This is a genomic window from Micromonospora sp. DT68 (assembly GCF_049847245.1).
Taxonomy (GTDB): Bacteria; Actinomycetota; Actinomycetes; order Mycobacteriales; family Micromonosporaceae; genus Micromonospora; species Micromonospora profundi.
The window spans coordinates 111264-222397 of record NZ_JBNCNZ010000007.1; the positions used below are offsets into that span (position 1 = coordinate 111264).

General features: G+C 70.5%; 114 protein-coding genes, 1 tRNA gene and 2 pseudogenes (1 of these 117 only partly in view). 66 read left to right on the top strand and 51 right to left on the bottom strand.

From position 1 onward, the window contains the following. Window positions 1-167 precede the first annotated feature (167 nt). Window positions 168-347, bottom strand: coding sequence for a DUF4236 domain-containing protein (locus tag ACPXB1_RS15080; RefSeq protein ID WP_320064829.1), 180 nt, complete (start codon window positions 345-347; stop codon window positions 168-170). Between the two features lie 479 nt (window positions 348-826). On the opposite strand from ACPXB1_RS15080, the gene ACPXB1_RS15085 reads away from it, so the two are divergent. Genes ACPXB1_RS15085 through ACPXB1_RS15110 form a run of 6 tightly spaced genes read left to right on the top strand, consistent with a single transcriptional unit; the run spans window position 827 to window position 6194 of the window. After that, window positions 827-1858 (top strand): ABC transporter substrate-binding protein, encoded by a 1032-nt coding sequence (locus ACPXB1_RS15085; protein WP_355629739.1) that lies wholly within the window; start codon window positions 827-829, stop codon window positions 1856-1858. Further along, window positions 1855-2811 carry an ABC transporter ATP-binding protein gene (locus ACPXB1_RS15090; RefSeq protein WP_355629742.1) on the top strand — a complete coding sequence of 319 codons (957 nt, stop codon included), beginning with the start codon at window positions 1855-1857 and terminating at the stop codon, window positions 2809-2811. Before ACPXB1_RS15085 ends, ACPXB1_RS15090 begins: the two co-directional genes overlap by 4 nt. Further along, a complete protein-coding gene (locus ACPXB1_RS15095) occupies window positions 2804-3676 on the top strand; it encodes an ABC transporter permease (RefSeq protein WP_355598443.1) in 873 nt (290 codons plus the stop codon). Before ACPXB1_RS15090 ends, ACPXB1_RS15095 begins: the two co-directional genes overlap by 8 nt. Window positions 3677-3685: 9 nt before the next feature. Then, on the top strand, window positions 3686-5020 hold the full coding sequence (locus tag ACPXB1_RS15100; protein ID WP_355598445.1) for an LLM class flavin-dependent oxidoreductase: 1335 nt from the start codon (window positions 3686-3688) through the stop codon (window positions 5018-5020). After that, window positions 5017-5586 (top strand): flavin reductase family protein, encoded by a 570-nt coding sequence (locus ACPXB1_RS15105; RefSeq protein ID WP_355598447.1) that lies wholly within the window; start codon window positions 5017-5019, stop codon window positions 5584-5586. The genes ACPXB1_RS15100 and ACPXB1_RS15105 overlap by 4 nt, the downstream gene beginning before the upstream one ends. Then, the gene (locus tag ACPXB1_RS15110) at window positions 5583-6194 is read left to right on the top strand and encodes a malonic semialdehyde reductase (protein ID WP_355598449.1); all 612 of its coding nucleotides are present in this window, start codon (window positions 5583-5585) and stop codon (window positions 6192-6194) included. Before ACPXB1_RS15105 ends, ACPXB1_RS15110 begins: the two co-directional genes overlap by 4 nt. Window positions 6195-6269: 75 nt before the next feature. On the opposite strand, the gene ACPXB1_RS15115 is transcribed toward ACPXB1_RS15110, so the two are convergent. Both ACPXB1_RS15115 and ACPXB1_RS15120 read right to left on the bottom strand, forming a co-directional pair. After that, window positions 6270-7991 carry an exo-alpha-sialidase gene (locus ACPXB1_RS15115; protein WP_425735424.1) on the bottom strand — a complete coding sequence of 574 codons (1722 nt, stop codon included), beginning with the start codon at window positions 7989-7991 and terminating at the stop codon, window positions 6270-6272. 312 nt (window positions 7992-8303) lie between these two features. Next, a complete protein-coding gene (locus ACPXB1_RS15120) occupies window positions 8304-9035 on the bottom strand; it encodes a FadR/GntR family transcriptional regulator (protein WP_355598453.1) in 732 nt (243 codons plus the stop codon). A gap of 138 nt (window positions 9036-9173) precedes the next feature. Between ACPXB1_RS15120 and ACPXB1_RS15125 the strand changes: the two genes are divergently transcribed. The 7 genes from ACPXB1_RS15125 (at window position 9174) to ACPXB1_RS15155 (ending at window position 17440) form a co-directional block, all read left to right on the top strand. Next, window positions 9174-10802, top strand: a complete 1629-nt coding sequence (locus ACPXB1_RS15125) for an ABC transporter substrate-binding protein (RefSeq protein WP_355629748.1) — start codon at window positions 9174-9176, stop codon at window positions 10800-10802. 103 nt (window positions 10803-10905) lie between these two features. Beyond that, window positions 10906-11862 (top strand): ABC transporter permease, encoded by a 957-nt coding sequence (locus tag ACPXB1_RS15130; RefSeq protein WP_355598457.1) that lies wholly within the window; start codon window positions 10906-10908, stop codon window positions 11860-11862. Next, on the top strand, window positions 11862-13820 hold the full coding sequence (locus ACPXB1_RS15135; RefSeq protein ID WP_425735425.1) for a dipeptide/oligopeptide/nickel ABC transporter permease/ATP-binding protein: 1959 nt from the start codon (window positions 11862-11864) through the stop codon (window positions 13818-13820). The genes ACPXB1_RS15130 and ACPXB1_RS15135 overlap by 1 nt, the downstream gene beginning before the upstream one ends. After that, window positions 13817-14890, top strand: a complete 1074-nt coding sequence (locus ACPXB1_RS15140; RefSeq protein WP_355598461.1) for an ABC transporter ATP-binding protein — start codon at window positions 13817-13819, stop codon at window positions 14888-14890. The genes ACPXB1_RS15135 and ACPXB1_RS15140 overlap by 4 nt, the downstream gene beginning before the upstream one ends. Beyond that, window positions 14887-15825 (top strand): dihydrodipicolinate synthase family protein, encoded by a 939-nt coding sequence (locus ACPXB1_RS15145; protein ID WP_355598463.1) that lies wholly within the window; start codon window positions 14887-14889, stop codon window positions 15823-15825. Before ACPXB1_RS15140 ends, ACPXB1_RS15145 begins: the two co-directional genes overlap by 4 nt. Before the next feature lie 2 nt (window positions 15826-15827). Beyond that, window positions 15828-16763, top strand: coding sequence for an ROK family protein (locus ACPXB1_RS15150; RefSeq protein WP_425735426.1), 936 nt, complete (start codon window positions 15828-15830; stop codon window positions 16761-16763). Then, window positions 16760-17440 (top strand): N-acetylmannosamine-6-phosphate 2-epimerase, encoded by a 681-nt coding sequence (locus ACPXB1_RS15155; protein WP_355598467.1) that lies wholly within the window; start codon window positions 16760-16762, stop codon window positions 17438-17440. Before ACPXB1_RS15150 ends, ACPXB1_RS15155 begins: the two co-directional genes overlap by 4 nt. A gap of 1 nt (window position 17441) precedes the next feature. Here the strand turns inward: ACPXB1_RS15155 and ACPXB1_RS15160 are convergent, their stop codons facing one another. Then, window positions 17442-17897 (bottom strand): RrF2 family transcriptional regulator, encoded by a 456-nt coding sequence (locus tag ACPXB1_RS15160; protein WP_306272357.1) that lies wholly within the window; start codon window positions 17895-17897, stop codon window positions 17442-17444. Window positions 17898-17904: 7 nt separating this feature from the next. After that, the gene (locus ACPXB1_RS15165; protein ID WP_425735427.1) at window positions 17905-18900 is read right to left on the bottom strand and encodes a helix-turn-helix domain-containing protein; all 996 of its coding nucleotides are present in this window, start codon (window positions 18898-18900) and stop codon (window positions 17905-17907) included. A gap of 202 nt (window positions 18901-19102) precedes the next feature. On the opposite strand from ACPXB1_RS15165, the gene ACPXB1_RS15170 reads away from it, so the two are divergent. Continuing rightward, window positions 19103-19879: a glucose 1-dehydrogenase gene (locus ACPXB1_RS15170; protein ID WP_425735428.1), complete on the top strand. Its 777-nt coding sequence runs from the start codon at window positions 19103-19105 to the stop codon at window positions 19877-19879. A gap of 113 nt (window positions 19880-19992) precedes the next feature. On the opposite strand, the gene ACPXB1_RS15175 is transcribed toward ACPXB1_RS15170, so the two are convergent. Then, a complete protein-coding gene (locus ACPXB1_RS15175) occupies window positions 19993-20424 on the bottom strand; it encodes an SsgA family sporulation/cell division regulator (protein WP_053653619.1) in 432 nt (143 codons plus the stop codon). Window positions 20425-20718: 294 nt separating this feature from the next. Between ACPXB1_RS15175 and ACPXB1_RS15180 the strand changes: the two genes are divergently transcribed. Further along, complete coding sequence (locus tag ACPXB1_RS15180; RefSeq protein ID WP_425735429.1) at window positions 20719-21312, top strand: TIGR02611 family protein; 594 nt, start codon at window positions 20719-20721, stop codon at window positions 21310-21312. A 50-nt stretch (window positions 21313-21362) separates the two neighbouring features. Beyond that, window positions 21363-21437: transfer RNA gene (locus tag ACPXB1_RS15185), tRNA-Val, on the top strand. A gap of 56 nt (window positions 21438-21493) precedes the next feature. Here the strand turns inward: ACPXB1_RS15185 and ACPXB1_RS15190 are convergent. After that, the gene (locus ACPXB1_RS15190) at window positions 21494-21670 is read right to left on the bottom strand and encodes a hypothetical protein (RefSeq protein WP_355629783.1); all 177 of its coding nucleotides are present in this window, start codon (window positions 21668-21670) and stop codon (window positions 21494-21496) included. A gap of 932 nt (window positions 21671-22602) precedes the next feature. Between ACPXB1_RS15190 and ACPXB1_RS15195 the strand changes: the two genes are divergently transcribed. After that, entirely contained in the window at window positions 22603-23160 is a 558-nt protein-coding gene (locus ACPXB1_RS15195; protein WP_355596411.1) for an RNA polymerase sigma factor, read from the top strand. After that, window positions 23157-24173: a hypothetical protein gene (locus tag ACPXB1_RS15200; protein ID WP_355596409.1), complete on the top strand. Its 1017-nt coding sequence runs from the start codon at window positions 23157-23159 to the stop codon at window positions 24171-24173. Before ACPXB1_RS15195 ends, ACPXB1_RS15200 begins: the two co-directional genes overlap by 4 nt. A 547-nt stretch (window positions 24174-24720) precedes the next feature. Here ACPXB1_RS15200 and ACPXB1_RS15205 read toward each other — a convergent pair. Next, the gene (locus ACPXB1_RS15205; protein ID WP_425735430.1) at window positions 24721-24879 is read right to left on the bottom strand and encodes a hypothetical protein; all 159 of its coding nucleotides are present in this window, start codon (window positions 24877-24879) and stop codon (window positions 24721-24723) included. 164 nt (window positions 24880-25043) lie between these two features. Here ACPXB1_RS15205 and ACPXB1_RS15210 point away from each other — a divergent pair, with 164 nt between their 5' ends. The 5 genes from ACPXB1_RS15210 to fxsT all read left to right on the top strand — a co-directional run bounded on the left by ACPXB1_RS15210 (window position 25044) and on the right by fxsT (window position 34160). Then, complete coding sequence (locus tag ACPXB1_RS15210; protein ID WP_355596405.1) at window positions 25044-25430, top strand: hypothetical protein; 387 nt, start codon at window positions 25044-25046, stop codon at window positions 25428-25430. Continuing rightward, window positions 25427-27211, top strand: a complete 1785-nt coding sequence (locus ACPXB1_RS15215; protein WP_355596404.1) for a caspase family protein — start codon at window positions 25427-25429, stop codon at window positions 27209-27211. The genes ACPXB1_RS15210 and ACPXB1_RS15215 overlap by 4 nt, the downstream gene beginning before the upstream one ends. A 162-nt stretch (window positions 27212-27373) precedes the next feature. After that, window positions 27374-28855: an effector-associated domain 2-containing protein gene (locus ACPXB1_RS15220; RefSeq protein ID WP_355596402.1), complete on the top strand. Its 1482-nt coding sequence runs from the start codon at window positions 27374-27376 to the stop codon at window positions 28853-28855. A gap of 14 nt (window positions 28856-28869) precedes the next feature. Further along, on the top strand, window positions 28870-29910 hold the full coding sequence (locus ACPXB1_RS15225) for an AAA family ATPase (protein ID WP_355596400.1): 1041 nt from the start codon (window positions 28870-28872) through the stop codon (window positions 29908-29910). After that, a complete protein-coding gene (gene fxsT / locus ACPXB1_RS15230) occupies window positions 29907-34160 on the top strand; it encodes an FxSxx-COOH system tetratricopeptide repeat protein (RefSeq protein WP_425735431.1) in 4254 nt (1417 codons plus the stop codon). Before ACPXB1_RS15225 ends, fxsT begins: the two co-directional genes overlap by 4 nt. A gap of 27 nt (window positions 34161-34187) precedes the next feature. Here the strand turns inward: fxsT and ACPXB1_RS15235 are convergent, their stop codons facing one another. From ACPXB1_RS15235 to ACPXB1_RS15265, 7 genes are all read right to left on the bottom strand, one after another. Next, window positions 34188-36056 (bottom strand): HEXXH motif domain-containing protein, encoded by a 1869-nt coding sequence (locus ACPXB1_RS15235; protein WP_425735432.1) that lies wholly within the window; start codon window positions 36054-36056, stop codon window positions 34188-34190. Beyond that, window positions 36053-37279 (bottom strand): FxsB family cyclophane-forming radical SAM/SPASM peptide maturase, encoded by a 1227-nt coding sequence (locus ACPXB1_RS15240; RefSeq protein ID WP_355596394.1) that lies wholly within the window; start codon window positions 37277-37279, stop codon window positions 36053-36055. The genes ACPXB1_RS15235 and ACPXB1_RS15240 overlap by 4 nt, the downstream gene beginning before the upstream one ends. 8 nt (window positions 37280-37287) lie before the next feature. Further along, on the bottom strand, window positions 37288-37416 hold the full coding sequence (gene fxsA, locus ACPXB1_RS15245; RefSeq protein WP_231639982.1) for an FxSxx-COOH cyclophane-containing RiPP peptide: 129 nt from the start codon (window positions 37414-37416) through the stop codon (window positions 37288-37290). A gap of 433 nt (window positions 37417-37849) precedes the next feature. After that, window positions 37850-38194, bottom strand: a complete 345-nt coding sequence (locus ACPXB1_RS15250; protein WP_355596392.1) for a hypothetical protein — start codon at window positions 38192-38194, stop codon at window positions 37850-37852. 563 nt (window positions 38195-38757) lie between these two features. After that, window positions 38758-40497, bottom strand: a complete 1740-nt coding sequence (locus ACPXB1_RS15255; protein ID WP_425735433.1) for a PQQ-dependent sugar dehydrogenase — start codon at window positions 40495-40497, stop codon at window positions 38758-38760. Window positions 40498-40524: 27 nt separating this feature from the next. Further along, a complete protein-coding gene (locus ACPXB1_RS15260; protein ID WP_425735434.1) occupies window positions 40525-41592 on the bottom strand; it encodes an SMP-30/gluconolactonase/LRE family protein in 1068 nt (355 codons plus the stop codon). 218 nt (window positions 41593-41810) lie between these two features. Then, the gene (locus tag ACPXB1_RS15265; protein ID WP_355596384.1) at window positions 41811-42128 is read right to left on the bottom strand and encodes a hypothetical protein; all 318 of its coding nucleotides are present in this window, start codon (window positions 42126-42128) and stop codon (window positions 41811-41813) included. 32 nt (window positions 42129-42160) lie between these two features. Between ACPXB1_RS15265 and ACPXB1_RS15270 the strand changes: the two genes are divergently transcribed. Beyond that, on the top strand, window positions 42161-42556 hold the full coding sequence (locus ACPXB1_RS15270) for a CPCC family cysteine-rich protein (protein WP_355596382.1): 396 nt from the start codon (window positions 42161-42163) through the stop codon (window positions 42554-42556). A 31-nt stretch (window positions 42557-42587) separates the two neighbouring features. On the opposite strand, the pseudogene ACPXB1_RS15275 reads toward ACPXB1_RS15270, so the two are convergent. After that, window positions 42588-42749 (bottom strand): annotated as a pseudogene (locus tag ACPXB1_RS15275) (GNAT family N-acetyltransferase); the annotation flags it as partial. A gap of 16 nt (window positions 42750-42765) precedes the next feature. Between ACPXB1_RS15275 and ACPXB1_RS15280 the strand changes: the two are divergent. From ACPXB1_RS15280 to ACPXB1_RS15300, 5 genes and pseudogenes are all read left to right on the top strand, one after another. Then, a complete protein-coding gene (locus ACPXB1_RS15280) occupies window positions 42766-43269 on the top strand; it encodes a hypothetical protein (RefSeq protein ID WP_425735435.1) in 504 nt (167 codons plus the stop codon). Between the two features lie 419 nt (window positions 43270-43688). Beyond that, complete coding sequence (locus ACPXB1_RS15285) at window positions 43689-44900, top strand: helix-turn-helix domain-containing protein (protein ID WP_425735436.1); 1212 nt, start codon at window positions 43689-43691, stop codon at window positions 44898-44900. A 152-nt stretch (window positions 44901-45052) separates the two neighbouring features. Then, window positions 45053-45415, top strand: a pseudogene (locus ACPXB1_RS15290) (hypothetical protein); the annotation flags it as partial. A gap of 359 nt (window positions 45416-45774) precedes the next feature. Further along, entirely contained in the window at window positions 45775-46110 is a 336-nt protein-coding gene (locus ACPXB1_RS15295; protein WP_355596374.1) for a DUF952 domain-containing protein, read from the top strand. 389 nt (window positions 46111-46499) lie between these two features. Continuing rightward, the gene (locus tag ACPXB1_RS15300) at window positions 46500-46835 is read left to right on the top strand and encodes a hypothetical protein (RefSeq protein WP_425735437.1); all 336 of its coding nucleotides are present in this window, start codon (window positions 46500-46502) and stop codon (window positions 46833-46835) included. Between the two features lie 47 nt (window positions 46836-46882). On the opposite strand, the gene ACPXB1_RS15305 is transcribed toward ACPXB1_RS15300, so the two are convergent. After that, entirely contained in the window at window positions 46883-47440 is a 558-nt protein-coding gene (locus ACPXB1_RS15305) for a GNAT family N-acetyltransferase (protein ID WP_355596370.1), read from the bottom strand. 214 nt (window positions 47441-47654) lie between these two features. Between ACPXB1_RS15305 and ACPXB1_RS15310 the strand changes: the two genes are divergently transcribed. Beyond that, window positions 47655-48236, top strand: a complete 582-nt coding sequence (locus ACPXB1_RS15310; protein WP_355596368.1) for a hypothetical protein — start codon at window positions 47655-47657, stop codon at window positions 48234-48236. A 68-nt stretch (window positions 48237-48304) separates the two neighbouring features. Here ACPXB1_RS15310 and ACPXB1_RS15315 read toward each other — a convergent pair whose 3' ends face one another. After that, entirely contained in the window at window positions 48305-49513 is a 1209-nt protein-coding gene (locus tag ACPXB1_RS15315) for a PucR family transcriptional regulator (RefSeq protein WP_355596366.1), read from the bottom strand. A 162-nt stretch (window positions 49514-49675) separates the two neighbouring features. On the opposite strand from ACPXB1_RS15315, the gene ACPXB1_RS15320 reads away from it, so the two are divergent. After that, a complete protein-coding gene (locus tag ACPXB1_RS15320) occupies window positions 49676-50326 on the top strand; it encodes a hypothetical protein (RefSeq protein ID WP_355596364.1) in 651 nt (216 codons plus the stop codon). Here ACPXB1_RS15320 and ACPXB1_RS15325 read toward each other — a convergent pair. The 6 genes from ACPXB1_RS15325 to ACPXB1_RS15350 all read right to left on the bottom strand — a co-directional run bounded on the left by ACPXB1_RS15325 (window position 50323) and on the right by ACPXB1_RS15350 (window position 56007). Further along, complete coding sequence (locus tag ACPXB1_RS15325) at window positions 50323-51015, bottom strand: HAD family hydrolase (RefSeq protein WP_355596362.1); 693 nt, start codon at window positions 51013-51015, stop codon at window positions 50323-50325. The two genes, ACPXB1_RS15320 and ACPXB1_RS15325, sit on opposite strands and share 4 nt — an antisense overlap. A 182-nt stretch (window positions 51016-51197) precedes the next feature. After that, window positions 51198-52445 (bottom strand): MFS transporter, encoded by a 1248-nt coding sequence (locus tag ACPXB1_RS15330; protein WP_425735438.1) that lies wholly within the window; start codon window positions 52443-52445, stop codon window positions 51198-51200. A gap of 131 nt (window positions 52446-52576) precedes the next feature. Next, window positions 52577-53200, bottom strand: a complete 624-nt coding sequence (locus ACPXB1_RS15335) for an RNA polymerase sigma factor (RefSeq protein WP_355596358.1) — start codon at window positions 53198-53200, stop codon at window positions 52577-52579. Beyond that, entirely contained in the window at window positions 53197-53448 is a 252-nt protein-coding gene (locus ACPXB1_RS15340; protein WP_355596357.1) for an anti-sigma factor family protein, read from the bottom strand. The genes ACPXB1_RS15335 and ACPXB1_RS15340 overlap by 4 nt, the downstream gene beginning before the upstream one ends. Before the next feature lie 160 nt (window positions 53449-53608). Next, entirely contained in the window at window positions 53609-55066 is a 1458-nt protein-coding gene (locus ACPXB1_RS15345) for a lactonase family protein (RefSeq protein ID WP_425735439.1), read from the bottom strand. Window positions 55067-55194: 128 nt separating this feature from the next. Beyond that, window positions 55195-56007 (bottom strand): AfsR/SARP family transcriptional regulator, encoded by an 813-nt coding sequence (locus tag ACPXB1_RS15350; protein WP_355596353.1) that lies wholly within the window; start codon window positions 56005-56007, stop codon window positions 55195-55197. A gap of 530 nt (window positions 56008-56537) precedes the next feature. Here ACPXB1_RS15350 and ACPXB1_RS15355 point away from each other — a divergent pair. From ACPXB1_RS15355 to ACPXB1_RS15375, 5 genes are all read left to right on the top strand, one after another. After that, window positions 56538-57365: a hypothetical protein gene (locus tag ACPXB1_RS15355; protein WP_355596351.1), complete on the top strand. Its 828-nt coding sequence runs from the start codon at window positions 56538-56540 to the stop codon at window positions 57363-57365. Window positions 57366-57440: 75 nt separating this feature from the next. Then, window positions 57441-59012, top strand: a complete 1572-nt coding sequence (locus ACPXB1_RS15360; protein WP_355596349.1) for a hypothetical protein — start codon at window positions 57441-57443, stop codon at window positions 59010-59012. A 51-nt stretch (window positions 59013-59063) separates the two neighbouring features. Continuing rightward, the gene (locus ACPXB1_RS15365; protein WP_355596428.1) at window positions 59064-59498 is read left to right on the top strand and encodes a hypothetical protein; all 435 of its coding nucleotides are present in this window, start codon (window positions 59064-59066) and stop codon (window positions 59496-59498) included. Next, on the top strand, window positions 59495-60910 hold the full coding sequence (locus ACPXB1_RS15370) for an FHA domain-containing protein (protein WP_425735440.1): 1416 nt from the start codon (window positions 59495-59497) through the stop codon (window positions 60908-60910). Before ACPXB1_RS15365 ends, ACPXB1_RS15370 begins: the two co-directional genes overlap by 4 nt. Window positions 60911-60940: 30 nt before the next feature. Continuing rightward, on the top strand, window positions 60941-62272 hold the full coding sequence (locus ACPXB1_RS15375; RefSeq protein ID WP_355596345.1) for a cation:proton antiporter: 1332 nt from the start codon (window positions 60941-60943) through the stop codon (window positions 62270-62272). Here the strand turns inward: ACPXB1_RS15375 and ACPXB1_RS15380 are convergent. Then, entirely contained in the window at window positions 62199-63158 is a 960-nt protein-coding gene (locus ACPXB1_RS15380; protein ID WP_355596343.1) for a helix-turn-helix transcriptional regulator, read from the bottom strand. The genes ACPXB1_RS15375 and ACPXB1_RS15380 overlap by 74 nt on opposite strands. Before the next feature lie 330 nt (window positions 63159-63488). On the opposite strand from ACPXB1_RS15380, the gene ACPXB1_RS15385 reads away from it, so the two are divergent. The 12 genes from ACPXB1_RS15385 to ACPXB1_RS15440 all read left to right on the top strand — a co-directional run bounded on the left by ACPXB1_RS15385 (window position 63489) and on the right by ACPXB1_RS15440 (window position 76163). After that, window positions 63489-63683, top strand: a complete 195-nt coding sequence (locus ACPXB1_RS15385; RefSeq protein WP_355596341.1) for a hypothetical protein — start codon at window positions 63489-63491, stop codon at window positions 63681-63683. Window positions 63684-63709: 26 nt separating this feature from the next. Beyond that, entirely contained in the window at window positions 63710-64243 is a 534-nt protein-coding gene (locus ACPXB1_RS15390; protein ID WP_355596339.1) for a winged helix-turn-helix domain-containing protein, read from the top strand. A gap of 127 nt (window positions 64244-64370) precedes the next feature. After that, on the top strand, window positions 64371-65390 hold the full coding sequence (locus ACPXB1_RS15395; RefSeq protein WP_355596337.1) for a 3-oxoacyl-ACP synthase III family protein: 1020 nt from the start codon (window positions 64371-64373) through the stop codon (window positions 65388-65390). Beyond that, on the top strand, window positions 65383-66711 hold the full coding sequence (locus tag ACPXB1_RS15400; RefSeq protein WP_355596335.1) for an aminotransferase class III-fold pyridoxal phosphate-dependent enzyme: 1329 nt from the start codon (window positions 65383-65385) through the stop codon (window positions 66709-66711). Before ACPXB1_RS15395 ends, ACPXB1_RS15400 begins: the two co-directional genes overlap by 8 nt. After that, window positions 66711-67901, top strand: coding sequence for an acyl-CoA dehydrogenase family protein (locus ACPXB1_RS15405; RefSeq protein ID WP_355596333.1), 1191 nt, complete (start codon window positions 66711-66713; stop codon window positions 67899-67901). Before ACPXB1_RS15400 ends, ACPXB1_RS15405 begins: the two co-directional genes overlap by 1 nt. A 61-nt stretch (window positions 67902-67962) precedes the next feature. After that, the gene (locus ACPXB1_RS15410; RefSeq protein ID WP_355596331.1) at window positions 67963-69300 is read left to right on the top strand and encodes a peptide ligase PGM1-related protein; all 1338 of its coding nucleotides are present in this window, start codon (window positions 67963-67965) and stop codon (window positions 69298-69300) included. Between the two features lie 88 nt (window positions 69301-69388). Further along, complete coding sequence (locus ACPXB1_RS15415) at window positions 69389-70651, top strand: diaminobutyrate--2-oxoglutarate transaminase (RefSeq protein ID WP_425735441.1); 1263 nt, start codon at window positions 69389-69391, stop codon at window positions 70649-70651. A 16-nt stretch (window positions 70652-70667) separates the two neighbouring features. After that, the gene (locus tag ACPXB1_RS15420) at window positions 70668-71906 is read left to right on the top strand and encodes an MFS transporter (protein ID WP_425735442.1); all 1239 of its coding nucleotides are present in this window, start codon (window positions 70668-70670) and stop codon (window positions 71904-71906) included. Window positions 71907-71915: 9 nt separating this feature from the next. Then, window positions 71916-73430 (top strand): pyridoxal phosphate-dependent decarboxylase family protein, encoded by a 1515-nt coding sequence (locus ACPXB1_RS15425; protein WP_425735443.1) that lies wholly within the window; start codon window positions 71916-71918, stop codon window positions 73428-73430. Continuing rightward, a complete protein-coding gene (locus ACPXB1_RS15430; protein ID WP_355596324.1) occupies window positions 73427-74767 on the top strand; it encodes an aminotransferase class III-fold pyridoxal phosphate-dependent enzyme in 1341 nt (446 codons plus the stop codon). Before ACPXB1_RS15425 ends, ACPXB1_RS15430 begins: the two co-directional genes overlap by 4 nt. Then, window positions 74767-75177: a thioesterase family protein gene (locus ACPXB1_RS15435; protein WP_355596322.1), complete on the top strand. Its 411-nt coding sequence runs from the start codon at window positions 74767-74769 to the stop codon at window positions 75175-75177. Before ACPXB1_RS15430 ends, ACPXB1_RS15435 begins: the two co-directional genes overlap by 1 nt. Beyond that, complete coding sequence (locus ACPXB1_RS15440) at window positions 75174-76163, top strand: DM13 domain-containing protein (RefSeq protein WP_355596320.1); 990 nt, start codon at window positions 75174-75176, stop codon at window positions 76161-76163. Before ACPXB1_RS15435 ends, ACPXB1_RS15440 begins: the two co-directional genes overlap by 4 nt. A gap of 71 nt (window positions 76164-76234) precedes the next feature. Here the strand turns inward: ACPXB1_RS15440 and ACPXB1_RS15445 are convergent, their stop codons facing one another. From ACPXB1_RS15445 to ACPXB1_RS15455, 3 genes are all read right to left on the bottom strand, one after another. Next, the gene (locus ACPXB1_RS15445) at window positions 76235-76618 is read right to left on the bottom strand and encodes a hypothetical protein (protein WP_355596318.1); all 384 of its coding nucleotides are present in this window, start codon (window positions 76616-76618) and stop codon (window positions 76235-76237) included. Window positions 76619-76766: 148 nt separating this feature from the next. After that, window positions 76767-77354 (bottom strand): putative glycolipid-binding domain-containing protein, encoded by a 588-nt coding sequence (locus tag ACPXB1_RS15450; protein WP_425735444.1) that lies wholly within the window; start codon window positions 77352-77354, stop codon window positions 76767-76769. A 29-nt stretch (window positions 77355-77383) separates the two neighbouring features. Then, window positions 77384-77563: a methyltransferase domain-containing protein gene (locus ACPXB1_RS15455; protein ID WP_425735445.1), complete on the bottom strand. Its 180-nt coding sequence runs from the start codon at window positions 77561-77563 to the stop codon at window positions 77384-77386. Window positions 77564-77779: 216 nt separating this feature from the next. On the opposite strand from ACPXB1_RS15455, the gene ACPXB1_RS15460 reads away from it, so the two are divergent. After that, a complete protein-coding gene (locus tag ACPXB1_RS15460; RefSeq protein WP_425735446.1) occupies window positions 77780-78337 on the top strand; it encodes a dihydrofolate reductase family protein in 558 nt (185 codons plus the stop codon). A gap of 55 nt (window positions 78338-78392) precedes the next feature. On the opposite strand, the gene ACPXB1_RS15465 is transcribed toward ACPXB1_RS15460, so the two are convergent. Both ACPXB1_RS15465 and ACPXB1_RS15470 read right to left on the bottom strand, forming a co-directional pair. Further along, the gene (locus ACPXB1_RS15465) at window positions 78393-78728 is read right to left on the bottom strand and encodes a HEAT repeat domain-containing protein (RefSeq protein ID WP_355628722.1); all 336 of its coding nucleotides are present in this window, start codon (window positions 78726-78728) and stop codon (window positions 78393-78395) included. 188 nt (window positions 78729-78916) lie between these two features. Beyond that, window positions 78917-79507 (bottom strand): DUF4240 domain-containing protein, encoded by a 591-nt coding sequence (locus tag ACPXB1_RS15470; protein WP_355596308.1) that lies wholly within the window; start codon window positions 79505-79507, stop codon window positions 78917-78919. A gap of 281 nt (window positions 79508-79788) precedes the next feature. Between ACPXB1_RS15470 and ACPXB1_RS15475 the strand changes: the two genes are divergently transcribed. Next, the gene (locus ACPXB1_RS15475) at window positions 79789-80037 is read left to right on the top strand and encodes a hypothetical protein (RefSeq protein ID WP_053655874.1); all 249 of its coding nucleotides are present in this window, start codon (window positions 79789-79791) and stop codon (window positions 80035-80037) included. A gap of 121 nt (window positions 80038-80158) precedes the next feature. Here the strand turns inward: ACPXB1_RS15475 and ACPXB1_RS15480 are convergent, their stop codons facing one another. From ACPXB1_RS15480 to ACPXB1_RS15505, 6 genes are all read right to left on the bottom strand, one after another. Beyond that, on the bottom strand, window positions 80159-81319 hold the full coding sequence (locus ACPXB1_RS15480; RefSeq protein WP_355596306.1) for an NADAR family protein: 1161 nt from the start codon (window positions 81317-81319) through the stop codon (window positions 80159-80161). 96 nt (window positions 81320-81415) lie between these two features. Then, window positions 81416-81841 carry an NUDIX hydrolase gene (locus tag ACPXB1_RS15485; protein WP_355596304.1) on the bottom strand — a complete coding sequence of 142 codons (426 nt, stop codon included), beginning with the start codon at window positions 81839-81841 and terminating at the stop codon, window positions 81416-81418. A 67-nt stretch (window positions 81842-81908) separates the two neighbouring features. Further along, a complete protein-coding gene (locus tag ACPXB1_RS15490) occupies window positions 81909-82547 on the bottom strand; it encodes a DUF7003 family protein (RefSeq protein ID WP_355596302.1) in 639 nt (212 codons plus the stop codon). 29 nt (window positions 82548-82576) lie between these two features. Continuing rightward, on the bottom strand, window positions 82577-82849 hold the full coding sequence (locus tag ACPXB1_RS15495; RefSeq protein WP_355596426.1) for a hypothetical protein: 273 nt from the start codon (window positions 82847-82849) through the stop codon (window positions 82577-82579). An 84-nt stretch (window positions 82850-82933) separates the two neighbouring features. Beyond that, window positions 82934-83914, bottom strand: coding sequence for a zinc-binding dehydrogenase (locus tag ACPXB1_RS15500; protein WP_355596300.1), 981 nt, complete (start codon window positions 83912-83914; stop codon window positions 82934-82936). Window positions 83915-84028: 114 nt separating this feature from the next. Further along, entirely contained in the window at window positions 84029-84547 is a 519-nt protein-coding gene (locus ACPXB1_RS15505) for a helix-turn-helix domain-containing protein (RefSeq protein ID WP_355596299.1), read from the bottom strand. 82 nt (window positions 84548-84629) lie between these two features. On the opposite strand from ACPXB1_RS15505, the gene ACPXB1_RS15510 reads away from it, so the two are divergent. After that, complete coding sequence (locus ACPXB1_RS15510; protein WP_355596298.1) at window positions 84630-85028, top strand: nuclear transport factor 2 family protein; 399 nt, start codon at window positions 84630-84632, stop codon at window positions 85026-85028. Window positions 85029-85110: 82 nt separating this feature from the next. Here ACPXB1_RS15510 and coaD read toward each other — a convergent pair whose 3' ends face one another. From coaD to ACPXB1_RS15545, 7 genes are all read right to left on the bottom strand, one after another. After that, a complete protein-coding gene (coaD, locus tag ACPXB1_RS15515; protein ID WP_425735447.1) occupies window positions 85111-85569 on the bottom strand; it encodes a pantetheine-phosphate adenylyltransferase in 459 nt (152 codons plus the stop codon). Window positions 85570-85658: 89 nt separating this feature from the next. Beyond that, on the bottom strand, window positions 85659-86102 hold the full coding sequence (locus ACPXB1_RS15520) for an OsmC family protein (protein WP_425735448.1): 444 nt from the start codon (window positions 86100-86102) through the stop codon (window positions 85659-85661). A gap of 51 nt (window positions 86103-86153) precedes the next feature. After that, window positions 86154-86450 (bottom strand): DUF6582 domain-containing protein, encoded by a 297-nt coding sequence (locus tag ACPXB1_RS15525; RefSeq protein WP_355596293.1) that lies wholly within the window; start codon window positions 86448-86450, stop codon window positions 86154-86156. Between the two features lie 119 nt (window positions 86451-86569). Then, a complete protein-coding gene (locus ACPXB1_RS15530) occupies window positions 86570-87301 on the bottom strand; it encodes a CE1759 family FMN reductase (RefSeq protein WP_355596291.1) in 732 nt (243 codons plus the stop codon). Then, window positions 87298-87771: a MarR family winged helix-turn-helix transcriptional regulator gene (locus ACPXB1_RS15535; protein WP_355596289.1), complete on the bottom strand. Its 474-nt coding sequence runs from the start codon at window positions 87769-87771 to the stop codon at window positions 87298-87300. Before ACPXB1_RS15535 ends, ACPXB1_RS15530 begins: the two co-directional genes overlap by 4 nt. Further along, window positions 87768-88958 carry a CE1758 family FMN-dependent luciferase-like monooxygenase gene (locus ACPXB1_RS15540; protein WP_355596287.1) on the bottom strand — a complete coding sequence of 397 codons (1191 nt, stop codon included), beginning with the start codon at window positions 88956-88958 and terminating at the stop codon, window positions 87768-87770. Before ACPXB1_RS15540 ends, ACPXB1_RS15535 begins: the two co-directional genes overlap by 4 nt. A 67-nt stretch (window positions 88959-89025) precedes the next feature. Further along, window positions 89026-89880, bottom strand: a complete 855-nt coding sequence (locus ACPXB1_RS15545) for an SDR family NAD(P)-dependent oxidoreductase (protein ID WP_425735449.1) — start codon at window positions 89878-89880, stop codon at window positions 89026-89028. Between the two features lie 159 nt (window positions 89881-90039). On the opposite strand from ACPXB1_RS15545, the gene ACPXB1_RS15550 reads away from it, so the two are divergent. Both ACPXB1_RS15550 and ACPXB1_RS15555 read left to right on the top strand, forming a co-directional pair. Then, entirely contained in the window at window positions 90040-91557 is a 1518-nt protein-coding gene (locus ACPXB1_RS15550) for an MFS transporter (RefSeq protein WP_425735450.1), read from the top strand. Window positions 91558-91561: 4 nt separating this feature from the next. Then, a complete protein-coding gene (locus tag ACPXB1_RS15555; protein ID WP_355596281.1) occupies window positions 91562-92140 on the top strand; it encodes a TetR/AcrR family transcriptional regulator in 579 nt (192 codons plus the stop codon). A gap of 20 nt (window positions 92141-92160) precedes the next feature. Here ACPXB1_RS15555 and ACPXB1_RS15560 read toward each other — a convergent pair whose 3' ends face one another. Beyond that, window positions 92161-93090, bottom strand: coding sequence for an SDR family NAD(P)-dependent oxidoreductase (locus ACPXB1_RS15560; RefSeq protein WP_355596279.1), 930 nt, complete (start codon window positions 93088-93090; stop codon window positions 92161-92163). A 111-nt stretch (window positions 93091-93201) separates the two neighbouring features. On the opposite strand from ACPXB1_RS15560, the gene ACPXB1_RS15565 reads away from it, so the two are divergent. The 3 genes from ACPXB1_RS15565 (at window position 93202) to ACPXB1_RS15575 (ending at window position 94378) form a co-directional block, all read left to right on the top strand. After that, window positions 93202-93867 (top strand): TetR/AcrR family transcriptional regulator, encoded by a 666-nt coding sequence (locus ACPXB1_RS15565; protein WP_355596277.1) that lies wholly within the window; start codon window positions 93202-93204, stop codon window positions 93865-93867. Window positions 93868-93968: 101 nt separating this feature from the next. Next, a complete protein-coding gene (locus ACPXB1_RS15570; RefSeq protein WP_355596275.1) occupies window positions 93969-94166 on the top strand; it encodes a hypothetical protein in 198 nt (65 codons plus the stop codon). A 17-nt stretch (window positions 94167-94183) separates the two neighbouring features. After that, window positions 94184-94378: a helix-hairpin-helix domain-containing protein gene (locus ACPXB1_RS15575; protein ID WP_355628737.1), complete on the top strand. Its 195-nt coding sequence runs from the start codon at window positions 94184-94186 to the stop codon at window positions 94376-94378. 78 nt (window positions 94379-94456) lie between these two features. On the opposite strand, the gene ACPXB1_RS15580 is transcribed toward ACPXB1_RS15575, so the two are convergent. Then, window positions 94457-95875 (bottom strand): FAD-binding oxidoreductase, encoded by a 1419-nt coding sequence (locus tag ACPXB1_RS15580; protein ID WP_355628740.1) that lies wholly within the window; start codon window positions 95873-95875, stop codon window positions 94457-94459. A gap of 542 nt (window positions 95876-96417) precedes the next feature. On the opposite strand from ACPXB1_RS15580, the gene ACPXB1_RS15585 reads away from it, so the two are divergent. The 9 genes from ACPXB1_RS15585 to ACPXB1_RS15625 all read left to right on the top strand — a co-directional run bounded on the left by ACPXB1_RS15585 (window position 96418) and on the right by ACPXB1_RS15625 (window position 104764). Then, the gene (locus ACPXB1_RS15585; protein WP_355628742.1) at window positions 96418-97668 is read left to right on the top strand and encodes a cellulose-binding domain-containing protein; all 1251 of its coding nucleotides are present in this window, start codon (window positions 96418-96420) and stop codon (window positions 97666-97668) included. 137 nt (window positions 97669-97805) lie between these two features. Continuing rightward, window positions 97806-98849 (top strand): Rieske 2Fe-2S domain-containing protein, encoded by a 1044-nt coding sequence (locus ACPXB1_RS15590; RefSeq protein ID WP_425735451.1) that lies wholly within the window; start codon window positions 97806-97808, stop codon window positions 98847-98849. Then, complete coding sequence (locus tag ACPXB1_RS15595) at window positions 98846-99064, top strand: hypothetical protein (protein ID WP_425735452.1); 219 nt, start codon at window positions 98846-98848, stop codon at window positions 99062-99064. The genes ACPXB1_RS15590 and ACPXB1_RS15595 overlap by 4 nt, the downstream gene beginning before the upstream one ends. Continuing rightward, on the top strand, window positions 99061-100011 hold the full coding sequence (locus tag ACPXB1_RS15600; protein ID WP_425735453.1) for a PDR/VanB family oxidoreductase: 951 nt from the start codon (window positions 99061-99063) through the stop codon (window positions 100009-100011). Before ACPXB1_RS15595 ends, ACPXB1_RS15600 begins: the two co-directional genes overlap by 4 nt. A gap of 30 nt (window positions 100012-100041) precedes the next feature. Then, window positions 100042-100803, top strand: coding sequence for an IclR family transcriptional regulator (locus tag ACPXB1_RS15605; RefSeq protein WP_425735454.1), 762 nt, complete (start codon window positions 100042-100044; stop codon window positions 100801-100803). A 50-nt stretch (window positions 100804-100853) separates the two neighbouring features. Then, complete coding sequence (locus ACPXB1_RS15610) at window positions 100854-101780, top strand: SDR family oxidoreductase (RefSeq protein WP_355596259.1); 927 nt, start codon at window positions 100854-100856, stop codon at window positions 101778-101780. Window positions 101781-101831: 51 nt separating this feature from the next. Next, window positions 101832-102734, top strand: a complete 903-nt coding sequence (locus ACPXB1_RS15615) for an amidohydrolase family protein (RefSeq protein WP_355596257.1) — start codon at window positions 101832-101834, stop codon at window positions 102732-102734. Next, window positions 102731-103183 carry a MaoC family dehydratase gene (locus ACPXB1_RS15620; protein WP_355596255.1) on the top strand — a complete coding sequence of 151 codons (453 nt, stop codon included), beginning with the start codon at window positions 102731-102733 and terminating at the stop codon, window positions 103181-103183. Before ACPXB1_RS15615 ends, ACPXB1_RS15620 begins: the two co-directional genes overlap by 4 nt. A 57-nt stretch (window positions 103184-103240) precedes the next feature. Further along, window positions 103241-104764: an acyl-CoA synthetase gene (locus tag ACPXB1_RS15625; RefSeq protein WP_355596253.1), complete on the top strand. Its 1524-nt coding sequence runs from the start codon at window positions 103241-103243 to the stop codon at window positions 104762-104764. Here ACPXB1_RS15625 and ACPXB1_RS15630 read toward each other — a convergent pair. From ACPXB1_RS15630 to pobA, 6 genes are all read right to left on the bottom strand, one after another. Next, window positions 104688-105575 (bottom strand): PaaX family transcriptional regulator, encoded by an 888-nt coding sequence (locus tag ACPXB1_RS15630; protein ID WP_355596251.1) that lies wholly within the window; start codon window positions 105573-105575, stop codon window positions 104688-104690. The two genes, ACPXB1_RS15625 and ACPXB1_RS15630, sit on opposite strands and share 77 nt — an antisense overlap. 36 nt (window positions 105576-105611) lie before the next feature. Further along, window positions 105612-106424: an ABC transporter ATP-binding protein gene (locus ACPXB1_RS15635; protein ID WP_425735455.1), complete on the bottom strand. Its 813-nt coding sequence runs from the start codon at window positions 106422-106424 to the stop codon at window positions 105612-105614. Beyond that, on the bottom strand, window positions 106417-107241 hold the full coding sequence (locus ACPXB1_RS15640) for an ABC transporter permease (protein ID WP_355596247.1): 825 nt from the start codon (window positions 107239-107241) through the stop codon (window positions 106417-106419). Before ACPXB1_RS15640 ends, ACPXB1_RS15635 begins: the two co-directional genes overlap by 8 nt. Next, window positions 107238-108038 carry an ABC transporter permease gene (locus ACPXB1_RS15645; protein WP_355628750.1) on the bottom strand — a complete coding sequence of 267 codons (801 nt, stop codon included), beginning with the start codon at window positions 108036-108038 and terminating at the stop codon, window positions 107238-107240. The genes ACPXB1_RS15640 and ACPXB1_RS15645 overlap by 4 nt, the downstream gene beginning before the upstream one ends. 72 nt (window positions 108039-108110) lie before the next feature. Beyond that, window positions 108111-109085, bottom strand: a complete 975-nt coding sequence (locus tag ACPXB1_RS15650) for an ABC transporter substrate-binding protein (protein ID WP_355596243.1) — start codon at window positions 109083-109085, stop codon at window positions 108111-108113. Between the two features lie 254 nt (window positions 109086-109339). Next, the gene (pobA, locus tag ACPXB1_RS15655; protein ID WP_355596241.1) at window positions 109340-110512 is read right to left on the bottom strand and encodes a 4-hydroxybenzoate 3-monooxygenase; all 1173 of its coding nucleotides are present in this window, start codon (window positions 110510-110512) and stop codon (window positions 109340-109342) included. A 223-nt stretch (window positions 110513-110735) separates the two neighbouring features. Between pobA and ACPXB1_RS15660 the strand changes: the two genes are divergently transcribed. Then, a protein-coding gene (locus ACPXB1_RS15660) for a CoA transferase subunit A (protein ID WP_355596239.1) crosses the window boundary here: on the top strand, window positions 110736-111134 show its 5' portion. Its footprint extends 420 nt past the window's final position; 399 of the gene's 819 nt are visible here — the first part of the coding sequence; the start codon lies at window positions 110736-110738; its stop codon lies beyond the right edge, outside the window.

Here is a 111134-nt window from a genome sequence, read left to right on the forward strand (position 1 = left end):
CGCCCCGCCGCGCGTTGGTGGCTCGGGGGTGGTGGGGGGTGGGGCCGCCTCGGGTGTGGCGGGGGGGGGGGGGGGGGGGGGGGGGGGGGGGGGGGGGGGGGGGGGGGGTGGGGGGGGGGGGGGGTGGGGTCCCCCCCCCCCCCCCCCCCCCCCCCACTCCCGGGATGCTACGACCGGGACTTGTCCTGCTTCCAGGACAGCGGACCCGGCAGGTCGACCCGGTGCGCCTTGGCCCGCGAGTTCCAGGACCAGCGTCCGATCTTGATGCTCCACGAGGAGAAGCCGTTCTCGGTGAAGTTCAGGATGATCGGACCGTACTTCTTGCGCTTGCGAAACATGAGGCCCATCAGAGGACTCCCCTCGTCACCAGTTCCCTGCCGTGTCGAGATCGAACATTCCCGAACCGTCGAATTCCGAAACCCCGTCGGCTCCAGCCTGGACAGTGACGTGGCGCGACCGTGAAATCCCTATTCATCAGATAGGTGTTGCGCGTCGGTAAACGCTGCTCAGATCGTTTCGTAACACGCACAGCGATCCAGATCTCACCTTGTGGAAGGACATTGACCCGTCGGTCGCACCGACGGCAGCATGAGGTCATGTCGCAGCGGGATGAGCTCCACCTCATCGCTTGCGTGCACGTCGACCTGGTCCGGCACGCGAGCGCGCTCTGTTGAGCTGACCGGATCCATCCGGCCCGGCTCCAGTCGCACTGCACCGCCTACTCACCGCACCACTCAGCACGCACCGCTCGTCGCGGAGCGGCGTGCCTTCGCGCCCCGAACCCGGCGCCCCGCACCTCCCTCGTGGACAGATCAGGAGACTCCTCATGTCCCCACCCCGTCGTGCCCTGCTGCGTACCGTCGCCACCGCCGCCGCGTTGACACTGCTCACCGGTGCCGCAGGTTGCGGCAGCGACGCCCAGGCCGGTGCCGGCCAGGCCAGCGAGCTGCGCTACCAGGGCTCGGTCGGCCAGGTCACCCTCCCGGAACTCGCCGCCGACCTCGGCTACCTCGGCGACGTCCGCCTCAAGTGGATCGGCAACGTCACCGGCGGCCCACAGGACATCCAGGCCACCGCCACCGGGCAGAGCGACTTCGGCGGCGCGTTCAACGGCGCCATCGTCAAGCTCGCCGCCGCCAACGCCCCGATCACCGCCGTCGTCAGCTACTACGGCTCGGACGCGCAGAGCTTCCAGGGCTACTACGTGCTCGACGACAGCCCGATCCGCAGCCCCCGCGACCTGATCGGCCGCAAGGTCGGCATGAACACCCTGGGCGCACACGCCGAGGCGGTGCTCAAGACCTGGCTCGCCCGTGGCGGGCTCACGGCCGCCGAGGTCAAGCAGGTCGAGCTTGTCGCCCTGCCCCCGGTCAACACCGAGCAGTCGCTGCGGCAGAAGCAGATCGACGTGGCGGTGCTCGGCGGCGTGATCCGCGACAAGGCTGTCGACAGCGGCGGCATCCGCACCATCTTCACCGACTACGAGCTGCTCGGTGCGTTCAGCGCCGGCACGTACGTCTTCCGCGACGACTTCGTCAAACGCAACCCGGAGACCGTCAAGGCGTTCGTCACCGGGGTCGGCAAGGCCATCGAGTGGGCCCGCACCCAGCCCCGGGAGACGGTGGTGGCCCGGATGCGGGACATCATCGCCAAGCGCGGTCGCAACGAGGACCCGTCGCTCGTCGCGTACTGGAAGAGCAGCGGCGTCGCCGGCCGGGGCGGCGTGATCGACGAGCGCGAGTTCGGCACCTGGATCGACTGGCTCGCCGCCGAGGGCGAGCTGAAGGGCGACCGCCCCAAGGCCGGCGACATCTACACCAACCGCTTCAACCCCTTCGTGGACGGGGGTGGCGCGTGAGCACCGACAAGATCCTTTTCGACCGGGTGAGCAAGACCTTCGGCGTCCGCGCCACCCGGCGTGGCACCGCTGGCGCGGTCACCGCGCTGGACCGGGTGACCCTCGGGGTACGCGCCGGAGAGTTCCTCGTCGTCGTCGGTCCGAGCGGCTGCGGCAAGTCCACACTGCTCGACCTGCTCGGCGGGCTCACCGAGCCCAGCGGCGGGCAGGTGCTGGTCGACGGGCGACCCGTCACCGGGCCCGGCCTGGACCGGGGCATCGTCTTCCAGCAGTACGCGCTGCTGCCCTGGCGCACCGCCGCCGGCAACGTGGCGTTCGGGCTGGAGGCCAAGGGGGTGCCCCGCGCCGAGCGTGGCGACCTGGTTGCGCACCACCTGGACCTGGTGGGCCTTACCGGCTTCGCCGACCGCTACCCGCACGAGCTGTCCGGAGGGATGAAGCAGCGGGTCGCCATCGCCCGCAGCCTCGCGTACGACCCGGACGTGCTGCTCATGGACGAGCCGTTCGCGGCGCTCGACGCGCAGACCCGTGACTCGTTGCAGGACGAGCTGGTGCGGATCTGGGCCCGTACCGGCAAGACCATCGTGTTCATCACCCACGGCATCGACGAGGCCGTGTACCTCGGTCAGCGGGTGGCGGTGCTGACCTCCCGACCCGGGCGGGTCAAGCAGGTCATCGACATCGACCTCGGCGATCGGGACGCCGTCGAGGACGTTCGCTCCACCGACGCGTTCCGCCATCACCGGCACCAGATCTGGACGCTGCTGCGGGACGAGGTGCGCGCCGCCCAAGCCGCCGAAGGCGCCACCGGCAGTCGCGCCGCCGAAGGCGCCACCGGCAGTCGCACCGCCCACACCGGAGCAGTCGGTGGTCGTACTCCCGTTGTCGCCGGAGCCGATGCGCGGCGCGCGGCGCCGACGGCGGCCCATACCGAGGAGGTCCGCGTTGGTTGACATCGCCGAACGTCCCGCCCGGCTGGCGGCCCCGACGGCCCCGCCCGACGCGGTGGCCACCGCCGGACCTGGTGCCGGCCGCCTGGCCGGACGGCTCCTCGGCCTCGGAGGCAAGGCGCTGCACCGCAGTGTCGCGATCCTCGCGCTGGCCGCGATCTGGGAGGGCGCGCCCCGGCTCGGGCTTGTCGACCGGGTGTTCCTGCCTCCGCTGTCGGAGGTGCTGGTGGCCTGGTGGGAGCTGCTGCGCAGCGGGCAGCTCGCCGAGCACGTCGGCGCGAGCCTGACCCGGTCGCTGGCCGGGCTCGGCCTGGCCGTGCTCACCGCCATCCCGCTGGGGCTGCTGATCGGCTGGTACCGGCCGCTCGCCGAGCTGCTCAGCCCGCTGCTGGAGGTGTTCCGCAACACCGCCGCGCTGGCCCTGCTGCCGGTGTTCGTGCTCATCCTCGGCCTGGGGGAGACCTCCAAGATCGCCCTGGTGCTGTACGCGTGCTCGTGGCCGATCCTGCTGAACACCATCGCCGGCGTGAAGGGCGTCGACCCGCTGCTGATCCGCTCGGCCCGCTCGATGGGGCTCAACCACCTGCGGCTGTTCCAGAAGGTGATCCTGCCGGCGGCGGTGCCGACCATCTTCACCGGGATCCGGCTGGCCGGGGCGTACTCGATCCTGGTGCTCGTCGCGGCCGAGATGGTCGGCGCGAAGGCCGGCCTGGGCTACCTCATCAACTACGCGCAGTACAACTTCGCGATCCCCGACATGTACTCGGGGATCATCACGATCTCCGCCATCGGTCTGGTCGTCAACCAGCTCCTCGTCGCCCTCGAACGCCGCTTCTCCACGTGGCGCGTCGACGTCTCCGCCGGATAGGACTCTGTCATGCCTCGAACCCTGCACCTCAACGCGTTCCTGATGGGCGTCGGCCACCACGAGGCCGCCTGGCGGCACCCCCGCACCGACCCGCGCCGGGTCACCGACGTGCGGCACTTCCAGGAGCTGGCCCGGATCGCCGAGCGCGGCACGCTCGACTCGGTGTTCCTGGCCGACGGGCTGTCGGTCGGGCCGAACCCGCGGCACAACATCCAGGCCGTCTTCGAGCCGCTGACCCTGCTCGCCTCGCTGGCCGCGGTGACCGAGCACATCGGTCTCATCGCGACGGTCTCCACCACCTACAACGAGCCGTTCCACACCGCCCGCAAGTTCGCCTCCCTGGACCACCTGAGCGGCGGCCGGGCCGGCTGGAACATCGTCACCTCGGCGCAGGAGCGGGAGGCTGTCAACTTCAACAGGGACAGCCACCCCGCGCACGCCGACCGCTACCGGCGGGCCGCCGAGTTCGTCGACGTGGCCATCAAGCTCTGGGACAGCTGGGAGGACGACGCGCTGGTCTTCGACACCGCCGCCGGGGTGTTCGCCGACACCGACCGGGTGCACGAGGTGGCGCACCGGGGGCCGGAGTTCCAGGTCCGTGGCCCGCTCAACATTCCCCGACCGCCGCAGGGTCGGCCGCTGCTCGTGCAGGCCGGGTCGTCGCCGGACGGCATCGCCTTCGCCGCCCGGTACGCCGAGGCCGTCTTCACCGCCCAGCAGACCCTCGCCGACGGGCAGGGCTTCTACGCCGAGCTGCGCCGCCAGGTCACCGCCGCAGGCCGGAACCCCGACCTGGTGAAGGTGCTGCCCGGCATCGCGCCCGTGCTCGGCGGCACCGAGGCCGAGGCGCGCACGCTCGCCGCCGAGTTGGAGGAGCTGATCGTCCCCGAGTACGCGCTCGCGCAGCTCTCCGGGATGCTCGGCATCGACCTCACCGGCCTGCCGCTCGACGGGCCGCTGCCCGAGCTGCCGGACTCCGGCACCGTGCAGGCCCACCAGAGCCGCTACCAGCTCGTCACCGACCTTGCCCGCCGGGAGAAGCTCACCGTCCGGCAGCTCATCGGTCGGCTCGGCGGCGGCAGGGGCCACCGCGTGGTCGCCGGAACGCCGGAACAGATCGCCGACCAGATCGAGCTGTGGTTCACCCAGGGCGCCGCCGACGGGTTCAACATCATGCCGCCGCACCTGCCCGGCGGTCTGGCCGACTTCGTCGACCACGTCGTGCCGGTGCTGCGCGCCCGAGGGCTGTTCCGCACCGAGTACACCGGCGCGACGCTGCGCGAGCACTACGGCCTGCCCCGACCGGCCAGCGCGTACGCCGCGCCGGCCCTGGTGCCGGCGTGACCACCGTCGAACGTCCGACGGCGGACGCCGCCGAACTGCAACCCGTCGACCGGGACCTGTTCCGCGCGCTGCTGCGCCGGCAGGCCACCAGCGTCACAGTGGTCACCGCTGTCGCTCGGGCCACCGACCCGGCCTGCCTGGGCGGGATCGGCGCACCGATCCGGGCCGGGTTCACCGCAACCTCGTTCACGTCGGTCTCCCTGGACCCGCCGCTCGTGTCGTTCTGCCTGGGCGTCGACTCGTCGAGCTGGCCGGTGCTGGCCCGCGCCGAGCACGTCGCAGTGCACCTGTTGGCCGCCGGGCAGCGGGAGGCCGCCGCCGTCTTCGCCACCAGCGGGATCGACAGGTTCGCCGCGTACCCGGACTGGACGCCGGGGCCGTTCGGTGTGCCGCTGCTGACGGGAGTGCTGGCCCGGCTGCTCTGCCGGGTGGTGCACCGCGTCCCCGCCGGCGACCACACGCTGGTGATCGCCGAGCCGCTCGCCCTTGGCGACGGCGGCGACGGCGAGCCGCTGGTGCACCACCAGGGTGGCTACACCACCGCCGTCAAGCCGGTGCCGGCGTGAGCGCACCCGCCGTGCCCGACCTGCTCGCGCTGGACCGGGCCGCCCAGGACCTGCTGTTCCGGGCGGCCCGCACGGCAAACACGTTCACCGACGAGCCGGTCACCGACGCCCAGGTCGCGGCCATCCACGACCTGATCCGGTACGGGCCGACCGCGTACAACGGCCAGCCGCTGCGGGTGCTGCTGCTGCGCTCGCCGGAGTCCCGCGCCCGGTTGCTGCCGTACGTGTCCAGCAGCAACCGGGCCAAGACGGCCAGCGCCCCGCTGACCGCCGTCCTCGCCGCCGACGTGGATTTCCACGAGCGGCTGCCGGAGCTGTACCCGCACCGCCCGCAGGCCCGCGACTGGCTCGCCGACCGGGCGGAACGCGTCGCGCAGGCCCGGTTCAACGCGGCCCTGCAGATCGGCTACCTGTTGGTGGGCGTACGTGCGGCGGGGCTGGCCGCCGGCCCGATGGCGGGCTTCGACCCCGCAGGTGTCAAGCGGGAGTTCTTCCCCGACGGTCGTCACGAGGTGCTGCTCCTGCTCAACCTCGGGCGTCCCGGCCCGGACGCGTGGCAGCCACGCCTGCCCCGGCTGGAGACCGGCGAGGTGGTCCGCACCCTGTAAGGGGAGCTGCGACCCACGACGGGCCCGCCCCCGGTGCCGGCGCGATGCCGACTCCGGGGGCGGGACGGTCCGGGGTCAGGCCCCCTTGACCCAGTCGAGGGTGAACCGGGCGAAGAAGATGCCTCCGGTGTTGCCCACCTCGTACAGGTTGCCGATCGTGCCGTCGTTGAGCACGGCCATCGTGGAGTAGCCGGCGGCGCCCGGCTTGACAAGCGCCCGCGCCGGCCAGCTGGCACCGTCATCTGTGGACAGCCGGACGGTGAGATCGTTGCGGGCGGCCGGGGCCGCGTTGTTGCTGAACAGGGCGGTACGGGTGCGCACCGGGGCGCCGTTGGCACCCACCTCCGACGGGCGCAGGTAGGACATCTCGTCGGCGTTGCACAGCGGGTCGGTCAGCAGGGCGCTGGCCGTGGCCGGGCCGAACGTGGCGCCGCCGTCGGTGGACGTGGAGTAGAACCGGCTGCGGGTGCTGTTGTGCCGCATGTTCTGCACGATGGCGCCGGTGCCGCGCTCGATCGCCTTGCTCTCGTTGATGTTCCCGCCGGCGGGTCCACCGCGCCGCCATGTCGCACCGTTGTCGTCGCTGTAGATGTTGCCGGTCTGGGTGAGGCCCGCCCCGTCCCGGTAGACGAACGGCTGGATCAGGCGTCCGGTGCTGCTCTGGATGCCGTGTCCGGAGGAGAAGAACGCCTGCTGCCAGGTCGGGACCTTGATCGTCGGGTTCAGCTCCACCGGGGCACTCCAGGTGGCGCCGTTGTCCCTGCTGGTGATGTATTGCAGGTGCAGGCTGTTCGGGTCGTTGGCGGTGTTGAGGCCCGACGAGCCGGACCAGAAGCTGATGCCCGGCCGGGGCGAGTAGGTGAAGAAGCAGTAGACGGTGCCGGTCCTGCGGTCCACCAGCAGGCTCGGGTCGCCCGCTCCCTCGCTGGTGGTGGCGGGGGCGTGGATGATCCGTGGCTGCTCGAAGGTGCGGCCGCCGTCGGTGCTGCGGGTCATGGCGATCTGGATGTTGTTGGTGCCACCGCCGAGGTCGTACGAGCCGTTGATCCGGGCGTCGGCGACGGCGATGACGGTGCCGTTGTTGGTGACGGCCATGCCCGGGATGCGGACCGAGGCGGAGGTGCCGTCGTAGCGGCCGCTGGGGCCGTTGAGGTTGCGGATGACGCTCTGCGTGGTCAGCACGGCCGTGCTGTTCATCTGCGGGGTGCCGGCGTTCAGGCCGCACCCGGCGGTGCCCCGCAGGGTGGTGTCGAAACCGGGCGCGGTGACCCGCAGGGTGTACGAGGTGCCGGCGCCGACCGTCCAGTAGTGCAGGTAGTTGCCGCTCGCGGCGATGGTGCGGGTCCACGGGGATCCGGTGCGGCCGGGCCACGTGACGGTGAAGTCCCGGGCGGTCGTGGTGCGGTTTTCAAGCGCGAGCTGGAGTCGGCCGGCCGTGCAGTCGTAGCTGGTGACCGCGGACATGCCGGTGCCACAGTGGAAGATCCCGGCGGAGGTGTCGTCCAACCCGGTCGGCGTGGTCGTCCGCAGCGTGTACGGGGTGCCTGCCGGGAGCGTCCAGTACAGCTCGCTGCTGGTGCTGCCGGCGGCGACCGTCCGGGTCCAGGGGGAGTTGGCCCGGCCGGGCCAGGTCACGGTGAAGGTCTGCGCGGTGGTGCTGCCGTTGGTGAGCAGCAGGTGGAGCCTGCCCGTCGTGCAGTCGGCACTGGCGGTGGCGCTCACGCCGGCGGGGGCGGCGTGGGCTGGGGCGGCGGGCAGGATCGCGACCAGGGCGAGGACGGCGGCCACGATCGCCATTACTCGGCGAGGGCGTGCGGGGGCACGGGACACAGGATTCCTTCCGAGGGCGGGGAGGGGTGCGGAGGGGAAACCAGTCAGATAAGACGTCGGATATCTGACGTCATGACGCTAAGGGGCGCCGCGCGGGTCGTCAATAGATCGACGAAGGCGTACGCGTAAGGGTGTTCCAGTCCGCAGTGGACGTGTCCGACGCCTGGGGAAGGTGCGGCCGTCAGCGACGCTGACCGTGGACGGCCGTCACGGCGACCCGGCCAGTCGATGACGTGGCCGGGTCGTTACGCGGAGTCGGCGGGCGGCGCCTGTGGCGCTTCAGGACTGCACGGCGCGCGCGATGCTCGCCCGGATCGGGGCGTAGTGCTCGGCGATGGCGGCGCGTAGATCGGCCACCTCGCCGGCCGCGATGGCGTCCACGATTGCGCGGTGCCGCTGTGCGGTGATCAGCCGGTCTTCCGGCTCGGTGCGCAGAGTGGGGGCGACGATGGCCTGCACCTGCCAGAACGCCTCGGTCAGTTGGAGGATCAGGTCGTTGCCGAGGGGTTCCAGCAGCTTCACGTGGAAGGCGCGGTCGACGTCGAGGAAGTCCATCCCCTGCGCGGCGAGGGTCTCCATCTCGTCGACGAGCGTGGCGAGTTCCGCCTGGTGCTCGCTGTCGAGAACGGCGATGACCTGGGCTGCGAGCCCCTGTTCGAGGGTCTGCCGGACGTCGACGACCTGCCCCAGAACGTGGTGGTCCTCCTCGCCGCTCAGGAGGCCGCGGAAGGTCAGGCTCTCCACGAGGGCGGCGAGCGACATGCGGCCCACGAAGGTGCCGTGGCCGTGCCGCACCTCGACGATGTCGAGAGCCGAGAGGATCTTGACGGCCTCGCGCACGCTGGACCGGCTGGCGCCTACCGCCTCGCACAGTTCCGCCTCGGTGGGGAGGAGGTTCCCCGGCTTGAGGCGATTGCGCAGGATGTACTCCTTGATCTTGGTCGCAACCTCCTGCCGGCGGGGACCCGGGCGCTCCGCACCGCGCAGCGGGAACGCGTCAATGGTCGTCATCTGGCACTTGCCCTTCCCTCACGAATCTGCGACTCTCACCCTATCGGCATCAGATGTCTGACGTCAGACCCCATTATCTTCGAATCCCTCAGCGCGAGCGTGTACGCAAGCGCATGAAGAGCCTATGGAGGCAGCTACGTGAGCACCACCGTCAAGCCATCGGAGGGGCGGCGTTTCCCCCAGCGCCGGCTCCGCTCGTTGGCCACCGCGTCCGCCGCGGCAACCCTCGCGCTCGGACTGGCCGCGTGCAGCGGCGGCCCGGCCTCGACCAACGCCGTCGAAGGCGGTAACGGGGGGTCGACCTCGATCGAGACCACTCTGGCGTTCACCCTCTCCAGTGGGTTCGACCCGGGGAACGCCTCGTCGGCGGTGGCGACGGCGGTCAACCAGCACATCTTCGAGGGTCTGATCGACCTAGACCCGATCACCAGGGAACCGTACCGTGCCCTGGCCAAGGAAGACCCGGTGGCCAGCGCCGACGGGCTCACGTACACGGTGGCCGTACGCGACGGCGCGAAGTTCTCCGACGGCACCCCGGTCACCGCCGAGGACGTCGCCTGGTCCTTCGAGCGCGTGCTGAAGCCGGCGGACCCCAAGGCCCCGCCGCTGATGCAGGGGTTCGTGTCGTTCATCGACTCGGTGACCGCCAAGGACGCGACGACCGCCGAGTTCAAGCTGAAGTACCCGTTCGCCCTGTTCGCCGAGCGGATCTCCGTCATCAAGATCCTGCCGAAGGCGAAGACCGCGGACGCGGCCGCCTCGAAGGCCTTCGACACGGCACCGATCGGCTCCGGCCCTTTCAAGATGGACAGCGCGTCCAAGGAGTCGGGCATCAAGCTGAGCAAGAACCCGAACTACAGCGGACCCCGTCCCGCCAAGGTCGAGACGATGACCTGGAACACCACCTCCGAGGCCTCCGCGCGGGTGTCTGACCTGCAGGGCGGCCGGGTCCAGGCCATCGAGTCGGTGCCGTACCTGAACGTCGACTCGCTGAAGGACAAGTACACCGTCGACGTCAAGCAGGCCTTCAACCAGGTCTTCCTCATGTTCAACACGTCGGCGGCGCCGTTCAACGACAAGCGGGTGCGCCAGGCCCTGCACTACGCCATCGACAAGGACGCGGTCATCAAGACCGCGCTCAACGGCTACGGCACCCCGGCGACGAGCTACCTGGACGAGGGCAACAAGGACTACCAGAAGGCCGCCACCGTCTACGACCACAACCTGGACAAGGCCAAGGCACTGCTTCAGGAGGCTGGCGTCTCGAACCTGTCGTTCCAGCTCGACACCACTGACAACTCCGCGGTGAAGGACGTCGCCCCGCTGGTCATCGAGCAGTGGAAGAAGATCGGCGTCAACGCCAGCCTTAACACCGTGCCGTCCTCGGCCATCTACGGTGACATCGTTCCGAAGGACACCTTCCGGGTGCTGATGGCCACCGGAGACCCAAGCGTCTTCGGCGTCGACACCGACCTGCTGCTGCGCTGGTTTTACTACGGCGAGACCTGGCCGGGTCAGCGTTACCGGTGGAGCGCCGCCGACCGCAAGGCCATGGCCGACCTGCTCGACAAGGCCGCGCAGACCTCCGACGAGGCGGCCCGCAAGGCCCTGTGGAAGCAGGCTCTGGACAAGGTGGCCGACGAGGTTCCCCTCTACCCGATCCTGCACACCAAGGTCGTCACCGCGTACGACCCCACCAAGCTCACCGGCTTCTCGGGTGCGGCGACCACCGGCCTGTACTTCCTGGGCAGCAGCCGAAAGGGCTGAGCCCGCCTCGGGGGCCCGGACCCGGCCCCTCCGCGTCCCGCCCAGCCCTCTGCCCCTTGGGCTGGGCGGGACGTCCCGGCGCCCTCGACGAAAGAAAGACACCATGCTGAGCGTTCTGAGCCTGGTCGCGCGACGACTCCTGACCCTGATACCGCTGGTGCTGGGCATCACGATCTTCGTCTTCGTGATCATGCAGTTCTCACCGATCGACCCCGCGCTGTCCGTCCTCGGCGACCAGGCGACCCCCGCGCAGGTGGCCGCGTTCAAGGCAGCCAACGGCCTCGACGACCCGCTGCCGCTGCGGTACCTGCACTTCCTGGGCGACCTGCTCCGGGGCGATCTGGGCGTGACCTTCCCGCCGTCCGTCCCGGTCGCCGACAAGATCGCCACCGCGCTGCCGCTGACGATCCAGCTGACGGCACTCGGCATCGTCGGCGCCCTGGTCATCGCGCTGGCCCTCGGCATCCCCGCTGCGCTGTACCGGGACCGCTGGCCCGACCAGGTCATCCGGTTCGTCTCGATGGCCGGTATCGCCATGCCGTCGTTCTGGCTGGCCCTCCTGCTCATCCAGGAGCTGTCGGTCCGCCGCCCGCTCTTCCCGACCGGCGGGTACGTCAACCCCGGTGACTCGTTCTCGCTCTGGTTGCAGTCCCTCGCGATGCCCGCGCTCGCGCTCGCCGTGCCGGTCGGCTGCTCACTGGCCCGCATCGTGCGGACGTCGATGGTGGAGGAACTCGACAAGGACTACGTACGCACCGCCATCGGCGCAGGGCTGCCACCCCGCGTGGTGATCGGACGCAACGTGCTGCGCAACGCGCTCGTCAACCCGCTCACCGTGCTGGGCCTGCGGATCGGCTACCTGCTGGGCGGCACGGTCGTCATCGAGGCCATCTTCTCGCTGCCCGGCATGGGCACCCAGATCATGAGCGCCGTACAGCAGAACGACACCGCCCTCGCGCAGGGAACCGTGCTGACGATCGCCATCTGCTTCGTCTTCGTGAACCTGGTGGTCGACATCCTCTACCTCTTCGCCAACCCTCGACTGCGCGGAGCCCACTGATGCGTCGCACACTCACCGCTCGGCTTTCGCAGCCAGGTATCGCCTTCACACGGCTCAGCGTCACGGCCCGGATCGCACTGAGCTTCGTGCTGCTCATCGTCGTGGTGGGCATCTTCGCGCCGCTGATCCTGCGGCACGACCCCGCGCAGGCCGGGCTCGGTCCCGCGCTTACCGGCCCGAACGGCGACTACTGGTTCGGCCTGGACAAGCTCGGACGCGACGTGTTCTCGCGGCTGGTCGCCGGCACCCGGCGCTCGTTGATCGTGGGCTTCGGCAGCGCCGGCATCGCCCTGGTGGTCGGCGCGATCCTGGGCGCGCTCGCCGGAACCAGCCGGCCCGCTATCGACGAGGTGGTGATGCGGTGCCTCGACGTCGTCATGGCGTTCCCCGCCATCGTGCTCTCCGCCCTGCTGATCATCTCCTTCGGCAAGAACAGCCTCCTGGTCCTCGTGGTCGCGATCGGCTTCGTCTTCGTGCCCTCGATCGCGCGTATCGTGCGCGCCAACGTGCTCTCGCAGTACCGGGAGGACTACGTCGCGGCCGAACGGATCATCGGCGCCCGACGGCCGCACATCCTCTGGCGGCACATCCTGCGCAACTGTGCCGCCCCGATCCTCGTCTTCGTCACCGTCATGGTGGCCGACGCGATCGTGTTCGAGGCGTCCCTCTCCTTCATCGGCGGCGGGCTCGCGCCCCAGGAGGCGGCGTCCTCGTGGGGTTCGGTCATCGCCTTCGGCAAGGAGATGGTCCAGATCGGTGGCTGGTGGGCCACGTTCTTCCCCGGCCTGCTGATCCTGCTGACAGTGCTCGCCCTGAACGTGCTCTCCGAGGGCATGTCCGACGCCTGGGCCGCTCCGGCGGCGCGGCGTGCCACCGCGACCAAGGCCGGCGACGCGCAGGAGGAGGCGCAGCCCGGCTCCGGTGAGCTGGTGCGGCTGCCCGGCCTGCCCGAGGCGGCGCAGCGGCTGCGCGAGCGGGCCCGGCCGCTCCCGCAGGGTGATCCCGTCCTGGAGGTCCGGAACCTCTCCATCGGGTTCGAGGGGCGCCATCGGGGTGTCGACATCGTCGACGACCTGACCTTCGACGTCCGTCCCGGCGAGGTGCTGGGCCTGGTGGGGGAGTCCGGCTCGGGCAAGTCACTGACGTCGCTCGCCGTGATGGGTCTGCTGCCGCAGGGCGCCCGGGTTCGCGGCGAGGTCCGCTTCGCGGGCACCGACCTGCTGACGTTGAGTGCGAAACGTCGCCGTGCCCTGATGGGGCGCGAGATCGCGATGGTCTACCAGGACGCCCTGTCGGCCCTGAACCCCTCACTACGCATCGGCCCCCAGCTCGCCCAGATGATCCGCCGTGGCGGCACCCGGTCGGCCGAGGAGCTGATGGAACTCGTGGGCCTGGACGCCCGGCGCACCCTGTCCGCGTACCCGCACGAGCTCTCCGGCGGCCAGCGGCAGCGCGTGGTGATCGCGATGGCTCTGTCCCGGGACCCGCGCCTGATCATCGCCGATGAGCCGACCACCGCGCTCGACGTCACGGTCCAGGCGCAGGTCATGGAGCTGCTGCTGCGGCTGCGCGGCCAGTTGGGCTTCGCGTTGATCCTGGTCAGCCACGACCTGGCGCTGGTCAGCGACGTCGCGGACCGCGTCGTGGTGATGTACGGCGGGCAGATCGTCGAGAGCGGTGTCACCGCTGACGTGGTCGGAGCGCCGGCGCACCACTACGCCCGAGGGCTTCTCGGCTCCGTGCTCTCCCTCGAAGCCGGCGCGGAACGGCTCACCCAGATCCGTGGCGTGGTGCCGTCGCCGGCCGACTTTCCGTCGGGCTGCCGGTTCGCCGACCGCTGCCCGATGGCGACGGAGGTCTGCCGGGAGGAGACGCCCCGCCTGGAGGGCGCCGCCGGCCACCTGTACGCCTGCCACCACCCGGCCGTCAATGTCAGGGAAGAGGAGCTGGCCCGATGAGTGCGTCAGTCCCGCGTGACTCGATCGTCGAGCTGCGCGACGTGCACGTGGTCCACCGCACCCGTGGGGGCGGCATGTTCAGCCGCGAGCGGGTGTACGCCCTCACCGGCGCGGACCTGACCGTGCGTGCCGGTGAGACCATCGGTGTCGTCGGTGAGTCCGGCTGCGGCAAGTCCACGATGGCCAAGGTGCTTGTGGGCCTGCAACGGCCGACGAGCGGCACCGTCGCATTCGCCGGCAAGGACGTCTGGTCGATGAACGCGTCCGAACGACGGCAGCACATCGGCGCCGGCGTCGGCATGATCTTCCAGGACCCGGCCACGTCGCTGAACCGGCGCATGCCGGTCCGCGACATCCTGCGTGACCCGCTCGACGTGCACCGTCGCGGCACCCGCAGACAGCGCGAGGACCGGGTCAACGAACTGATGGCCCTGGTGGGGCTGCCCCGGTCGGTCGCCGACGTCCTGCCGAGCCAGCTCTCCGGCGGCCAACGCCAGCGGGTGTCCATCGCGCGTGCCCTGGCCCTGGAGCCCGGCCTGGTCATCGCCGACGAGCCCACGAGCGCTCTCGACGTGTCGGTACGGGCGCAGATCCTCAACCTGCTCCTGGACCTCAAGGAGCGGCTGAACCTGGCCATGGTCTTCGTCTCGCACGACATCCAGACCGTCAAGCGGATCAGTGACCGCGTAGTCACGATGTACCTGGGCCGGATCGTGGAGCAGACACCCGCCGCCGGGCTCCCCGAGGTCGCGCAGCACCCGTACACCCGGGCGCTCTTCTCCGCCACGCCGGGACTGCTGTCGCCGCTCGACCCGATCCCGCTCGTCGGCCCCGTCCCACTCGCCACCCGTCCGCCCAGCGGCTGTCCGTTCCGTACGCGGTGTTGGAAGGCCACCGACGTGTGCGCCACCGAGATGCCGCCGCCCGAGACGGGCGGTGGGGGTGCCGGCGCCCACGAGTTCCGCTGCTACCACCCCGTTCCCGCTGGATCCAGCAACACAGAGCTTGTCGCACTCGCCAGAGCAGCGACCGGCGGCAACACCCCACTACATGTCGAGGAGACAGCGTGACCAGCCCTGCCCCGCGGTTCGCCGGAGTCGTGCCGCCGGTCGTCACCCCCCTGACCGAGGAGGGCGCGGTCGACGTGGCCTCCCTCGAGCGGCTCGTCGAGCGGATGCTCGCCGCCGGGGTCGACGGCCTCTTCGCCCTCGGCAGCTCCGGTGAGACGGTGTTCCTCACCGACAGTCAGCGGGACCAGGCCCTCGAAACCGTCGTGAAGACCGTCGGTGGCGCCGTACCCGTCATGGCCGGTTGCATCGAGCCGACCACCCGCCGGGTCCTCGACCGGGCCGACGCGTCGACGCGTCTGGGCGCCGACGGTCTGGTGGCGACGGCACCCTTCTACGCCATCGTCGGCCCGCACGAGGTCGAGCGGCACTTCCGGTCCCTCGCCGCGTCGGTCGAGCTTCCGCTGCTGGCGTACGACATTCCGGTCTGCGTGCACACCAAGCTCTCCCCGGATCTGCTGAGCCGGCTCGCGGCGGAGGGTGCCCTCGCGGGTGTCAAGGACTCCAGCGGCGACGACGTCTCCTTCCGCCAGTTGGTGCTGGCGATCGCGGAACGCGCCCCGGACGCCGGCTTCAGCCTGCTGACCGGGCACGAGGTGGTGGTTGACGCGATGATGCTCGCCGGTGCCTCCGGCTCCGTCCCCGGGCTGGGCAACGTGGACCCGGCCGGCTACGTGCGGCTGCACCGGGCCTGCGTGAACGGCGACTGGGACACCGCGCGCGCCGAGCAGGACCGGCTGACCCGGTTGTTCCGTATCGTCGACGCGGCCGACCCGGCGACGGCGGCGGGGGCCACCCGGGGCGTGGGCGCGTTCAAGACCGCCTTGGCCCTGCTCGGTGTCATCGACAGCAACGCGGTGTCGCTTCCGCTGCGACCGCTCGACGCCGACGAGACGGGCCGTGTACGCGCCCACCTGGAGCTGGCGGGGCTGCTCTAGCCATGTCCGAGGTACGCACATTTCCGGTCGTCGCCGCGCTCGACATCGGGGGCACCAAGACGGCCGCCGCCATCGTGACCCGCCACGGTGAGATCGTGGATCGGCTCACCGCCCCTACCTCCGGTCGGGCTGGGGCGACCGCCATCCTCGACACCGCGGCCGATCTCGTCGCTCGGCTGCGGGCGAGCGTCACGGGGACACACGTCCGGGCGGTCGGAGTGGGCAGCGCCGGGGTGATCGACCACCGGACGGGCCGGGTGCTCTCGGCCACCGACACCCTTGCCGGTTGGGCCGGTACGGACCTGAGCGGACGACTGCGGGACCTGCTCGGCCTGCCCGTCACCGTCATCAACGACGTGCACGCCCACGCCCTCGGCGAGGCGCGGCACGGCGTGGCGGCCGGCCACGAGACGACGCTCTTCGTCGCGGTCGGCACCGGCATCGGTGCCTCGTTCGTCATCGACGGCACCGTGCTCGCCGGTGCCCACTCCACTGCCGGTCACGCCGGCCACCAGCCCTCGCCGTACGCCGGAGGGCTGGCGTGCACCTGCGGCGGGCACGGCCACCTGGAGGCGATCGCCTCCGGGCCCGGTCTCACGCAGGAGTACGCGCGGCGTACCGGCCAGCGGGTCGACGACCTGCGGGCGGTGGCCGCCCGCGCCGCGGACGGCGACGCGGTGGCCCGGGAGGTCATCCTGCTGGGCGGCACCGCCGTCGGCTCGGCTGTCGGCGGGCTTGTCAACATGCTCGACCCCGGCGCGGTCGTGGTCGGCGGCGGGGTCGCGGGCCTCGGCGGCCCCTGGTGGCAGGCACTTCGCGACGCCGTGCGACGGGAGACGTTGCCCAGTCTGGACGACGTGCCCGTGCTGGCCTCGGCCCTCGGTTCGGATGCCGCACTGCTCGGCGCAGCCTCACTCGCCTGGGAGGGCACCGCATGAACGCGCTTGTCGACGCACTCCGCCACCGACTGGTCGTGTCCTGCCAGGCGTACCCGGGTGAGCCGATGCGTACCCCGGACACGATGCGCAGGGTCGCTCTCGCGGCCGCCGAAGGTGGAGCCGCAGGCATCCGCGCGCAGGGGCTCGCGGACATCGCGGCCATCCGGGAGGCCGTCGACCTGCCGCTGATCGGGCTCTGGAAGGACGGCGACGACCCCGTCTTCATCACCCCGACGCTTGACCACGCGCTGGCCGTGGCCGAGGCCGGAGCGCACGTCGTCGCGCTCGACGGCACCGCGCGGCCCCGGCCGGACGGTCGCACCCTCGACGAGACGATCGCCGCCGTCCACGAGCGGACCGGGGCCCTGGTGATGGCCGACTGCTCCACCCTCGACGAGGGGATCGCCGCCGCCGCGGCGGGCGCCGACCTGGTCGGCACCACCCTGGCCGGCTACACCGCGTACACGACCAAGGGGCCCGGCCCGGACCTGGACCTCGTCGCCCAGCTCGCCGCCGCGATCGACGTGCCGGTGGTCGCGGAGGGCCGGATCCACACCCCGAGCCAGGCGGCGCAGGCGCTGCGGGCCGGAGCGTGGACGGTGGTGGTGGGCACGGCGATCACCCACCCCACCACAATCACCGGCTGGTTCGCCTCGGCCATGGCGGACGCCGTCTGAGTCAGCGCGGCTCCCAGGCGTCCGGGAGTGCGGTGAGCTTGCGGACGTGCGCGGGCAGCCGGCCGCTGACGATCTCGGCGAGGCTCACCTCGTCGACGACCCGCCGGACGGCGGCGCGCACCGCCACCCACAGGCCGGGCAGGTTCTCCGCCGCACCCTCGTACCGGGTCTCCTCCGGCCGCAGGCCGCGCACCCCGGCGAGAGGGCCCTCCACGGCACGCAGCACCATGCCGACGGTCACCTCCCGTGGCGGCCGGGCCAGGGTGTAGCCGCCCTCGGCGCCCCGCTGGGCGCGGACGATGCCGGCCCGGCGCAGGTCGGCCAGGACCGCCTCCAGGAACTTGCGGGGCATGTCCTGGTCTGCGGCGATGGCCTGGGTGGACAACAGCGAGGGGTACGCGGTCGCGAGGCTCAGCGCCGCCCGTACCGCGTAGTCGCCGCGCGCGGAGATCTGCACCCTGTCATCATGCCCGCCCGGTGCCGCCGCCTGGGCCGGTGGGCGACCCGGACCGCCTGGCGTGCCCCCCGTTTGCCGGTTCGCCGAGCGCGCCGGAGCGGAACCACCCCCCATTGGCGCCCGTCGGCTCGACCGGCGATCGGGGGCGTACGACCCGGCCGGCCGCCGGCTGCTCGCGGGCCGCCCGGAACGCGCCAGGGCTCGTCCCGGTCTCCCTGGTGAAGAAGCGACCGAAGTTGGTGGGCTCGGAGAAGCCGAGCTGTCGGCCGATCTGCGCGATCGGCTCGTCGGTCGCCGCGAGCAGTCGACCCGCCTGCAACGCGACCCGCTCGTCGATCACCTGTTTGGCGCTGCGACCGGTTACGGCCAGGCAGGCCCGGGTCAACGTCCGCACCGAGCACCCGAGCGCGATCGCGTAGTCCTCGACCCGTCGCGTCCCCTGGTAGCCGTGCTCCACTTCGCGGCTGAACCGCTGGAACGTCTCCACCTCGGGTCGCGGGGGTGACCGGTCCACGCCGGGCAGGGCCAGCCGCAGCAGCAGCACGGCGAGCTGGTGGCGCAGCAGAGCACGGGCGGCGGGTGTTCCGTCGCCGTGCCGTTGACAGTCCACGGCCAGCTGGCTGACCTCGCTGATCACCGCGTCCTCGTCCTCGCCGGCAAGTTGCCGCCACGTCGGCGGGGCGTCCGGGTCGACAGCGAGACCGCGCAGCGCCTCGGTGGTCCAACCCACCACCGTCGCGTCGAACTGCGGGCCGGCGCATCGCAGCAGCTGACCAGCGCGGACCCGCAGCAACGTGCCGGGTCGGCAGGGCAGCAGGTGGAAATCGAGCTCGGCGTCGCCGTGCCCCCGGGTGGTGAGGACCAGCAACTCGCGCTCGACGATGACCGGCCGGCGCCAGCCCGGGTCACCGGCGAGGTCGGCAAGCGCGAACGTGGAAATCTCGTCGGCTACGGGTGACGCCGTTCCGATCGGTGGCGCGGGGGAGGGATCGGTAGAGACCATCGCCTGCGACGGTAGCCCGAACCGCAGGTCATTGCATCCCGATCAGCGGTGCGCGTCGTTCCTGTGGCCCTCGCGACGTACCGGCAGGGGTTGTCGCGATCCTGGAGGCCGGGCTACCTTACCCGGCGGTAGCGCCGTCCGGCCCCGGTCCGCCGGTCGCCCGCCGGGCCGGCAGGCACCGCCGACTCGCGATGGGATGGGCATGACGCAGCTGTTCTCGGTCGAAGGCAAGACGGTACTGGTCACCGGCGGCTCGCGGGGGATCGGTCTGATGATCGCCCAGGGCTTCGTCCGGGCCGGCGCCCACGTGATCATCTCGTCCCGCAAGGCGGACGTCTGCGAGGCGGTCGCCAAGGAACTCTCCTCGGAGGGGCGCTGCGAGGCCATCCCCGCCGACCTGGGCGCCGACGCCGGTGCCGAGGCACTCGCCGCCGCCGTGCGGGACCGCTTCGGTCGCCTCGACGTGCTCGTCAACAACGCCGGCGCCACCTGGGGTGCCCCGCTGGAAAACTACCCGGAAGCCGCGTTCGACAAGCTCTGGGCGGTCAACGTGAAGGCGGTCTTCCGGCTCACCACCGCCCTGCTGCCGGCGCTGCGCGCCGCTGCCAGCGCCGACGGCCCCGCCCGTGTCATCAACATCGGGTCCATCGACGGCATCCGCGTGCCGTGGATGGAGGTCTACGCCTACTCGGCCACGAAGGCTGCCGTGCACATGCTCACCCGCAGCCTCGCCCACCAGCTCGCCGGCGAGCAGATCACCGTCAACGCGATCGCCCCCGGCCCGTTCGAGAGCAAGATGATGGCGTTCGCCCTGGACGACCCGGCGAGCCGAGCCGGCATCGAGCAGCAGGTGCCGCTGGGCCGCATCGGACGCCCTGACGACATGGCCGGCACTGCCATCTACCTGTCCTCGCGGGCCGGCGCGTACCTCACCGGCGCGGTCATCCCCGTCGACGGCGGCATCACCACCCACGGTTGAGCACCGGTCGACCCGGGGTGCGGCGGACCCGCGTACCCCGGGTGTGCCGGGGCCGCGCGGACTCGGCAGATCCGCGCGGCCCCGTCTGGCCGGTTTGCCCGTTCGGGCGGTGGTCAGCGACCGGCGAGCAGCCGGGTCACCGCCGTGTCGACGTCCAGGTGCTCGGCCTCCCGGCCGCGCGGGACGACGACGTAGGTCCGTCGAAGGAAACGCACCAGGACGCTGCGCGGCACCTCGAAGAGGGCGTTGCCGTCCGGTGACGAGAGCGCCAGCGCGACGAAGTCGCCGCGCGGGGTGGCCCAGGGCCAGACCCGCACGTCGCCGATGCCGGCTGGCTCGTCCAGGCCGGTGACGAGCAGTTCGCGGGCGAAGGACCAGCTCACCGCCTCGCCGCCGGCAGATTCGGCATGGAACAGGACATGGACCGCATACGGGTCAGCAGGGTCGTAACGCAGACTGGCACGCACCGGCAAGGCGGTGGCGTCAGGTGCGACGAGCCTTAGCGACGTCTCGACCTCTACGGTCGTCGGTCGGATGACACTCATGGACGTTCTCCCCCCGGCACCGCTGCGGAACGCGCGTGTCCCGCTTTTCCCATACTCAGGTGCTACTCCTGGCTACGCTCCGCCATACGCTGACTTCACCCAGTGGTGGGAAGGGGGACGGAAAGACCGCGTGAATGTGAGGATTCATGTAGGATTTCCGGTTCTGCCCAGTGCGTGATGCCGCCCGGCATCGGGTGGTTCAGTCGTCGACTTACTCCGGTAACGTCCAGTCGGCCGTTGCAGTGACGGGCCCGAGCGACACTGGGGGGTGAAATGGTCACTAACCGGTCCTCAGTGGATCCGGTGGTCGTGTCCGGTCCGCCGAACGTCGCGGCCCGAGCAGCCGAAAAGCGGGGGTACGAAGTGTCGATGGAGCAGCCACATCCGCCTGGTCGGCCGGCGTCCGACGACAGACGCCCCGGCGGCGATACGCGCACCGGTGGCACCGGTCACAGCGCTGGCGTCCTCGTGACCGCCGAGCGCCCCCGGCGTCCCCGCTGGCGGGAGCGCATCTCCACCACCCTCGACCTCATCCGCGCCAACCCCACCGGCCGGATCACCCTCAAGATCGTCGTCGCGATCGTCGGGGCGCTTGTGGTGACCATCGGCATCGCCCTCATCCCGCTGCCCGGCCCCGGCTGGCTGCTGGTCATCGCCGGCCTCGGCATCTGGGCCGTCGAATACCACTGGGCCCGCCGACTGCTCGCCTTCACCCGCCGACACGTGTACGCCTGGACCAACTGGGCCAAACGACAGTCGCTGCCGCTGCGCTTCGTCCTGGGCGCCGTGGGGATGCTCTTCGTGGGCACTGTGGTCTGGCTCTCCCTCAAGTACAGCTTCGACATCGACCTGGTCGCCATCGCGCTGGACTACCTCGGGGCGCGCTGACCCCGGATTTCCGGTCCGGCTCCACGATCGGGTAGAGTCAACGGCGCTGAGGGCGATTAGCTCAGTGGGAGAGCGCTTCGTTCACACCGAAGAGGTCGCTGGTTCGATACCAGCATCGCCCACCATGAATATGGCAAGCTCAAGGCCCCTCAATCGAGGGGCCTTGACTCGTATCCGAGGGTCAGTCGCTGCCCGGAGGCAGCGAGAAGGCAGCAAAGGACTTCAACACCCGGCGGTCCCGCTCAGCGGTCGAATGGGTGTAGCGGTTCAACGTCGTTGACGTCTGCTCGTGCCCCATCACCTTCGCCGCGTCGTTGATCGGTACGCCGTCGGATCCCAAGCTGACAGTCGACGTCATCCAAACTCACGGTGCCGGGGCCGTCTCTGGGCAGGTCATGCGGGACCGTGGTCTACTGCCGGCATGCATCGGCGGCGTCTCGCTTATCTCCTCTTGGCAATGGCGGGCGGGTTGCTGGCCGCCACTGGACTGGGCCTCGAACTGTACTCGTGGACGAAGAGCTGGTCTTGGTGGCCGTCCTGGTTGGTGATCCCCCTGTGTTGCGCCGGCGGTTGGCTGTTACGTGTTGGTGTCCGGCGCTTGAGCAACACCACGTGGCAGAAGGCGTACTGAGGCAGCCAGGGGGCAGCGAGCGCAACGGCGTCGACCGACAGGAGACGACACAGGACAGCAGAGAAGCTTGCCTTTACAAGGCAGAACGGCATCCGAGGACATCCGGCGGTGCCCGCAACCGCGTTCACACCGAGCGGCCACCAGAGCGGTTTCCGCGTCGGCCGTCAGCGACGGTCTCCCAGGAACCGAAGGCAGTTCCGGCCGAAGGAGTTAGCTGCCAACACGGCTGGTAGTCGAGTCGCCCGATGCCCTCGTCGTACACCATGCCGAGCCCTGCCAGCTTTGCGACGAGGGCAGACAGAGCATCACCGACGCCGGAGGCAGCCGCCAGTTGATCGTTTCGCCATACCTGGGTGCGTGGGCGTCCCTGGCCCCGGGCAAGGTACCCAGCATGTTGCCAAGCATGGCGTCTTGCGTGTCTGGCGACGGCAGGAACTGAGGTCCAGGTCGCGATAGGACCTCCATCACCTGAAGGTGCGGTCCCTCGATCTGACGAACGGCGTCGATCTGGTAGGCGGCGTCGTGAACCCGGTCGCGCTGTGCGGGCATAAGCAGGTGTGAGCGCAACGTACGAAGCGAGGGATGTTTCTTTGGGTGAGCGGGCCGGTCCTCGATCGGAGGGGCCTGCACCGGCGGAGCTCGCGGCACCGTCGCAGTTGGTGGGCGATGACGTGTTGTTGCGCGAGTCGGTCGAGTGTCCGGAGCGGTTCGCGACGCTGTTCGACCGGCATGCTGTGGCCGTTCACCGGTATCTGGCGCGCCGGGTCGGTAGCGCGGCTGACGACCTGCTGGCTGAGACGTTTCTGATTGCGTTCAGGCGGAGGTCGACTTATCGATCGCAGGGTGTTGATCCGCGGGCGTGGCTGTACGGCATCGCCACGAACGTGTTGCACCGACAGGCGCGGCAGGAGGAGCGCCGCTACCGCATGTTGGCCCGGTTGGCCGCCACCACCAGCGATGTGACGTCGAGCGACGACGAGGCCGTCGAGCGGGCGGACGCGCAGGCCCTGCGCCAGCAGTTGGCTGTGGCTCTGGCGCGGTTGAAGCGCGGGGACCGGGACGTGCTGTTGCTGACGGCGTGGGCCGGGTTGTCCTACGCCGAGATCGCTGCGGTGCTCGCCATACCTGTTGGCACGGTCCGGTCCCGGCTGAACCGGGCCCGACGCCTGACTCGTGAATCCCTTGGCTCGGCGATGATCAACGAGGAGTTGCTGTGAACGATCTCGAATTGCTGCGCGAGCATGGTCCGGACGCGCCGCCGGTGTCTTCGGCGGCCTTGTCCAGTGCGCGTCACCGACTGATGGCCGAGATGGCCCCGGCCGCGCCGGTCCGCCGTCGGTGGGGCTGGAGCCGTGCGAGCTGGGCGCTTCAACATCGGCGGTTGGGCCTCGGCTTCGCTGTTGCTGTCGTGGTCGCTGCGGCGGCTGGCGGTTCATTCGTGTTGTCGGAGCATCGCGCGCCGGCGGGCCGGCCGCCGGGCGTGCAGCTCGTGGCGTTCGACGCGCCGGTGTTTCCCATCGGGTTGCGTCCTCGCCCCGCTGGCCTGGCGGCGCCGACCTTCAGTGGCGGTGTTGTCCGCGACGAGCAGGGCAGCGGCCGGCCGGTGATGACGGCGGTCTTCCGGGCGACTGATGGCGTCAGCGATGTCTACCTCGGCGTCGACGAGCGGTATGTGCCCCAGGACGCGCCTGAGCGGGTCCGGTCCGTCTCGTTGCAGGGCGTGCCCGGCTTCGTGGTCGAACATCATGCGCAGTCCGGCACGTCGGTGGTGCTGAGTTGGCAGCGCCGACCTGGCCAGTGGGTGACGCTGACCGGCCATGGGCGCTTCGGCAGTGAAGCGGCGGCGCGGGCGCTGGCCGCGACCGTGGCGGACGATGCCCAGTCGGTGCCGTTGCAGGTGCGTCTCGCTCCAGCGGGTTGGCGGTTGGCGGCCTTCAAGGACAACAAGATCGTGACCCTGCGCGCCCCCGACTCCGGCGAGGAGCTCAGTGTCAATCTCGTCAAGGCTCCCGAGAGAAATCTGATGGGCCTCGTAGGTGGCGCGAAGCGGGTGAGCACGGTGCAGGTCAACGGCAGGGAAAGCGACCTAGTGCAGACGCTCAACGGGTGGTTCCTGCAGGTTCCGCTGCCCGACGGGACCGCCTTCCACCTTCAGGCACCAGCGATGTTGACTGGCGAACAGGTCGTGGCCGTTGGCGCCCAAGTCATCGTCACACCGCACGCTCGGTAAAGCGGCGGGGCCGTGACCCCGGCCACGGCCCCGCCTATCTGCACCCGACCTGATGGCCGCTGAGTCGCGGCAGCTCCTGCTATCGCAGACAGGCACATCGGGGGTGGTGACGAGATGGGATCGACGCCCACTGGAATCTAGGGACGGGCCAGGGTGCTCGCGGCAGGGGTCCCGGGAAGATCCGAGCGGTGATGTCGGTGCGTCAACCGCTGTCGCCTCTCGACCTGGGGGTGCCCAGCTGAATGACTGGTCGACGGCTGAGTCGTTCGGCTTCTTCGCGGCCAGGTGGTAGTGCGGTTCGGTGGGTCGCTGGTTGGTGAGGGCTTGGTTGAGGATGTCGAAGCGGTAGGCCGGCGGCGTCGGTGAGTCGTGTTGGGTAGATGGCCGGTGGTGGGATCGGACGGTAGCGGTGGAAGCCGACGGTGGTGGCGGTCAGGTCGGCGGCAGAGCTGGGTCATCCCCGGGCTGGGTCACCCCTTCGGCGGCGCCGAGTTCGGAGAGCGGTGCGGGCCGAGTTCGTCCAGCCGGTACAGCGTCGAGGCCGCAGTCAGGCTGAGCCCTCCGGCGTGGTGAGCCGGCGGAACAGTCGGAGCAGGCGGTCGAAGCTGGCGACGCCGCGGGCCAGATCGCCGCCGCCGGCCCGGTCGCCTCCCGCCGCTGGCCCGGTGTCGGTGCCGGTGCCGGTGCCGGTAGATCCAGTGGTCACCGCACCTTTTACATCGGCTTATAGAAGTTTCTCATGGTTCGGCACGCACCCTCGCCGCCGGCCGGAACGCCGGCCCGGACGGGTACCTCGCCGGCGCCGGCCGGGCGCGTTGACCACTGATGGTGCAATTGACGCTGACGGATCCGTACCCGGGGAGGAATCTGATGGCTGACCACAGCGGGCTGCCGATCGCCGCGCTCCTGCTCGGGGGCCCGGAGGACGGACCTGGCGAGCTGGAACTCGGTGCCCGGCAGTTGGCCTTGGAACTGGCGCCGTACGGGGAACGGTTGCCCGCACCGAGCGAGGTCGCGCCGGACGGCACCCGTGCCGGCGAGATCGAGATGATCGGTGCCGTCGCGCTGGCCATCGAACCCGCTCTCCCGTCGATCATCGCGGTGCTGGAACTCCTCCTCGCCTGGGCCGGCCAGCGCCAGGGACGCGGCGTGCGGATCGTCGAGCCGGACGGCAGCGAACTCGACCTCACCGGCGTCTCCGCCGCCGACCAGCGCCACATCGCCCAGACCTGGCTCGACCGGAAACTTCCCCGGTGACGCGCAGACGCGCCATTCTGATCGCCTGTAACGAGTACGACGATCCCAAGCTGTCCCGCCTCCGGTCTCCGGCACACGACGTTCAGGTGCTGGCCCGGCTGCTCGGTGACCCGACGGTCGGCGCCTACGACGTACGGCTGCTGGTCAACCCGACCGAGCACGAGGCGCGGCTGGAGATCGCCCGACTGCTGCGGTCGGCCGGCCGGTCGGATCACCTGCTGCTCTTCTTCGCCTGCCACGGTCGACGCGACATTGACGGGCTGCTCTACCTCGCTCTCGCCGACACGGACGTCGACGACCTGCCGGCCACCGCGCTTCCCACGGAACTGATCAACCGACTGCTCAACCGCTCGGCCTGCCAGCGGATGGTCCTGCTGCTGGACTGCTGCTTCAGCGGAGCGGTGTCGCGGGTGTTGACCCACCAGGGCGACGCGGGCGTCCGCGGCGGGGACCTGTTCCCGGGCGAGGGAACCGGCCGCGCCGTCCTGACCGCCACCACCGCCCACGAGTACGCCTGGGAGCCGGCCGGCGAGCCGCTGCCGCTGACCGACAACCCTCGGCACTCCGTCTTCGCCGGTGCGGTGATCGAAGGGCTGCGCACCGGTGACGCCGACCTGGACGGTGACGGACTGGTATCCGCCGACGAGCTCTACCGGTACGTCAGGGACTCGGTCGCGGTGGCCGGCGGGCAGACGCCCCGCCGCTGGATGTACGGCGAGGGCGACCTCTACGTCGCCCGGAGCTCCCGGGGCCCGGCCCTGGCCACGGCGGCCGGCCGGACCGCGCCCCTGCCGCCGGCCGGGGTGGAGGTTCGGGACGGGCGCGGTGCCGACCGGTCGGACGGTCCGGTCCCGCCCCGCCAGCGGCCCGTCCCCTGGGCGGCGGAGCGCCTGCACTGGGGGGCGGGGTTGCCCGAGCCGGTGGAGCGGATGCTGAGAGGTTTGGCCGACCGTACGGGTTGGCTGGCCCTGCGGGCGGGCGGCTGGGACGAGGCGACCACCCGGTTCGAGGCGGCGGTGCGCGTTGACGGGACGGCCGGTGCCTGGTGGGGACTCGGGATCAGCCACGCGATCGGCGGACGCTGGCGGGCCGCAGGCCACGCGTTCGCGGCGGCCGCCGGAGGGCTGCGGGAGGCCCCGCCCGACCATCCGGCGCCGACGGCCGCGCTGACCGCCGGGGCGCTGCTGCTCGCGGTCGTCACGCTGCGGGCGGGCGGCGACCAGCGCGCGGCCCAGGTGCTGACCGACTCCGTCGACGCGTTGCCGCTGTGCCCGCCGCTGCTGGTGCTCTCCGCGGCGTGGGCCGGTGACGGTGCGGCGCTGACCCGCGCGTTCCTGCTCGACCCGGAGATGGCGGTGGAGTGCGAGGCCGCAGGCATGGAGATCGGACCGGCCGTCCAGGAGGCCATCGCCTGCGGCGAGGCGCAGATCCGCCGGCTCGACGTCGCCCGCACCCGGCTGCGCGCCACCGACCCGGCCTGGTCCGGCGGTCCGGCCGGCGACGGCGGGCCCGAGGGAGTGTGGCGGTCGCCGCTGGCGCGGCTGCAGGAGGTCCGGCGGACCGTGGAGGTACGCCGAGACGAGCTGATCTCCCTGCTGCACGCCCGCCAGCTCGGCGTACGGGACGCGTTGCGCGCACCGGTGCCGGACGGGGGCGGAGCGGTGGTGGCGGACATCCGCAACGCCATTCACGCCGGTCACGAGGCGCTGCGGGCGACGGACCGGCCCGCACCGCTGGCTGCGGTCGGTATTCCACCGATCCGTCCGATGCGTTTGATTTAAGCTAATAGATTTCCCCTGTGCGAAGGGTTCTACCGCACGCGGTTGCTTCCGTACTATTTGTAGACCTGCCGCAATGGGTGGTTCTCGACATCGCATCGGAGGAGACATGGTCGATAGCGGTGTCCTCCGGCGCTGCCGAAGTGCGCTCGGGTGGCGGCGCCGGTGACCCTCGAATCCCACGACCACCGCCGGCTGGTCGACGCGATGCTCGCACTCACCGGTGCCGAGGTACGCACCCACCGCGACCGGTACGTACGGCAACTCGGCCACCTGATCGACGGCGAGCCGGTCTTCCGCCGCTCCGACGTGCCCTTCACCGACCTCTGGGGACTCGTCGCGGCCTGCGAGGAGGTGCCGGGGGCGCTCCGGCTGTTGCCCGAGGCGGTGGCGGCAGTGGACGGTGAGAGCCCGGAGCTGGACCGCTTCCGCGCACTCGTCGCCATCCACCTGCCGCCGGAGATCCTCACCGCCGACGAACGCGGCCGGATCGTCGAGCTGGCCGACGGCCTCGATCCGCCGGTGCTGCTGGACCTGTGCCGCGGCGCGGTGGCGCGGCTCGGTCTGCGGGTGCGCCCACCGGTCACCGACCTGGCGGCCGTACTCCGGGAGCTGGAGGACGCGATCTCCGACCCCGACGTACGCCCGCCGCTGGTCGCCTTCCTGGACGACCTTGCGGGCCGGGTCGCCCTACCGGCCCGCCGGATCGCCGGCCGCCTCGCCGACGAGGTCGCCCGGCGGATGGGGGTCCCGCCGGGTCCGGCGGCGGCCCCGCCGCCGGCCGGGTCGGCGGGCGGTCCCAGACCCTCGGACGGCGACCAGTACCGCTCCTACTTCGTGGTGCTGCTGGACGCGGACGGCATCGACGCCTCCCGGTACCTGTTCGAGGCCTGGTTGGTGACCCCGGGCGATCCCGGCCGGCTGCCGTGGCACTGGGAACGCGTCCCGGACGGGCCGGGGGATCGGTTCCGACTGGAGCAGATCCAGCTCAAGATCGATGAGGCGCTCACCGAACTGGCCAATCGCAGTACCGCCGAGATCGGTCAACTGACTGTCGAGTTCATCGTGCCCCGACCCCTGCTCGACTACGAGTTCGACCGGTGGCAGGTGGCGGCTCCGGGGCTCTACACGGCCCTCGGCGTGCACTACCCGGTGGTCGTCCGCGACCTCACCCGGATGCGCAACTCCCTGATGCGTCCCCGCTGGCGAACGCGGCACCGGCGGCTGCGCGAGCAGGGTTCCGCCGTGCAGGCCAGGGCGGTCGCCTTCGAGCGGCTCACCGAGCCGTACGTCGCGCAGCACCTGCACGCCCGACTGCTCGGCAACGACGACTACCCGGTCTGTCTCGTGCTGTTCGTCAGCGGCGCCGAACGGCACATCCAGGCGGCGATCGGCGCCGCGGTCACCGCCGGACTGCCGGTCGTCCTCTGGTGTCGCGATCGCGCGGCGGCGTCACGGTTCGATTCGTACATTCCCGAGGTGCTCATGGCGCGCAGCGTCGCAAACCTGCGGGAGCTGGTCTGGGAGCTGCGTCGCGACGCGGGCAGCGAGGGCGGCTCCTCCGAACACCTCGGTCTCCACCTCACCCTGCTGTGGGACGAGATCGACCGGGTGCCACCGGCCGACGCCCTCAGCGCGCCGGTCTAGGAAGGGACGACAGCGTGTTGGATTCACCACCGCAGCCGGAGGACTCCGCCACGGGCGACGGCGAGGACTGGCGGATCTACCTCGGCACCGGACGGCCGCACAGCGGCATCGAGCGGCTCCCCGAGCCGCCCCGGTGGCGGCGGTTCGGCGGCGGGCCACTGATCACCTCCGCGCTGCCGGAGGACCGGCAGGGCGCCGAGCGGGCCCGCGGCTACCAGATCACCGACGAGGCGATCGAGATGGTGAACGCCGCGCTCTACCTGCGCCGCCCGCTCCTGGTGACGGGCAAGCCGGGCACCGGAAAGTCCACCCTCGCCTACAGCGTCGCGTACGAGCTGGGCCTCGGGCCGGTGCTCTACTGGCCGGTGACCAGCCGCTCCACCGTGGACGACGGCCTCTACCGCTATGACGCGATCGGCCGGCTCCAGGAGACGAACCTCTTCCAGTCCACCGGGCGGACCGAGGAGATACCGGACATCGGCCGCTACCTGACGCTCGGCCCGCTGGGCACGGCACTCCTGCCCTGGGCACGTCCCCGGGTGGTGTTGATCGACGAGCTGGACAAGAGCGACCTGGGGCTCCCCAACGACCTGCTCAACGTCTTCGAGGAGGGCCGGTTCGAGATCCCGGAACTGGCCCGGCTGCCGGAGGACCAGAGCCTGGCGGAGGTGATGACCAGCGACGGCACCCTGCGGGCACCGGTACGGCGCGGCCAGGTCCGCTGCGCCGCCTTCCCGGTCGTCGTCATCACCAGCAACGCCGAGCGGGAGTTCCCACCTGCCTTCCTGCGCCGCTGCCTGCGACTGGACATCCAGCCCCCGGACGAGCAGGCCCTGGCCCAGATCATCACCTCGATGCTCGGCGAGGAGGCGGTGGCCGCCAGCGCCGACCTGATCACGCACTTCCTCGACCTGCGCGACCGGGGTGCGGTGGCCACGGACCAGTTGCTGAACGCGATCTTCCTGGTCACCTCCGGGGCGCGACCGCCCGAGTCGACCCGCGCCCGGCTGCGGGCGAACCTGATCCGGGACCTCGAAGCGGCCGGCACCCTATGATCGATCGGCTGGTCACCGCCCTCGGCGGCGCTCCCTCGGCCCTGACGGCCGAGGAGTACGCCGAGGCGATCTGGCTGGCCCGCTTCCTGCCCCGCCAGCCGGGACCGCCCCGGGCCGGGCCGGCCGCGACGGCGAGCGACGCGCCACCGGGGGCGCCACCTGAGCCACCGGCGTCGCCGCCGTCCACCCCCCCGGCCCGGCAGCCCGCCCGGCCGGAGACGCCCGCGGTGACCGAGGCGGAGCCGTCCGCCAGGCTCTACCTGCCGCCGCCCGCCAACGGGCCCCGCGACCCGTCCTCGCTGCCGGTACGCACTCCCGGGGTGCCCGCCCTGCCGCACGCCCGGGAGATCGCCCGGGCGCTGGCCCCGCTGCGCCGGTCCGTACCCGCCCGGAACGCCGTGCGGCTCGACGAGGCGGAGACGGCCCGCCGGTCGGCTGAGGCCCGGATGCTCCAACCGTGCCTCACCCCGGTCACCGAGCCGTGGCTGGATCTCGTACTGCTGGTCGACGGCAGCCCATCGATGGTGGTCTGGGAGGCGACGGCGACCGAGATCCGGACCCTCGCCGACCGGATGCGGGTGCACACGTTCCGGCGCATCCAGGTGTGGTACCTGCGGCCGGACGCCAAGGGCCACCGGCCGATCCTGACCTCCGACGGCGGCAGCACCGCGCGGGACCCGCGCGAGCTGGTCGACCCGGAGGGCCGGCAGTTGACGATGGTGTTGAGCGACTGCACCGGCGCCATCTGGGACGCTCCCGAGCTGCGACGGTGGCTCGCGATCTGGGGCCGTTCCGGTCCGGTCGCCGTGGTCCAGCCGCTGCCGCAGCGGCTGTGGCACCGCTGCCGCCCGACGCTGCACCCCATGCTGGTCCGGCCGACCCGGCCTGCGGCACCGGCGGCGCAACTGCACCCCCGCCTGCGTGACGAGGTGCCGGACCACCTTCCGCGCGGTGCGGTCGCGATACCGGTGCTGGAACTGGCACCGCGATGGTTCGCCGCCGGGGCCGCCCTGGTCAGTGGCCGCACCCTCGGCCCGGTCGCGGCGGTCGCGCTGCTGACCACCGACCCTCGTCCGCTGCTCGTCGACCCGCTGCGGGAGCCTCCGTCGCCTGAGCCGCTGGACCTGACGCCGGCCCAGCGGGTCGCCCGGTTCCGGGCGATGGCCTCGGACGAGGCCCGTCAACTCGCCGAGTTTCTTGCCGCTGCACCGCTGACACTGCCGGTGATGCGCCTGGTGCAGCGCCTCATGCTGCCACGCTCACAGCCGCAGGACCTCGCCGAGGTCTACCTGAGCGGGCTGCTGCGCCACGCGGCGAGCTGGGCCGAGGACACGCCGGTCGAACAGGCCCGCTACGAGTTCCTTCCCGGCGTACGGCAGGAACTACTCTCCGGACTGCGGGTCGGTGAGGCGCTGCGGATCCTCGACGTCGTTTCCCGCTACGTCAACGAGCACATGGGCGCGGCTCTGGACTTTCCGGCGCTGCTCGCCGGACAGGTCTCGGACCGGCTGGCGACCCGACTGGGCCGCCCGTTCGCCGAGGTGGCCTACACGGTGCTGCGCAGCCTGGGAGGCCGGTACTCGGAACTCGCGCGGCGGCTGGCTCCGGTCGCCCTCGGCCCGCCAGCCACGCCAACGCAGCGGACCGACCGGCGGCTACCGATCGCGGCGACACCCGAAGAGGGGGACGACATGACCGCACAGACCGCTCCAGGAGATCGGGGCCGTTCCAGCGTCGGGGAGCAGCCGGCGGTGTTCGGGAACGTGCCGCCCCGCAACCCCGACTTCACCGGGCGGGAAGAACTGCTCAACGTGCTGCGCCAGCGGTTGACCGACAACGTCACCGCGGTGCTGCCGCACACCGTGCACGGCCTCGGCGGAGTCGGCAAGAGCCAGCTCGCCGTCGAGTACGTCTACAAGTACGCCAGCGACTACGACCTGATCTGGTGGGTTCCGGCCGAACAACCGACCCGGATCCGGGAGTCGCTCGTCGCCCTGGCCCGCAAGCTCGATCTGGTCAGCGACGACGTTGACGTGTCGCAGGCCCTGGAGACCGTGTACGACGCATTGCGCACCGGACGGCCGTACGGCCGGTGGCTGCTGGTCTTCGACAACGCGACCCGGGCCGAGGACCTGATGCCGTTTCTCAGCAACCCCGGCGGGCATGTGCTCATCACCTCCCGCAACCACAACTGGGCCGGGGTGGCGGACAGCATCGAGGTGGATGTCTTCACCCGTCAGGAGAGCATCGAGCTGATCCGGCGGCGGCTGCCGGAGCTGGACGACGAGGACACCGACCGGCTGGCGGAGCAGCTAGGGGACCTGCCGCTGGCCCTGGAGCAGGCGGCGGCCTGGATGCTGGCGACCGGCACCCCGATCGACGAGTACCTCGGCCAGTTGGAAAAACGGGTCGGCCTGTTGCTGCGGGAGAGTTCACCCGCGTCGTACTCGACACCGGTGGTGATCACCTGGGGGCTGGCATTCGATCAGCTGGCCGAGCAGACCCCCGCCGCGTTGCAGTTGCTGGAGCTGTGCGCCTTCCTCGGTTCGGAGCCCATCTCGATCAGACTGCTGCCGATGGGTCGCTACGCCGGGCTGCCCAGCCTGCTCGACGCCACCGTCCGGGACGACATCCAGTTGCGCCGGGCGGTGCGGGACATCGGCAAGTACGGCCTGGCGAAGGTGGACGCGACCCGCAACAGCATCCAGATCCACCGCCTGGTGCAGGCGATCCTGCGGGACCGGCTCACCCCGGCCGACCGGGAGACCTACCGCACCGCCGTGCAGAAGCTCCTCGCCGCCGCGAACCCCGGTGATCCGACGGAGGACCAGGAGATCTGGCCCCGGCACGCGGAACTCAACCCGCACGTGCTGGCCTCCGGGGCGATCGACGGCGAGTCCGACGACATCCGCAAGGTGGTGCTCGACCAGATCCGCTACCTCTACGTCAGCGGCGACTACGAGAGCAGCCGCGAGCTCGGCTCGATCGCGTACCGCCGGTGGCTGGAGAAGCTGGGGGCGGCCAACGAGCAGACCATTATCACCGCCCGGTTCCTCGCCAACGCGCTGCGCTCCGCCGGCAATCCGCAGGAGGCGAGGCGGTTGAACGAACGGACGTACGAGATCGCCCGCGACACGCTCGGGTCCGACCACGAACACACGTTGGCGCTGGCCAACAGCTTCGGGGCGGACCTGAGGCTGTTCGGCGAGTGGCAGCGGGCCCGCGAACTGGACGAGGGGCTGCTCGAGGCGCACCGCAGGGTGTTCGGTGAGGACGCCCCGGACACCCTGCGCTGTGCGAACAACCTCGCCGTCGATTACCGATTGCTCGGCGACTTCGAGCGGGCGCGGCGCACAGACGAGGACAACTGGGCGCGCTACCGGCGGGTGCTGGGAGACACGAACCCGTACACCCTGTTCACGGCCACCCTGCTCTCCCGGGATCTGGACGGGCTGGGCCGCTACCACGAGGCGCTGCGGTTGCAGCGGCAGTGGCTGCCGCTGCACCGGCGGAGCCTGCGGCCGGACCATTCGAACGTGCTGCGGGCGACCCGGCTGCACGCGGTCACGCTCCGCAAGATCGGTCTCTACAGCGAAGCGCTGACGGTGGCTCGTGAGGTGTACTCGCTGTGCCTGCGCCGGTTCCGGGAGAACCACGCCGACACGATCTCGGCGGCGATGACGCTGTTCAACATCCTGCCCCGCACCGAGCAGGAGCGGGTGGCCCGGGCCCGGGCCCTAGCCGAGGCCCGGGTGCTGGGTGAGGAGACGCTGACCGGCTACCGGCGGGTCCTGGGCGACGAACACCCCTTCACGTACGTCTGCATGGCGAACCTGGCGATCGTGTTCCGCCTACTCGGGGACTACACAGAAGGGCGCCGGCTCGACGAGCGGGCGGTCGCCGGACTCCGTGCCGGGCTCGGGATGGAGCACCCGTACACCCTCTGTGCGATGATCAACCTCGCCAACGATCTCGCTGCCAGCCGGGACCATGCCGGAGCGGCTTCGCTACTGCGGGAGACCCTGGCGGCGGCCCGGCAGGTGAACGGCCAGGATCACCCGGAGACGTTGATCTGCGCCGCGAACCTCTCGATCGAGCTGTCGGCGCTCGGCGACCGGCCGGCCGCCCGGGAGCTGCGCGACGCGGCCATCGCCGGGTACGAGCGGACCGTCGGCCTGGACCACCCGGACGCGGCCGAACTGCTGGCCAGCCATCGGGTGTCGATCCCGATCGACCCGCCTCCGACGTGAGCGCCGGCGGGTCCGGGAGGACGGCGGCTAGGCCCGGGCGGCGAGCGGGGCGCCCGCCGCCGGGCTGACCGCCTCGGGCGCCTCGGCCACGAGGGGGCGCAGCCAGCGGGTCAACCGGAGCGGGTCCGGTGCGTCGGCACCGCGACGCCTGATCTCGCGGTGCAGCGCGGCGACAAGTTCCGGCATCTGGTGCAGCGCGGCGGTCTCCCCGTCCGCGCCGTCGCCGCTCAGCTCGGTGAGGATCGCCAGACCGACCCAGGACCGTGGCTCGTCCGGCTGGTCGAGGATCTGGCGGAGGTAGGCGGCGCGGGCGGTCGCGTGGTCGCCGAGGATCTGCGCGATGTCGCCGGCGGACGCCTGTGGTACCTGCGTGGTCACCTGGGCCGGGTCGGTGCAGAGCTGGTCGAAGCCCTCCGGATCTGCCATCTGGAGTCCGGCCAGGTCGAATCGGACGTTGTGGGTCGAGGTCCAGCCGACGTCGTGGGTCAGCACGGCGGAGATCGGCCCGGGTGAGGCCGCCGCCCCGGCCAGCCAGTCGTCCGCCAGCCGGCGCACCCGGTGCGGATCCGGCATCCGGTTGCGCAGGCGCCAGCCGAGCCGGTGTTCGGCGGTGACCTGCCGGGCCAGCGAGGCCGCAGCCGGGGAGACGGGTTCCGCGAGCCAGCGGCGCTGCCGTTCGGTCAGCGTGGCGAGGAACCGCTGGCCCTCCTCGGTCAGGTTCGGGACCCCGTGCAGCAGCTCGGTGGTCTGCCAGACCATGGAGCGCCAGCGGGCGAATTCGAAGTCGGCGAACCGGGCGGCGGCGTCGCGCTGGACGTGCCGTTGCACCCGCCAGAAGTCGGTGACCCCGAAGAAGGCGTAGACACCGTGCAACAGCCCGCCGAGCGGCCGGGGATCGTCGCGCCACGGGGCGTAGTGCCGAGGTTCTGAATCGGCGTGGTGCAGCGGGATCAGGTCGAGCAGCGCCCCGAGTTTGGCGTGCTGCCACTCGTGTACCAGCGCCGCCGCCAGGGCGAGTGGATCGGTAGGTGGGGTCAGGGACACGGCGCCGAACGACTCCATGGCGGTCGCGTTGACGCCGTAACTCTCCTCGGGGGCGACCAGCGGGACGATCGTGGTGAGTCCCGCGGCGATCCCCTCGGCGTAGCTGGGGTGTGACCGCACGAGCACCGGCCACGCCTCGTCGAGGGCCGCCTGCCACCCGGCCAGCTCGGGGTCGGAGAGCCGGCCCGCCGCCCGGAGTTGGTGGACGTCGCGCCACGGGTCGAGGTCGTCGATGATCAGCCGCAGCGTGCGGCCGGCGGCCTGGGCCGCGATCGCGCGCAGGCCGGACCAGCCGGGCGCGTCCGCCGACGGGTCGGTGGGTACCAGGACCGGGCCGATCCGCAGCCGGCCGTCCTCGGCGGTGACGGTGACGCTGCCGGTCCCCGACTCGGCGCGGCCGTACGTCGGCAGCATGACCTGGCCGTCGGTGCTGGACAGCTCGATCGTGAAGTCCAGCCCGGCCCGGGCCGCCGCGGCCGCGGCGATCTCGCCCAGCCGGCCGACGTCGCGGGAGGCCGCGACGGTGCCGACGGTGGTGCCGGAGCGGCGACTGCGGGGCGGCACCGTGGCGGGGCCGGCCCGCAGGCGCCGGAGTGTGACCGTCAGCCAGGAGCCGACGTGCGGAGCGAGCAGTACCTCGTCGACGGCCTCCGGCCGGTGGGCCTGGGCGCGGACGAGCAGTTCCAGCGAGGCCTCGGTGGCCGGGGACGGGTCGGCGTCCAGCAGTGCCCGCAGCAGGAACAGCCGCCGGCTGAGCTGGCCGCGGCGGAGCCGGGCGATCGTCTCGGCGTCGCCGTGGCCCGCGGCGAGCTGGCTGAAGGACTGGGCGGGAAGTCGGATCACGTCGGTCACGCGCGTTGCCTCATCACTCGGGCGACATCGGCCTGTACGCGGCCGGCGATGTGGTCGATCAGATATCGCAGGTCGGCGCAGTAGACCGAGGGATTGCGGAATCCTGAGCCCTTACGGTATCGGTGCGGATAGTACCCTCCACCACAGACCGGATGAATCGAACAATCAAGACACGCCGGAGCGAGTGCCTTCGCGCCGATCTGTCGGGCGATGACGGCCGGGTGCCGCAGGGCGGCGTCCAACGGGTGATCGGCCAGGGTGAGGCCGGTGGCCGGGGCGCCCTCGTAGGCGGAGCGCAGCGTGTCGACCTGTTCGAGCGACCCGTCGACGTCGATGACGATCACACCGACGGGGCTCAGTCCGATCTGCTCCGACCTGCTGTGGCCGCCCAGTACGCCCACGGCGATCTCTTCGAAGAGGCGGAGGCGGGTCTCCCGCCGGGGCGCGTCGTACCACCGGTCGAAGACGGCGACGAGCCACTCTCCGTACCGGGTGCTGGTGTCGGGCGGACGGCCCGGCGGTGGCTCGCTCCAGTTGCCGTGCGGCAGCAGGAAGTCCAGGGCCGGGGGCTGGTACGCCAGCAGCGTCTCGTAGGTCTCGACCGGATCGTTGCGCAGGTCGATGACGCTGAGTATGCCGGCGAACAGGTCGGACTGCTCGCGCAACAGCCGCAGCGCGCGGTCGACGGCGGGGAAGCTGCTCCGGCCGCCGAGGTGCCGGCGGTGCCGGTCGTTGGCCACCCGGCCACCGTCCACGCTGACCCCGACCCGCAGGCCGGCGGCGCGCAGCAGGCGCAGGCGTTGCTCGGTCAGGCGGGTGCCGTTGGTCTGCACGGTGAACTGTGCCGCCGTCCCGGGCGACAGCGCCGCACGCAGCGTGCTGACCACCCGCTGCAACGTGGCGGGTGGAGCGAGAAGCGGCTCGCCGCCGTGCAGGATGACCCGGATCGTCGACAGGCGGTGGTCGCGGGCGTGTTCGGCGATGCGCCGGGTCGCCAGGTCGACGACCTCGTCGGGCATGAAGACCGTCCGGTCCCGCCAAGAACGGTCGGCCAACTCGTACATGTAGCAGTAGTCGCAGGCGAGGTCGCACCGACTGTGCAGCTTGACGACAAAGTCGTGGAACGGGGTGGGCCGCCAACCGGCCGGTGCGATGTCGAGCGGTGACTCGCCGAGCGGCCACTCGGACGCCGGAGGAAGTGACGGTGGCGCGGTGGTGACCACGACGGGGTTCAGATCGCGGAGGTGAAACCAGCGACGGGGTCCTGTGGTCGGTCCAACTCGTCGAGAATCCGCTCCAGGCAGTGCACGAAAGCGCCCTGCCTCGCCTCCCGGAGTTCGGCGAGGCTGATCTTGCTCACATCCAATTGGTGAGACACATAATCATCGACCGTGGTTTCCATCGGTTCCTCTATAGGACAATCGCACGCTAGTGATCCTGACCGGCTCCGAACGCGGCAGCTGGAGACGGAGCAAATTACCTAAACTAGCCCAAGATACCAGTGGATGCCGGACAGCCGGGTCAGTCTACGGCCGACGCCCCGCCCCGGACAGTCCATAGCCGGCGCGCGCACCGTGAGCTGTCCGATTTCTAGCAATGGTCGCGGAAGTCGTGGCGCCGCGCCCGCCGCCATCCGGCGGATCGCCCGCGGCAAACCTCCGCCACCGCGCCCGCTCGTGACGCCGTTGTTCGAGACGACCGCTGGAAAGCCAGCCATCGTGGCAGATCACGCAATCCGAGCCGCTGACGGCCAAGGTCAGGCAGGCGGATCTGCCGCCGAGCGGCCGCGCTGGCTAGGCCTGATCCTCGCTAAACGGCTCGTCGCTCCACCGCCACCACGCCTCGTTGCCATCGATGTGAAGTAGGAACTCAGGAACCTCCTGGCCGTCCGGGTACCGAAGCGTCACGGTGTTCCGAACTGCCTCGTATGCGCGCTCCCAGGACTCCGCGTCCTCATCAACGCCATCGAGCAGCCGCAGTTCCTCGGCGAAGAGCGTCCGGACCTCCGCAAGCCCTTCCCTCGGGTCCACACGAGCATTTAGCCACGGAAAGTCACCACCGGTCACCACGAGACCAGCGAGTACCCGGCCGTCGTCGCGCCGATGCAGCGTCCAAGTGCCGCCGTGATGATCGCTCACGATGACGACCTTAAGGGACGTCTCGTAACCCTGGCGTCTGTCTGTTGAGGATGGTCGGCAGGATGCCTGGGTGCAGGCGAGCACCGCAGCCCACCCTGAGCGGGCTTCCCGTTCACCGGGCTGCAGCCCGCCCAGTTCCGCACGCTGGTCCGACTGGTCGCCGAGCGTGGCGGTGACGGCATCGCCGACGGCCGCGTGCTGACGTGCCCTCCGCCGCCGCGCGTTCCAGCTCGCGCACGACCCGGTCCGGAGCCGACATCGGCAGCGTCGACATCGCACGCAGCCGACGCGGGTGGCGACTCACGGCCTCGGCGGCCGTCTCGTTCGCGATGCGGCTGAGCCGCACCGCGTCGTCGGGCGGCAGCGACTGAGTGCCGGCGGTGTCAGCGCGAGCACCGATACCGCACGTTGCTGTACCGGTGCGTCGGTTTAGTAGCCTCCCTGGTCCCGCCGTCCACAATTGAGGTCGTGGTGACGAAGGCCTCCGGCTGTGGAGTGGAGCTGTCCAGGAACCGCTCCGGCAACCAGGAGGCCTTCGTGTCCCACGCTGACGCCGCTTTGACTCAGCTTGAGGGGCCGGACGCCGCCCCACCGAGGGTCACCTTGAGGATCTTCTCGTTGCTGTTGTTCGGGGTGCTGTCCTTGTCCCCGCCGGTGCTCGTGGTCAGCCACAGGTTGCCGTCGACGGTCGGTTCGACGGTGCGCAGCCGGAAGTACGTCCCGACGAAGTACTGCTGGACGTTGGTGAGCGTGTCGCCGCTGATCTCCGCACGGTACATCCGGTTGCCACGCAGGCAGGCGATATAGAGCACGTCCCGGACGATCGCGATGCCGCTGCACGAGGCCTCGGCCACCGGGTACGTCCGGATCGGGGCCCTGAAGTTCGGGTTGGCGCAGTCGCCGGAGGTGCCCTCGCAGGCGGGCCAGCCGTAGTTGCCGCCCTTGACGATGATGTTGGTCTCATCCACGACGTTGTTGCCGAACTCCTGCTCGAAGAGTCGCCCCTGGGAGTCGAAGGCGAGTCCTTGCGGGTTGCGGTGGCCGTAGCTCCACACGTAGTTGCCGAAGGGGTTGTCCGCCGGCACGGTGCCGTCGGGGTTGAGCCGCAGTACCTTGCCGCCCAGGTTGTTGGTGTCTTGGGCCAGGTCCGGGTTCTGTCCGTCGCCGGCGGCGGCGTAGAGCTTGCCGTCGGGGCCGAAGCGCAGCCGGCCGCCGTTGTGGTACTTGTTGCGCGGGATTCCCGTGACGAGCACCTGCGCGGTGCCGGTTTGCAGCGTGCCGTCGTAGCGGATGCGCACGATCCGGTTGTCGGTCGTGGTGGTGTGGTAGATGTACAGCCAGCGGTCGGTGGTGAAGTTGGCCGACACGGCCAGCCCGAGCACGCCGCCCTCGCCGTTGGTGCCTGCCACGTTCGGCACGGTGCCGATGCTGTGCTTGTCGGTGCCGTCCGGGTTCATGGCGACGATGTCGAACAGGTCGCGCCGGCCGTAGAGGACGGTGCCGTCGGGCAGTTGCACCAGGCCCCAGGGAAGGTCCTTCTCGGTGGTGATCACCGTGGCGCCGCAGACCGGGCTCGTGCAGCCTGAGCCGGTGTGCGCGGTGACCGCGGCGCTCGCCCCTGAGACATTGCCCTGGGCGTCCCGGGCGGTCACGGTGTACCGGTAGTCGGTGTCGGGCGTCAACCCGGTGTCGGTGAACGTGGTCGCCGGCGGGTTGCCGGCAGTGCCGGTGGTGGAGCCGACCGCCGTACCGTTGCGCAGGATCGTGTAGCCGGTGACCGCGACGTTGTCGGTGGAGGCCGACCAGTTGAGGGTGACGGCCGTGCCGTTGACCGTCGCGGCCAGGTTGGTCGGCGTGCTGGGCGGAGACGTGTCCTGCTGGCAGAACGGCGGGGTGACCGAGAGCGTGGAGCTGGCCTGCGAGACGTTGCCGGCGGCGTCGCGGGCGTTGACGTACCAGCCCCAGGTGACACCCTGCACGACGCTGAGCGTGGCGGTCAGCGTCCGTCCCGAGACCGAGGTGACGAGCTGGCCGTCGTGGTAGATGTCGTAGAAGGCGACGCCGACGTTGTCCCGGGAGGCGTACCAGGAAAGCGTGACGGACTGGCAGGTCAGCCGGCTGCTGCGCAGGCCGGTCGGCCGGCTGGGCGGGCTGGTGTCGGCGGCGAGCCAGGCCGCTTGCCGGCTCCCGGTCGCCGGTGCGGCCGCCGCGGCGTTGGCGGGTACGCCGCTCAGGACGGTGCCGGCGCAGACCAGCAGGGCGAGCGGGACGCGGTGTCGGAGCTGGTGAGGACTAATCCGCAAGGGTGCTTTCCTTCCCGGGGTTCTTGGTCAGTACGGGTAGCCGGGGACATTGAGCCGCACGCTGTACAGGCCCGAGTCGTTCGTTCGGCCGGAGGTGATGTAGAGGGTCTGCCGGTCGGGTCCGCCGAACGCCACGTTGGTGGTGCCGGTGCCGCCAGAGCGGATCGTGCCGAGCTGCGCGCCGGCGGGCGAGTAGACGTGGATCAGCCCGTCCGAGCCGGAGGCCCAGTACACGTTGCCGGCGCAATCGATGGTGACCCCGTCGGGACCGCCGAGGTAGTTCACGAAGACGCTGCGGGCGCCGGTGCTGCCGTCGGGCTGGACGACGTACTTGTAGATCTTGTTCTCGGAGTAGGCGCCCACGTAGAGCGTGCTGCCGTCCGGGGAGAGCGCGATGCCGTTGGGTTGCCGCAGCCGGTCATCCACCAGCGACACCTGGCCGCCAGAGACGCGGAAGACACTTGTACGTCCGCTCATCTGGTCGGGTCGGTTGCCGCGCTGGAAGTTGGGGTCGGTGAAGTAGACGACGCCGTCGGAACGGACTGTGACGTCGTTGGGTGAGTTGAACGCCCGGCCCTGGTAGTCGGCGGCGACGGTGCTGCGGGCCTGGTCGCTCAGCCGGTATGCGGAGACGTTCCGCTGGTCGTGGGTGGCGGCGACGATCTGCTGGGCGTCGGGGCTGAGCGCCAGGCCGTTGCTGCCGGCGTTGGCGCTGAAGGTGTCGAAAGTCGCCGGCGGGGTGAACCGGCGGATCGTGGAGGGCTGCACGTTGTTCGGCCCGGCGCCCGCGGCCATGTCGGACATCAGCAGGTAGCCGCCGTCGGCGATCCAGACCGGTCCTTCGAGGAACGAGAACCCGCTCTGGATCTTCGTCGCGGACACGGAGCTGGCCGGCAGAGGCGGGCCGTACCCGGTGCCACCCGGGCAGACCCCGGGGGGCGCGCCGGGTGGGCCGGCGAGCAGGTTGGTGTGAACGTTCACATCAGCGGCGTCCCGAGGTGCCGGGGGCGCGGGTGCGGCACCGGCGGGGCCTGGTGCGGTGGTGAGCGCCAGGCACAGGCCGGTGAGTGCGGCGATGGTTGGACGCCAGGTCATCGGGTACTCCAATCGGAGTCGGTGAATTCGAGGCCCGTGGTTGCCTGGACTGACCTCGGCCGCCAACACCTCTTATCGATCACTATCGATGTATATATCACGCAGCTTAGGCGAGGAAGCGGCGCCTCGCATCAGTTCCCCACGATCACCTTTGGTGCATGCCCGGAAGGCGCCGATGACCTGGCCGGTGGAGTCGAGCCAATCAGGTCCGGCGTTGTCTACAGAGCGATGCGGTTGACGACCGATCGCTGGACCGGACCGGTGTAATCGGTGAGGCCGAAGCGGCGATGCCCATCCGTGGGATGAACGGTGACGGCGACAACGCTCTCGTCTTCGAATCGCAGCGTGAAGACGGGGTCGAGTTCGCACAGGAATGCAAACGCCTCGCGGTCTTCGTCGCTGTCGCTGACCAGGCGACCATTCGCCTCCCAGCCGCCGGTGGCGGCGGCGATCACGACGACCACCTCGACGCTGTCGAGCAGAGTGGACGAGTTCGCCCACCAGTCCAGCCAGCAGCGGTCCTCGAAGCGATCCATGCCGTCATCCTTTACAGCGAGAGGTGCAGATGATGGACGAGCATGCCGGTAAGCAGGAAGGGCTGTCCGCGGAAGAAGTCACGAGCCGCACCAGGTGGTTTGAGCAGTACGTCGAGGCGTTGAACCAGCGATCTGTAGTGGCTGAAGCGGGTGGCGAACCGTACGCGTGTCCCTGCTGTCGGCACCCGACGCTTGAGGGGCGAGGTCAGTTCGAGATTTGCTTCGCCTGCGGCTGGGAGGACGACGGGCAGGATGACGAAGACGCTGACACGGTGCGAGGCGGCCCCAACGGTTCGCTCAGTCTGACGGATGCCCGGCGAGCCTACGCCGAACGGCCGGTCAGCCTGGCAGATGCGCGGCGTGCCTATGCCAGACGACAAGCCCGTTGGGAAGAGCGCAGACGCCGATCGGCGCCTGAGGCGACTTGACGTGATTGGACCGCACGCCGGTCGCATCCAGCTAGGGCGGGTCGTCGGTGAGGGTGTACCGGCGCACACGGACGGGCCCGCCTTCTGGGCCGGTCCACGTGGCGGTGGTCGTGTGGGTGTGCCGCCAGCCGGTGCGCTTGTAGAGGGCGATGGCGAGGGCTGAACGCTCGTGGTCAACGATCTCCAGGACAAGCGGCTATGGTGCGGCCGTGCCGGATGCCGAGACCGTCGCCGTTCTACTTCGCCCGCTCCTAGGGCGACGCCTGCGTGCGGTGACCGAGGCGCGGCATTGGTACGACGAGGGACCAGTGACGGGGACTGCCGGCCTGCTGCATTTCTGGCTGCACTTCGAGGGAATGCCAGCCATCATGGCCCATGGCTGCGGTGACCTGCTGAAGCTCACCGAGGAAGAGCCCTACTCGTCGTACGACATGCAGGAGTACGGACGAACCGTGGTCGGACCGGTCCAACCCACCGACGTGCTCGGCGAGGTGGTCGGGCAATGCCTCGTCGATGTGGGCCTTGTCCAGGGATACGGCACGGTTCCGGCTGTCGGCGGAACCATGCTCTGCTTCGAGCGGGCCGAGCTGCTCGTTGCGACCTTGGCTGACGAGTGGATCTGCCAACCGGGGCGGATCCCGGAGAGGCTCCGGCAGTACCTGTCGGTCAGCGGTTGGGTGGGCGCCCCCGGCCCCACTGCCGAAGGGCAGTGACCTGGACGTCCGCTCGTTACCGCCAACCAGCATCCCTACCCGCCATACAGAGTGCGTGCAATGATCTTGATTGGTGTGCGACGGAGTCGACCCGCAGGACCAGGTCACGGTCCTGCTCGCCAACCTGCCTCAGTCTCCTTCCTAAACCGTTTGCGACAGCAGCGGTAACAGCTACCGGCCGGGACGAGGGCAGCCACCAGCGGCCGAGCACGTACGGCCCCGCCCGAGGTCGCAAACGTGGACGGACCCTTCAGGACGGAGCGCCCAGAACTTGCAAGGAGAGGCCGAAGTGGCTGCCAGACGCAGTGAGTCTGCGGGCGTCTGAGGGGTTATGAGGGGGCCTGGGGGTCGGTAGCGTTGGGCGTGATTGCGGCCGATGGGTCGGTGGTGCATTCCCGCGCTACGCGAGGAGGTTCCGGGTGGATGCCTTGCCGGAGTTGACGTTCGGGCAGCGGTTGAAGGTCTACCGCGAGCGGTCCGGAAAGACTCGTGCGGTGCTTGGCGGGTTGGTGGGACGCAGCGCCGAGTGGGTCAAGGCAGTGGAGACGGATCGGATCCTGCCGCCGCGCATTCACATGCTGGACCGCATCGCGCGTGCCCTCAAGGTCGACGTGTCTGCCCTGGCCGGAGAGCTGAGCGACCGTTCGGCCATGGTCCACGGGCCGGAGCATCCGGCGCTGGCGTCGGTCCGGGATGCTGTGAACCGCTTTGCGATCTCCGGTGACGTCCCCGTCGAGTCGTTGCCCAGCCTCCGGGGCCGGCTTGCGGCCGCGTGGCGTGCGCGTCATCAGGCGTCGGATCACCGGACGGTGCTGGGCGGGCTGTTGCCGGGGCTGCTGCGAGACGTGCAGCATGCCGCGTTGGCGTACGAGGGCGCCGAGCGTCGGCAGGCGCAGGCGTTGTTGGCGGAGACGCTCGGGTTGGCGCAGATGTTCATCGCCTACCAGCCTGCTGCGGAGCTGCTGTGGCGTGTGGCGGACCGGGCGATGGTGGCGGCGCAAGAGTCCGGTGATCCCGAGGCGATCGCCGGCGCGGGGTGGTTCCTGTGCCAGGTGCATCGGGACGCCGGGGATTGGGACACGGCCATGGCGGTGACGCTGGACGTGCTGTCGGCTCTGGAGTCGCGGACGGCTGATGGAAGCATGAATTTGCTGGCGCTGTGGGGGGCGCTGAACTTCGAGGCCGCGTACACGGCCGCTCGTGCCGGCGAGGACGGGCGCGCCTGGCGGTACTGGGATCGCGCGGACCGGGTGGCGCAGCGCCTGCCACAGGGCTTCTACCAGCCGCAGACGTCGTTTTCCCGGGTCATCATGGGTGCTCATGCGGTGACCGTGGCCGTGGAGTTGCAGAAGTCGGGTGAGGCGGTTCGGCAGGCACGCCGCCACGATTCGGCGGCGATTCCGTCGAGGCCACGACGGGCACGGCATCTCATCGAGGTCGCGCGGGCGCACCACGGCAAGGACGACAAGGAAACGGCCGTAGCAACCCTCCAGCAGGCGTACGAGTCGGCGCCGGAGACGATCCGTTTCAACGGGTACGCCCGACAGATCACCCTGGACCTGCTCGACGGTCCACGGTCTACCCGCGATGATGCCCGTGACCTCGCGGTGAAGGTTGGTCTGGTCTCGTGATCTAGGGGGTAGGAACCTTACCCATCCGGCACTGCGGCTGTACGTAGCGTCGCCCTCACGGGATGCGGCGGGCGGTGCGGCAGTCGCCTGGTCGCCGCGTCCCCCTCATTAGAGGGTGGTGATGCCGCCCTCCTGAACGACGAGGGAGGGCGCGTGCGGCGCGTCTCGTACGACGAGTACCTCTCGGCCACCGCGTTGACCTTTGCCCGACGGCATCGGCCGGTGTGGTCGTGGCAGCTCTGGCGGCACATCTGCCGCTGCGGAGCCGACCTGCCCTGCCGTGGCCGGCACCGGATTCCGATCAATCGGGGCCACTGGCCGCAGGTCGGCGAGCAGTGAACGCCGGCCAGGAGCAGACGATTCTCGCGGTGCACGTCCGAGGGCTGGACGGCATGTGTGTTGGTTGCCGGGCGTGGTGGGCGCGGCTCACGCCGTACCCGTGCTGGCAGGTGGAGTGGGCGACCAGCCGGCAGGCCCGCGCGAGCGTGGCCCGGTTTCTCGGCGGTGTGTGGTGACCAGCCACGGTCCGGTCCTGCCGACTTGGAGCTGCGGCGGTTGCGACCTACCCTGGCCATGCCGGACCCGCAGGCGGGAGCTGCGTGCGGAGTACGCCGACGCTCCGATGTCGCTGGCCCTCTACCTCGGTGCTTATCTCGTCCAAGCCGCCGAGGACATGCCTTGGGCGCCGGCCGGCGCGCTGCATCGCCGCTTCATTGGCTGGACCAGGCGACTGCCGCGGGTGAACAGCTCGGTGGCGTAGGGAGTGCCGCAGATCATGGAAGCGGAGACCCCCGGCGCCATGCAAGTAGGGAGAGGCGGGGCACGACGGAGCAAATCTCTGGACGGTTCGGCCGTCCGTCTGCCACCCTAGGCCGTGTTGATCTACAAGATCCTCTTGCCTGCCGAGTGGGCTGAGTTCGAGTCCGTCGGGCGTTTCGACGGCTCGCCGTTTGACCGCAGCAGCGGCTTCGTCCACTGCTCCTCACGCAAGCAGGTGGGTGCCACGGCCCTGCGGGTGTTTGGGCAGGAGTCGGCGCTTGTGGTCGTCGCTCTCGACACGCAGCTACTTGGAGAGCCCGTGCGCTGGGAGGACGCCCCCAACGGCGGGCCCTTTCCGCACGTATATTCAGCTCTGCCTCTCAGCGCTGTGGTCGCCGTGTACCGGGTGGCTGAGGCGTCGTCGGTAGACGGGGCGCTACCTCAGGGCTAGGTCCGTACAGCCACCGTACGGCCAAGCCGGGCGACGGGCACGGTCGAAGGCCAACGGCAGTTACCGACGCTGGCCGACAGCAGGCTTGGTCTTTTGCAAGATCAGGGCCATGTCGGCAGGAAGTCAGCAAGACGAGGCGCACTACCCAATGGCGGGCGACCCACGACGGCCTCCGGCCAGCAGCCGATGACACGGGACGACATTGGCCGAGCCTCGACCAGTAGGTAGATCGACGTTCACACCGAAGAGGTCGCTGGTCGGTGCCAGCATCGCCCACGCAGGTCGAAGGCCACTTCGCGGATTTGGAGGTGGCCTTTCTGCTGCCGTACACCAGCTGAGTACCGCAACCATTGTCGTTTTGTGCGGGTGCTACCGGGAGGGTGGTGAACGTGGCCGACGTGCTGAGGATCCAGGACCTTCGCGCGGTGTCCGGAAGGCTGCTGGACGCAGTGGAGGAGCGGTTCGGAGCGGATATCGACGTGTCCCGCGCCGGTGTCGACCTTTACTGGAACGTCGACCTGCGGACCGCGTTCGAGGTGAGTAGCGACCCGGCAGCGGGGATCGACGTCGGGCAGACCAGCGACGACCTTTCCGAACTGCGTGCGCTGTTGCGCGGCCCGGCGGACGGCATGCCGGTGCTCTGGCACGACCTTCAACACCTCGCCGGAGTCCTACGGCTGTTGGCCTATCTCGACCTGTCAGGTGCCGGAGAGGGTCAGAGCTGAAGCCAGCGGATGCGACCGGTATCCGTCCAGCCTGGGCCAGGCCACGGTCATGCTTCTCGAGGATGAGGGCCTCGGATCCTGGAGAAGACCACCGCGTCAGCGCGACGGCCGGGAAACGACAGGAAGCTGCGCAGCACACCTTCCTGCTCGAAGGCGGCCGCGGTGAGAACCCGCCGGGACGCCTCGTTGTCCGGCTCCACCCACGCCTCCACCCGCTCCATGCCCGCGATGTCCAACGCCCATGACGACACCATGCTCACGGCACGAGTGGTGATTCCTCGCCCCCGCGCCGACGGGATGAGCCAGTAGCCGAGACCAGCCACTTCCGGCTGCGGCCGAAGCATGAGCACGATTGAACCGAGCGCTTGATCAGTTACCGCATCAGCAATCGCAAGCGAGACGCCCTCACCGTTGGCGACTCGACTCCACTGCCGAGCGATGAACGCCCGTCCTGCGTCGACCGAGAACACTCCCGGAACCGTCGTGGCCTCGACAATTCGAGGATCCTGGGCTGCGGCCCGTACACAGTCCAGATCGTCCTCCCGCCACCGGCGAAGACGAGCAGGCCCATCGACAAGATCAACAGCAGGGTACGTCAACGGCACCGAACCAAGCTATGCCACAAGCCGCCCTCGGTAGTCCCCGCCGACGCCGCCGGTCTGCGGGGGGCGGTTGTGCGGCATGACAAGGCAGGCGCCGATCAAGGTGCAGGTTTGCGATCGTTCACGAAGACGCCGGCACGCCTTTCGCTGAATAGTTTCCCCACCATGGTTTCCGATTCCCCTGCCACTTCGGGGGAACGATTTGTAGGAGGGGAAGATGCTCAGACGTCGCGTGCTCGGCATCGGGCTTGCCGCACTGCTGGCAGTCTCCATTTCCGCCGTTGCTTCTCCGGCCAGTGCAGCAGGGTCTGCAATGGCTGACGGGACGATCCCCCAGGCGGTGCTCGATGCGGCGGAGGCTCTGGCCGGAAAGCAGGCCGCAGCGGTAACACCTACGTTCAGCCGGGCGCCGTCCAGTCGTGTCGCGGCAGCCGCCGAGAATGTGATCACCTGCAGCGCACGGGCCCAGTATCCACATGCGTCGACCGGCGGTAACGGCATCCCCGGCAGCCTCGACGGCAAGGCGGATTCGTGGTGTGACCAGGTCATTCCCTACATCGGTGCTCAGGTCGAGCTGTACCAGTACGTCCCGGGCAGCGGCTTCTTCCTGGTGTCGGTCGGAAGCCTGAATTCGGGTCCCGGGAACAAGACGTACACCGGTGTCGCCTTCACGATCTGCCAAGCTGTGCCGAACTATTACGTCACCAGGGGCATCCACACCTACACTGCTCCCGGCGGCTACTACCCCCCGTCAGCGAGGCTGGAAACGCAGTCGCCCATCGTGCAGGTCAGCTGCTGAGGCGTACGCACTATGAACCGGCCGACCACCGCAGTGCCAGCGGGGGTCGGCCGGCTACGCCGACCTCGTCATGTCTCCCGCAGCCGGTCGGCGAACGTCCAGGCGACCGCGGCGGTCAGGATCCGCACGCCGCGGGTCGAGGCGGGACGCAGCCCGATCAGCTCATGTACGCGCCGTAGGCGATAGTCGAGCGTGCGGGTGTGGACGCCCAGCGCCCGTGCCGTCGCCGGTCGGGACATGTCGTGCAGGTAGTACGCGTCGAGGGTGCGGATCAGGTCCGGGCCGGCCTCGAGACGGGTGACGAGTTCCCGCAGCCAACTGTCCATGTGTGGCGAGTGGACGGCTCCGAGTTCGACGAACCTGTCCGCGACGGTGTAGAGGTGCTGAGGTCTGCGCTCCGCCGACGTCAGTCGGCTGATCTGTCGAGCCTGGTCCAGCACACCGGCCAACTGGCCCACCGCTCCGACGGCCGCGCCGGCAGCGCACCGACGGCCGGAGCCCACGGCGACGCCACGGACCAGCTCCAGGGTGCGATCCGCCACCGGACCGTGGACGCCACCGTCGACGAGCCATGCCGACGTGGCCGCCGGTGCGTCGACCGATGCCGGCGTGGCCAGTACCAACTCCGCCGGCCCGAGCCAGGACATCGGGATCCGCCAGGACGCCAGGGCCGTCGCGACGATGCGTTTCCGCTTCGGGGCGGCCAGGCCCGGCGGATCGAAGCGAACGACCGTCACCAGCCACCGATGCCCGAGACGTACGCCGGCCGCCCGAGCGATGCCGATCGGCGGTGGTTCGTCGGCCAGCAGCGACCGCGCGAGCAACTGGACCTGAGCCGACATCGACCAGGTCTGTGCGACGCCACCGAGGTAACCGTCCAGGTAGGCGCAGCGGGCTCGGCTGCCCTCCCGCCCGAGCCAGTTGGCCATGTGGAGCACGTCCTCGGTGTTGGCCGGAGCCGCGGTCTCCACCACATCGCGCAGCATCAGTGCGGTATGCGTGCTGAGCGCCTGCCGCTGTGACGCCAGCGAGAGCCGATCCTCGCCTCGTCGTCGGCCGACGTCGCCGATGGCCGCCAGATCGTCCTCGTCGAGCGGCGTGTCGTCCCGTACGCGCTCCAGACTCACCCGTCTGATGAAACGCGCGAAGTCGAGCATGTGCGCGAGTTGCTCCGGTGACGGCGACGCGTACTCGGGCACCTCTCGCTGGTAGGTGTTGACGGCACGCAGGGCATTTACGTCAATCCGCCGCTGGAGCGCCATGATCAGATCCGGCACGACACCTCCTGTAAGGGACGTCGAACGCCTTTCGATTGATGTTCGCCGATCGTATCGTCGCGCCCTGAGTCAATCGGCGACTTGGCGACGGCGGCGTCCACGCATGCGGATTCGAGTGCGTGCGCCTGCGGCACGATGCTCTCGATCAGCTAAGTTGCCGGCGTGGATATTCAGGTGCTGGAAGGTGCGCTCATTGAGGTGCCGACGGCCGATGTCAGCGGCATGGACCGGCGGGCGTTCGGTGAGTTCGTGGGGCCGCGTGGGGAGTTGGCCTCGTACGCGTTCGGCTGGTCCACCGGCTCGGACCCGCACGTAGCCCGTCTGTCCGTCGGGATCGGTGCCGGCAATCCTGGCGGTGGCACCTTCCACGCCGTCATCTTCGCCAACGAGGACGGTCACGCGTTCTCGCTCATCGACGAGCCGTTCGAGCGGGTCCCGCAGGGCGGTCCGGACCTGACCGCGGACCAGTCGCGTGCCCACGAGGACCTGCCGTTCGTCTGGTGGGTCACCGACCAGGTCATGCAGCGCGATCGGCGTGCCTGGTGGATGCGGCACTGGCTGCTCGGCACGGTCTGTCTTCAAACCCCTGAGGTCTTCGAACGCCGTGAGCCTGTTCTGTTCGTCAGCCACGACGCGGACGACGGAGTGTGGCAATTGATCGGAGCCACCGACGCGAGCGGCAGCAACGGCAAAGTCGGGCACCTGCACCATGCCGTCGACGAGGACCCCAGCCTGATCGACGTTCTTGACCTGCCGCCCGGTGGCAGCGCGGTACGGGCTGACGTCGGAAAACCCTGGACCGGAGAGGTCTAGCCTCGATCAGGCAACCGGGAACTGCCAACGCGCCGGGCCAGCCCGACCAGGACCGCGTCCAGGTACAGCTCCGCGGCACTGGGCAGCAGCAGGTCCGCGGCCGTGAAGCGGGCGTGGTCCGCATGCGGGTTCGGCACTGCCACGCAGCGCAGCCCGGCCGCGTGCGCCGCCGCCACGCCGTGCGGGGTGTCCTCGAATGCGATCGCCTCCTGCGCCTGCACCCCGAGCCGGTCCAGCGCCAGCAGGTAGACGGCCGGATCCGGCTTGTGCGCGGCCACCTCCTCGCCGGTCACCAGCACCTCGAACCGCGCCCGCAGCCCGGTCCGATCGAGCATCGCCCCCACGTGGGTGACCGGGGAACTGCTCGCCACCGCGAGCCGCAGCCCCAGCTCCGCGGCCCGGTCCAGCCAGCCGACGATCCCCGGTGCCGGCTCCAGCGCCGCGTTCAGTTCCGCCCGGTACGCCATCCGCAGCGCGTGACTGGACTCGCGGTCGTAGGCCGGCCCGACCGTTGCGGCGAGCGCCGCGTAACGCGGCTCGTTCGCGTCGCCGCCATGGTCGGCGAAGAAGCCGGCCGGATCGAGTTCCAGGCCATGCCGCCGCCACTCCCAACGCCAGCTGTCCAGCAGCGTCGTCTCCGTGTCCATCAGCAGGCCGTCGAAGTCGAAGATGAGCGCCTTGACCGTCATCACGGCAGTATCCCAATCCAGCGTCCGTGGGTTCGGGACATACCGGGCACCAACATGAGGCCCCGGCCAGCAGGAAGCCGGCCAGGGCCTCGATGTCTGTCCATAGGGTTTGAATCGTCCCCCGAAACCCGGCACGCCCTCCGCCGCACCCCGGCACGCCGCCGATGCCCGGCGGGCGCGGGTCAGGGCGTCGGCGCGGGGTGCGTGGCCGGGATTCGAGTCAGCCGGGACTCGGCGACGGTGCCCACCACTGTGAGACCGGCGGCGAGGAGCGCGCAGGCCGCCAACGCGACGTGCGGCCCGACCGAGGCCAGCAGCGGCGCCACCACCAGGCCGGCCAGGCCGAAGCCGATGCCGCCTGCGGCGTACAGACCGGAGAACCCGGCGGACCACTGCGACTCGGGCAGCATCTGCTGCAATCCGGCACCTCGGGCGGTGAGCGCCGGGGTGCTGGCGAAACCCCCGACCAGCAGCAGCGCGATCACCAGCGGCACCGTGCCGGCCACGGCGGCGGCCAGCACCATCGCGCACAGGACGAGGATCAGCACTGTGGTCTGGCTGTGGTAGCTGGCCGGCCAGCGCCGTCCGCCGTAGACGATGCCACCGGCGATGCCGGCCACGGCGAAACCGCCCAGGGCCAGGCCGGACAGGTCGGCGTCGCCACCGAGGCGCTCCAGCAGCGCCGGGAGCGCCGTGTACGCGGCACCCACCGTCAGCAGCACCGCGGCCTCGTGCGTCATCGCCGGCCAGGACAGCCGCCAGACACTGTCCCCGTGCCCCGGGTCGGTCGCCGCCCGGCCCGGGTCCACAAGGGCTCCGGCGACAAGCACGCCGACGCCGGCGACACCGGCCGTGACCGCCAGCGACACCGCGGGGCCGCCGAGGAACGCCAGCGCGCCGATGACGGCCGGCCCGACCGCCCACATCAGGGCGGTCATCGATGCCTCCAGGCCCAACGCGGAGTGCTGGCTCTCCTGCGACACGCTGCGCACCACAAGCGCCCGCAGTCCACCGTGTGCACCCGAGGCGACAGCGCCAGCCAGCGCGGCGAGGACCACCATGCCGATCACGACCACGGCGCCGTCGAGCACCCGGGACACCCCGACCAGGGCCAGCAGGGCGACCGCCTGGACAGCTAGGACGAGCCGCAGCTCCGGCCCTGCCGGCCGGCGGTCGAAGCGGCGGCCCATCACCCCGGCCGCCGCCGCCTCGGCGAGGGCGAACGCACCGGCGAGCAGAGCACCTACCGAGAAGGAACCTGTCACCTCGCGCCCCAGCAGCACCAGCGCCAGCGGTGCCATCGCGATCGGAAGGCGCTGGCAGACCACTGCCGCGAACCACGCGGCCATCCCCGGGCTGCGCAGGACCGACAGGTAGCCCGACGGGCGGCCCTGCGGCCGGTCGTCGGTCGTCTCCTTGGTCAACGTCATGGCTGCACCTCTCGCAGAGCGGGCACGTCCCGGCGGACGGGCACCGGGCGCACGGACGGTTCACATGTCCGTCCAGTGGCGTGCGGAGGCCCCGGCGTTACACCGGCCGGCGCGATTCTCGCCGGTGCCGCTCAGCTGGCAGGGCTGCTCTGCCGCTCCAGGTACGACTCGACCGTCTGCCGTACCCGCGAACGGGCGCGGTGCAGCAGGACACGCTGGTGGCCCTCGCTGATCTCCATCAGCTCGCAGACCTCGGTGCTGGTCCACCCCTCCACGTCGCGCATGGTGATCACCTCACGCTGTCCGGGGCTCAACCGGCGTACGGCGTCGCCGAGCAGTTCGCGTAGTTCCCCGGCGAGGAGCAGGTCCTCGGGCTGGCGGCCCCACCGTCGGGGCGGCGCACTCCAGTGCCCGGCGTTCGGCCCGGAGGACATGAAGCGGTCCGGGTCCACGCTCGGCCCGCCGTCCGCGCCCGGCAGGCCGGACATCGGGACACTGCGGGACTCCTGCCCGGCGCGACGCCGGGCAATGTTGAGCAGGATGCGGCATATCCAGGTGCGCAGTGACGCCCGGCCCTCGAACCCGTCTATCCCCTGCAGGACTGCCAGCCAGGTTTCCTGCACGACCTCCTCGGCGTCGGCGGTGCTGCGTACGTGCAGCAGGGCCAGCCGCATCATCGTCGCCTGGTGTGCCCGGACGAGGTCCCGGAACGCGTCCTCGTCACCGGCGAGCAGGCCCGCCAGGTCGACAGTCACTGTTCCGCCCTCGTGCCGTTCCACTCGCGGAACGTTTGGACGATGGCGGACTCGACAGCGACGGGCAACCGGTGCCCGGGCGCGGACCGCAGCAGCCGCACCGTGGACTGCATCTGGTCGAGGTACGCGTCGCAGCCGTCGCAGCACAGCAGGTGGGCGCGGAAGCTCTCCAGCTCGTCTGGCGGCAGCGTGCCCTCCAGGTAGTCGGTGATGGACTCGACCATCTGGGCGCAGGTCAACTCGTGCATGGGGCACTCCTCGGCGGGGCCGTGATATCGCACGTATTCGTCGTCGTTCGACGATACGTGATCGCCTCGTCGCTCCCGTCCTCCTGGAGGCGACGTCGGACCCGCGTGAGGACCGGCTGTCGAGCCGGTCCCCACGCGGTCGGTGGAAGGTGGACCACGGTCAGATGACCGCGATGCCCATCGGGTCGCCCTCGCCGCCCTCGCCGAAGACCTCCAGGTCGAACACCCGGTGATCCTCGACGTAGGCCAGCGAACCGTCCTGGTTGGCCTTGAACACCGTGAGCGTTCCCTCGAAGGAGTTCAGCTGGTAGAGGTAGCGGCTGTCCGAGCTGAGGGCGAGGTCGGTCGCCCCGGTCGGCACGTGGTCGTTCTTGCGGTCCTTGCCGTCCTCGGCCGACGCCGACTCGTGCAGCAGCTTCGGCACGCCGTCGGTGACCGAGAAGCTGGAGATAGTACCGTCGCCGAACGGGCTGGACGCGTACGCCAGCGACTCGTCGCCGTTGACCACGACCCAGCAGGTGTCGGTCTGCTTGTTGAACACCGACTCGCTGCTGGCCTCGAGGCCGCCGTTTTCGTCGAAGGTGTACGAGGCCACCGCCGAGGCGTTGTCGTTGGCGAAGCCGCCGAACTGCTCGGTGGTGAGCACGGTGCCGCTGCGGGTGACCGCGAAGCCGAACGGGCCGCGCCCGGTCGCGTCCTGCACCCGCTTGCGCCCCGGCGTACCGTCCTGGCGGACCTGGAAGGTGACCACCGTTCCCTCGTCGTCGTCGACCTCGCTGTCGGCGTGCGCCGGCAGCTTGGCCAGGCGCTCGGTCACCAGCAGCGACCGGCCGTCGGCACTGAAGGACACCTGGGCGCAGCCGGAGTGCGCCTGCCCGGACAGTTGCCTCGTGGAGTTCTTCACCGGCGTCAGCTCGCCTCCGCTGGACACCGAGAAACCGGTGATCTCGGGACGGGCGCCGCTGGTGCAGTTTTCCAGGACGTTGGTGTCCTCGTCGAAGAGGTGGTTGGCGGTCTCGCCGCTGTTGAGCACGTACAGCAGGCCGTTGTTCACCGTCAGGCTGACCGGCTTCTGCCCGCCGGACGGCACTTCCTCGACCAGTTCCAGGCTGTCGGCGTTGATCTGGAAGACCGAGATGGTGCTGCTTCCGGCGTTCGGCACGAACAGCAGCCGGCGCTGGTCGATGAGCATGTTCGGCGAGGCCTCGCCCTCGGCGCTGCCCACCACCAGCGCGTTGGCGCTGTCCTCGAAGCTGCCGCTGCCGGTGCCGCCGGTCGGGAAGCGCTCGACCTCGGTGAGCTTGCCGTCGGAGGCCCGGGAGAAGGCGACCACCTCGTTGCCGTCCTCCGCGTTGGACATCAGGAACACGGCGCCCCTGCGCAGGTCGGTCTTGCCCTTGGCGGCCTTGCGGGTGTCCGTGGCGGCGGCGTCGGTGCCCTCGTCGGCGTTCACCACGTGCGGCATGGTGATCAGCCCGGCGAGCGCCGCGCTGAGGAACACGGCCGTCACGGCCAGGGCGCTTCGGTTGCCGGTGCGTCGACCGGTCTCCGGGTCGCGGTGCCGGCCGCCCGGCGCCGACCAGGGGTTCCGGGTCGCGTGCTTTGCGCGGTGTCTCATCCGAGTCTCCTTTGCTTTGCGCTGTGTCGCGTCGTCGGTCGGTCGTGCGTGCGTGCCGTCCTCCACTCTCGGCGGGTGGTGTCACCGGGCCGTGGCACTCGCGGCGTCGTGGCGTCGCCGTGAGGCACTCAGGCGGCGTTGACCAGCTGGCCGATCTCGGGGGAGGGGTTGAGTCCCAGCTCGTCGCGGAGGGTTCGGCGGTAGTGCAGGTAGTGCTGCACCGCCTCGTTGCGGTTGCCCTCGGCGAGGTAGACCCGGATCAACTTGCCGTGTGCGCTTTCCCGGAACGGGTCGGCGTGCACCACGGCCAGGACGGCGTCGGCGGCCTGGCCGAAGCGGCCGTGCTGGAGCAGCCGGTCGCACAGCGCCTCCAGACAGTGCAGCCGCAGGCTGCGGTAGCGCTGCTGCTCCGGTCGCAGCCACGCGTGGTCCCACTCCGGTAGCAGGTCCCGGTGCATCGACTCGATGGTGGGCCAGCGGGCCGGCAGCCGGGTGGGGTCGTCGAGCAGGGCGGTGGCGAACTCGGCGACCTCGGTCGCGTCGACCGACACCGAGGGCGAGAGCCGGATGGTGTGGGAGGTCGCCTCCACCACCCGACCGGCGCAGACCTGGTTGAGTCGGTACAGGGCGGTCCGCAGGTTCGCCTGCGCCCGCTGGTCGGTCACGTCGGGCCAGAGCACGCCGGCGGCGGTGGCGCGGGCCAGCGGGTGCTGCCGCAGGGCCAGGAGGGCGAGCAGCCGCTGGGCGGCGGCACCGACCGGGATGCGCCGGCCGCCGCAGTGCAGTTCGAAGGCGCCCAGCAGCTGCAGGCGGGCGGTGCGGTCGTCCGCGTCTGCTGTCCGCGCAACAGTGCGGCGCAGGGGGACGACGTTGTCGGCGTACGTGGGGCTCGCTTCGGTCGTCGTAGGGTTATGGATGGGCTGCGGGGCGGAGTGGCGCATGGAGACCTCCGGTCGACGGGCACGGGAACACCGTCATCGGTGTGACGAAGGTGCATCGGTCGCTGCGGAATGCGCGGCGCGGGGACGGCGATCGGATGGTCAGCGATGTGCGGACCGACCGGGGTTTGGAACTTCCATAGCGTTGCCGTCGCCATCCACCGTGCAACCCGCTGTCGTTACCGTCAACGGATACCGCTCGCCGAGGCGGCACCCGCTGCCGAACTCTCCGCATCGTCTCGTGTCCGGAGGAGCCGGTTATCGAGGCTTTGGCCGCCCGACGAGACCGTCGGTTCGGTGGCGTAGAGTGACGCCAACCTCCATTCGAGCCGGCGTCCGGCGCCGAAATCCTTGGCTATATCTTTCCGTGGTTACAGGCACAATCACGCCATGGCGTATACCGGCCAATGGTTGTCGGTAAGCCAATCCTCAGCGTTTCGTGTCATTGTTCGAGACACGCACTCCATAGTCGGTGACGAATCCGCGCCTCGGCCGTGCCCGCGACCCCGGCGACAGGTCGGAAGGAGGTCGACATGGTGTTCGACTGGTACGGAGCGGGCCCCCCTCCCGCCTCCGACACTCCCGCCGTCGGCTGGACCGCGCTCGAATGGGACCTGTGGTCGGCCCGGCGCTACTGGTGCGCCGGGGCGGGCCGCCGCGGCCCGGTCACGACGGAAGCCGCCGCCACCGTCGCCGGGGACGCCGCTGGCCGCTGGCTGCCCGCCGACCCGCCGGCCCGACCGGATGCCCTGGCCGCGCTGACCGCCGCCGAGGCGGACCGGCACGACGTCGCGAGCGAGCCGGTGCCGGCCGGCCGCCTCGCGTACCTGCTCGGGGGGTTGTCCGCGTTGACCGGTCTCGGGTCGGTCCTGGATCCGTTCGTGGTCACGATGGACGTGCCCGGGCTGCCGCAAGGACTGTGGCGGTGCCGGTCCGCCGCCCGCGGGCCAACGGCCGGCGTCCGCCTGGTCCCCGTCCGGGCACCGGCCCAGTGGCCGCTGCGGGTGGTCCGGCGGGTGACGCCGGACGCGTTCGGCCACGGCGTCGCCCCGGCCCTGGTCCTCTGGCGGGTCACCTGGCCCGACGTGCTGGACCCGTACCAGGCCGGCGCGCTCCTGGATGTCTACCGCGACCTCGGCGCGGCGCACCTCGCGGCGCGCCTGCTGGCCCGGGAGGCGGCGCTTGTCGGCACGCCAACGCAGGTCCTACCCGCCGACGTCGACCTGCGCGACGTGGACTGGCCGCCGGAGAGGTGGGGCGTCGTCGGAGGTTTCGTCGTCGGCGTCGGCCCACGGCGTCGGCCCACGCAGGCCCGCGACTGTGACGCCGTACCGACGGTCGAGCGACGCCGGTCGACCTAACGTCCCCGGGTAGCAGGCGACACCGGCGGTCCGAGCCGTCCGGTCGTCGTACCGGCTACCGAGGAGGCGAATCCGGTGAAACTGAGCGAGGGGACCCTGCTTACCGAGACCAGGGTCTACGACGACCTGGGCCGGCTACCCGGTCCGCAGGACCTGCCGGCGGACCTGGAGGCCAGTGACTGGTGGAGCGACGAAATGGTACGCGACGCCGGGTTGCCGGTGACCGACGTGCCGTTCGTCTCCGTCGGCGGCGGGATCGGCAGTTTCGTGACCGTCGACTACCTGCGGATCGCCGGCGTGCCGACGCGCGACATCCGGGTGCTGTCCAACCTGGACCGACCGTGGCGCACCTACGAGTACCTGACCCGGGTGTCGCAGATTCCGCGCGGCGAGCGGATCCGTTCCGACTCCGCGTCGCGTCCGGACAACGTGTGGGGCTTTCCGTCGTACGCCATGACCGAGGCGTTCCGTACCCGCAGCCCACGCGCGCTGTGGCAGGTGCTGCGGGAGCCGGTCTTCGCGGACTTCTACACCCCCCGCCTGGGCATGGTGCTGACCGGTCTGGAGCGGGAGGCCACCCGGATCCGGTACTGGGACATGCTGGACACCGGTCAGGTCCGCACCGTACGGCGGCGTTGGGGCGGCGGCTACTTCACAGTCCTGGCGGTCAACGAGCCCGGCAGGCCGTCGCGGGTGGTGGCCTACCGCTCCTGGTTCGTGCATCTCGCGGTGGGCTACGCCGGGTTGAAGTTCCTGCCCGAGCTGCGGCAGTTCCGGGACACCTCGGACTTCCACCGGGTCGTCAACGCCTACGAGGACCACGAGCACGTCTACACAGCGCTGCGCCAGCGGACCGGTCGCGTGCTGATCCGCGGCTCCGGCATCGTCGCCTCCCGTGTGCTGGAACGGCTGATCAGCGAACGGAAGCGGCACGGGCTGCAGACCGAGATCGTGCACCTCTTCCGCACCTACGTGGAGGGCGCGCACGGCCCGCACCCGTGGTCCCGGCGTGCCGGCGGCGACGGCTTCGCCTACCAGGGCTTCAACTATCCGAAGTCGGTGTGGGGTGGCCAGCTCAAGGCGCGGGCGCGGCGCAGCGAGGGGCGGGACCGGGCGCGGATCTACGCCGAGATCGGCGGCACCAACACGGCCTACCGCAGGCACTGGCAGCGGCAGCTGCGGGAGGGCAAGAACGGCGGATGGTACCGGTCGGTGGCCGGCACGATGGGCGAGCTCCGGCAGGGCCCCGACGGCCGGCTGCGGGCGTACGTCGACTCCGAGTCCAGCCGGGTGGAGCTGTGCGCCGACTACGTCATCGACTGCACCGGCCTGGACGGTGACATCACCTCCCACCGGGTCATCAACGACCTGCTCCGGCACGCCAACGCCGGCCGCAACCCGATCGGTCGGCTCGACGTGTCCCGGGCGTTCGAGGTGCGCGGCGCGGCCAGCGGTGACGGCCGGATCTACGCCTCCGGAGCGGCCACCCTGGGCGGCTACTTCCCGGGTGTGGACACCTTCCTCGGGCTTCAGATCGCCGCCCAGGAGATCCAGGAGGACCTGGCCCGGCAGGGGTTCGGCAATCGGATCGGCCCGGCCCGCTCACTGCGCGAATGGTGGCGCTGGCTGCGCGACCGGCCGATCTGACCGGTCGGCTACCCCAGGCCGTCCGGAGTCGACGAGAGAAAGGGGAGCGTGATGGTACCGACATTGCTCGGTCGTATTCAGACCCGGTTGTTCCTGCTGGCGGTGGTCGGCGGGCTGGTCACCCTGGTCCTGGCGCCGGTCCTGCCGATCCCCGGTGGGTGGGGTGACCACTACCGGGAGACGTTCATCGTGCTCGCCACCGTCGCCGTCCTCGGCGTGGCCTGGGAGTGCGTCTACCACCTGCTCATGCAGTGGCGCTGGGAGAAGGACTGGCCCACCCTCTTCGCGCTGGTCACCCTTGTGCCGGAGGGCGTGCTGGTCTGGCTGCTGCTGCGGGCCGGACACGTACCCGGCGCCGGGCCGCCCGTACTCGCGGCGTTCCTCTGGCACTTCACGCTGGTCTGGATCGCGGTCTGGCTGGTCGCCCAGGGGCCGATGCGGGTGCCGTTCATCCGATGGCGTTTCCACGGTGGGAGGTTGCTGTGACCACGATCGACATCAACAGCGTACGGCCGGTGCTCCGCCCGGTGCCCGGCGACGGGATCCTGGCCAGGCAGGGCGACCTCGTCCTGCTCTGCGATGCCAGCGCCGAATGGGCCCCGCAGGTCACCCGTCTGCTGGACACCCTCGGCGAGGTGGCCGCCCGCGGTGACGGCCGGGACCTGTGCCGCCGGCTGACGCACCTGCTCAGCGACGACGGCGACAACGGCGCCTACCCGGCGCTGTGTGCCTTCGGACCGTGCTCCGACGGCTGGGCCGTGCTGGTGCACGGCCGTGCCCTGGCCACGCTCTCCGGGCCGGTGGGCCCGATCCACCTGGACGGCCGCGAGTCGGTCACCTGCGTCAACCGGCTGGTGGATCCGGACGTCACCCTGACCAGCGTCCGGCTGGGCGAGGAGGTGACCGACCGCGACGCCGACGACTGGAGTGTGTTGCAGTCCGGGGTGATCAGAGCCGGTGGCGTCCTGGCCGCCGACACCGCGCCGACCGCGCCGACCGCGCCGCCGGTCGGCCCGTTGCTGAACGTGCCGCCCACGCCGCCGGTGGGACCGCTGCTCGACATGCCTCCGTCGGCGGACACCGGTCACCCGGAACAGTGCGGCTGCGCGGCGTGCGTCGCCGCGTCGGTGTCCGCCGCCCGCACCGGGCACTGTGCCTGCGCGGCCTGCCTGCCCCCGACGGACCGGCCGTCGGCTCCGCCTCCCGTGCCGGCGCCCTCGCCTCCCGTGCCGGCGCCCCCGCCTCCCGTGCCGGCGCCCTCGCTTCCCGTGCCGTCGCCCTCGCCGGCCGGACCGGATGCGTCACCGGTGTCCGCGCCGCCGGTGTCCGCGTCGGACGCGCCGTCGGTGCTGATACACCCGATCTCCGCGCCGCCGGTTACCGGACCGGCCGCGTCGCCGTCGCCCGCCGGCCCGCACGCCCCACCGAGGCCGACAGTGCTGGGCGTACGCTGCCGCGACGGCCACCTGAACGACCCGCGCGCGCCGTACTGCGGCACCTGTGGGCTGTCCAACGCCAACGGAAGCCTGGACCCGGAGCCGGGGCCGCGGCCGCCGCTCGGTGTGCTGACCTTCGACGACGGCTCCACCTATCCGCTGGACCGGGGATACCTGCTGGGCCGGGCGCCGGACGGGCGCGACGGCGCCGAGACGGGCTGCGAGCCGCTGGCGGTCGACGACCGGCAGGCGTCGGTGTCCCGGGTGCACGCCCGCATCGACATCGACGGCTGGGACGTCCGGCTTACCGACAACGGGTCCACGAACGGCACCTTCGTGTGGGCCGAGGAGCGCAACCAGTGGGACCGGCTGCGGCCGGGCGTACCGGTGGTTGTCACTCCGGGCACCTGGCTGCGGATCGGCCTGCGCACCCTGCGGTACCACTCGCATCGCGGCATCTGACACCCCCTGCGGCGGAAGTGAGGACGATCCATGAGCGAGGGCGTGGTCATTTTCCTGGTGGACCTGGCGATCATCGTCGCGGCGGCCCGGCTGCTCGGGCAGGCGGCGATCCGGTTGCGACAACCACGGGTAGTGGGCGAGATCCTGGCCGGTGTGCTGCTCGGCCCCACCCTGCTGGGCGGCTTCAGCGACTGGTTGTTCCCGGCATCCGCGCGGTCCGCCCTGGGCGCGCTGTCGACAGTGGGGCTGGTGCTGTTCGTATTCCTGGTCGGCTACGAGTTGGACCGAAGGATGCTGCGGGCCAGCGGACGCCAGGCGGTGGTGGTGGCGCTCGGCGCGCTGGCGGTGCCGGTGGTGCTGGGCGTCGCCCTCGGCTGGTGGCTGGTACGCCGGCATGGTGCGGCGGATCCGTCGGCGACGGCGCTGTTCATCGGGGTTGCGGTGGCCGTCACCGCCTTCCCTGTGCTCGCCCGGATCGTGACCGAGCACGGCCTGCAGCGTGTACGGGCCGGCAACCTGTCGCTGGCGGCGGCGGCCGTCGACGACGTGCTGGCCTGGGGCCTGCTCTACGCGGTGATCGCCTACGCGGGGGCGCAGGGGCAGCACATGTGGCGGCTGGCGCTTGCCGTGCCGTACGTGCTGGCCCACCTCTATCTGGTGCGGCCGATGCTGCGGCGTCTGCTGGGCCGCGCGGGAGCCGGCAACGGTGCCCTCGCCGCAGTGCTGGCCGGCCTCCTGGTGTCCTGCGCGGCGGCCGAGTGGATCGGGGCGCACTACATCTTCGGCGCCTTCCTGTTCGGCGCGATGATGCCGCGCGAGGGGATGTCGGAGGCGCGGGAGCAGATCGTCGCCCGGTTGGAGCCGGTCAACAACATGCTGCTGGTGCCGGTCTTCTTCGCCGTCGCCGGGCTCAACGTGGACCTGTCCCGGATGCGGCCGGACGTGCTGGGCGAACTCGCCCTCGTGGTGGCCGTGGCAGTTGTCGCGAAGGTGCTGGGCACCTATCCGACGGCCCGGCTCGGTGGGCTCGGCCCGCGGGAGGCGCTCACCGTGTCCACGTTGATGAACACCCGCGGTCTGACCGAGATCGTGGTGCTCACCGTCGGTCTCCAGGTGGGCCTGATCGACCAGTTGGTGTTCTCGGTCATGGTGGCGATGGCGCTGCTCACCACGATCATGACCGGTCCGGCGCTGTGGGCGCTCGGGGTGCGGCGGGACAAGGCCGAGCCGGGCATCGTCACCCGACCGGAGGCGCCGGGGAGGCATCTCACCCTGGCGTCGCCGGGGGTCAGTCGACCCAGCCGGCCTGCGCCGCCCGGACGCCGGCCTGAAAGCGGCTCTGCACGCCGAGACGCCGCATGAGGTCGCTGACGGTCCGGGAGACGGTCCGTACGGAGACGCCGATGGCCCTGGCTATCTGTTCGTCCTTCATGCCCACCGACAGCAACCGGAGCACTGTGTGTTCCTGATCGGTGAGCTGGTTGGCGGGCTGGTCGTTGGTGCCGCCGGTGAGCGGCTTCGAGTCCTGCCAGCAGTGCTCGAAGACGCAGACCAGCGAACGGACCATCACCTCGCCGTCGATGGCGATCGCCCCCGCCTGGCCCTGCGTCGGGTCCAGCGGGATCAGCGCCCGCCGCGTGTCGCAGATGATCATGCGGATGGGCAGCGTGGTCGTGGTCCGGATCTCGTAGCCGACGGTGATCAGTTCACGAAGGTAGGTGGCGACGAACGGGGTGGTGGTCAGTTGTTTCACGTAGAGGGCCCGCAAGCTCAGGCCGCGTTCGCCCAGGCGCCGGTCCCGGGCCAGGCCCTCCCGCAGGAGGTGCTCCTGTGGGAGAGGGCCCGGGTGCATGGACAGCATCTCCTCCCTGCCCAGGTCGGTCATCATGTCCAGCGTCTCCGCCACCCGCGCCAGGTCCTCGATGACCTCGAATTCCAGGTCCAGCCGGGGGCCGGGACCGAGGGGGAGGAACCGATCGACGATACGTTCCAGCGACTCGCTGGTGGCGGCGATGGTGTCCCGGTACCGCGTGAGCGTCGCGCGGTCCCGTTCCAGCACCCGGACGATGGCGATCTCCGGTGATACGACAGTCGCCACGCGCGGATCGTCGCGGCCTGCGGTCACCAGTCCGAGTCGATTGAGTTCCCGCAGTCCGGCATCGTGCTCCTCGGCGGACAGACCCAATACGTCGGCCGCCTGACGGACCGATCCGGATCCGAACCGGAAAGCCTGCTTGTAAATCGCCACGGCAATTTCCTCGGCCTGTCTGCCTGCCGGCGACGGACCACCGTCTTCCGCCATGCCCACGTCCCGTCTGTCGGTACTCCTAGTAGTGCTCAAAGTCCCGACGCCCGCAAGTCTCACCAGCGTCGGGCACGTCCGTCTAAATCGGACTGTCGGTGCAATTTGCCTGCGACTACGGGGGGCAGTTGGTTGCATCGTCGGGGCGACGCGTACACGCCACGGCGTGTTCACGTACCGTCCCGGCCCTTCCGTGTGAACGGGCGGTATCGCCAGGATGGGATGAGCAAAGTAGGCGACGGTTCGTCGTCGGTCAATGAGTCTGGGGGAGTCAAAATGAGCAACTCGATCAATGTGTGGGTCGTCATCCACCTGGCTTTGGCGCTGGCCCTCGTCGCGGACGGGCTTTTTGCGCAGCCTTCCGCCAAGGCGATGTATGCGGATAACGGCCAGATAACGACCGCAGTGTCGACCGGGCATGCCGGCGACGATTCCGGGCCCGGAACGGCGAGCGGCGTCTGGTGCTGCTGAGGGCCAGCGAGGGCGGAGGTGACCGGATGAGCCACGTGGAGCGGGTGTCCGCCGCGGCGCTCGGTGATCTCGGGGTGGTGATCGTCAGGTGGCCGACGGAACTGCGGCGACGCGAGGAGTGCCGCCTGCGAGGGGTTCCACGACTGCTGGTCGTGGAGGCCGGAGTACCGGCGCCGCCCTGTCCGGACGCGCTGGAGGACTGGGTCCGGCTGCCGGTGGAACGCGAGGACGCCCGGGTGCGGGTGCGCACCCTGCTGGTCCGGGCCGCGCTGGCCGGCCGGCCGGTGGTGACCCGGCAGAACCTGCTGCGGGTCGGTGACCGTCAGACGCCCCTGTCCCCGCTGGAGGCGGTGATCATGCGCCGACTGGTCGCGTCGTACGGCGACGTGGTCGATCGCGGTGAGCTGACCGACCTGTGCTGGCCGGAATGCGACGCCGCGCCCAATGGCCTCTACCTGCAGATCCTCCGACTGCGCCGGCGCATCAAGCCCTTGCAACTGGTGATCCACACCGTCTGGGGGCGGGGCTACGTGCTCGAAACGGGTGAGAACGCGGCCTGACGCTGCCGCGATGCGCCGGTGACGGTCCGGTCACTGCCGCCGCCCTAGCGTGGGGTGCATCGACGTCCCCTCCTCGGGACCGATCCGAACTGATGACGGTCGCCGAGGACGAGTGCTGGGAGCGGTCATGCAATTTGGAATCATCGGTACGGGTTCGTACCTTCCACCGACAGTCGTCAGTAACGACACCCTCGTCGAACGGCTCGACATCGGTGCCGACTGGATCGTGGACAGGACCGGAATCCGCGAACGACGCCGGGCTCTGGACTCCGAGGCCACCTCCGACTGCGCCACCGCCGCCGCCCGTGAGGCGCTGGCGGCGGCGGGCATCACCGCCGACGACCTGGACTTCATCATCGTCGGGACATCCACACCGGACCACCCGCAGCCGGCCACCGCCGTCCTGGTGCAGCGGGACATCGCCGCGCACCGGGCCGCCGCCTTCGACGTGAACGCCGTCTGCACCAGCTTCGTCTACTCCCTCGACGTCGCCCGGGGGCTGCTGGGCGCCGACCCGCGGACCCGGTACGCGTTGGTGATCGGCGCCGACATCTACAGCCGCCAACTCGACTACACCGACCGGCGCACCTGCGTCCTGTTCGGTGACGGAGCCGGCGCTGTGGTGCTCGGCCCGGTGCCCGCTGGCCACGGGATGCTTACCTCGCGCCTCGTCAGCGACGGTCGCCTGCATGACCTGGTCCGGGTGCCCGCGGGCGGGTCACGGCTTGAGCGCGACGAGAACGCCCGCGCGTGCGGCGACCAGTACTTCAAGATGCGCGGGCGGGACGTCCGCACCTACGTCGAAGAGGTCTTCCCCGCTCTGCTCGACGAACTACTCAAGGACAGCGGCCTGGAGGCCGGCGACCTGGACCTGGTCGTGCCCCACCAGGCCAACGGGGTAATGCTGGACCGGGTGGCCACCGACTTCGGGCTTCGGCCGGACCAGCTGCACCACACCTACCCGCGCTACGGCAACACCGGTGCCGCGTCGGTGCCGGTGACCCTCGACGACGCGGTCCGCGGCGGACGGCTGCGCGGCTCCGGGTACGTCGTCCTGATCGCCTTCGGCGGCGGGATGACCGCTGGCGCTTCGCTGCACCGCTGGGCGGCGGACCGGCACGAGCACGCGGGCCTCCGCGATGGGTGAGACGAGCCGGGTGCTCCCGCCGGACCTGCGCACCGCGTACCCCCGGGCCACCCGGGCCGCCGGGTGCTACCTCTACGACGACCAGGGACGCGAATACCTGGACGGCTGCTCCAGCGCGATCGTGGTGAACGTGGGGCACGGCAACCCGGAGATCCTCGACGCGATCCGCGCCCAGCTGGACACCATCACCTACTGCTACCGCACCCAGTTCGCCAACGAGCCGGCCGAACGCCTCGCCGCCGAGCTGGTCCGCCTCGCCCCGGGCGACCTGAGCCACGTCCAGTTCACAAACAGCGGGTCGGAAGGCACCGAAGCCGCGATCCGGCTGGCCCTGCAGTACTGGCAGGAGGTCGGCCGACCCGGACGGCGGCTCGTGGTGTCCCGGGACGTCAGCTACCACGGCGCCACGCTCGGCGCGCTCGCCGTCTCCGGGCACGAATCGCGCCGTCGCCCACTGGCCGCGCTGCTGCCGGACATGCCGCGCGCCCCGCGCGCCGACTGCCACCGGTGCCCCTTCGGCCTGACCCGGGACACCTGCGCGCTGGACTGCGCGTCCGCCGTGGAGCGGACGATCCTCGCCGCCGGTCCGGAGAACGTCGCGGCGTTCATAGTGGAGCCGGTCGTCGGGGCCGCCGGCGGCGCTGTGCCGGCCCCGCCCGGCTACCTGACCGCGGTCGCCGAGATCTGCCGGCGCCACGACGTGCTGCTCATCGCCGACGAGGTGATGACCGGACTCGGGCGTACCGGCCGCTGGTTCGGCGTGGACGCCGAATCCGTCGCTCCGGACCTGCTCGTGCTCGGCAAGGGTATGAGCGCCGGTTACCTGCCGATCGGTGCCGTGCTCGTCGATGCGCGGATCCACGCCGCGATCCACGACGGCAGTGGCACCAGCGCGCTCGGGCACACCTACAGCGCCAATCCGCTCGCCGCGGCCAGCGCCGCCGCCGTTGTCGACTTCCTGGTCCGACACGACGTACCGGCGCGGGCCGCCCGGGCCGGCGACCGCTTGCGGCGCGGGCTCGCCGCGGCGCTTGCCGCACGCGGCGTGGTCGCCGACGTCCGGGGCGCCGGCCTGCTCCTCGGTGTCGACTTCACCGCGCGCCACCCGGGCCGGGACCAGGGCGTCACGGCCGCCGCGATGGCCGCCGCCGCGTTCGAGGAGCGACTCCTGCTCTACCCGGCGGGCACCGACGCGGTGCCCCGGGCCGTCATCGTCGCCCCGCCGCTCACCATCACCGACGCCGAACTGGACCAACTCGTCGACCGGTTCGCCGCCGCACTCGACCGGGTCGTCCCCGTCGCCGACCGAAGGAGCACCTGATGAAACTCGGCTGGACCCCGCAGCAACGGGCACTGTCCCACCACTACGAGCAGCTGGCCCGCGACGCCGTCGCGCCACGCAGCGCCGCGCACGCCGCCACCCGGCAACTCGACAGGTTGTCCTGGCGGGAACTGGCGAACCAGGGGCTCTGGCGGATCCCGGTGCCGGAGTCCCGAGGTGGTGACGGGGGGACCTGGTGGGACTTCTGCGCCGCGCTGGAGGGCATCGTCCGGGGCAGCCGTGACCTCGGCTTCTGCCTGTCCCTCATCGCACACGCCGGCCTGCTGCGCGCCGTCGTCCGGCACGGTGACGACACCCAGCAGCACCACCTCGACCGGCTGATGGTCGGCGCGGTGGGCGCCACCGCGCTGACCGAGGAGCGCGGCGGGTCGGACGTGGCCCGGGTCAGCACCACCGCGCACCCGGTCGACGGCGGGCACCGGCTGGTCGGCGTCAAGGTGCACATCACCAACGCCCCGGCCGCCGACCTGATCTACGTACTCGGCCGGGTCAGCGGTCTGCCCGCCAAGCGGGACGTCACAGTGTTCCTTGTCGACAGGCACCAGCCCGGCATCCGCACCGGGGCCGCGGAGGAGATGCTCGGCAACGGCTCCAGCCCGACCGGCGCGATCAGCTTCGACGGGGTGCACCTGGACGACGCGGACATCCTGGGTGTGCCCGGCGACGGGCTGAGCCTGACCTACGACACCATCACCCTGGACCGGCTGCTCTACGGCGTCGTGGGGGCCGCCTACCTGGAAGGGCTCCTCGACGACACGCTGCGCTTCGCCCGCGGGCGCACCGCGTTCCACCAGCCGATCACCGAATTCCAGTACGTCCAGCGCCGGCTGACCAACATGAGGCTGGCCATCGAGACCACCCGGTGGATCTCCTACGCGGCGCTGGACCAACTGCTGGCCGAGCACCCGGACGCCGCGCTGATGTCGTCGGCGGCGAAGCTGACCGGCTCGGAGAGCCTGGCGGCGGCAGCCCTGGACGCCATGCAGGTGTTCGGCCACGCCGGTTACGAGGAGGGCGACGTGTCCCGCGCGGTCCGCGACTCGCTCGGCACGCTGATCGCCGGCGGCACCTCGGACATCCAGCGCAAGAACATCTTCACCCAAATGATGAAGAAGCCGGTCGCGGTCGTCCCGAACCGGCCGGTCCTCGCCCCGCTTCGCGCGGCCTGACACCTCCGACACCCCTGACACTGCCCCGTCGCCGCCGTGGCGGCGGGCGGAAGGAGCGAACATGTCCCGGATCGTCATCGCCAACGTCGACAGCGACGCCATGTGCGGCAACGACATGCCGCCGGAGATCCATGCCCTCAGCTCGATGTGCTGCTGCCGCCTGATCGTGATGGCGGAGAGCGAGCAGGACATGGTCGTCGTCCCGCACTCGATCTCCGACGAGTTCATCCGGTACGTCAACGAACTGCTCGGCCGCAACCTGTCCGCCCGCAACGTGGTGGTGCCCCGCGACGGGGACGAGAAGCAGCTCATCCTGAACGACGAGTCCCTCAACGACGGGTACGTGGCGGCGGAGATCCGGTCCCGTGCCGGCGGTTCGGTGGCCGGCTGGGAGCTGGAGACGTACTTCTCCGACCGGGCAGCGGTCACCCTGGCCGAGGAGCTGCAACTGGCCGGGGCCGGCCCGGCGCGCAACTTCCTGCGGGCCGGCGGCGCGGAGACGTACAACAGCAAGGTCCTGTTCCGGCAGCTCGCCGAAGCCATCGGCGCGCCGGTGGCGGAGGGACGGATCGCGGCAAGCGAGCGGGAGTTGGCCGGCGCGATCGCCGAGCTGATGGACCGCACCGGCCGGGTCATGGTCAAGCAGGACCTCAACTCCGGCAGCGCCGGCAACACCGCGCTGACCTCCTTCGACGAGGATGTGCTGACCGGCGCGTCGCGGGTGCGGCGGCTGACCCGTGGCGCGGACGTCGCCGAGGTGGCCCGCGAACTCTGGACCGAGGTCGCGGTGCAGCGCAACACCCGCGTCGTGGTGGAGGCCTACCACTTCTCCCAGGCGGTTCACTACACCGAGCACTACGTGCACGGCCCCGGGCGGGCGCCGACGCTCATGAACTTCGGCGAGATGCGAATGGAGCCCACCTTCATCGGGTTCGAGATCCCCTGCCAGCGCCTCGGCCCGCAGGACATCGGCGAGATGATCGCCCACGCCACCAACCTGTGCCGGGAGGCCGGCGACCGGGGCTTCACCGGCTACATGAACGTGGACTCGATCCTCACCGAGGACGGCCAGATGCTCTTCACCGAGGTCAACGGCCGGATGGGGGACTGCACCCACATCGACTACCTGGCCCGCGCCCTGGTCGGCGACGACTACAACCGCACCCACGTCGTACTCACCCGCAACTGGTTGAAGGCCACCTCCTTCGGCGCGACCCTCAAGGCCCTCGGCGAGGCCGGGGTCCTCTTCGACCACGACACCCGCTCCGGTGTGGTCATCCCGATCGAGGACACCGACCGTTCGGGGACTGTCGACTACATGGTCATCGGCCACGACGCCGCGCACGCCCGCGACATCGAGGCCCGCACCCTCGACGTACTGCGGGCGCAGACCGCCTGACCGCCGCGGTCGGCCCGGCGGCCCGCCGGGCCGACCTCGCCCGCCCACCCACCCGGTGTCCGACGGCACCATGAGGGAGTCGATACCGATGTCCGAGAAAACCGCGTGCCAGCGGTACGAGTCGCAGGTCCGGTCCTACTGCCGCGAGTTCCCCGTCGTCTTCCAACGGGCCGACGGCCCGTACATGTGGGACGTGAGCGGTCGCCGCTACGTCGACCTGCTGTGCGGCGCCGGGGCCCTCAACTACGGCCACAACGACCCGCACATCGCCACCGCGTTGCGCGACTACCTGCTCTCCGGTGGCCCGGTCACCTCTTTGGATCTGTACACGGTGGCCAAGTCGCGGTTCGTGGAACGCTTCGTCGACGTGGTGCTGCGTCCCCGGGGGATGGACCACGTCCTGCAGTTCCCCGGACCCGCCGGCACGCTCGCCGTCGAGGCCGCGATCAAGCTGGCCCGCAAGGTGACCGGACGGACCAACGTGATCGCGTTCAGCGGTGGCTTCCACGGCGCGTCGCTGGGTTCTCTGGCCCTCAGCTCCTCGCCGCTGCTGCGTCGCGCGGCCGGTACCCCGCTCGGCGCGGCCACGATCCTGCCGTACGACGACGGGTCCCCGGCGGCGCTCGACCACCTGGAGCGGATGCTCCAGGACCGAGGTGGCATCGACCCGCCGGCCGCGCTGGTGGTGGAAACCGTGCAGGGCGAGGGCGGCCTGACCGCGGCGTCCGCCGCCTGGCTGAGCGGCGTGCAGCGGCTGGCCCGCGAGGCCGGCGCCCTGTTCGTGGTCGACGACATCCAGGCCGGCTGCGGCCGCACCGGCAGCTTCTTCAGCTTCGACGGGACCGACCTGCGGCCCGACATGGTCTGCCTGTCGAAGTCCCTGTCCGGGCTGGGACTGCCGATGGCGATGGTCCTCATCCGCCGGCAGCTCGACGCGTGGCAGCCGGGGGAGCACAACGGCACCTTCCGGGGCAACAACCTGGCCTTCGTCACTGCGGAGGCGGCCCTGGACCACTGGACCGACTCAGGTTTCCTGGCTCACGTCGACCGGTTGGCCGCGGAGGTCGGCGGGTCGCTGCGCGAACTGGCCGACGCCGAACCCGGCGGCGGCGCGACGGTTACCGGACGCGGGCTGATGAGTGGCCTCCGGTTCGACGAGCCCGGCCGTGCCGACCAGCTCAAGCGGCGGCTGTTCGAGTGCGGGGTGATCGCAGAGACCTCCGGTGGGGGACTGGTGCTGAAGTTCTTCCCCGCCCTGACCATGACCGTCGCCCAGTGGCGGGAGACCGCAGACCTCGTCGGGGACGCGATGACCACGCGTCGCAGCCCGGCGGCCGTGCTGGGCGCCTGAACCAGGAGGGAACGACATGCAGAGGTTGACACCCGCCGCGCGCCTGATCGTGGTCGGCGGCGCGCTGACCAACATCGGCACCTTCGGCGTCGCGCCGTTCCTGGCGGTCCTGATGGTCCGGCTTGACTACACCGCCGCCGAGGTCACTCTGGTCCTCGGTGCCAACCTGGTCGCGGCCCGGCTGCTGCCGCTTGCCGCGGGGCTGCTCGGCGACCGGGCGCACCACGTCCGGGTCATGATTCTCGGCCTGGCGGTACGCGGCCTCGGCCTGACCGGGTTCGCGTTCAACGACGACGTCGGGTGGTTCCTGGTCTGCTCGGCCCTGGTCGGCATCGGTGGCGCCGGCTACGAGCCGAACGCGTACGCGGTGCTCGCCGCGGAGCCCGACGAGCAGCGCCGGGCCCGGGGCTTCACCCTGCTCAACCTCGGCCAGAACATCGGCGCGACCACCGGGCCGCTGATCGGCGGCGCGCTTGTCGTCATCGACGCCCGCGCGCTGTTCCTGGTGGCCGGCGCGCTCATGTTCGCCACCGCGCTGGCGTTCGCCGCGCAGCGCCGGCACCTGCGCACCACTGCCACCGACGTGCCCGTGCACCAGTCCCTGCGGCGGGTCTTCACAAACGGTCGGTTCCTGCGGTTCGGCGCGGCGATGGCGTTGTTCTGGTTCATCGACGCCCAGTTCCAGACCTCGCTGCCGATCTACGCGGCGGACCTCAGCGGACGGCTGGAACTCGCCGGCACGGTGCTGGTGGTCAACGGCCTGGCCGGCCTGGTGGCGTTGCTGCTGCTGCGCCGCCAGTTCGAGCGGCGTCCGGCCCTGTCGCTGAGCGCCACCGGCTTCGCCGTGGTGGCGGTCAGCATGGCGGCCATCGCTTTGGTGCCGCAGCTGTGGTGGCTGCTGGCGTGCGTCGCCGTCTACACAGTGGGCGAGACGCTGGTCTTCGTCACTGCCGACATCTACATCGCCGAGGTTGCCGACACCCGCGACGCGGCGGCCTTCTTCGGCGGTCACGACGTCTTCTGGGCCGTCGGCGGCACGATCGGCTACTTCGCGGGCACCGCGCTGATCGGCGACGGGGGACCGGGCGTGTGGCTGGTCTTCGCCGGCGCCGCCGTCCTCGGCTACGCGTTGCTGATCCGCGACCGACGGCGCGCGGCAGGCGGTCCGGACGCCGGTGGCGCACCGACCGGCCAGCCGGGCGACCCGGCGGCATCCATGCCGGCCGGGACCGCCCCGACCGGCCCGGCACGGTGAGGAGACCTGATGACCCGGCCCGGGACCTACGATCGCCCCGCACCATCCACCGCCGCCCGCCCGGCACCGGCTCTGGCCGGCACGCCGGACGGCATGGCCGAGGTGCTGCGGCTGGTGACGGCGGCACTGACCGAGACCGCCGCCGGTGACCGAAGCCGGGGCGGCCCGGCTCCGGCCGGCGGACCGGACACCGTCACCGCCGGCACGGCTTCGGCCCTCGGCCCGGTCCTGCCCGACGTCGGAGTGGGCGCCGACCAGGCGCTGCGCACCCTCGCCCGGTCGGTCGCCGTCGGCTCGGTCAACCCCGCCCACCCGTACTGCGTCGCGCATCTGCACGCTCCGCCGCTGGCCGTCGCCGTCGCCGCCGACCTGGTGGCAGGCGTCCTGAACGCCTCCCTGGACTCGTGGGACCAGGCGCCGTCGACAAGCGCGCTGGAGCGCACTGTCACAGGGGAACTGGCCCGGCTGGCGTACCCGGTCTCGCCCGCGCCGGACGCCCTGGTCACCACCGGGGGCACCGAGTCGAACCTGGTGGCGACCCTGCTGGCCCGCGAGCGGGTGCTGCTCGCCGGGCGGCCGGACGCCCAGTCGGCCCTGCGCGTGGTGTGCGGCGACAACGCGCACCACTCGGTGCCACGGGCGGCGTGGCAGCTCGGCCTGCCGCCGGCATTGGTGGTGCCCAGCCGCGACGGCGTCCTGCACCCCGTCGACGTCGCCGCGGCGCTGGCCGGGGTGGACACGCCGGTCCTGCTGGTAGCCACCGCCGGCACCACCGACCGGGGCGCGCTGGACCCGCTGCCCGCGCTGGCCGGCCTGGCCCGGTCCCGTGGGGCGATGTTCCACGTCGACGCCGCCTACGGCGGGGCTCTGCTGCTGTCCGAGCGGCGGCGCGCCCTGCTGACCGGGTTGGACCGGTCCGACACGGTCGGGCTGGACCTGCACAAGCTCGGGTGGCAGCCGCTGGCCGCCGGCCTGCTGGCGGTACGGGACGCCGGTTGGCTCGCACCGCTGGACCTCACCGCCGACTACCTCAACGCCGACGACGACGTGGCAGCCGGGTTGCCATCCCTGCTGGGGCGGTCGATCCGGACGTCCCGGCGGGCCGACGTGCTGAAGATCGCTGTGACCCTGCGGGCACTCGGCCGGTCCGGGCTCGGCGACCTCGTGGACCGCTGCTGCGACCTGGCCCGCGCGTTCGCCGCCGAGGTCCGGGCGCGGCCCAGTGTGCAACTGCGGGAGGTGCCGATGCTGAGCACCGTGCTGTTCCGGCCGGCGCCAGCTCGCCCGGGTGGCCGGGTGGCCGACGACCTGATCACCGAGGTACGCCGACGGCTGCTCCACAGGGGCGTCGCCGTCCTCGGGCGGGCCACCCTGCCCGGACCACACGGCGACGAGTCCTGGCTGAAGGTCACAGTGCTCAACCCGTACACCACCATCGGTGAGCTGGCGGCGCTGCTCGACCTGGTGGAGGCCACGTACGCCGATCTGTGCGACGACAGGACCGACCAGGAGGAGACGACATGACAGCGACGACAGCGACGTCCGCGCTGGTGCTGCCGCACGGCGGTCCACCCGGCGCCCACCCCGCCCGGCTGCTGTGCGACGGCGCCGGGGTGCGGGTCCGCGACCGCGCCGGACGGACCTACCTCGATGCGGCCGGCGGGCTGGACGGGGTGAGCCTCGGTCACGCCCACCCCGAGCTTGTGGACGCCGCCGCGCGACAACTGCGTCGGCTGCCCGCCGGCCCGGTGGGGCACCGGCAGGCCAGCGACGCGGCCTACCACCTCGCCGAACGGTTGGCCGCGACGGTGCCCGGGTTCGACCAGGTCTACCTGGACAGCTGCGACTCGGCAGCGGTGGACACAGCGGTCCGGTTCGCCCGCTACCACCACCGCGCCCAGGGCCGGCCGCTGCGGCGGCGGATCCTCGCGGTCGAGGGCGCGCTGCACGGCTGCACCGGCTTCAGCGCGGCGGCCAGCGCGCAGCCGGCGGTGTCGCACGGCTTCGCCGACCCGGACGCCGGTACGGTGCACCTGCGCCGGCCGCCGCATCGGGCCGCCGCCGGGGCCGCCGCCGTCGTCGCCGAACTGGTCGACGAGCTGACAGCTGTGATCCACGAGCTGGGGCCGGACACCGTGGCGGCCTGCGTCGTCGAGCCGGTGCTTACCGCCGCAGGCGCGCTAGTGCCTCCGGCGGACTACCTGCCGGCGATCCGCGCGGTGCTGGCCCGCCACGACATCCTGCTGATCGCCGACGAGTCGGTGACCGGGCTGCGCCGGACCGGACCACTGACCTGCACAGGCGTGCTGGACCCGCCGCCCGACCTGCTGGTGCTCGGTCCCAGCCTCACCTCGGCGCACGTCCCGCTGGCCGCGGTGCTGGTGGGCCCGGAGGTGAGCGCCTCGCTTGTCGCCGGAGCGGCGGTGATCGGCGGTCTCGGACACGGCGGCCCGACCGCCGGACACCCACTGGCCTGCGCCGTCGCCGACCGGGCCCTGGACATCCTGGCCGACCCGGAGACCGGGCGCCGCGTGGCCGCCCTGGCCGACCACCTGGCCGGCCGTCTCGCCGGTCAGGCCGACCATCCCGCCGTACGGGAGATCCGCCAGGAGGGGCTGCTCGCCGCGTACGTGCTGCACCCAGGGGACCGGGAGTTGCCGTACGACGCGGTCGCCCACGAGGCCGCCGAGCTGGCCGCCGAGCGGGGTCTGTTGGTGCGGGCGTACTCCTCGGCGGTGGTGCTCGCCCCGCCGCTGACGGTGACCGAGAACGAACTGGACGACATGGTGGCCCGCTGGGATGAGGCCCTGCGGGCATTGCCGGCGGCACCCGCCGCCACCGAGTCGAAGGGACATTGGTGATGAAGCCGTCGACGACGGAGCTGAGCTGCACGGTCCGCCACCGGGTGGCGGACCGGGACACCGCCGGCCACTGGGGCAACGACCTGCCCGTGCTCGCCACGCCGGTGCTGTTGTGGTGGGGCGAGACCACTGCGATGCGGGCGGTCGAGGAGCACCTGGAGGACGGTGAGATGACCGTCGGGGTGTCCCACGACTCCGCGCACCTGGCACCGACCCCGCAGGGCCGGGAGGTGCGGATCAGCGCCCGGCTGGTCGAGCGGCGGGGTCGTCGGCTGGTCTTCGAGGTATCCGCGTACGACGACTGGGAGTTGGTGTTCCAGGGCCGGCACACCCGGGCCGTGGTGCGCCGAGACGAGTTCGTCGAGCTGGTGCGGGGCAAGGCCGAAACGACGACAGGGGTGACGTCATGAGTGACCACGAGCGCTGGCGCAGCTTCGACTCGCCCGGCTCCGGCCCGGCCGGCCCGCCGCCGTCGGGTTCCGGCGGCGCAACCTCGGGGCCACCGCCGCCGGTCGGCGCGGGACCCGGGCGCCCGTCGGACGGCTGGCCGCCGGTGAGCCCGCCGTTCGGAGGCCCACCGCCGGCCGGCGCGAACGCAACCCGCCAGTTCCCGCCGGTACACGACCGGGGGCGGGATGCCGACGGCCCGCGCGCCGACCGCCGGCGGGGACGCTCGCCGCTGGTGGTGCTGCTGGTGCTGGCCCTGCTCGGCGGAATGGTCGGTGCTGGCGCCTACTGGTTCCAGCCGTGGAAGCTCGTCACCGACCGGACGGTGCAGGAGACACTGCCGTCGGTGCCCGACGCTCCGCCGGCCAGCCCGGAGACCGATGACGACGGCGCGCAGGAGGATCCGGCTGCGGAGACCCCCGCCGGGGACGATGCCTCCGAGGACGAGTCGGGCGACACCGAGGATGAGCAACCGGCCGACGGGAGCGCCGAACCGGACGCGGAGTCCGGTGCCGACGCCGACCGGCGGGAATCGGAGGACTCCGGCGGCGACGCCGAGCGGGACTCCGGCGGTACGTCGAGCGGCGACGACGGCAACCGCCTGTTGCTGGCCGGCGAGTTCATCGACCACGAGCACGACACCAGCGGAACCGCCCAGCTCGTCGAGTTGGCCGACGGGCGCAGGCAACTGGTACTGCGGGACCTGGACACGTCCAACGGCCCGGACCTGTTCGTACGGCTGAGCGACCAGCGGGTGGTCCGGGGTACCGCCGGATGGGACGCCTTCGAAAAAGGCCGGTTCGTGGACGTCGCCCGGCTCAAGGGCAACCGGGGAGACCAGGTGTACGACATCGATCCCTCGGTCGACCTCGACGGGCTGACGAGCCTGAGCATCTGGTGCAAGCGTTTCTCGGTGTCCTTCGGAGCGGCGTCGCTGCGCGCCGGCTGACCCGGTCCGGCAGCACGACGGGCGCGCCTCCCGCTCAGTGGGAGGCGCGCCCGTCGCGCTGCCGGCGACGCTCATTCGGCCAGCCGCAGGGACGACACCGGCCGCGGGGTACCGTCCGTCCCGGTCGCCGCCACGGTCCGGTCCGGCGCCGTGGCCGGCGGTGCGCTCTGGTCCAGCGTGGTGGTCGCTGCCACGGTCTGGTTCGGCGCGGTGGCCGGCGGCGCGGTCGGGTAGACCGCCCGTACCGCTGCCAGCGCCCACGCCATCCGTCGCACCGCGATCTCTGGATGGTCGCCGAACTCGCTGGCCAGCCGGGCGGCGCAGCCACCGACCCGGTAGCGCCGCAGCGTCGACGCGACGACACAGCGCACCTCCCCGGGCCGGATGGGCTGCGAGCACTGCAGGTCCGAGACGAACAGCGCCTCGGCCCGGATCGTCTCCAGTCGGGTGGACATGCCGCACCTCCGTGTGCCTGTGGTCCCCTCGGGACGTGCTCGTCCCGCCCCTGTTCGGTGGCGGAATCCCCGGCCGGCGTTACGGCTCGTCCGGCGTCGGGACACACGTTTTCCACAGGGCCTCCGCGGCGGGGCCACCCGGCCTGGCTCAGCCGGCGCGTACCGCCAGGCCGGGGTAGTCCAGGACCAGACCGGACCTGTCGTACACCAGGCGGCACTCGACCTCGAACGCCGGCGCGGCGTAGTTGTACTGCTGGCGTCCGTCGGCGTCGGGGGCGCGCAGGTAGGTCTGTTCGAGGCGCTCGACGCGCATCTCGCCGACCCGGACGTACGCGGCCGGCGCCTCCGCCTGCCCGCCCACCGGCAGCCCCATCCGGTGCGCGGGCAGGGCGTTTGTCATCACCGAGGACTCCAGGTCGACGTCCAGGCAGCCGTCCAGGTGCGGCGCGTGCTCATCGTTCACCCACCACCGACCGTTGCCGTCGCTCTCCAGCCGCACCTCGTCGGGCCCGGACGGGCCGCGGCGGGTCACCGACACGCGGCGGGTGAGCCAGGCGTCGTCCACCTCGACTGTGTAGTCGACGATCCACGGCTCGCCGTCCTCGACCGCCGTCGTGCAGCCCTGCATGAGGTGGCCGCCACCGCTGCGGAAGTAGACGACCTCGAACCCGTTGCGGGCGTCGAGATGCCGCCAGGCGGCACTGGCCGGGGGAGATCTAAACGACATGTCGGTCATAATCGCACAACGGGTACCCGGCGCACGTCCTACTCGGTGGTGTCGTGGTCGCCGCCCCACGGTGGCGGCGGTAAGGAAGAACGTGACAGCGTACGTGAAACGACGGGCTGAGTGTCGTAGTCGGGGTCCGCCAGCACGACGCGACCGCCGGGACGGACGACCCTGATGATTTCTGCGATTGCGCCGTGCGGGTCGGCAAGGTGTTGCACGGTCCGTCGACATCGGTGAACCCGTGCACGATGGGCAGCCTATTGCGGCGCTCCGGCGATGCTTGCCGTGCACGCAGCTCCGGGCTTTCAGGTCTTCACGGCGCGGCACTTTCTCGTATAGGCGGAGGGACAGGTAGACAACGCATATCCGGATGTGATGCGACGCGGCTAATGATGGTGCGGCCCGATGCCTCAGCGGCACTAGACTCCCCGGCCATGGGATTGCTCACCTTCAGCATCAACATCACTGTGGACGGTTGCGTCGACCACCAGGAGGGAATCGCCGACGACGAAACGCACGCCTTCTTCACCCGTCTCTTGGAAGAGAGCGGCGCGATGCTGTGGGGTCGCGTCACCTACGAGATGATGGAGGGCTACTGGCCGGCCGTCGCCCGCGGTGACGTGGAGGCGCCGCCGGCCCTACGCGAGTGGGCGGTCAAGCTGGACGCTCAACCCAAGTACGTGGTGTCGTCGACGCGCACGGACTTCCCGTGGACCAACAGTCACCACATCACCGGCGATCTGCGTGAGGGCGTGCAGAAGCTCAAGGACGCGACCCCGGACGGGGTCCTGGTCGGAAGCGGCAAGCTCGCGACCGAGCTCGACCGGCTGGACCTGATCGACGAGTACAAGCTGCTTGTTCAACCCATGATCGCCGGCCACGGCCCGACGCTGTATCAGGGCGGGCTACCCGCCACTCGCCGGCTCGAACTGCTCTCGGCGGAGCCGCTGAGCAACGGCGTGATGTCCATGCACTACCGCCGCGCGCGCTGAATCACCGAAGTCGAGATCGCGACCGGGCTGACGTCAGGCCAGTGCCCTTTCGCCGTCAGGGGATCAAGCCTGTAGCGCGGGCTTGGTGTATGTGGCGACGTGCCGGTCTGGTATCGAGCTTTTCGAGGCCCCTGACAGCCCAGGACCGCAGCGATTCGTCGTCGCCGTGAAGTTGCTCGACCAGCACCGGCAGAGCTTGTTCCGAGTGGGCTTCGCCGATCAGTTCGAGCAACCAGCAGCGCAGGCCATGGGCGGTCTCGTTGTTGAACTCGGTGATCAGCTCATCGAGGTGCTGCGCGGCGTAGGGTCGCAGCTGGTGAAACCCGTCCTCTTGGGTCTGTGCATCGTGGTTACGCATCAACCGCATGGCTTGCTGGAATCGGTTCGCCACGTCGTCTCCGGTGCGCTGCCTCGTTTGAGCGCGCCCGCTGCATGATCATGATTGGTTTGTGAGGACAACCGAAGATCGTGCAGTGGCCGCGAGGAACAGCGTAAACCCTGCCCGTTGGCAACTGGTTGCTCGAGGATGCTCTGGTGTGACCACGCCTTCCGAGCGGCGGCGGAGTTCAACGGCCGAGATCAATCCTCGTCGGGGACGAGGAACAACCCGGCCAGCCGGGGCAGCCGACGCCGCATCTCGTCATCGTCATCAAAGTCGAAGTCCTCACCCATGTCGGGCTCGCGGCCTGCGTCACTGCCGACCGCAACTTGCTGACGGGCTTCCATCGCCTCGTAGAAGGCATGGTCATCGTCCGTGACCCGCTCGTAGGCCACGCTGGCCACGTAGTTCACCGACTCGGCGAACAACACGCCGCCGTCTTCCTCGGTCGCCGCATGTCGCACCACGGCATGGTCGGCCAGGACGTCGGGAGAGGCCAGGACGCGTTCGTACCACTCGCGCCCCAGCGTGATCACTCCCGCCCGGAAGTCCATGAAGCTGTCGTCCGAGCATCTCCCGCCGATCAGGTACGCAGCCGCCCACACGTCCCAGCGGTAGAGCGCACCATGCAGCTGGTCGAACAGGTCCTGGAACTCGAGGATGCGCTCCGGTGATGTTGCAGCCAAGCGCGTCACCAGCGCCGCGGCAACGGCCTCACCGGCGTCGCCGGTCCGCCCGTCGAGACCCTCCCCGGCCGTTTCCACAACCGCCCAGAACTCATCAACGTTCACGGCGCGAGAGTTTCCCACGGCCTACCGACACAACTCATACCTCTCCATGGCCATAGCGGCGTGGCCTGCGGGGAGCCCTTGATCCGTTCCTGGCTGCCCCGCGGCTCCCGCGAGGCGCCTAGCCAGGACGAGTTGACACGCAGCCTGGGGATGCCGACACACGTTGACGATCTCAGCTCGGCTGTTGCGACAGCTGTCCGTGTCTGCCAGAACTGTGGACTTGGAGCGCGGGTGATCGGCGGTACGCGGACAATGGCGGTATGAAGCGAGAGGTTCGCCTGATGCGGTTGACTGGGACGCGCGCCAACGGCGCGGTGGCGACGGGCGCGGCGGCTACAGGCGCGCGGGCTGCGGGGGCGGCGTCGCTCGGCGCCCTGGCTGTCGGGGCGCTGGCTGTCGGGGCCGTGGCTGTCGGGGTGCTCGTCATCGGGCGGCTCGCCATCCGCCGGGCGGTCGTGCGGGAACTGCGCGTCGGCCGGTTGGAGATCGACGAACTGGTGGTGCACAGCCGACCCGGCGCCGAGGGATAACCCCACTCGACGGCCGGCGCCCACGCATTCGCTGGGAGAGCCGCGACGAGATCCACGAAGCGTCGCCTGCTGGTGCCGACTCCAACGCCCAAAGGGCTAGGAGTTGCGATGGTGAGGAATGTCAGAAGTCCCGCGAGCCGTCGCCATGAAACGCCGGAAGGGAAATCCCGGCCCTGACGGCGGCGAGTTCGGAGCGGATGACTTCCAGCAGCCGGCCGATCCAGTTGGTGGCTCGTTCACTGCCGACGGACCAGTAGGCGGAGAAGTCGACGTAGACGATGTGGGCGTCACCGCTGGCGAGCAGGGTCTGTGCCATCTGCGGGTGTTGGGTGTACTTGGCGCGCAGCAGGGCGGCCATGACGGCAAGGCGCGCCGAGGCCCAGTCGGCGCGGCGAGGTGCCTGCTCGGCGAGCTTGCCGGCGTCGTACCCCCTCGGGGCCGCGGTGATCTGGTCGTGCCAGTGCGGGTCGGGGGTTGAGAGCGCCCAATAGGCGTGCGTGACGCTCGGGTAGGTGTTCTCGCCGAGGGCGATGACGGCCGGGTAGTCGTTCTGGAGGACTTCGACGCCGGGAGGATCCGGCCAGCCCTGCGGGTAGACCGTCTTCTGGATCGTCAATGTGGGCTGTGTCGGGTGCTCGGGACCATCGGCGGGGACCCGCGCCTCCCAGGTCTCGATCGCGGTTTCCCGCTCGCGGAAGTACGCGACTGCCTCCGCCCGCGTCTGCTCGGTGACGATCGGTCCGTTCGGTCGGCCGAGCAGTGGTTCACCCAGGTCGGTGGCCAACATCTGCAGCGGAGCGTCCTTGCGGTCCATGTCGCCGAGGGCGTAGACGCGCAGGTGTTCGGGGATTGCCAGGTAGCGCTCGCGAACCGTACGCCGGTTGTCTTCGGTGGGGTCGGCCAGGTAGGCCGCCACTGCTTGCAGGCAGCGGCCGGTGGAACCCGGCCGATCGTTGAGCCGATCGATTTCGTCCGCGACCTCGCCGAGAAGCATCTTGTCGTCGATGGCGGAGCGAGCCTCGGTGAACCGCCACCCCGCCAAATGGTGCGCTGATGCCCACGCGCCGTCTTCGATGGTGGTCGCGACCCTGCCCTGGCGGAGTTGCTCGGTCAGCCCGTCCAGGTCGGTGAGCCCGCCGGTGCCGCAGTCGATCGCGCCGTCGGCGTAGACGACCAGATCGGCAAGGAAGTACGTGTCCATGTTGCGGGTGAAAATGGGCCGCCAGGTGCCCTCGATCCGTCGGCCGTCCACGGTGCGGTAGGTGCGGCGAAATCTACTCACCGGCGCACCGTAGTCCAACCGCTCCGAGGACGTCGCCCTGCCGTCGGCGGCTGAGCGGTGCGGCTGCTGCGGCGGCGTATCCGGAGATGGACTTGGTCAGGCTCGGGGTTCGGCGAGAACCTTGCCGAACATCGCACGGTAGCTGTGATGAGCCAGCGACAGTTCTCCAAGCGCCTCTTCGGTGAACCACCCGATGGCATCGTGTTCGTCCGGCGCGGCGTTGACCGGAGATCCCGTCCACGCCTCGATCAGCCAGATCTGCATGTCGAACGTGTCGGTATGAACCTCGTGCAGGGGCGGGCCCGAGGGCACCGCGATCTCGATGCCCACCTCCTCTCGAAGCTCTCGTGCAAGTGCCACGCCGGGCGGTTCCCCAGGCTCCACGTGTCCACCGGGCATGTCCCAGACGTCCGGATACCACCGACGCCGGGGAGATCGGTGGCACAGCAGCACCCGGTCGCCGTCGCGCAGCAACGCCGTGACGATGCGCGCTTTGGAGGAGCCCTCCGCAGAAGTCGACACAGTCGCATCGTGCCACCGGTCGCAGCCGACGGTGTGCCCTCAACAGCCTGCCGCTGCCTGCCGCCCGCTAGAGGCTTCCGGACTCTGGCCAGTTCGACCAGTGCGTGTTGGGTGGCAGGTCCGGCGCGTACCGTGTCACATCTCCTGTCGCCAGCACCTCGGCTAGCTGGCGGAAGGTCGTCGACTCACTGGGAGGTGCCTGGAGCGGGTCTGGGTGGTGCCACAGGTCCAGCCGTACGATCTCCGGGAGGTCGGCCGGGATCCGCCGCCGCAGCTCGACCTCGTCGGCAAGAAGCAGCTCCCGGTGATCCGGGACGAGCCGGCGAAGCACGTCGACAAGTTCCTCGCCCGGCTCGGCCGCCACCGAGATCCGCTGGCCTCGCACCACAATCGACGAACCGTTGTAGATCTCAGGCTCGTCTACGTCCTCGATCTCGTCCCAGTTGTCGACCCGGCTGAGAAAGTCGTCGTTGCCGTAGCCCGGCTCGCCCTCGGTCAGACAGTTGCCGAAGACGTGGAGGATGTCGATGAGATTGCCAGCCCTGGGCGAATATCCCAACGTCTCGACGATGAGCGCCCACCGCTGCGCGTCGCGGTAGGCGTGAAGCCTGGCATCGACCGCGTAGTTGTAGCCGTGGCCCAGGTCCGGAAACATGAATTCTTCGGCAGCGGTGTCGAGCTGGTCGAGAATCTCGGCGGAGCGCACGGTCGTGCAGTGTAGTCACGCCGAAGCGGTCACTCGACGAACGTGCCGTCCGAATTCATGATCTGGTCTCGCACCAGCGGTACGAATGCCGACAGCCCTCCGTGGTCCACGGCCACCGACATGCGGATGCGCCCATCGCCGTCGTGAACGGCGTAGCTGACAACGGTGTACCGCCTGCCGTCCTCGCCGACGACCTGGCGTACGTCCTTGTCGTCGACCATCGTCAGCCAGCCGTCGTAGTCCACACGTCGCCAGTCAGCCAAACGCGCGTCGGCAAGCCCTGCCGCTATCTCCTTGTCCATCCCCACGCGTGCAGCCTCTCACCGGGACGAAGGCCGCCCCCAGCGCCTGCCCTCGACACAGCCGACCGTGCGGGGGTGGCCTGCTCAACCAGCCGTCCGGTCACCGATCACCAACAGCGACTTGCCCACCGTTGCCCGCTCGGCAAGTGCACGGTGGGCATCCTCGGCACGCTCCAGCGGGTAGGTGGCACCGATCGCCGGCCGCAACCGACCCTGCGCGGCCCGTTCCAGTGCCAGGCCGAGCAGTTCGCGTACGGTCGCCTGGTCCGGTGGGCCGTCCAGCAACGGTGCGAGCACCCGAATGCCGCGGCGCGCGGCCGACTCGGGGTCCGGTTCGGCGAAACCGTCGGCTGTGCCGTAGGTGACGAACCTGCCGCCGTCGGCCACCGCCTCCAGCGCGGCGGTGCCGAGGGGGCCACCTGCCCCGTCGTAGACCAACGCGGCACCACCACCGGTCACCTCCCGTACCCGGTGGATCCAGTCCGGCCGTGTGTAGTCGATGCCGACCTCGGCGCCCAACTCGCTTGCCAGCGTCAGTTTGACGTCGCTGGACGCGGCGGCCACCACCCGGGCGCCGGCGTCGACGGCCAACTGCACCAGCAACGATCCGGCCCCGCCGGCAGCTGCTGAGACAAGCACCCATTCGCCCTTCTGCGGCCGACCCAGCCGGTCCAGCCGCAGTGCGGTCACGCCATCGTGTACCAGCGCCGCCGCTGCCTCGATGGCCAGCCCGTCAGGCACCGGCATGGTCTCCTCGACGTCCGCAACGACCCGTTCGGCGTACCCGGTGCTGGCCCATACGACCACACGCCTGCCGATCCACGCCGGGTCCACCCCTTCGCCGATCTCCACCACCGCGCCCGCACCTCCGCCACCTGGCACGTACGGCAACACCTTCGGGAAGAAGTCCTGACCCCAGCCGCTGCGCAGCAGGGTGTCGAGGAAGATGACGTCCGCCGCGGCCATGCCGACGACGACCTGGCCGTGGCCGGGTGCCGGGTCGGGCAACTCGCTGGGGGACAGCACCTCCGGACCGCCGAACACGGCCACCTGAATTGCGCGCATGCGTAACGCCCTTCACCGAGACAGCATCCCGGCCAGTGTTCAAGCTGAAGCGCGGTTGAGGTCAAGGCGCGACCGGAGTGCATGTCACGGCCGCCTGAAACACGAGGCCGACGGTCAGTCGCGGCTCAGGCCCGCAAAGATGACAGCGAGCGTACGGGCTTGCAGTTGCTTGTCCCACCCACCGTGCAGAGCGCCCTGGCACACGCTGGCAAGGAGCGCCATCACCTCGGGTAGCCGTACCGAATCGCCGACGACTCCGGCGGCCTGCGCCTGTGTCAGAAGCCTGCCCACCGCTTCCTCCAGGTGGCCCACCGCGTCCGGAAGCCGGATGTCCACCCCGGACCCGGCGAGCAGGTCCACGGCGGTCTTCTTCGCCGCGGCCTGTGCCACCGTGTGCGTGAAGAACGCGAAGAGGTCGAGGTCTCCGGCATCCTCGACGAGCTGCGCGAGCAGTCGTTTCATGATCGCGACGAGCAGGTCGTCCTTGGTCGGGAAGTGACGGAAGACCGTACCGATGGCAACGCCGGCTCGCCGCGCGACCTCCTCGGTGGAGGCGCGGGCGCCGAACTCGGCGAAGACCGCCTCGGCGGCGTCCAGGATGCGTGCCCGGTTGCGCTGCGCGTCGACACGCAACGGCGGCCCCTCTATCAAAATGAGCCTCCACTCACTATCCTCGGCGTACAAGTTGAGTCATGACTCATTATCGGGGGACGCCATGACACCAGCCGAGATCTTCGACAGCATGCGCGCCCGGTGGCTCGCGAACCTGCCCACCTACGAGGAGGACTCGCTCGCCGACGACGTGGTGATCGAGACACCGTTCGCCGCACCCGGCAGCCCTACGCGAACCGAGGGGAAGCAACGGGTTCTCGAGTACACGCAAGCCGGCAGGGCGGGGTTCCCGGTCCAGTTCCACGACTGCCGCAACCTGGTTGTGCACGAGACCGCCGACCCGGAGGTGATCGTCGTCGAGTACGAACTGGTCGGCACGCACACGGCGACCGGGGTAACCGCCTCGGCGCCGTTCATCGGGGTGCTGCGGACCCGGGACGGCAAACTGGCCCACTGGCGCGAATATCAGCACACCCTCGCCATCGCCCAGGCATTGGCCTGAACCACGATCGGGCAGCCACGGCGATAAGCAGGCCCAGCGTCGCGTCATCGTCACCCGCTTCCGAGTGCGGCGCTCGTCACCGTCATGAGACCGGCGGTGCGGACTCCGCCGCACGGTAGGCGCGTACCGCCGTCGACGAGACGGCAGCGAGATGCGTACGGGGCGGCAGCCAGACGGTCTGCATGCCGAGTTGCTCGTTCATCGCGGCGAGCTGGTATTCGTAGCGAAGGTCCGCAGCCGTGCGCACGCCGCGAACGATGACCGTGGCACCGCGGCGTAGGCAATAGGCCTGGGTAAGGCCCGTCCAGATGTCGACCTCGACGTTGTCCCAGGCTGCTGGCATTGCGTCACGAACCTGTACCGCCCTGGCTGCGGCCTCGGCGGTTGGTTGCTTGTCCGCGTTCACCGCGAGCAACACGATGATCCGATCGAACATCACGCGAGCGCGGGCCACGAGGTCGCGGTGTCCCGGCGTGAACGGGTCGAACGTGCCGGGATAGACAGCCAACAGACCAGGTGCCGCTCCGCTGTCCGCCGTCATTGCTCCTGCACCTCCACGGCCACGATCATCGCAGCCTTCCCTCGGCCGTACGGGATGTGGCGCCGTCGCCTTCGTCCCGGCCCGACCGCTCAGCCGGCGGCGGTTCCAGCCGCTTCGACGACCGTGACGGGAGTGCCCAGTTCGACGGTACGGGAGACGGTGCACAGTCGTTCGTGCGACTGCCGCATCGACCGGGGCAGCGCCTCGCGTGCCCGGTCACCGTCCGCGCCCTCCGGGAACGTCACTGTGAACTCGACGGTGAGATCGCGCATTCGGCTACCGCCGGCCTCGTCCCGGATCTTGTCGCCGCTGATCGTCACGGAGAACTGCGTCGGCTCGGCGCGACGGCTGGTGATGTGGTCCACGTTCACCGCCGTGCAGCCGCCGAGGGCAGCCAGGAGCAGCTCCACCGGCGTGAAGCTGGCGTCCTCGCCGGTGCCCATCGGCATCGATCCGCCACGGACGTTGCGCGCGACGTATCGCCCCACGCTGGTGCGCTCGACCGTCACCGAGCGGAAGCTGTCATCACTCATTGCAGGAAACTACCCTGGCACCGAGCCACCGCCCGCCGAGCGGTCGTCCGGTCAGTGGGCGGGGTTCGGCGTGTGGGGCAGGCGACCCAGCTGGTGCCAGTCGGTCTCGGCGACCTCGACGCCATAGTGTGCGGCCGCGGCGAGGATGTTCTGGAACGCCAGGTCGCGATCGGCGTCGTCCACGCCCTGCACCTGGTCGAAGCGGGCGATGGCGTTACGGACGTGCGCCGCGTCGGTAAGCGGTTCCTTGCGTTCGTCCGGAAACGCGAAGACTGTCGCCGGCAGCTCGCGCTTGTCCTTGTCGGTGAGGCTGCCGTGTTGCTCGTGGGGCTTCCAGGTGGACTTCATCGTCCACCTTTACCCGTTCGCCAGCCGCAGGCACCTCCGCAGCGTGATTTCGGCGCGACTCCGCAGGACGCGCGGTCGAGGAACGTGAGGTGGCGCGACGGCTCCGCGCCCGCGTCACGTCAGGTGGTGCCGGCCCTGCGGTCGGTCAGGGTCGAGCCGCCGGTCGCGAGGCGCATGAGGTCAGTGTCGAAGTCGACCTCCTGCGGCTGGTCCGGTCGGGCGTTGCCGCCCCAGGTGTGCTGGTAGCGGTCCCATCCCTGCCCGGTGATGGCATTGCGGATCGAACTCGCGACGAGGGTCGCCAACTCGACGGCGGTGCGGTCGATCCGCCGGCCGAGTGTCGGGTCGGCCCAGTCCTCGGGGGCCGCGAACACCGAGGTCGGGACCGGCAGGGAACGCATGAACGCGAAGAGCGGACGCAGCTGGTCGTCGATCACAAGGGCATGGCGCGAGGTGCCCGCCGTCGCGGCGAGGGCGATCGGTGTGGCGATGAGCAGGTCGTTGTCGAGGATGTCGATGAAAGACTTGAGCAGACCGCTGATGCCGGCCTTGTAGACGGGCGTGGCGACGACTGCGCCGTCGGCCGCGGCCAGGGTCTGGATTGCGGTGAGGAGTTCGCCCTGTGGGTGGCCGCCGACGATCGCGTGGGCGATCTCACCGGCGAGCGGTCCCAGGTCGATGACGGCGACGGTGGCCGGGACGTGCTGGACGGTGAGCTGGTCGAGCGCCTTCTGGGCGATGCGGTCAGCGAGCCGACGCGACGACGAGGAAGTGCCGATGCCCGCGTTGACGACGACGATGCGGCGGGGCGGGGTGTCGCCGGCTTCGAGGGCCGAGGGGAGGGCGGTCATGAGGGTTCCTGACTGTCGTGCCGGGGCGGGCCCGGGTCGGCGCTGTCGACGATCTGCTGGGCGAGGGCGCGGAGCTGGACGAGCTGGTCCGGGGCGAGGGCCTCGGTCATGGCGGCCGTGACGGCGGCGGCGTGGCGGGCGCCGACGGCGCGCTGGAGTTCGACCCCCGCCTCGGTGAGCGTGAGCACGGAGGCGCGACGGTCGCGTGGATCGCAGTCCCGGCTGACGAGCCCGCGCTGGACGAGACGGCTGCACAGCCGCGACACCCCGGCCTGGGTCAGGAGAATGCCGCGGTTGATCTCGGTCATGCTCATGCCCTGAGGTGACTTCCTGAGGGTGTAGAGGACGTCGTACTCGTTGGGTGTGAGCTCGTGCCAGATGTCGTCGTCGGTGAACCGGCGGGCGAGGACGACCTGGGCCCGGAAGAGGGCTTCCCATGCCTCGTTAGCCAGGCGTGCCTCGGCGTTCACTTGATCACCGGGTAGACCGCGGGCGCGCTGGGGTCGCTGTCCTGGTACGGCGAGGTGCCTGTGACGTTGTCGCCCCGATTGGCGTTGGGGCGGGGCTGGCGCGGCGGCGTGTCGCCGTACTTCTGCCGTACCAGGCGCTCGTGGGTGGGGGCCTCGGCGGCGTGCGGGGATCGGCGGGAGGCGAACTCCTTGCGCAGCACGGGGACGACCTCCTCGCCGAGCAGGTCGAGCTGATCGAGGACGATCTTCAGAGGGAGGCCAGCGTGGTCCACCACCCAGAGCTGGCGCTGGTAGTCACCGAAGAGGTCGTGGAATTCGAGGGTCTTGTCGATGACCTGCTGCGGGCTGCCGACGCTGAGTGGGGTGCGCTCGGCATAGGTCTCCAACGAGATGCTGTGGTCGTAGACCGGGGCCTCGTCGAAGTACGGGCGGAACGTGCGGAAGGCGTCCTGGGAGTTACGGGCGAGGAAGACCTGACCGCCCAGGCCGACGATCGCCTGTTCCTCGGTGCCGTGGCCGTAGTGCGCGAAGCGCTTGCGGTAGAGGTTGACCAATGGCAGGAAGTGGCCGGTCGGCGCGAGGATGTTGTTGGCGAAGAAGCCGTTGCCGTAGTAGGCGGCCTGCTCGGCGATCTCGGGCGTCCGGATCGAGCCGTGCCAGACGAACGGTGGCACGTCGTCCAGCGGCCGAGGCGTCGAGGTGAAGCCCTGCAGGGCCGTGCGGTACGAGCCCTCCCAGTCCACGACATCCTCGCGCCACAGCCGGTGCAGCAGGTTGTAGTTCTCCAGAGCCAGAGGCAGTCCCTGACGGATGTCCTGACCGAACCAGGGGTAGACGGGCACCGTGTTTCCGCGGCCGAGTGTGAGGTCCAGCCGGCCCTTGGCCAGGTGCTGGACCATCGCGTACTCCTCGGCGATCCGCACCGGATCGTTCGTGGTGATCAGCGTGGTCGACGTCGAGAGGATGATCCGCTTGGTCAGCGCCGCGACGTGGGCCAGGAAAGCCGCCGGGGAGGAGGAGAAGAACGGCGGGTTGTGGTGCTCGCCGATCGCGAATACGTCCAGACCGACCTCCTCGGCCTTGACAGCGATCCGCGTCATGGCGTCGATGCGCTCCGCCTCGCTGACGGTGACGCCCGTGACCGGGTTTCGGGTGACGTCACTGACGGAGAAAATGCCGAACTGCATGGCGATGCCTTTCCGGTGCTGGTGAGGGTGTCCCTGGCCCGGCTCATTGAGGGTGCCGGGGCGGCGGTCAGGAGGCGCGGGGGCCGAGCAGTTCGGTGCGCAGCGCGTCGAGCTGCGCGTCGCTCTCGGTCGCGACGCGGCGCAGGATGTCCTCGGCGTCGTGCCCGACGGGGGCGCGGCTCGGGGCGGGCTGCTCGGTCGCCAGGCGGATGACCCACGCCGCGGCGTCCACGGCGGGCAGGCCGGAGCTCTGCATGCTGTTTAGCGCGTCCGCGAAGGCGGTGAAGTTCTCCCCGTAGAGGTCGGCCTGCTCCGGGGTGAAGGTCGCGGCGACGCGCTCCAGGGCTGCGGCGGTCTTGGCGGGGCCGCCGGTGAGCATGTTTCCGGCCTGGGCGATCACGACGTTGACGCCGAACGGGCGCAGTTCGTTGCGGTAGACGTCGGCGATCGCCTCGAGTGCCGCCTTCGTCGCGCTCGACGGTCCGTTGAACTGAAGCGGGAAGCGGCCGGTCATCGCGCCGATCAGCACGATGCGCCCGCGGGCGGCGCGCAGCAGCGGTAGGAAGGCGTTTGTCGCCGAGATGGTGCCGAAGACGTTGACGTCGAACTCCCGACGTACCTCGTCGATCGGCAGTGCCTCCAGCGGGCCGGGGGTGAGGATGCCGGCGTTGTTGACCAGGATGTCCAGGCCGTGGTCGCCCACGGCCTCACCGACCTCGTCCGCCCAGGTACGGACGGCCGCGTCGTCGGTGATGTCGACGACGCTCAGGATGATGCCCTGCTCGCCCGCCAGGCCAGCGGCCTCTTCTGCCGAGATGGCGGTCCCGTAGACCGTGTAGCCCAGTCCCGTGAACTGAAGGGCGAGTTCGCGTCCCAGGCCGCTTGCCGCGCCGGTGATGGCTACTGTCCGAAGCTCAGACATGATCCGTGTCCTCCGTGAGTGTCGTGCGCCCTGCGTCAGAGAGCGACGCACCCGACTCAACTTACATGACGAATCATGTATTCCAGTTGGTTCCGCGAACCCGGCAAGTGCTACAGGTCACTCTGACGAACTGCACCGACTGGTCGGTACATTTCCCCCGTGACTTCCTCCGTGACCTCGACCGGCGGGCCGGTGCTGTCGGCCCGCCGACGGTGGGCGGCGCTCGCTGTGCTGGCTGCTGCTGTGCTGCTGCTCGCCATCGACGGGACGGTGCTCTCGCTGGCGGTGCCCGCGTTGACAGCGAGCCTGGCACCCAGCGCGGAACAGGTTCTCTGGATCGGCGACATCTACTCGCTGACGCTTGCGGGCCTGCTCGTGCTCATGGGCAACCTGGCCGACCGGTTCGGGCGTAAGCGCATTCTGCTGATCGGGTCGGTGGCGTTCGGTGCGGCGTCGCTGCTTGCCGCGTTCGCCCCCAGCGCGCAGGCCCTGATCGGGGCGCGCCTGCTGCTCGGTGTGGCGGGCGCGACGCTGATGCCGTCCACGCTGTCGCTGATCCGCAACATCTTCCCCGACAGCGCCGAACGGACCCGGGCGATCGCGATCTGGTCCACAGCCTTCGGTGCGGGGTCGGCGATCGGGCCGCTCGTGGGCGGGTTCCTGCTCGAGCACTTCTGGTGGGGTTCGGTGTTCCTCATCAACGTACCCGTGATGATCCTCGTCGTGGTCTCCGGGTTTCTGCTGCTGCCGGAGTCACGCGATCCGCAACCGGGCCGCTTCGACGTGCCGTCCGCGGTGCTGTCAATGGCGACGATCGTGCCCATGGTGTACGCCATCAAGCACGTGGTCGGGGCTGGCGTCGACGGCGTGACGGTGTCGTGTGTGCTCGCCGGGCTGGTGGCAGGCGTGCTGTTCGTACGGCGTCAGCGGCGGCTGGAGCAGCCGATGCTCGACGTCGAGTTGTTCCGCAACGCGGCGTTCTCCGGGGCGGTCGTCGCCAACGTCATCTCCATCTTCGCGTTGGTGGGGCTGCTGTTCTTCTTCTCGCAGTACCTCCAGTTCGGGCGCGGGCTCCGCCCGCTTCAAGCAGGGCTCGCCGAGCTGCCCGCGACTCTGGCCTCGATCGTCGTCATCGCGATCATCGCGCAGGTCGTGGCCCGGCTCGGCCGGGGCCGGGCCATCGCGCTCGGACTGGGCCTGGCAGCCGCGGGACTGGCAGCGGTGGCGGCAGCCGCGCACGGGCCGTACCTGTGGCTAGGTCTGGCGCTCGTGCCCATCGGCCTCGGGATCGGGTTGGCGATGGCGCTGACCGGCGACGCCATCCTCTCGGCCGCGCCACCGCGCAAGGCCGGCTCCGTTTCGGCGATCACCGAGACCGCGAACGAACTCGGCGTGGTGCTCGGCATCGCGGTGCTGGGCTCCCTGCTGTCGCTTGTGTACCGCAGCAACGTGAGGGTGCCGGCCGGGCTGCCATCCGAGGACGCGGCGCGGGTCCGTGACTCACTGGGCTCGGCGCTTCAGGTGTTGCAACCGCAGGCCGCAGCCGGTGCGCGGGACGCGTTCATCACCGGCATGCAGGTCACCTCGCTTGTCGCTGCGGCGCTGACCCTTGCGGCGGCGGTGTTGGCCTGGACGCTGATCCCGTCGCCGCGCACGTCGCGACCGTCGGTACGGTGACGGCGTGGGACGCACTGCTGGCCGTTCACCGCAGGACACCCGACGGGCGCTGCTGGACGCGGCAGCGGACGCCGTACGCACCCGGGGGATCCACGCCTCCCTGGACGACATCGCCCGCTTCGCCGGCGTCTCGAAGGGCGGACTGATCTACCACTTCGCCAGCAAGGAGGAGCTGATCCTGGAACTGGCCCGGGATCAGCTCGCCGCCTTCCATGCCAGCATCGACGCGGCGCTGGACCCGTCGGACACCGCCCCCGGACGGCTGACCCGCGCCTACATCCGGGCGGCGGTGGCGCCCGACGACGACGCCGACGTACGCGAATCGTTGGCTCTGATCACCCAGCTCATGACGCTGCCGGCGGTCGCCGAACTCGCTCGAGCCGACGCGGAACAGTTGGACGCGGCGCTCGCCGCCGACGGGCTGCCCACCGACGTGCTGGCGCTTGTGGTGGCAGCGGCGGACGGAATGAGCACCGCGCCCCTGTGGGGTGCCTCGACGCAGAAGCCCGCCCGTCAACGGTTGGCGGAGCGGCTACTCCACCTGACCCGGCACCCACACCTGTGGGACACGATCACCCTGTGACGCCGCCGGGCCGGCGCGGGCTACGCCGTGGCGGCCGATCGGACGGACTGACCGATGGGGAACCGCACCCCGGTGAGATCTTCGGAGACGGCCCACAGCCGCTGCTGGACGGCTACGTCGTGCGACTGCGGGCTGGAGGTGACAAGTCGGGGGTGGCCCTTGATCTCGTTGAATCCGTCGGGACCGTAGTACTGGCCGCCGAGTGCGGCGGGGTCGGTGGCGGCGCGCAGGGTCGGCAATGCGCCCATCGCCGGCGACTGGAGGATCAGCGGTGCGAGCCGGGTGAGCGGAACTCGGAGGGCGGCGGGGATGTTGCGGGCCAGTTCGGTGCTGGAAACACCGGGGTGCGCTGCCATCGCGACTGTGGTGCCGTGGGTGGAAAGGCGGCGCTGCAACTCGTAGGTGAACATCAGGTTTGCCAGCTTGGACTGACCGTAGGCGCCGACCCGGCTGTACGACCGCTCCCACTGGAGGTCGTCGAAGTGGATGGCGGCCCGGATGCGGTGGCCGGCGCTGCTGACTGTCACCACGCGCGAGCCGGGCACCGGCAGCATCAGGTCCAGCAGCAGCCCGGTGAGCGCGAAGTGACCGAGGTGGTTGGTGCCGAACTGCATCTCGAAGCCGTCCCCTGTGGTCTGCCTCGGGGTGTACATCACGCCGGCGTTGTTGATCAGCAGGTCGATCCGGTCGAACCGGGACCGCAGCGCCGTCGCCGCGCTCCGGACGGATTCGAGCGAGGTCAGGTCAAGCGCCTGCACTGTCACGTCGCCGCTCATGCGGGCCACGGCCTGCTCGCCCTTCTCGACGTTGCGGACGGCGAGCACCACCGACGCTCCGTGCTCGGCCAGCGCCCTGGCGGTCTCGTATCCCAGGCCGGTGTTAGCTCCGGTCACCACCGCGACCCGCCCGCGTTGGTCGGGGATGTTGGCGGTCGTCCACTTCTCGCCCATGTCAGGCTCCCAACGTGTCTAACGTACCGAAGGTATCTTGTTCCGGCTACGCTAGAGTACCTACGGTACGTTGTCAACGTACCGCCGGTACCTAAGTTGGGTTGTGACAGAGTGACTTTCCAGCGGGCGCGAACCGAAGAGCAGCGGGAGATTCGCCGACGGGCGATCCTCGACGCGGCATCGGCGATGCTCGACGAGATGCCGGTGGCCGCTGTCACCCTCAACGAACTCAGCCGCCGGGTGGGCCTCGCGAAGCCGAACGTGCTGCGCTACTTCGAATCCCGCGAAGCGGTGTTGCTGGAACTGCTGAACCGCTATCTACAGGAGTGGCTGACGGACCTGGCGGGAGAGTTGGCCGCCGGCGTCGACGAGAACCTGCCAATGGCCGAGCGGGCGGCAGCGGTGGCCGAGATCCTCAGCCGTTCACTCTCCGGCCGAGTGGTGATGTGCGACCTCTTCGGCGCGCAGGTGAGCGTTCTGGAACACAACGTCTCCGTCGAGGTCGTGACGCGCTACAAGCGCGCCTCACTGGAGCGCCTGACAACCATGACCGCCTTGATCGAGAGGTGCCTACCGGAGCTGGGCGGCGACGCCACGCTGTTCAGCCTCCAGACAATGGTCATGGCCGGCGCGCTGTCGGCGTACAGCACACCCCCACCCAGCCTGCTGGCTGCGTACGAGGCCGCACCCGATCTGGCCCCGCTGCACCTGTCGATGAAGGACCACTTGAGGCAGGCCCTGACCGCGATCCTCCTGGGCGTGCTGCCTCGCGGCTGATCTGCGACGTGACGGCGCGTACTCCCGACGTTGAGTCGCCATGCCGACATCCGGGCATCCGTACCGGTCGTTCGTCGGGATAGCCGGGACACGCGCGCAAGATGGCGGCCCGGCTGCGTGAGTTCGGCCATGAGGTGGCGTACTACGAGAACGTCGAGGGAGGGCACGGCGCGGCGGCCAACAACGAGCAACGGGCCTTCGTCCGGGCGCTGATCTACGAGTTCCTGTGGCGGAAGCTGACCCGAACGGCAGCAGTCCCGCGTCAGATCTCGCCGGTGTCAGATCGGGTCCGGCGGTGAGGCTTAGGATCGGCGGCATGCCCCCCGCCCTCGACACTCTGCCGAAGATCGGTGCGCCAGCGACACGGGCCCTCAACAACGCCGGATATTCGACGTTGCGTGACCTGGCGGGGGTGCCGCGCGCCGACCTGGCCAAACTGCACGGCGTGGGCCCGAAGGCGCTCGGGATCATCCAGAGCGCGCTGGAGCAGCACAACCTGAGCCTGGGATAGTCCCCGGCCCGGCACCCTGCGGGCACCGGCGGCCGGGCGGGCGTCGTGTCCGCCGCCCGGCCCGGCCGTGGCTTGGAGCTACTGGTTCTGGTCCGGGACGATGTTGTGGTTCACGCGGAACATGTTCGTCGGGTCGTAGCTGCGCTTGGCCTCGACCAGCCGCTTGAGCGACTGCGGCGGGTAGGTCGCCGCGACCCCCTCCGCTGTGGCGTCGCCGTCGCCCAGGAAGTTCACGAACCGCCCGCCGGTGCTCCACGGCGCGATGGCGTCGACCACACCGGTCAGGAACTCCTTGAAGGCAGCGGCCTGGTCCGGAGCCCCGATGGCGACGGCGTAGAAGGTGAAGGCGGCGTCTCCGAGGTCGACAGCGTTCGTGGGCTCCGGGCGGCGGTCCAGAGCCCCGCCGAGACGGCGGATGTCCAGGATGGTCAGCGGGCTGTCACTGCCGGGGCCGGCCTTGGCGACGAGCGTGTCGACAAGCTCCGGGGTGAACTCCCGCAGCAACGCCGAGCGGTCCACGATCGGGATCGGGCTCGTCGGGTCTGCGTGGATCGAGGCCACCTCGCTGTAGGGCATGTCAGCCACCGAGTCGATGAGCGTCGGGCCGATCGCGCGCAGCGGGGCGACCAGCCGCTCGCCCTCCTCCGCCGGGCCGACGTAGGCGATCCGCACGTGCACCACCAGCCGACCGCGGAGCGGCTCGGGCACCTCGGGGATCGGCGGCAGCTGCAACAACGCGACCGACGAGTTCATTTCGTCCGGCAGGCCGGCGGTCCACCGCCCCCACGTCTTGAGCACCTCGGACGCCTGCTCGCCCGAGAAGAAGAGCCCACCGCCGTAGATCCGGCTGACCGGGAAGAGTGCGAACTCCAGCGCCGTGACCACGCCGAAGTTGCCCTTGCCGCCGCGCAGCGCCCAGAACAACTCCGGCTCGTCGGTCGCGTTCACAGTGCGCAGCTCACCGTCCGCGGTGACGACCTCGATCAGGCGTACGTGGTCGGCGGCGAAACCGAATGTGCGCCCGATCGGGCTCAAACCACCGCCGAGCGTGTAGCCGACCGCGCCGACCGTCGGAGCCGCTCCGTTGATGGGCGCCAGTCCGTGCTTGGCCGCCGCCGCGACGACCTGGTGCCACCGGACGCCGGCCTCGACCCGGGCCGTACGTGCCTCGGCGTCGATGGTGACAGCGTCCATCCGCCGGGTCGTGATCAGGAGCGCTCCGGCCGAGGAGAGCGCGTTGTGGCCGGTCGCCATCACCGCGACCGGCAGGTTCTGCGTGGCGGCGAAGCGGACAGCGGCCTGGACGTCTGCGGCGTTGGCGGCGCCGACCACGAGCTTCGGCTGCTGCGGGACGGCGAGGTTGTACGACTCGCACTCGACGTCGTATCCCTCGTCGCTGGGGAACAGGACCGGTCCGACCGTCTGGGCGGTGAGCGGTGCGACGGCACCCTCCCCGCGCGGGGTGTCGCCCTGAGCTGGATTGTTGATCGAGGTCATCGAGTCTTCGCCTTCCGCCGAATTGGGACGTGCCTACCTGGACAGATGCGGTCTCGCGCCGTCAGTTCAGAAATGCGGTTTGTCTGAGAGCTGGTTCACACCGTCGGTGACGTGCTGGCCTCGACGGTGTCGAATCTCTTTGTCCGCTTCGGTTCCGTCATGAGGTGGCCTTCCCGGCAGGAGCAAGATCGTGTCGACCGGCCGCGGGGAAACACGTAAACCTCCGGGTCCCGCCGCTTGCCCAGATCGAGGCAGGTCAATAGATTGAATGCGGGCGCCGCCGGGGCTTCGGGTGACTGGGCCGTCGGTGGCTGACAGGTCCACCCGAGCCGGGCAATGAGGTCGTACGCGCCGACCGGTCGCTGTGGCGCATCGCCGCTCCACATCACAAGCGCATCGCCGCGCCGCATCCCCAGCGCATCGCCGCGCCCACACCCACGCGTGCTGTCGCGCCGCATCCCCAGCGTGGTGGCGCGCCGCGTCCACGCAGGGCGGGCGCCGCTGCGCCGCCTCCGTTCCGTTCGATGACAGAAGGACCCTTCATGACGATTTATCGCGCCCGGCCCGCACCGACCCTTGCGGTCGTCGTCGCACTGGCCGCCGCCGTGACCGCGACAGGTATGGCAGTGCTCGCAGGCCCGGCCACTGCCGCCCAGGGCTGCCGGGTCGACTACACGCCCAACCAGTGGCCCGGCGGATTCACCGCAAACATCAAGGTTTCCCCGGGCGACACCGCCGTCTCCAGCTGGACCGTCACCTGGACGTACGCGGGGGACGAGCGGGTCACCAACGGCTGGAACGCCACGGTCAGTCAGAGCGGGTCGACAGTGACAGCCCGCAACATGTCGTACAACGGCAGCATTTCCGCCGGTGGATCCACCGAGTTCGGCGTACAGGGCACGTTCGGCTCCAGCGGCGGCACACCGACCGGGTTCAGCCTCAACGGCGTACCGTGCAACGGCGCCGGGCCGACCCCGACCACCGCGCCGCCGACCACGGCCCCGCCGCCGACGACGCCTCCGCCCACCACGCCGCCCCCGACCACGGCCCCGCCGCCCACGACGCCTCCGCCCACCACGCCGCCGCCGACGACCCCGCCGCCTGTCGGGTGCGCCGGGGCGGTGCTCTGCGACGGCTTCGAGAACCAGACCGGCTCGACGCCGTCCGGCGACTGGACCGTGGTGAGCCCGGACTGTTCCGGCTCCGGCACGGCCACCATCGACACGACCACAGCGCACAGCGGCAGCCGGTCGGTCCGGATCAACGGTGCCGCCGGGTACTGCAACCACGTCTTTGTCAGGTCCACGGCGAACCTCGGCAGTGTCGGCAGCGTCCGGTACGCCCGGATCTGGGTGCGGCACACAACCGCCCAACCCACCGAGCACACCACGATGCTGGCGATGACCGACGCCGCCGACGGCAACAAGGACCTGCGGCTGGGCGGCCAGAACGGCGCACTTCAGTGGAACCGCGCCTCCGACGACGCGACACTGCCCGAGCAGAGCCCGGCCGGGGTGGCGCAGAGCGTGCCGCTGCCCGTCAACAGGTGGACCTGCGTGGAGTTCATGGTCGACGGCTCGGCCGGTCAGCTCCGTACCTGGCTGGACGGCACCGCCGTCACCGGTCTGACCGCGGACGGCGTACCGACCCACGACATCGACGGTCAGTGGTACAACCGCACCTGGCGACCGCAGCTCACCGACCTGAAGCTGGGCTGGGAGAGCTACGGCGGCGGAGCCGACACCCTCTGGTACGACGATGTCGCGGTCGGGTCCAGCCGGATCGGCTGCTGACCGTTTCAGGCGACGCGGACGCCGATCCGTGTACCGGTGGCTGCGCTCTTTCACCCAGTGAAAGAGCCAGTCCCGGCGGTGGGGAGCGCGCGGGATGATGCGGCTTCATCGACGTCCGTTCAGGGAGGTCCTGTCGCATGACGTTCGCGCGCAACCAGTGGTACGTGGCGGCCTACGGCAGCGAGGTCGGGCGGAACCTGCTCGCCCGCACGGTGCTCGGTGAGCCGCTGGTGCTGTATCGCACCGGTGCCGGCGAGGCGGTGGCGCTCGCCGACCGGTGCGTACACCGGCGCTTCCCGCTGTCGGAGAGCCGCCTCGACGGCGACACGATCGTCTGCGGCTACCACGGTTTCACCTACGATCCGACGGGAGCGTGTGTCTTCGTACCCGGTCAACAGCGGATCCCGCGGACCGCGCGGGTCGCCTCGTACCCGGTGGTGGAGCAGGATTCCCTGATCTGGGTCTGGATCGGTGACCGGGAGCGGGCCGAACCGGCGGCCATTCCCCGCGCCCCGTGGTTGGCCGACCCCCGGTACGCGGTGGTGCGGGGGATGGCGCCGCTGAACGCGCGGTACGGCCTGCTCGTGGACAACCTCCTGGACCTGTCCCACGAGACCTACCTGCACGGCGGCTACATCGGCACGCCGGAGGTGGCGAACACCCCGATCACCACAGAGGTCGACGAGGACCGGGGCGTCGTCTACGTGAGCCGGCACATGGACGACGCCGAGTGCCCACCGTTCTACGCGCGCTCGACAGGCATCGAGGGTCGGATCACCCGGTGGCAGGACATCGAGTACCACCCGCCCTGCCTCTATCTGCTGCACAGCCGGATCGCGCCGCAGGGCGTCCTCCCACCCGCCGAGGGAGAGGACAGCGAAGCGTTCCACGCCGAGATCGTGTACGCGATCACGCCGTCGACCGAGAACACCACGTACGACTTCTGGGCTGTGGCGCGCGACTTCGCGATCGACGACGAGTCGGTGAGCGAGTACCTGCACCAGAGCAACCACACGGTGGTCATGCAGGACGTGACGGCGCTCAACATCCTGGAGCAGGTGATCTCGACCGAGCCGGACCGGTACCAGGAGCTGAGCATCAACATCGACACCGGTGGGCTCGCCGCGCGGCGCCTGCTGGCCCGGATGGTCGAATCGGGGACGGTGGGAGCGGCGCGGTGAGCGTCCCAGCCGGCGCGCGTGCCGGGGATCGGGTCTACCGGATCCACTGGGTGCCGGGCACCGACACCCTGCGGGGGATCTGCCACTGCGGCGCCGAGCGCGTCGCCGAGGAGCCTGTCGAGTTGTGGGAGTGGCTGCTCGCCCATCCGCAGGGCCATCGGATCGAGACCGTACCGGCACCCGCCCCGCCGAGCAGGATGGCGGTGCGGGCGTGACCGACGACCTCGCCGGGACGGAGTTGGTGGTCGCCAGCCGGGACCAGGTGGCGGCGGAGGTGGTCGAGGTCGGCCTGTGCCGTCCGGGCGGCGGTGACCTGCCCGAGTGGACGCCAGGGGCGCACGTCGACCTGGAGTTGAACGGCGGACTGGTACGCCAGTACTCCCTCTGTGGCGATCCGGCGGACCGGAGCGCCCTGCGGATCGCCGTGCAGCGCGAGCCCTCCGGGCGGGGCGGCTCGCGGCTGGCGCACGAGCGGCTCACCGTCGGCGCGCACGTCCGGGTGCGCGGGCCCCGCAACACCTTCCCGCTCGTCGCGGCGCGGCGCTACCTCTTCGTGGCCGGCGGCATCGGCATCACGCCGATCAGACCCATGGTCGCGGCGGCCGACGCCGCCGGTGCCGACTGGAAACTCGTGTACGGGGGACGCAGCCGCGCCACGATGGCCTTCGCGGCAGCCTTGCGGGAGAAGTACGGCGACCGGGTGAGCCTGCACCCGCAGGACGAGTGCGGGTTGCTCGACCTGGCCGGATTGCTCGGCCGGCCCGACACCGGGCTCGTCTACTGCTGTGGGCCGGAGTCACTGATCAGGGCGGTGGAGGAGCACTGCCGCGGCTGGCCGCCCGGCTGCCTGCACGTCGAGCGCTTCACCCCGCTGGAGGTAACCGGCGGGCAGGAGACGGCGATCGAGGTCGAACTCGCGCTCTCCGGGCGGACGGTGACGGTGCCGCCGGGCACACCGATCCTCCAGGCGGTGGAGGAGGCCGGGGTGCAGGTCCTGTCGTCCTGCCGGGAGGGCACCTGCGGCACCTGCGAGACTCCGGTGCTCGCCGGTACGCCGGAGCACCGCGACAGCCTGCTCACCGAGCAGGAGCGGGCCGCCGGGGACACCATGATGATCTGCGTTTCCCGGGCCCGTACGCCCCGGCTCGTGCTGGAGCTGTGACCGGCCGGCGCGGGCGGGGATGATTGCGGGATGCGGGCGCAGCCGGGGCGGTCGGTGACGAGCAAGGTGCTGGCGCTGCTCGGCGCGTTCGGTCCCGCGAGTGCGGCGCTGACACTGAGCGAGCTGGCCCGCCGCACCGGATTGCCACTGTCCACTGTGCACCGCCGGGCCGCCGAACTCGTCGAGTGGGGGGCGCTGGAGCGCGGCGACGACGGGCGTTACCGGATCGGCCTGCGGCTGTGGGAGGTGGGCTCGCTCGCCCCGCGCGGTCTGGGGTTGCGGGAGCTGGCCCTTCCGGTCATGGAGGACCTGTACGAGGTGACCCACGAGAACGTCCAGCTCGCCGTCCGGCAGGACCTCGAACTCGTCTTCATCGAACGGATCGCCGGACGGCACGCGGTGCCAGTGCTCACCCGGGTCGGCGGCCGGTTCGCGCTGCACGCCACAGGCGTCGGGCTGGTCCTGCTCGCGCACGCGCCAGTCGACGTGCAGGAGCAGGTGCTGGCCGCGCCGCTGGAGCGGTACACCGACCTGACGATCACCGACCCGGTGCGGCTGCGTCGCTGTCTGGCCGAGGTGCGGCGGGCCGGGTACGCGGTGAGCGATCGTCAGGTCACCATGGACGCCCTCTCGGTGGCCGCTCCGATCCGCGCGCCGGAGGGTGTGGTGGCGGCGCTCTCGCTGGTGGTCGCCCAGGACCGGGCCGATCCGGTGGCGCTTGCCCCACTGGTCCAGGCAGCGGGCCGGGCGCTGTCGCGGGCGCTTGGCGGCTCAGGCGCGGGTCTGGTGTAGACATACTGCAAATCGTTGACGCCCGATCAAATTCTGCATAACGTTGCCCCATGTCACTTGCCGGCAAAGTCGCGATCGTCACTGGTTCCGGGCGGGGTCTCGGCCTCGCCTACGCGCGGGAGCTGGCCCGGCGGGGCGCGTCCGTCGTGGTGAACGACGTCGACGCCGAGGTCACCACGGCCGCCGTGGAGGCGATCCAGGCCGCCGGCGGCCGAGCCGTCGCAGTGGTCGCACCGGTCGGCCCGACCGAGACCGCCAAGGCGCTCGTCAGCACTGCTGTCGAGCACTTCGGGCGGCTGGACATCCTCGTCACCAACGCCGGGGTCCTCCGCGACACCGTGCTGTGGAAGATGAGCGACGACGACTTCGACACCGTCGTCAACGTGCACCTGCGCGGCACCTTCACCACAGTGCGCGAGGCGGCGCAACACATGCGGCAGGCCGGCGAGGGCGGCCGGATCATCTGCATCGGGTCACCCACGGGGCAGCGGGGCAACTTCGGCCAGACCAACTACGCCGCCGCCAAAGCGGGCATCGTCGGCATGGTCCGCACCTGGGCGCTCGAACTCAAACGCGCGGGCATCACCGCCAACGCTGTCGTTCCGGTCGCCGCGACCGCGATGACCGCCACCGTCCCCTACTTCGCCGCAGCAGTGCGGGCCGATGCCAACGGCGAGCCCATGCCCACCTTCTTCCGGCAGGAACTCGGGTTCGGCACCGCGGACGACGTGGCCGGGCTCATCGCCTTCCTCGGCTCCGACGCGGCGGCGTCGGTGACCGGCCAGGTGATCGGTGTGGGAGGCGACCGCATCCAGATCTGGACCCACCCCGAGCCGGCGCTCTCCGCCCACCGCGAGGGCGGCTGGACCTACGAGGCGCTGGAAGAGGCCTGGCCGACGACGTTCGCCGGGGCCACACAGAGCGTCGGTGAGCACTTCCCCGAACTCCCCGAGGAGTTCAAGCCCGCGACCGACTGACCCGCCCGACGAGGCCGTGCGACGAGGCCCGCCCGACGAAGGTTGCCGCCCATGTACCAGCCCGCGATCGACCTCGACACCGTCACCGCCATCGACATGCACGTGCACATCGAGGTCGACGACCACGGTCACAGCTCACTGCCCGAGCCGCTCGTGGCGGCCGTGTCGGCGTACTTCCGGACGGACGGGCCACGACCTGCCGTCGACGCGGTGGCGCAGTACTACCGCGAGCGCAGCATGGCCGCAGTGGTCTTCACAGTGGACGCGCGGACGCAACTGAGGCACCAGCCGCTGTCCAGCGCCGACATCGCCCGCGCGGCAGCCGAGCACGCCGACGTGCTCATCCCCTTCGGGTCGGTGGACCCACGCACCGGCGAAGCGGCAGTCGAACTCGCCACCCGGCTGATCGAGGAGGAGGGCGTACGCGGCTTCAAGTTCCACCCCACAGTGCAGGGCTTCGACCCCAGCCACGACGAGTACGCGCCGCTGTGGAGCCTCCTTGAGCGGGCGGGCGTTCCGGCGCTCTTCCACACCGGGCAGACCGGCATCGGGGCTGGCACACCGGGCGGCTACGGCCTGCGGCTCGGCCTGTCGAACCCGATGCTGCTCGACCCGATCGCGGCGGACTTCCCCGACCTGCAGATCATCATGGCCCACCCGTCGGTGCCCTGGCAGGACGAGGCCCTGTCGGTGGCCACGCACAAGCACAACACGTGGATCGACCTGTCCGGCTGGAGCCCGAAATACTTCCCGGCCGAGCTGGTGCGCTACGCCAACTCGGTGCTGAAGCGACGGGTGCTCTTCGGCACCGACTACCCACTGCTCACCCCCGACCGGTGGCTGCGCGACGTGGCAACCACCGACCTCAAGCCGGACGTGCTCCCGGGCATCCTGAAGGACAACGCGGCGCGGCTGCTGGGTCTTGCCCGGGAACGACGAGAGGAAGCGCCATGACGACGACAATCACCTACGACCAGCTCGCCCACCTCGGCGGCACCGACCTCGGCCACAGCGAATACCGGACTGTCACCCAGGACCAGGTGAACCTGTTCGCCGACGCCACCGACGACCACCAGTGGATCCACGTCGACCCCGAGCGGGCCAAGTCCGGGCCGTTCGGCGCACCGATCGCCCACGGTTTCCTCACCCTCTCGCTGGCAGTGCCGTTCTGGACCGAGCTGCTCGAGGTCAAAGGCGTGTCCACGAAGGTGAACTACGGCCTGGACAAGGTGCGCTTCCCCGCGCCGGTAGTGGTCGGGTCGCGGGTGCGCATGCAGGCGACGGTCGTCGAGGTCGTCGAGGTCCGCGGCGGCTACCAGCTTGTCGTCGACCAGACGATCGAGATCGAGGGTGGCACCAAGCCCGCCGTCGTGGCGCGAGGGCTGTACCGCTTCTACGCCTGAACCCGGGCGTGCACCGAGCTGCGTGAGCACACCACCTCCACCACCAGGAGACTGCTGATGCACGAGCACGGAATCGGCGCGTGGATGGCCAAGCGCCGCCTCAAGTCCCCGGACAAGGTCGCCCTCATCCACGGCGAGGGGGCGACCATGACGTACGGGCAGTTCACCGACGGCGTGGACCGCATCTCGGCTGTGCTGCGGGAGCGAGGCGTCGGCAAGGGCGACGCCGTCGCCTACCTCGGCGAGAACAGCCCGGACCTCCTCCAGACGATGTTCGGGGCGGCGCAGATCGGGGCCGTCTTCGTGCCTGTCAACACCCGGCTGGCACCACCGGAGATGGCCTACATCCTCGGCGACTGCGGCGCGCGGGTGCTGATCCACGACCCGGACTTCACGGCGCCGGTGGCCTCCGCCGCGCCGGCCGCCGGGACCCCGCACGTCGTCGTCACCGGCGAGGGCACGGCGACCAGCCCGGGGCTCGCCGATCTGGCGCGGGCAGCTGACGGGTTCACCGACCATGCCGTCACCACCCACCAGGATCCAGCGGCAATCGTCTACACCTCGGGCACGACCGGCCGGGCCAAGGGGGCAGTGCTGACCCATGGCAACCTCACCTGGGTCGCGCTCAACTGCGTTGTCGACTACGACGTCGTCTCGACCGACGTCGCGCTCATGATCTCGCCGCTGTTCCATGTCGCCTCGCTCGGCATGGGCGCCCTCCCCGTCATCCTCAAGGGCGCCACGATGGTCCTGGAGAAGAACTTCGAGCCGGGCCGCGCCCTCGCGCAGATCGAGCGGCACGGTGTCACGATGCTCAGCGGCGTGCCGACCACCTACCAGCTGATCGCCGACCATCCCGCCTGGGCCCGCACCGACCTGTCGACGCTTGCCAAGCTCACCTGCGGAGGCTCGGCCGTGCCGGCCCGCATCCTCAACGCGTACGAGGCGCGGGGCCTGTCGTTCTCGCAGGGCTACGGCATGACCGAGGCCGCACCGGGTGCGACAGCGCTGCCACCGGCGATGACCCGCGCCAAGCAGGGCAGCGTCGGCCTGCCGCACTTCTTCACCGACGTACGAATCACCGACGGCACCGGTGCCGTGGTGCCCACCGGCGTCGTCGGTGAGATCGAGATAGCCGGGCCCAACGTCTTCCCCGGCTACCACGGGCTCCCGGAGGCGACCGCCGAGGCGTTCACCTCCGACGGGTGGTTCCGCTCGGGCGACCTGGGCCATCTGGACGACGACGGCTACCTCTACATCTCCGGTCGCCTCAAAGACATGATCATCTCGGGGGGCGAGAACATCTACCCGGCCGAACTCGAACACCTGCTCGGCGAGATCGACGGCGTCACCTCGGCGGCGGTCATCGGCGTGCAGGACGACCGCTGGGGGGAGGTGCCGTGGGCCATCCTAACCGTACGGGAGGGGGTGTCTCTGGACACCGACGCGGTACGGGCTGCTCTCGACGGCAGGATCGCGCGCTACAAGCTGCCGAAGAACGTCGTCATCGTGGACGAGTTGCCGCGGACCGCCTCGGGGAAGGTGCGGAAGGCTGACCTGAGGGCCCGCTTCGGCGCCTAGCCGTCGGACGGGCGGCGACGAGTTCGGCGAACTCCGCTGCGGACGCTTCGGCCAGCCTGTCGTGCATCCGGCGGTAGGTCTCCGCCGACCGGGTGGCTGGCCACTGTGCGTCCATGAACTCGGCCGGCAGTCTCGGGTCGGCGCGCAGCAGCGCCAGCCAGTCGGCCACCAGCATCGTGCGCACTGTCAGGGCGCTCAGTGCCATTGTCGCGGCGGCCGGGTCGTCCCACACCTCGATGAACGCGAGGTGTGCGCGCCGGATCGCCTCGATGTCCCAGGCGGCGCGCACGCTCTCGGCGATCGGAAACCCGGCGAGCTCGCGGGCGTGGAAGGCGACGACGGCGTTGGGCGCGAGATCCTGCTGGAGCGGCTCCAGCGACCCGGCGAGGTCGACCTCTCCGGGTGCCAGCCAGAGCCCGTCGCGCAGCGGCGCGAAGCCTTCCCAGGTGAGGATCGAGCGCAGCCGGTGCCGCAGCGTCCGCTGGCCCTCGGGGATCGAGAAGGTGACGAGGGTCCACCCGCTGCCCTGTGGGTCGAACGGCCGTGGGCCACGTACGCGGTCCGTCGCCTCGCGGAGCACAGCGGCCCCGTGCTCGGTCAGCGAGAACAGCGTCTCCCGACCACTTCTGGTGCGCGCCAGGATGCCGCTGTGCACGAGACGGTCGAGGGTCGCACGGGTCGCCGGTGCCGCGACGTCGGCGCCCTCCAGCACGCTGATCAGGGCGCTCGCCCGGATCGGTCCCGTGGCGTTGTCGACGACATGCTCACCGAAGAAGGCGAGCAGCAGTTGTTTCGGCTGCCGACTACCCACGGCCCTCCCTCCGACGAAGCCGTTGCCCTGGCGCGATCACGACGTGGCCCCCGGTGCCACAGCCTGCCCGCGCTTGGCCCGCTGGATCTGGTCGTAGACGTGCGTCCGCAGTTGCGTGAAACGGGGTAGGGCGCGGGTGGTGATCTGATCGCGCTCCGGCGGCAGATCGACCGTGAGATCCTCTTGGATCCAGGTCGGCGACTTGGACAATGCTAGAACGCGCTGACCGAGATACACCGACTCGTCGATGTCGTGCGTGACGAAGAGGACCGATATCTCGCGGCTGGTGTGCAGCTCACGCACCAGGTCCTCCAGGTCCGCCCGGGTCTGCGCGTCCACCGCGGCGAACGGCTCGTCCATGATCAGGATCTCCGGCTGGTAGGCGAGGGCCCGGGCGATTGCCACGCGCTGCTGCATCCCGCCGGAGAGCTGCCACGGGTGGCTGCGGGCGGCGTGCGCCAGACCCACCGCGTCGAGCGCGTCGACGACCAGTTGGTTGCGCTGCGTCCGGGAGAGCTTCTTGTGCCGCAGCGGGAGCTCGACGTTGCCGCGCACCGTCAGCCACGGATAGAGGCTGCGGCCGTACTCCTGGAACACGACGGCCATGGCGGGGCTCGGCCCCGTTACCGGTGAGCCGTCCATCTCGACCACGCCACTTGTCGGCCGCAGCAGGCCGGCGAGGCACTTCAACAGGGTGGTCTTGCCGCAGCCGGACGGCCCGACGATGCAGACGAGCTGACCGGCTTCCATCGTGAAGCTGATGTCCCCGATCGCCTCGACGTCGCCTGTCGTCGACTCGTAGACCTTTCGCAGGTGCTCCACCCGCAGCAGGGTGCTCCGGTCAGGCACGGTTGACCTCCCTGATTCCGTGGTACCAGCGCAGGACGCGCCGTTCTACGAGTCCGAAAACTACGGCGAGCAGGATGCCGACGAGACCGAGCAGGAGGATGCCGCTCCACATCTCGGCGATGAGGTAGTTGCGCTGGAAGTAGGCGATCCGGTAGCCGAGTCCGGAGGACGACGCGAACATCTCGGAGATCACCATCAGGATGAGCGCTACCGAGAGGGCCTGGCGGACCCCGGCCATGATGCGCGGGCTGGCGGCCGGGAGTACGAGGAACCAGAGCCGTTCCCACCAGGTGACCTGGAACGAGTCGGCGGTCTCCTTCATGACGCTGTCAGTGGCCCGGACGCCTTCGATCGTGTTCAACAGGATCGGCCAGACCGCGCCGGAGACGATGACGACAACCTTCATGGTGTCCGTGATGCCCAGCAGGAGCATGGCCACGGGGATCAGCACCGGCGGCGGGATGGCCCGGACGAACTCCAGCAGAGGTTCGAGGAGTTCGCGCAACCATTGGGCCAGGCCGATGACGGTGCCGGCGGCGATGCCGAGCACTACCGACGCGGCGACGCCGAGGCCGAGGCGGGCGAGGCTCGGCACCACGTCCTCCACGAACGCGGGGCCCACCCACGTGTCCAGGAACGCCCGGGCGATCGTCAACGGGTCGGGAAAGAACCCGCTCGTCGCCCTCGTCGACGCCAGCCCCCAGATCACCAGGAGCAGCATCGGTAGCCCGAACGCGTTGAGCAGGCTCACCACGAGGCGGGATCCGACGGTGCGGCCGCGCGGCGTCGCGGCGATCCGACCGGTGTACGCGGTCACAGCACCTCCTCCCCTCGTACGGACTGGTGCCAGGACAGCACCCGACGCTCGACGAACCGGAAGACGAGGTTCACCAGCAGCCCGAGCAGGCCGGTGACCACGACGAGGGCGTAGAGGCCGGTGGCGTCTCCGGCGGACCGGGACAGCTCGATCATGCGCCCGAGACCGGGGTTGCCGATCACCATCTCCGCCGTGATGGCGAGGATGAGCGCGACCGCCGCCGCGAGCCGCAGGCCCGTCATGAGGTACGGCAGGGTGGTCGGCAGCACGAGGTGCGTCAACTGTTCGCGCCGGGTCAGGCCGAAACTGCGGGCGGTGTCCCGGGCGACCGCGTCGACGTCGGCGACGCCATAGATCACCTGAACGAACACCTGCCAGAACGACGCGTAGATGATGACGACGAGGGCGGCCCGCATCTGGATGCCGAACATCAGGACGGCGAGTGGAATGAGGGCGACCGACGGGATCGGTCGTAGGAACTCGACAACCGTGTGGGTCGCGCGCCGCAGGAACGGCACCAGGCCGACGATCGTGCCGAGGACGACCGCGGCGACCGTCGCCACCGTCAGGCCGATCGCCCAGGACGTCATGGTGCTGCCCAGTCGCCGCCAGAAGGCGAGGTCGACGATCTGCTCGACAAGTCGCGCCAGCACGTCGGTCACGTACGGCAGATACTGCGGGTTGATCAGACCCAGCGTCGGGACCATCTGCCAGACGACGAGGAACCCGGCCAGGCCGGCGACGCCCAGTGACGCCTTGCGTAACGTGCGCAGACGTCGGGCGGAATGGACGCGCATGTCACCTCCGGTGTCGCGCGACCGGCGACGCCCTCCCCGGCCCGGGAGTCGGGGAGGGCGGGAGCGCGCCGGCTACTGCTGTTGGATGAGGCGGTCGAGGTTGGGTTGCTGGTCGAGCACCTTGTACTTCTGCGCGAGTTCGGCGAGCGTCTGGAGGCTGGAACGGTCGATCTCCCAACCGAACTCCGGGAGTTTCACCGAGTCGGCCACCGGCGGCGGCAGCTGAAGATTGTCCTTGATGGCCTGTCGGACGGCTGCCTCGTTGGCGGGGTCCTTCGCCCATTCCAGGGTCTTCTTCATCGCCGCCGTGAAGTCCTCGACCAGTTTGGCGTCCTTCTCGGTCCGTTCCTTCGTGGTGATCGTGGTGAGGGTGGTGAGACCGGGCACGACCGCCTGGTAGGGAGCGACGACGAAGGTGTCACCGCGGCTCTTGAGCTGCGTGACGAAGGGCTCCGGCACCCAGGCGGCGTCGATGTTGCCGGCTTCGAGCTGGGCCGGGGCGTCCGGGAAGGCGACCTCGACAAATTTGATCTTGGATGGGTCGCCGCCGTCCTTCTCGACCGCAGCCATGATCGTCACATCACCGGCCGCGCCGAGGCTGTTGACGGCGACCCGCTTGCCCGCGAGGTCGGCCGGCCGCTTGATGCCGGACTTCGCGGAGGCCACCACTGCGTTGATGTCGTCGCCGCTGGCGTAGGACGAGGCGTAGTTGCCGATGATGACGACGCCGAGGTTGCGCAGGTCGGCCCGGAAGGGGCCGAAGGGTTGGCCGATCGCGAAGTCGATGTCGCCGTTCAGCAGGGCGGGAATGGCCTGCGCGCCACCCTGGGCGGGCAGCACCTCGACCTGGAGCCCGCGTTCGGCGAAGATGCCCGCCTTGATGCCGCCCCACAGCGCGGCGGTCTCGGTGATGGGCAGCGCGGCGACCCGTACCTTGCGCAGCTCGCCAGAGGTCTGTTCGGACGGGTTGGACGCGTCGGAGTCGGTACATCCGGTGAGGGCGATCGCGGTAGCGGCGATCAGCCCGAGAGCCAGAACCTTCTTCATTGACGAGGCCCTTCCTGGGCAGGGGTGGTGGGGTGCGTCAAGAGCCGGCGGATGCCTCGGATCTGCAGGTGGACTACCGCTGCGTGGGGGCACGCCGCTGTGCTGGCCATGGTCAGTCACCTCGGCATTGAATGTCAAGAATTTCTGACGCCCGTCAGAAATAAGTTGAATAATGCTGCGCGCCGAGGGCGTCGCCCGTAGCCGAACCGGCACCTCCGGCGTCCACATCGGCGGGTGGTGCTCCCGTCGGGTGATCAGACCTCCGGCAGGCCCACGTAGTTCTCCGCGAGGCTCGTGGCGTAGGCGCGTGAGGTGGCGACGTACCTCAGGGTGGCGGTCTGGAGGTTCGCCTCGTACGGGTCGTCGCGCTCCAGCCGGTGCAACATCGAGGTCATCCACCAGGAGAAGTGCTGGGCCCGCCAGACCCTGCGCAGTGCGGTGGCCGAGTAGGCCTCCAGCAGGTCGGTGCGCCCCTTGTCGTACCACGCGGCGAAGGCGTCCCCGAGCAGCGCGACGTCGGCGAGGGCCAGGTTCATGCCCTTCGCGCCGGTCGGCGGGACGATGTGCACGGCGTCACCGGCCAGGAACAGCCGCTGCCACTGCATCGGCTCGACAACGAAGCTGCGCATCGGGGTGACGGACTTCTCCAGGATCGGCCCCTCGTTGAGCGACCAACCCGGCACCGTCTCCAGCCGCGCCCGCAGCTCCGCCCAGATCCGCTCGTCCGGCCACGCCGCGATGTCCTCGTCGGGCGCTACCTGGAGATACAGCCGCGAGATCTCCGGCGAGCGCATGCTGTAGAGGGCGAAACCCCGCTCGTGGTTGGCGTAGATGAGTTCCTCCACCGCCGGCGCGGCGGCGGCGAGGATGCCCAGCCAGGCGAAGGGGTACGTCCGCTCGTAGGTGGTCAGCACGCCGTCGGGCACCGCGCCACGACTCACACCGTGGAACCCGTCGCAGCCGGCCACGAAGTCGCACCGCAGCTCCTCGTCGCGCCCGTCCCGTCGAAAGTGGACGACGGGCGAGTCCGAGTCGAGGCCGTCAAGGCGTACGACGTCGGCGTCGAAGAGGATCGAGCCGCCGGCCGCGAGTCGGGCGGCGATCAGGTCCTTTACCACCTCCTGCTGGCCGTAGACGGTGATCGCCCGCCCGGTCAGCTCCGTCATCGGCACCCGGTGCGACTCGCCGGCGAACCGCAGCTCGATGCCCTCGTGTCGCAGCCCTTCCCGGTGCAGGCGTCCACCGAGGCCGGCGCGGGTCAGCAGGTCGACCGAGCCCTGTTCGAGGACGCCCGCCCGCACCCGGTGCTCGACGTAGTCACGGCTGCGACTCTCCAACACCACGGAGTCGATTCCGTGCAGGTGCAGCAGGTGCGACAGCAGAAGTCCTGCCGGCCCGGCTCCCACGATGCCGACCTGGGTACGCATCCGCGGCATCCTCCCCTCTTTCGAGATGTCAGAACGGGTGACGCGCGATGGCGCGGTCGCTGGGCAGCGTGTTCGCTTGCCGAACGACCGTTCTCTTGTAGAACGGTGGCACGCGGTCCCGCTCGCGTCAACGGCGTGCCGTTGACGGATGCCGGTCCCGGCCGTACGTTCGACATCAGTACGACAGTGCGTATAGCGAACAGTCGGCGGGTCGGGGAGGGTCATGGCAAAGCTCGTCTCGCTGGCCGACGGCGTTGCGGATCTGGTCCGCGACGGCGACGTGGTGGCCCTCGAAGGGTTCACGCATCTCATCCCGTTCGCCGCCGGTCACGAGATCATCCGTCAGGGGCGGCAGGATCTGACCCTGGTGCGGATGACACCCGACGTCATCTACGACCAGCTCATCGGCGCAGGATGCGCCCGCCGCCTGATCTTCTCTTGGGGCGGCAACCCCGGGGTCGGGTCGCTGCACCGCTTCCGCGACGCCGTGCAGCACGGCTGGCCGCGTCCGCTGGAGCTGGAGGAGCACAGCCACGCGGGCATGGCGAACCGCTACGTGGCGGGGGCGTCCGGGCTGCCGTTCGCCGTCCTGCGCGGCTATTCGGGCACCGACCTGCTCCGC

Excerpts from the sequence above, each read along its gene's own strand:
- ACPXB1_RS15080 (WP_320064829.1), bottom strand. The coding sequence starts at position 347 with ATGGGCCTCATGTTTCGCAAGCGCAAGAAGTACGGTCCGATCATCCTG.
- ACPXB1_RS15085 (WP_355629739.1), top strand. The coding sequence starts at position 827 with ATGTCCCCACCCCGTCGTGCCCTGCTGCGTACCGTCGCCACCGCCGCC.
- ACPXB1_RS15100 (WP_355598445.1), top strand. The coding sequence starts at position 3,686 with ATGCCTCGAACCCTGCACCTCAACGCGTTCCTGATGGGCGTCGGCCAC.
- ACPXB1_RS15115 (WP_425735424.1), bottom strand. The coding sequence starts at position 7,991 with ATGGCGATCGTGGCCGCCGTCCTCGCCCTGGTCGCGATCCTGCCCGCC.
- ACPXB1_RS15120 (WP_355598453.1), bottom strand. The coding sequence starts at position 9,035 with ATGACGACCATTGACGCGTTCCCGCTGCGCGGTGCGGAGCGCCCGGGT.
- ACPXB1_RS15130 (WP_355598457.1), top strand. The coding sequence starts at position 10,906 with ATGCTGAGCGTTCTGAGCCTGGTCGCGCGACGACTCCTGACCCTGATA.
- ACPXB1_RS15135 (WP_425735425.1), top strand. The coding sequence starts at position 11,862 with ATGCGTCGCACACTCACCGCTCGGCTTTCGCAGCCAGGTATCGCCTTC.
- ACPXB1_RS15140 (WP_355598461.1), top strand. The coding sequence starts at position 13,817 with ATGAGTGCGTCAGTCCCGCGTGACTCGATCGTCGAGCTGCGCGACGTG.
- ACPXB1_RS15150 (WP_425735426.1), top strand. The coding sequence starts at position 15,828 with ATGTCCGAGGTACGCACATTTCCGGTCGTCGCCGCGCTCGACATCGGG.
- ACPXB1_RS15155 (WP_355598467.1), top strand. The coding sequence starts at position 16,760 with ATGAACGCGCTTGTCGACGCACTCCGCCACCGACTGGTCGTGTCCTGC.
- ACPXB1_RS15165 (WP_425735427.1), bottom strand. The coding sequence starts at position 18,900 with ATGGTCTCTACCGATCCCTCCCCCGCGCCACCGATCGGAACGGCGTCA.
- ACPXB1_RS15170 (WP_425735428.1), top strand. The coding sequence starts at position 19,103 with ATGACGCAGCTGTTCTCGGTCGAAGGCAAGACGGTACTGGTCACCGGC.
- ACPXB1_RS15175 (WP_053653619.1), bottom strand. The coding sequence starts at position 20,424 with ATGAGTGTCATCCGACCGACGACCGTAGAGGTCGAGACGTCGCTAAGG.
- ACPXB1_RS15190 (WP_355629783.1), bottom strand. The coding sequence starts at position 21,670 with ATGACGTCGACTGTCAGCTTGGGATCCGACGGCGTACCGATCAACGAC.
- ACPXB1_RS15210 (WP_355596405.1), top strand. The coding sequence starts at position 25,044 with ATGGCTGACCACAGCGGGCTGCCGATCGCCGCGCTCCTGCTCGGGGGC.
- fxsT (WP_425735431.1), top strand. The coding sequence starts at position 29,907 with ATGATCGATCGGCTGGTCACCGCCCTCGGCGGCGCTCCCTCGGCCCTG.
- ACPXB1_RS15260 (WP_425735434.1), bottom strand. The coding sequence starts at position 41,592 with ATGACCTGGCGTCCAACCATCGCCGCACTCACCGGCCTGTGCCTGGCG.
- ACPXB1_RS15265 (WP_355596384.1), bottom strand. The coding sequence starts at position 42,128 with ATGGATCGCTTCGAGGACCGCTGCTGGCTGGACTGGTGGGCGAACTCG.
- ACPXB1_RS15270 (WP_355596382.1), top strand. The coding sequence starts at position 42,161 with ATGGACGAGCATGCCGGTAAGCAGGAAGGGCTGTCCGCGGAAGAAGTC.
- ACPXB1_RS15310 (WP_355596368.1), top strand. The coding sequence starts at position 47,655 with ATGCTCAGACGTCGCGTGCTCGGCATCGGGCTTGCCGCACTGCTGGCA.
- ACPXB1_RS15325 (WP_355596362.1), bottom strand. The coding sequence starts at position 51,015 with ATGACGGTCAAGGCGCTCATCTTCGACTTCGACGGCCTGCTGATGGAC.
- ACPXB1_RS15330 (WP_425735438.1), bottom strand. The coding sequence starts at position 52,445 with ATGACGTTGACCAAGGAGACGACCGACGACCGGCCGCAGGGCCGCCCG.
- ACPXB1_RS15340 (WP_355596357.1), bottom strand. The coding sequence starts at position 53,448 with ATGCACGAGTTGACCTGCGCCCAGATGGTCGAGTCCATCACCGACTAC.
- ACPXB1_RS15345 (WP_425735439.1), bottom strand. The coding sequence starts at position 55,066 with ATGAGACACCGCGCAAAGCACGCGACCCGGAACCCCTGGTCGGCGCCG.
- ACPXB1_RS15350 (WP_355596353.1), bottom strand. The coding sequence starts at position 56,007 with ATGCGCCACTCCGCCCCGCAGCCCATCCATAACCCTACGACGACCGAA.
- ACPXB1_RS15355 (WP_355596351.1), top strand. The coding sequence starts at position 56,538 with ATGGTGTTCGACTGGTACGGAGCGGGCCCCCCTCCCGCCTCCGACACT.
- ACPXB1_RS15365 (WP_355596428.1), top strand. The coding sequence starts at position 59,064 with ATGGTACCGACATTGCTCGGTCGTATTCAGACCCGGTTGTTCCTGCTG.
- ACPXB1_RS15375 (WP_355596345.1), top strand. The coding sequence starts at position 60,941 with ATGAGCGAGGGCGTGGTCATTTTCCTGGTGGACCTGGCGATCATCGTC.
- ACPXB1_RS15385 (WP_355596341.1), top strand. The coding sequence starts at position 63,489 with ATGAGCAACTCGATCAATGTGTGGGTCGTCATCCACCTGGCTTTGGCG.
- ACPXB1_RS15390 (WP_355596339.1), top strand. The coding sequence starts at position 63,710 with ATGAGCCACGTGGAGCGGGTGTCCGCCGCGGCGCTCGGTGATCTCGGG.
- ACPXB1_RS15395 (WP_355596337.1), top strand. The coding sequence starts at position 64,371 with ATGCAATTTGGAATCATCGGTACGGGTTCGTACCTTCCACCGACAGTC.
- ACPXB1_RS15400 (WP_355596335.1), top strand. The coding sequence starts at position 65,383 with ATGGGTGAGACGAGCCGGGTGCTCCCGCCGGACCTGCGCACCGCGTAC.
- ACPXB1_RS15405 (WP_355596333.1), top strand. The coding sequence starts at position 66,711 with ATGAAACTCGGCTGGACCCCGCAGCAACGGGCACTGTCCCACCACTAC.
- ACPXB1_RS15410 (WP_355596331.1), top strand. The coding sequence starts at position 67,963 with ATGTCCCGGATCGTCATCGCCAACGTCGACAGCGACGCCATGTGCGGC.
- ACPXB1_RS15415 (WP_425735441.1), top strand. The coding sequence starts at position 69,389 with ATGTCCGAGAAAACCGCGTGCCAGCGGTACGAGTCGCAGGTCCGGTCC.
- ACPXB1_RS15420 (WP_425735442.1), top strand. The coding sequence starts at position 70,668 with ATGCAGAGGTTGACACCCGCCGCGCGCCTGATCGTGGTCGGCGGCGCG.
- ACPXB1_RS15425 (WP_425735443.1), top strand. The coding sequence starts at position 71,916 with ATGACCCGGCCCGGGACCTACGATCGCCCCGCACCATCCACCGCCGCC.
- ACPXB1_RS15430 (WP_355596324.1), top strand. The coding sequence starts at position 73,427 with ATGACAGCGACGACAGCGACGTCCGCGCTGGTGCTGCCGCACGGCGGT.
- ACPXB1_RS15435 (WP_355596322.1), top strand. The coding sequence starts at position 74,767 with ATGAAGCCGTCGACGACGGAGCTGAGCTGCACGGTCCGCCACCGGGTG.
- ACPXB1_RS15440 (WP_355596320.1), top strand. The coding sequence starts at position 75,174 with ATGAGTGACCACGAGCGCTGGCGCAGCTTCGACTCGCCCGGCTCCGGC.
- ACPXB1_RS15445 (WP_355596318.1), bottom strand. The coding sequence starts at position 76,618 with ATGTCCACCCGACTGGAGACGATCCGGGCCGAGGCGCTGTTCGTCTCG.
- ACPXB1_RS15450 (WP_425735444.1), bottom strand. The coding sequence starts at position 77,354 with ATGACCGACATGTCGTTTAGATCTCCCCCGGCCAGTGCCGCCTGGCGG.
- ACPXB1_RS15460 (WP_425735446.1), top strand. The coding sequence starts at position 77,780 with ATGGGATTGCTCACCTTCAGCATCAACATCACTGTGGACGGTTGCGTC.
- ACPXB1_RS15475 (WP_053655874.1), top strand. The coding sequence starts at position 79,789 with ATGCGGTTGACTGGGACGCGCGCCAACGGCGCGGTGGCGACGGGCGCG.
- ACPXB1_RS15495 (WP_355596426.1), bottom strand. The coding sequence starts at position 82,849 with ATGGACAAGGAGATAGCGGCAGGGCTTGCCGACGCGCGTTTGGCTGAC.
- ACPXB1_RS15500 (WP_355596300.1), bottom strand. The coding sequence starts at position 83,914 with ATGCGCGCAATTCAGGTGGCCGTGTTCGGCGGTCCGGAGGTGCTGTCC.
- ACPXB1_RS15510 (WP_355596298.1), top strand. The coding sequence starts at position 84,630 with ATGACACCAGCCGAGATCTTCGACAGCATGCGCGCCCGGTGGCTCGCG.
- coaD (WP_425735447.1), bottom strand. The coding sequence starts at position 85,569 with ATGACGGCGGACAGCGGAGCGGCACCTGGTCTGTTGGCTGTCTATCCC.
- ACPXB1_RS15520 (WP_425735448.1), bottom strand. The coding sequence starts at position 86,102 with ATGAGTGATGACAGCTTCCGCTCGGTGACGGTCGAGCGCACCAGCGTG.
- ACPXB1_RS15525 (WP_355596293.1), bottom strand. The coding sequence starts at position 86,450 with ATGAAGTCCACCTGGAAGCCCCACGAGCAACACGGCAGCCTCACCGAC.
- ACPXB1_RS15530 (WP_355596291.1), bottom strand. The coding sequence starts at position 87,301 with ATGACCGCCCTCCCCTCGGCCCTCGAAGCCGGCGACACCCCGCCCCGC.
- ACPXB1_RS15540 (WP_355596287.1), bottom strand. The coding sequence starts at position 88,958 with ATGCAGTTCGGCATTTTCTCCGTCAGTGACGTCACCCGAAACCCGGTC.
- ACPXB1_RS15545 (WP_425735449.1), bottom strand. The coding sequence starts at position 89,880 with ATGTCTGAGCTTCGGACAGTAGCCATCACCGGCGCGGCAAGCGGCCTG.
- ACPXB1_RS15560 (WP_355596279.1), bottom strand. The coding sequence starts at position 93,090 with ATGGGCGAGAAGTGGACGACCGCCAACATCCCCGACCAACGCGGGCGG.
- ACPXB1_RS15570 (WP_355596275.1), top strand. The coding sequence starts at position 93,969 with ATGGCGGCCCGGCTGCGTGAGTTCGGCCATGAGGTGGCGTACTACGAG.
- ACPXB1_RS15575 (WP_355628737.1), top strand. The coding sequence starts at position 94,184 with ATGCCCCCCGCCCTCGACACTCTGCCGAAGATCGGTGCGCCAGCGACA.
- ACPXB1_RS15580 (WP_355628740.1), bottom strand. The coding sequence starts at position 95,875 with ATGACCTCGATCAACAATCCAGCTCAGGGCGACACCCCGCGCGGGGAG.
- ACPXB1_RS15585 (WP_355628742.1), top strand. The coding sequence starts at position 96,418 with ATGACGATTTATCGCGCCCGGCCCGCACCGACCCTTGCGGTCGTCGTC.
- ACPXB1_RS15590 (WP_425735451.1), top strand. The coding sequence starts at position 97,806 with ATGACGTTCGCGCGCAACCAGTGGTACGTGGCGGCCTACGGCAGCGAG.
- ACPXB1_RS15605 (WP_425735454.1), top strand. The coding sequence starts at position 100,042 with ATGCGGGCGCAGCCGGGGCGGTCGGTGACGAGCAAGGTGCTGGCGCTG.
- ACPXB1_RS15610 (WP_355596259.1), top strand. The coding sequence starts at position 100,854 with ATGTCACTTGCCGGCAAAGTCGCGATCGTCACTGGTTCCGGGCGGGGT.
- ACPXB1_RS15615 (WP_355596257.1), top strand. The coding sequence starts at position 101,832 with ATGTACCAGCCCGCGATCGACCTCGACACCGTCACCGCCATCGACATG.
- ACPXB1_RS15620 (WP_355596255.1), top strand. The coding sequence starts at position 102,731 with ATGACGACGACAATCACCTACGACCAGCTCGCCCACCTCGGCGGCACC.
- ACPXB1_RS15625 (WP_355596253.1), top strand. The coding sequence starts at position 103,241 with ATGCACGAGCACGGAATCGGCGCGTGGATGGCCAAGCGCCGCCTCAAG.
- ACPXB1_RS15645 (WP_355628750.1), bottom strand. The coding sequence starts at position 108,038 with ATGCGCGTCCATTCCGCCCGACGTCTGCGCACGTTACGCAAGGCGTCA.
- ACPXB1_RS15650 (WP_355596243.1), bottom strand. The coding sequence starts at position 109,085 with ATGAAGAAGGTTCTGGCTCTCGGGCTGATCGCCGCTACCGCGATCGCC.
- pobA (WP_355596241.1), bottom strand. The coding sequence starts at position 110,512 with ATGCGTACCCAGGTCGGCATCGTGGGAGCCGGGCCGGCAGGACTTCTG.